This is a genomic window from Flavobacterium aquiphilum, assembly GCF_027111335.1.
Taxonomy (GTDB): domain Bacteria; phylum Bacteroidota; class Bacteroidia; order Flavobacteriales; family Flavobacteriaceae; genus Flavobacterium; species Flavobacterium aquiphilum.
The window spans coordinates 1153429-1268771 of the sequence record NZ_CP114288.1 but is presented as its reverse complement, the minus strand read 5'-3'; the positions used below and the strand labels follow the sequence as shown (position 1 = coordinate 1268771).

The following is a 115343-nucleotide window of genomic DNA, read 5'->3' as shown; positions in this document are numbered from 1 at the left end:
ACTGTCAATTGGCTTTCAATATATTGCAAAATTAAATTTACTCAATCAAACCTTTTACCTCATCAAAATTTAATCCTCCGTAATTTCCGGAGCTCATTAATAATAAAGCAGAATTATCAAGATTTAAATTAAAAAGATATTCTTTGAACTCAGCTGGGTTCGTGTAAATAATCAAATCTTCTCTATTGAACGCTTTGGCAATCTGCTCGTAGGTTACTTCCTCAAGCTGTTTGATTTTAACAGCATCAGGCGAATAAAAAACAACAGCAACATCGGCATATTCAAGAGCTCCTTCATATTCTTTCAAAAACTCGGCGTTCAAACTGCTGTAGGTGTGCAATTCCAAACAAGCCACAACTGTGCGATTTGGATATTGCTCTTTTACGGCTTTGGTAGTCGCGGCCACTTTACTTGGTGAATGGGCAAAATCTTTATAAGCTACTTTAGTTTTACTTTCTGCAATTTTTTCCAAACGTTTTGATGCCCCTTTGAAACTGGCAATCGCTTCATAAAAATCGGCTTCATCCACTCCCATGTTTTGACAAATCCATTTGGCTCCGGCCAAATTATTTAGGTTGTGTGCGCCAAAAACCTCAATTGGCATTGGGCCTTCGGGAGTTTCCAAAAGTGTTACTCCGTCTTTTACTTCATATTTTGGAGTTGTGTAAGGAATTTTTCGGATTGGGTTTGTCGCTTTTTCCGCAACTCGTTTTACTTCAGAATCATCTTCATTGTAAACCAAGATTCCGCCGTTTGTGATTTTGTCAATAAAAATTTCAAACTGCTCCACATAAAAATCATAGGTAGGAAACACATTGATATGATCCCATGCAATTCCCGAAATCAGGGCGATATTGGGTTGATACAAATGAAATTTAGGTCTTCGGTCAATTGGTGAAGACAAATATTCATCCCCTTCCAAGACCATAAAATCATTTTCTTCGGTAAGATGAACCATTGTATCGAAACCTTCCAATTGCGCACCAACCATATAATCGACTTCAATATTATGATAATGCATCACGTGTAAAATCATCGAAGTGATGGTCGTTTTTCCGTGAGAACCACCAATAACTACACGCGTTTTGTTTTTTGACTGTTCGTATAAAAATTCAGGATATGAATAAATTTTAAGTTCTAATTCTTGTGCTTTCAACAGTTCTGGATTATCAGCTTTGGCGTGCATCCCAAGGATTATGGCATCAATATCTGAAGTGATTTTCTCAGGAAACCAACCTAGCTCAGCAGGCATAATTCCTTTTTTTTCTAATCTTGATTTTGAAGGTTCAAAAATTGCATCGTCACTTCCCGTAACCTGATATCCTTTGTTGTGTAATGCCAATGCTAAGTTGTGCATTGCGCTTCCGCCTATGGCAATGAAATGTGTTTTCATTTAGTGTTCTTTATATTTTTTTATCTAATAATCGATTTTTCTATTTCTTCTTATTTTTAAAATCTTCCCAAACCTTATTAGCCTTATCCGGCTGATTCATTTTGTTTTTATACAAATCGGCTAATTTTTGATAACATATCTTAGAACCTCCTATCAAAATGGCTCTTTTGTATTGTTTTTCGGCATTTGGGTATCTTTTGAAATACTCCTCGATATGACCAAGGGACAAATAGCCATCAACTGGTGATATTTCACGTAATTCTTCTGAATATTTAACAGCTTTGGATTCACTTCCCCCCACAATTCCGGGTAATTCAAGGTACAATTCGATTAACGCCCATCTGGCTTCGATATGTTTTGGGTTTAAGGAAATGGCTTTTTCAAATGAAGAACGCACTTCACCGATTATTCCCAATGCCTTCAATTTGCTGATCTCCGAAGCTTTCATTGCTAAAACGGCTCCGTATTTGTAGAAATAATTGGCCTCAGTGGGCTTCAATGTTTTTAGCCTTTTGTAATAGGAAATAGCCTTGTCCCAAACCTTATTGTAAGCAGAAATATCTCCTAAATATTCAAGGGCTTTAAGGTTTGATGGATTGTTTTTGAGATAATTTTCAAGTACAAGCTGCGCTTGGTTGTATTTCCCGTCTACAAACAACTTTTCCCCTTTTTCAAAAGATTGGGAAAGCAATAAAAGTGGAAATAGTAAAAAAAAGCTTAGCAATAATTTCATCTTCCAAAAATAAAGAATTTCTAAAAGAATAGAAGTCATTTAACCTAAAAATAGGAAATAGTCCAAATCATTATTCTTTTAAAAAAAATTACACATCACAGTATAACAAATAAAAAAACGCAAAAGCTAGTAGCTTTCGCGTTTTTCAAACATCAAAATTATAAACAACTTTTTATGATGCAGGTTCGAGCTGTGTGCTTATAGCAATTCTGTTCCAAGCGTTTATGGTTACTGCAGCCATTATAATTTGTGCAATGGTGTTTTTATCAAAAAACTGCTCCGCTTTTTTATAGGTTTCAGAAGACAACCCGTGATTATGAATCAAAGTAACTTCTTCAGTAATTGCCAGGATTACTTTTTCTTCTTCTGTGAACAAATTGGTCTCGCGCCAAGCATTCAGCAGAAAAATACGTTGCGTGGTTTCACCATATTTTAGAGCATCTTTGGTATGCATATCGATACAAAACGCACAACCATTAATTTGGGAAGCTCTAATTTTTATTAATTCTTTTTGTGTTTTTGTCAATTGAGTTGATGCCAAATAACCTTCCAAAGCATACATGGCTTTATACGCCTGAGGTTCTATTTCATTGATGTTTATTCTATTTTCCATTTTTACTTATTTTAAATTAACAAGACAAAATTCGGGAATAGATAATCAAAAAAACTTAAACCAGTTTAAGAACGCTTTTTATTTCTGATTTCGCTTAAATATTCCGGTGTAAAACCTAAAAAAGAAGCAATTAAATATTGTGGTATCCGCTGAACAAATTCAGGATATCCCTTGCACAAATGCTCATAGAATTCCTCTTTGGAAAAATCATAAAGGTATTTCAATCGAATTTGCGTGGCGGCATAAGCCCTTTGATAAATAAATCTAAAATACCGTTCCATTTTAGGGAATTCAATCAGCAACTTTTCTTGGGCATCGCGGTCAATAACTAAAATTTCTGATTTTTCGACTGCCTGAATATAAAACTCTGTTGAAAGTCCCCACTCGTAGGCAAGATTATCAGTAATCCACCAATTTTCTATCGCAAATTCGGTGGTTTGCTCGATGCCTTTATCATTGATAAAAAATTTCCGCAAGCAACCGTTCAAAACAAAATAATGTGATTTACAGACCTGCCCTCCAATAAGTAAATTTTCTTTTTTCTTTACACTTTTAATTTGAAAAAAAGATAAAATATAGAAAAACTCCTTTTCATCTATTTCTATGAATTTTTCTAAATGATTTTTAAATAGCTGAGACATCTTTTCTTGAAGAATTAAATTTGATTTTATTATTTTCTAACCAAATTTACTAATCATTCAATCCTTTTCCATCAAGAATTTGGGGAATACATTTTTCTACCCTTGATTCTCGTGTCTTAGATTGCTTTGGAGAAGAAAAATGTAACATATATGCTCTTTGTCGTCCAGGAGTCAAGGCTTCAAACGCTTTTTTCAATTCTGGCAATTCATTCAATCTATTTTTAAATTCATCAGCAAGAATGAATTCTTTGGTTTTTTTGAATTTTACTTCCAATCCTGCCTTTTCTACTTCAATAGCTTCATAGATATAATTTTTCAAAATCGCTTGTTTCTCCAATATTTCATCAACATTGGTAAACCGAACCTGACGCGCCGCCTGCACATTCTTTGATTGCTGAATCAAAATACCATCAGAATCATTTAACAATGCGCCTTTGAAAAACAAAAAAGCACAATATTCTTTAAACTCATGAATTAAAACAATATTCTTCCCCTGAAGTGTATAGCAAGGAGTTCCCCATTTCAATTCTTCGGTTAATTGACAATCTAAGGCAATCTTTCTTAATTGCTTCAATTCCGATTGCCATTTTTGTGATTTATCAAAATAAAAATCAACTTTAGGATTCATATTATTCATTTTTAGATTACTAAAAAAGCTTTTGTCAGATAGAAAATTTCAACTTTCTGCTTAGGAAATAAAAACTAGGAATCTCAAAGATATTGAAAAATAATCATTTGGTTTTACCCTGAAAAAGCAGTAATTTGTACGAAAATTATTTATTGATATTCGGTTATGAAAAATATTTATTTAGTTCTTCTTTTTATATCAACTTCATTATTTGCGCAACAATATGAAAAGGACTGGAACAAGGTTGTCAAGAACGAAAATGAAGGCAAAATAAAAACTGCCAATGAAATTGTTGATAAAATTTACAAAAAAGCATATCAGGAAAAAAACGAAGTACAGCTTCTAAAATGCTTTTTTTATGAATCAAGATACCTACAAAAACTAGAGGAAAGTGCACAAACAAAAATTATAAAAAAACTAAAAATAGAAATCAAAAACGCATCAGTTCCATCAAAAGCTATTTATAATTTGATTTATGCAAAATGTCTAAATAAATATTATAACCAAAATTGGTATTCTTTAAAAACTAGAACACAAGTCGATTCTTTAGACGATAGTTTTCTGACTTGGACACAAAACGATTTTGAAAAACAAATTCAAATTACTTATGACAAAACTTTAGAAAATGATGCGATTTTAAAGAAAACTCCTTTGATTGATTACGAACCAATTTTTGACTTTTCTATTTTAGAAAATTTCAAAAAAGAAAGCCTTTTCAATTTTTTATTAAAAGAATATATCACTTTCTACAAGTCAAAAATAAATCAATGGGAAATTAGAACTAATGATTTCACTAATTTTAAAGATGCTTTCTTTGGTAATTCTGATGGTTTTACAAAATTGAATTTGGATTTTATAAAAAATGAACCACTAAAAAAAATCCTTGAACTATACCAAAAACAAGAATCAAATGCTCCAACAGTGGACAATCAATTGGAGCGCATCCTATTTTGCGAAACCTATACTTTGAAATCCAAGGAAGATTTGATAAGAATATTAAATTCTTTACAAAAACAAACCAAGAACGAAATCCTTTTACAAAAAATACAGTTTGAAAAAGCTAAAATTTATTCTAGTCTAGCTTCAAAAGAAATTCATCCTGATTATAACATTAAAGCAATTTCGATCCTAGACAGCATTATCAATATAAAAAATCGTTCGAATCCTTACAAATTGGCTTTCCAAAAAAAACAGGAACTCAATTCTAAAACTATAGCTGTCCAACTTCAAAAATTCAGTTACAATAACGAAAATACCCGTGCACTAATTAATTATGCAAATGTTGATAAACTACAAATTTCATTCTACAAAATCAACAAGGAAATGAGCAAAGCTTTTGCTTATCCTCAAAATCGAAATAAAGATGACTTTACTGCATTTAGCATCATCAAAAAAAACAAGCCTGTTAAAACTATTGATATTCAACTCCCAAATAAAAAAGATTACTTTTCATACAGTACTGAGGTTCTCTTGCCTCAATTGGAAACAGGAAATTATTTCGTCTTTTTTGAAAGCGATTCCTATGCCGAAGCTAAGGCTTTTGCTTATGAAACAATTACGATTTCCAATCTAGCGGTTTTGGCTTGGCAAAAAGAAAACGACGAATACTATCAAGTGTTGGACAGAAAAACAGGAAAACCAATAGAAAATGTAAGTGTACAAACGCCAACCTTCTCGATAAAAACAGACAAAAACGGTATTGCCATTTATAACAATGAAAAAACTAAAAACGAAGGTTATAGATCCGAAAATTTAGAATTAATGCACGAAGGTGATTCAATTCTATTTTACAGAAACTACATAAGAAAGAACACAAACTATACTGAAAAAGACAAAAGAAATACCAACAATAAAGTTCAATTTTATTTGGACAGAGCAATTTATCGCCCGGGACAAACGGTATTTTACAAAGGAATTGCAATTCAGAAAAATATACTTAATGAAACAAAAGTTTTTGCCAACACCTCCTTTAAAATCATTGTTAAAAACAGGAACCAAGAAATCAAATCCTTTGAGGTCACAACCAATGAATTTGGTTCTTTTTCAGGAGAATTTGATTTGCCTAAAAATGGATTGACCGGTTATTTCAGCATTGAAGCCCATAAACCCGATGACTACAAAAAAGACATTATTTATGATAAAAACAAAGAAGAACATCCATTTTGGAGTTATGGTGATTTAAATCATTCTCAAATTTCATTTAGGGTCGAAGAATACAAACGTCCAAAATTTGAAATCATTTTTGATTCCCAAAAAGAAATCTTTCAAGTTAACCAAACCATAAAAATCAAAGGAATTGCAAAGGCATTTGCAGGAAGCAACATCTCGGACTCAAAAGTGAGTTATTCGATAACACGACAAACCGATTATCCTAACAATTTTTATAATAAGTATGAAACTGAAACTGTAGCTTCAGGCGAAACAAAAACTGACGGTCTAGGCAAATTCAACATTGAATTTGTGGCAACTCCAAATGCAAATACAATAAAAGAACAATTCCCCGTTTTCTATTACCGCATCGTAGCCAAGATTACAGATGTCAACGGCGAAACCCATTCTGCTGAATCTATAACAAAAGTTGGATATCATGATTTAGTCCTTAGCGCAAAAGTTCCTAAACGAATTGAAACTGATGGCAATAATCAAATTAGTGTAAATAGCACCAACATCAATGGTAATTTTTTGCCTACCAAAGGCGAAATTAAAATCTATTTTGTCCGCGCCTTTTCAAACAAATTCAAAAAAAGAGTTTTTCCAAAACCCGAAATCGAAACTATTAGTAATGACGATTTCGAGCGACTATTCCCTTTCGAAGAAAATGAAAAACCTTTAACAGAAAAAGACTTTGGGTCTTTGGTTTTTTCCAAAAAAATAGACACCGAAAAAGATAAAAAATTAATTCTTGATTTTATCACTGATTATCAATCTGGGAATTACAAGGTTGTTTTTTCTGCTAAGGACACTTTCGATAATCTTATTGAAAGTTCCGCAGATTTTCAAATCATCCAAAGCAAAGACAAATTCAATCCGAGTCAACTGTTAACCATTAAACAAGTAAACACAAATGCCCTGAAAGATGGCTTTGCCTTGGTAAAAATCACATCGGCAATTCCTGAATTGTATCTTTCGGTAACTGGAAATTATCAAAGCAAATTGTTTTTTGAGGAAAACCATCTTCTACAAAATGGCGAATTATTACTCAAAGTTCCAATTAAAAAAGAATTTGAAAAATCCATAAAAATTGGTATTCAGTGTCTATTTGACAATCAAAATTTCAATAGCGACATCGATATTGATTTATCCAAAGACGAGTTAAATTTAGAATTTTTAGTCAAAAGTTTCAGAAATAAAATAGAACCTGGAAGTAATGAAAATTGGAGTTTTCAACTGAAAGCCAAAAACACCGCAAAAGAAGCCGAAATTCTCGCTTCAATGTATGATAGTTCATTAGACCAATTTGCAAAACAAGACTGGGATAATTTAAATGCTAACTATTACAATTATGGCTATTACAATTATATAAATTTTAAAACAAACTTGGGATTTGAAACGGCCAATACTTTTTTAAGAAATTTGAATCAAAATTCATATCCCCTAAATGTTCAAAATGAAGCAACTTCATTAATGTGGTTTGGTTTTGACATTAATTCTGCCTATAATCCGTCTCTATACCTAGAGTACCAAAAACAATTAGAAAAAAAAGAAAAAAAACCTTTGAATTCAAAAAAGATTTCGGGAATTGTCTCTGATAAAGAAGGCTCACTTCCAGGAGTAACTGTACTTGTAAAAGGAAAGCAAGTAAGCGCAACAACTGATTTGGACGGATATTATGAAATAGCAGCTAATATCGGAGAAGTGCTAACATTTATCTACGTTGGTTACGCCACAAAAGAAGTAAAAATTACATCAAAAAAAATCACGACACAATTACAAGCATCTAGCGATAATTTATATGAAGTTGTTGTTGTCGGTTATGGCACACAAAAAAAATCATATTTAACTGGTGCGACATCGAGTGAGGTAATAGAAGAAGACAACAGCGTACATAGCCTAGCGGGAATACAAGATGATTACAAGGATAGATTTACCAACATTCTAATTAAAGGAGCTAATTCAACACCTGGAAAAGAACCTTTATATGTAATTGATGGCGAAATTGCTGATAATATCAAAAACCTCAAATCTTCAGATATCATATCTATCGATGTCCTAAAAGATGCCACAGCCACAGCCCAATATGGAGAAAAAGGAGCAAACGGCGTCATAATTATCACAACCAAAAAAGCACTAGAAGCCTTAACCCAAGTAAAAGCAAGAAAAAATCTATCCGAAACTGCTTTCTTTTATCCTAACCTAAAAACAGACTCCAAAGGAAACGTGAGCTTTAATTTCACCTCTCCCGAAGCTTTGACGGCTTGGAAACTTCGTCTATTGGCACACAACAAAGAGGCGGTTTCCGGCTATCTCGAAAAAACAACCATTACTCAAAAAGATTTAATGGTGACGCCAAACTTCCCCCGTTTTTTCAGGGAAAAAGACAGCATCGTAATCACGACAAAAGTGTCGAATGTTACCAATCAAGCCAAAACCGGTATTGCGGTACTCCAACTTTTTGACGCCACAACAATGCAGGCTGTTGATGCCAAAATGGACAATACAAATACCGTAAAAAACTTCACAATTCCTGCTCATGGCAATACTACTGTTAATTGGAAAATCTATATTCCCGAAGGTTTACAAGGTGTTCAATACAAAGTTTTGGCAAAGGCTGGCAATTTCTCGGATGGGGAAGAAAATATTTTGCCTGTCTTGACAAACAATATGCTGGTAACCGAAAGCATACCTATTTGGGCACGGGAAAATTCCAAGAAAGAATACACGTTTGAGAATCTCAAAAACAACAATTCGGCCACTTTAAAAAACCATCAGTTCACGTTGGAATACACATCGAACCCAACTTGGCTGGCGATTCAGTCCCTGCCATATTTGATGGAATACGAACACGAATGCGCCGAACAGACTTTTGCCCGTTTTTATGCCAATGCTTTAGCTTCGGAGATCATTTCAAGTAATCCAAAAATCGCCGAACTTTTTGAAACTTGGAGAAAAAACGGAAAACTAAATTCCAAACTGGAAGAAAATGAAGAATTAAAATCGATGATTCTTGCCGAAACGCCTTGGCTGAACGATGCACAAAACGAAGACGAGAAAAAGAAAAATCTAGCCCTGCTTTTTGATTTGGAAAAAATGAAAAGTTCACAGGAAACCACTTTTGCCAAATTAAAACAAAAACAAAAACCTTCGGGTGGATTTGTCTGGTTTGACGGAAGCGACGAAAACGAATACATTACCAGACATATTTTGACTGGATTGGGGCATCTTGCGAAATTAACCAAAAACGAAAACTTTGATAAAATCAAACAAATTACCTCGACAGCGATTCCGTTTTTGGACCAAAAGTTTTTGCAATACCATAAAAACAGAATCAAAAACTTAAAAGCAACCGACAAATTAATTTGGATAAACCCTTATTCTGATTTGCATTATTTATACACCCGAAGTTTTTATTTGGAAAATTACCCCCTTTCGGACACCTTGAAAAAAGTAACGAAACTTTATTTAGAAACCGCCAAAAAGGATTGGCTAAATTATTCTTTATATGAAAAAGGGATGACGGCTTTTGTACTGGATCGTTTTGGCGAAACATCATCTGCCAAAAAAATCATCGAAAGCTTAAAAGAAACTGCTTCGAACAACAACGATTGGGGAATGTATTGGCTTGACAATAAAGCAGGCTGGTATTGGTATCAAGCGCCAATTGAAACGCAGGCTCTGCTAATTGAAGCTTTCGCCGAAGTGGATAACGACACCAAATCGGTCAATGCGATGAAAGTTTGGTTATTAAAAAATAAACAGACCAAAAACTGGCCTACTACAAAATCCACCACCGAGGCTGTCTATGCGTTATTAATGCAGGGAACCGATTGGCTGAGTGTAAAAGACAACACCGTTATCAAAATTGGAGATGAAAAAATCCTGACCAAAAAACTAGCTGGAAACGAAAAAGAAGCCGAAACAGGCTATCTCAAACTGAGTTGGAAAGCGAATGAAATCAAAAAAGACATGGCAACGGTTTCGATCGAAAACAAGTCAAAAGTTCCGGGCTTTGGTGGTGTCTATTGGCAGTATTTTGAGGATTTGGATAAAATAAAAAACAATTCGGGAACTAATTTATCGGTTGCCAAAGAATTATACTTAAAGAAAAACACTGACAAAGGCTCTGAATTACAAAAAATAACTGCCAAGAATAATTTAAAAATTGGCGATTTGGTTACCATTCGATTGATAATTTCAGCCAAAGAAAATATGGAATTCGTTCACCTAAAGGACATGCGCGCTTCCTGTTTCGAACCCGTAGATGTACTTTCGGGCTATGAATACAAAGACCGCTTAGGCTTTTACAGAAGCACAAAAGATGCGGCAACCCATTTCTTTTTTGATCAAATAAACAAAGGAACCTATGTTTTGGAATACGATGTCCGAGTGAACAATCTTGGGGATTTCTCTAACGGAATCACGACAATCGAAAGTATGTATGCCCCTGAATTCACAAGTCACACCAAAGGAATTAGAGTAAATGTGAAAGAATAGAAGGCTCTTCATTTACCCAAAAATAGAATTATTTCACAAAGTTTCGCAAAGAGAATCATATTATCCCAAATGAATAATTTGAGTTTTACCGAAAACCGTTCCAATGTAAATTGGCACGGTTTTTTTCATACACAAATAATACTTAGAATACATTGAGATAACATAGCGGTTTTACTTTCGTAAAAACTAAAAATGAAAAGGAAAAGAAAGATTCCACTAGTTGTTTTGAGTGATATTCACTTAGGCACTTATGGCTGTCACGCCAAAGAATTATTACAATATTTAAAATCGATTAACCCGCAAACATTGGTTCTCAATGGCGACATCATCGATATGTGGAGTTTTACCAAAAGCTACTTTCCGGCTGCCCACATGAATGTGTTGAGGCATATCATAAAAATGTCCAATCTTGGCACAAGAGTCATCTACATTACAGGAAACCACGACGAAGCATTACGCAAATATTCCGATTTTATTTTGGGTAATTTCGAATTGGTCGACAAGCTGACACTCGATTTGGACGGCAAAAAAGCTTGGATTTTTCATGGTGACGTTTTCGATTCTTCGACCAAGGGTTATGCCAAAATACTCGCAAAACTAGGCGGAAAAGGATATGACTTATTGATTTTAATCAACAGCATGATTAATTGGTTTCTAATTCTGATTGGCAAAGAAAAAAGAAGCTATTCCAAAATGATTAAGGACAGTGTCAAAAAAGCGGTTTCCTTCATTTCAAACTTTGAAACTATGGCTGCCGAAGTCGCTATCCAAAAAAAATACAGTTATGTCGTTTGCGGGCATATTCACAAACCACAAATGAGAGAGGTAGAAAACGAGCACGGAAAAGTATTGTACCTCAACAGTGGCGATTGGATTGAAAACCTTACGGCATTGGAGTATAAAAAACAAAAATGGAGTCTTTACGAGTATAAATCGGAGCATTACAAAGACATTGAAACCAATGAGGAGAAAGTTGATAGTGATATTGTCAACAAGATTCTTTCTTAAAAATCACAAACTATGAAAATATTTTACGCCATACAAGCTACGGGCAACGGACACATTAGCAGAGCTACCCAATTGTATCCTTATTTACAAAAATTTGGGGAGGTTGATTTTTTCTTAAGTGGCAGCAATGCGAGTCTCGATATTAATTTGCCGATAAAATTTAAAAGCGATGGATGCAGTTTGCATTACAGCAAATGTGGTGGACTTAATTATTGGGATATAGCCAAAAACATTAGACCAAAGCAAATCTACAAGGACGCCGAATCCTTGCCTTTAAAAAATTACGATGTAGTCATCAACGACTTTGATTCGATTACATCTTTGGCATGCAAAATGCAAAAAGTACATTCTATTCAATTTGGTCATCAGGCTAGTTTTATATCTCCAAATACGCCTAGACCTGAAAAGAGAAATTTAATGGGGGAAATGATTCTCAAACATTATGCACCTTCTCCAAAAAACATCGGTTTGCATTTTGATAGATACGATGATTTTATTTATCCTCCAATCATCAAAGACGAAATTGAATATGCCGAACCGAAAAATTCAGAACATATTACCGTTTATCTACCCTCTTTTCAACAAGATTGCTTGGAAAAAGCATTCAACAAACTTCCAAACTTAAAATTCCACTGGTTTTTGAACGGAATAAAAGAAAAACATACTATTAGAAACGTTACTTATTTTCCAGTAAACCAAGAATATTTCAATAAAAGCCTCATAAAATGTGAAGGTATCATCACCGGTGGAGGATTTGAAACTCCTTCCGAAGCCTTATATCTTGGGAAAAAATTACTCTCGATTCCTATCCGCAAGCATTACGAGCAGGAATGCAATGCTGCCGCTCTAAAAAAACTAGGAGTCCCGGTATTGTACGATGTGGGTGATGATTTTCATTTAATAATCGAAAATTGGATTGAATCCCATATAAAATATCCAAGCATGAAAGCTAATAATATTCCTGAAACCCTACAGTATTTGTTTGACACTTATCACGACTAATTCCCCTTATGTAAATAAAAAACCATCCCAATTTTCATTAGGACGGTTTTTTATTTACAATCGAATAAAATATTATTTCACGATTGTCATTTCATCAATAATGTTTTTAGCTCCAGCGTATTTATCAATAATCCAAAGTACATAACGAATATCAACGTTGATCGTTCTTTGCAATTTCGAATCAAAAATAACATCGCCTGCCATCGCTTCGATGTTTCCATCAAAAGCAATTCCGATTAATTCTCCTTTTCCATTTAAAACTGGAGAACCTGAATTTCCTCCTGTAATATCGTTATCAGTCAAGAAATTTATTGGCATATAACCCGCCTTGTCTGCATACTGCCCAAAATCTTTTGCTTTGTTTAATTCCAACAAACGAGCTGGCAAATCAAACTCCTGATCACCTGCTTTGTACTTTTTCACCATACTTTGCATGTCTGTATAATTATTGATTTTAGCATCATTACGTTTGTCTGCTGGCAAAGCGCGAACTTTTCCATAAGTCAGTCTTAATGTTGAGTTGGCATCCGGATATTGAATCGCGTTCAATTTAGAAGTTCTTAAACCTTCAACCAATTCGCGGTAAGCAATCGCAAAATCATCATCCGCTTTCAATTGTTCTGGTGATTTTGCTCTGAATTTCGCAATCAAATCATTTGAGATAACAAATAAAGGATCTGTGGCAATAACTTCTGGTTTTGGATTTTCCATAAAAGCAGTTATAGCTTCTTTATTTGCAAAAATACTTTTCGAAATTGCATTGTTTACATCATTGGTAAAGTCACCGTTGTTAGCTGCTTTCATTTTAGCAATTTCAGGTGCCAAACCGTATTCAGCTCCTTTCGATGCATACAAATTCAATTGCGCTGCAAGAATATCTTTTTCCGCAGGAGCATAAAAATCGCCATAAACATTTCCGATCAAAGCAGTAATCTTAGGAAGCATTTGTGCTTTGTTATTATCAGTTTCCTTGTAATAGCCAATTAAAGCATTTCCAATAGTTGCCGGCGCAACACCATAAGCAGAAGTACGTAATAATTGTGTCAAATAATTATCGTGACGCGATTTTAAATTGGTCTCGACATAATACTTATTGATTGTAGCAATTACGTTTCCGTATTTTTCTTTGTTCTCAGGTTTATTAGCCCAAGCATTGAATTTCGCTTCCTGAGCCGCTTTAGTTTTTGCAGTTCCTGCTTTGGTTAAAGCGTCAATCATACCCTGACGGTTTTTCCAATAATTAGCCGTAGAAGCATATTTTGAAGCATATTGCAAACGAACTGTTGCATCTTTGTCCATATACTTTTTCATTTGGTCCATTCCGGTTTTGGCACCTTCAACCCAAGCAGGATAAGCATATTTCACGTTTTGTTCGATTCCTCCAGCAGGCATCCAACGGTTTGTTCTTCCCGGATAGCCCAAGATCATAGCAAAATCATTTTCTTTTACCCCTTTGATACTTACAGGCAAATAATGTTTTGGTTGCAATGGCACATTATCTTTTGAGTATGCCGCTGGATTTCCATCTTTATCAGCATATACTCTAAACATTGAGAAATCACCCGTTTGACGTGGCCATTCCCAGTTATCTGTATCTCCTCCAAATTTACCAACGCTTTCCGGAGGTGTCCCCACTAAACGAACATCGGTATAATCCTGATAAACAAAATAGTAATATTCATTTCCTTGAAAAAATGGACGAACAGAAACGGTATATTTTCCTCCTTCACTATTTTCTTTTTCTATTAACGCAATTTCTTGTTGAATGATTTTGTTTCTTTCGGTTTCGGTCATTTTATCATTTACTTTCGATAAAATTCTTTTCGAAACATCGTCCATACGAACGAAGAAACGAACGTATAATGATTTTGGTTTCATCTCCGCACTTCTTTCTTTTGCCCAAAAACCATCTCTCAAATAATTTTGCTCAGCCGAAGAAAGTTCAGCAATGGCACTGTATCCACAGTGGTGGTTGGTCAGAACCAAACCGTCTTTCGAAACGATTTCTGCCGTACAGCCTCCGTTGAATTGCACTACTGCATCTTTCAAACTATGGTGATTGATGCTGTAAATTTCTTCGGCGGTCAATTGCAGACCCATTTTTTCCATATCTCTATGGTTCAATCTTTCAATAAACATTAAAAACCACATCCCCTCATCGGCTTTTACCGGAAAAGCTGAAAGGCACATGACCAAGAATAACACAATTTTTTTCATAAATATTTTTATTAGTTAAATTAAAATAGAGTCAGCCATTTCAAATTAATTTTCTATAGAAAATTAAAAATCAAGCGACTTCATTCCGAATATTTTTAGTGATGCGAATATAATCATTTTCTCAATCCGAACAATTCAACATTAAAATAAACACAATCAAAACGATTCAATTCAATCATAATTTACGAATTATTCAAAATACCATTACATCTTTTATTCCTGAAAAACACCTCTACATCAAAACTTTATTACTTTTTTTGGAGCAGAAAAATTTTGCTTTTTCAGAAAGAATCCTCCCGCTATTCACTTCAATCTTGTGGATCTCGTCCCAAAAGACGAGACCCACAAGGATTTCCATTTCTATCGCGGCTAAAGAGAAACATTTTGCTTTTTTAGTGAGGAACATTTCGAGACCTGACAGGTTTTGATGTTACAAAAAAAAGGTGCTCTATTTCTAGAACACCTTTTGCTATCAAATTTCAAATAATCTTAATTCAGCATTTTCCAAAGTTTATCGTTTTAAAGAAAAATGTCCTTTTAGTATCTTTCCTTGTTCAGTAACTATTTCAAACCAATAATCCGAAGAAGGCATTGGGTTATTATTATAATTACCATCCCAACCTATACTGTCACCTTTTAGACTCTTGATAAACTTGCCATATCTATCATAAATCATAATCTTTACATTGGCACCACCTGAAGAAGCTATAACATTCCAATAATCATTTATTCCATCACCATTGGGTGTGAAAAAATTTCGGTACATCATTAAAAAAACCTTTTCACTGATTACAGAACAACTACCCCTATCTCTTATAAAAATTTGATATTCTCCAGGTAATAAATCTTTAAAAACAGGGATATCCTGATATATTAAACCATCTATAGAATATTCATAATTACCAGATGCCAAAATTTCTATTTCATTTCTTTCACTTTTCCAATCACTGATTTTTACTGAAAAAGGAATATTAGCATTTTGATTTTCTGCCCTTAAATAAATAAAAAAAGAACCTACATCAAAACAACTAGCCATCGACGAATTTTCAACTCTAAAAAAAATCTCATTCTCTTTTTTCTTAACGTTATAAGGAAAAGTTATTTCATTGATTTTATTGGAAGCATCATCATAGGAATTGTAAAACCCAGCAATATTATTATTTTGTCCATTTCGAATCTCTTGAATTTGAGGATCAAAATTGTCCAACTTATAATTTAAATTTGGCGACTGACAAATAATAAGGTCTTTAGGATTAGAAAAAATAGTCCTTAAATTTAAATTAAATCCAAATTTAGATACCAAAAAACATCCTGTTAACACATTGGTTACCCTAAAATAAATAGGCTTGGGACTACTATTAAAAGTGTAAATTTCTGGTAACGGATTACTATTATTTAAAGCATCAGCATCAGATTCATAAAACGTTACTTTTAAATTAGATTGATTTCCTATAATCTCAGATTCGACAGCTTTAAAATTAAAATTTAAAGGGAATTTATCACAAATTGAAACATCTTTTGGTATCGTAAAAACTGGAGACGAATTTATGATTAAATCAAAACTTGAAACAGAAAAACAACCTGTTGATGGATTTGTTACTCTAAAATATACTTTTGCATATTTCCCACTGATGGTATAGAGAGTCGGTAAGGGACTACTGCCATTCGTTGCATCTATTTCAGATTTATGAAAACTAACAGTCAAATTGGTTTGTGACCCAATAATTTCAGAAACAGTATGATTGATATCAAAAATAGACGCATTTGTATCTAATTCACAATGTTCAATGTTTTTAGGATTTGTATATAAGGGAGCTGTTTCTATTTTTATATCAACCGGTACAACATTAGATTGTTGATTGACAGTGTTTTTAATAACTACATATATTGTTTGTCCCCATGGAATTGTATTGTTCCAGTTAGACGGCAACGCATTCACTTGATTTTGAGCATCAGCAGCTGTTTCATATGCCTTCACATCAAAAGCCACAGCTTCATTTTTCCCTGCTGCCCCAAACCATTGCCCTCCTAAAAAATTATTATTATTTAAAATAACTTCATTCTCGATAGAATTTAAATTGATTTTTATCCTAAACAACTGATTTGCAGTAACACCATATAAACTACCTAGTTCACTAGCTAAACCGTAGGTGCCATTTGGAAGATTTCCTAAAACTTTATGCGAAACATAATTCATGTTATTATTGACAGTTACTTCATAAAGCAGACAACTTCCATTATTATTCCAAGCGATATACATTTTATCTCCAAACATTACAAAATCGCCTGCGGGCCTACCACCTAAGAAATCATTCCATAAAAAAGATTGATTATAGTTTCCATTATCGAGACGATATACTTTTGAATCCGAACCTCCAAAATAAATATTTGATTGCCTATCGAATGACAGAGAATTAATAGCTATTCCATTAAAAGTATATACATTATCAGTAGTACAATCTGTTTTATTTATTTTGTAAATATTATACCCGCTACAAACATACATATCACCGTTTTGGTTATAGGCAATATCAGTTATTGCTAGATTATTAATAGAGCATATTTTTTTTACAGTAGGGTTTGTTGTTAAATTAGTAACTAGTTGTATTTCACCAGAACTTGTTCCTATATAAACACCAGAATCTACATTTATTTGTGGCGGATTAGCATCCAATACACGATTTTTTAATTCTTCTATATTTACAGAAACAATTCCATCTCGATCTGTATCACAAAATTCAAATGATGAAGTTGCTAACTTTTTATTTGTATAGACTATTTTTCCAAAAGGCTTTGGATAAATCTTATAATCTGTTGAAAGATCTTGGCTAAAAACAAATAAAGGAAATAAACAGAATAGTAAGTAAATATCTTTCATAATTCTTTTAAATAATTGGATAAATATAATAAAAGAAATATTGTTAATTTAGATTTAATTGTTATGAATAAACCTTCTGCTTTAAGTCCAAAAAAAAGCCACTAACAAATTGGATTTATTAGTGGTCTATTTATGTTTTAAAAAATATTATTCCTTAATTCAGCATTTTCCAAAGCTTATCTTTCAATTCGGTCAAACCTTGTTGAGCCACCGATGAAATAAACAAATAAGGAATACCCTTGAATTCTTCGTCTAATTGTGTTTTCAATTCGGCTTTCAGCTCATCATCCAGCATATCGATTTTCGAAATCACCAACAAACGTTCTTTATCCAACATTTCAGGATTATACTTTGTCAATTCATTAACCAAAATATCATACTCTTCCTTAATATTTGGCGTATCAACAGGAACTAAAAACAACAAAGTCGAATTACGTTCAATATGACGCAAGAAATAATGGCCAAGCCCTTTTCCTTCGGCAGCACCTTCAATAATTCCCGGAATATCAGCAATTACAAATGATTGAAAATCCCTGTAAGCCACAATTCCAAGATTCGGTTTTAAGGTCGTAAACGGATAATCGGCAATTTTTGGTTTTGCCGAAGTCAGCACTGACAATAAAGTTGATTTTCCTGCATTTGGAAAACCTACCAATCCTACGTCTGCCAAGACTTTTAACTCCAAAATCACATCCATTTCCACTCCCGGCAATCCAGGTTGTGCATATCTTGGTGTTTGATTCGTCGAACTTCTAAAGTGCCAGTTCCCCAAACCTCCTTTACCTCCTTTGGCAAGTATTTTTTTCTCACCATCTTCGGTAACTTCGAAAAGAATTTCTCCTGTTTCTTTATCTTTTACGACAGTCCCTAACGGAACTTCGATGTATTTATCTTCTCCATCAGCACCAGTACTTCTGTCAGATCCTCCATCTCCTCCGTGCCCCCCCTTGATATGACGTGCAAATTTCAGGTGAAACAAAGTCCAAAGTCCTTTGTTCCCCACCAAATAAATGTGTCCGCCTCGTCCACCGTCACCACCATCGGGACCTCCTTTTTCAATAAACTTTTCTCTATGCAAATGCGTAGATCCCTTCCCTCCTTTTCCTGAAGAAACATAAATTTTTACGTAATCAACAAAATTACCCTCTGTCATTTTTATTTGTTTATTATAGTTCCATGTTTAAAGTTTCAAGTTGATTGCCGTTCCGTTAACTTGAAACCTGAAACTTGAAACAAAATTCTCTATACTTTTAAAGCTTTAACTAATACTTTATCAATCTTCACGCCATCCATATCGATGACCTCCAACTCAAATTTTTGCCAAATTAACTTTTCTCCTTCCTTTGGAATACGAGATAATTCGGTCATTATTAATCCACTTACTGTGGTTACTTCATAATCATTTATCAAATCGTCCAACTCAAAATACGTAAGGAAATCATGCAGCGAATAATGTCCATCTACCATCCAGGTTCCATCTTCTCTTTCTATTAATTGGAAATCATCCTTGTAAAAATCGGAGGCATTACCCACCAATGCTTCAAGAATATCGTTCAACGTAATGATCCCCTGAAAAACCCCATATTCATCCGAAACCAACGCATAATGAATTCCAGTTTCCTTGAACTGTTCCAATGCTTTGTAAGCAGTAGTTTGCTCCATCATAAAAGGAGCTTCGGTCATAATTTCTGCCAAATTAAAACTATCGTTATCAAAATGAGAGAAGATATTTTTCAAATTTACTACTCCAACAATATCATCATAATTTTCGCCATAAACTGGATAAACAGAATGCAGTTCTTTGAGCATAAAATCCTTTACCGTATTCTTATCAGCATGTAGGGGCAAAAGCATAACCGATTTTCGGTGCGTCATCAACGAATTTATTTTTCGGTCACCAATATGGAAAACACGCTCTACGATATCCTGCTCTATTTCCTGAACCTCGCCAACCTCAGTTCCTTCTTTGATTATCGCTTTTATCTCTTCCTCTGTTACTTTACCGTCAGCGGTAGGTTTTATTTGCAGGATGTCTAATAAAAATTCCGTCGAAGTCGTTAGCAACCATATAAAAGGAGCTGTAATTACCGAAATAACCCTCATCGGCAAGGCGACTGCCTTAGCAATTCCTTCAGGATGATTCAACCCGATTCTTTTTGGCAACAATTCTCCCAATACCAAAGAAAAAAACGTCAATATCACAACAACAATCCCTACGGCGATTGAATGGGCAAATGGAACCAATACCTGAAAGCCTTTTACGAAAGCTTCCACATCTTCGGTGATTTTGTCCCCGCTGTAAATACCCGTAAGTATCCCAATAAGTGTAATTCCTATTTGTACTGTTGACAGGAACTTATTTGGGGAGTTGGCTAAATCCAAAGCGATTTGGGCGCTTTTGTTCCCTTTTTTTGCTGCGGTTTCCAATCTGTTTTTTCTCGCCGAAATCAGTGCAATTTCCGACATTGAGAAAACCCCGTTTAAGATTATCAGAAAAAATATTATTACTATCTCCAATGTTTAATGATTCGTTTATGTTTTGTCTTTTTGGAATCTTGTTATTTAATGAAATTTCATAGCCCAGATGGAAGTGAAAAGCCCACAGTCCCGTTGTTTAATTTTTATGAGTGACTCAAAAGCGACTAAAAGAAGCTTGTGAGGCGCTTTAGAAAAATAAACAACGGGACGCGGACTTGTAACGTACAGCTGGAAATTGCTCCTATAAATTATCGATAACCGATGTCAATCTTTCAGTAATTTCCTGAATAGATCCTATTCCGTTTACAGCGTGAAACTTGTTTTGATCTTTATAGTATCCCACTAACGGAGCCGTTTTTTCGTTGTATTCCTGATAACGGTTTCTGATTTTTTCTTCGTCCTGATCATCAACTCTTCCGCTGGTTTTTCCTCTTTCCAATAATCTGGCTACCAAAATGTTATCATCAGCTTCCAATGCAATTGTCGCTGCTACACTTGATCCGATTGTTGGTAAAAATTCATCCAACGCTATAGCTTGAGAGATTGTTCTTGGATATCCGTCGAATAAAAACCCTTTGGAATCCAAATTTTTGTTTACTTCATCGATAAGCATTTTGGTTGTCAACTCGTCTGGTACCAAGTCTCCCGCATCCATATACACTCTTGCTTCTTTTCCTAATGGAGTGTCGTTTTTCAAGTTGTAACGAAAAACATCTCCGGTAGAAATGTGTGTTAAATTGTATTTTTCTTTTAAAAACTCAGCCTGAGTTCCTTTTCCTGCCCCTGGCTTACCAAATAAAACTATATTGATCATTCCTTAATTATATAATGGTTTTTAATTAATTACTACTCTTTTAACTGATATACTTCGGGCAAATTTCGTCCTAACCCATCGTAATCCAAACCATATCCAACGATGAATTTATTAGGAATACGAATACCAATATAGTCAATTTTCAAGTCTTTTTTGAAAGCATCTGGTTTGAAAAACAAAGTTGCAATCTTAAAATGTTTGACATTTTGACTTTTGAACAATTTTTTCAATTCTTCCAAAGTATTTCCGGTATCGATAATATCTTCCAAAACAACTACGGTACGCCCTGTTAAATCCTGGTTTAAACCGATTAATTGTTTAACCGACTCCGTAGAGGAAGTCCCTTCGTATGAAGCTAATTTGATAAACGAAACTTCGCAAGGTTTTTTGTATAATTTTAAAAAATCGGAAACCACCATAAAAGAGCCATTCAGTACTCCAATAAAAACCGGTGTTTCGTCAAAAAAATCATCCTCTATTTGAGCAACCATTTTCTCCAAGGCAAAGTTTATCTCTTTGGCCGAAATAAACGGAACAAATTGTTTATCGTGTAGTTGTATCACAGTTTTATATTTTTAAATATTTGGCAAAGATAGGTATTTCACTTTTGACAATTGTAAACTGATTTGTACTTTTAATTCAAAAAAAGCAATGATAGTCACCGAATTCCAAAAAAAATTAGATTACGTAACTGCACATCGCGTCAACAGACAAAAATTTGCTAACGAAGTATTGGAAAATCAGGCACTTTTTCCGGAGTTGGTTAGACTTTGTTTTCAGACATCAAACAAGAATTCTCACAAAGCCTGCTGGATTTTAGAATTTGTGTGTTACCAAAAATTGGAATGGATGAAAGATCATTTGGATTTTTTTTGTTCCCAAATTAAAAATCTGAAAGACGAAAGTGCTATTCGTCCAGCTGCCAAAGTCTGTCAACTTTTGGTTCATTCTCATTATAAAAAGGGAGAAATAAAACTTTCAGAAAACCAATTGGAACAAATAATCGAAAGCAGTTTTGACTGGCTAATTAACGATACCAAAGTCGCTTCCAAAGCTTATTCAATGCGCACTTTATATCTCTTAGGACAACATTACGATTGGATTCTTCCCGAGTTAAAAACGATAATCACCAAAGATTTTCCAAATCACAGTGCGGCTTACAAAGCTGTCGCTAAAGAAGTTTTGAAGAAAATAAAATAGCATTTCCCTAATCAATCAGGAAAAAGTATCTTTGCAAAGGCTTGACAATAGGTCAAACAGACAAAGTAAACACAATGACAATGACACGAGCGAAGCGATTGCATTTGACCGTTTAAAAAAACAACTACAACAAATGAATTATTTTTCTTCCGATTTTAAATTAGGAATACTCGGTGGCGGACAATTAGGCAAAATGCTTTTGTTTGATACCCGAAAATTCGATATCCAAACCTATGTTCTTGACCCGAGCGATGAAGCACCTTGCAAAATAGCTTGTAATCATTTTTTTCAAGGAGACTTGATGGATTTCGAAACGGTTTACAATTTTGGAAAAAAAGTCGATGTTTTGACTTTTGAAATTGAGCTGGTAAATCTTGAAGCTTTGGAAAAACTGGAAAGTGAAGGCAAAAAAGTATATCCTTCGCCAAAAACTTTGAGACTAATTCAAAACAAAGGAATTCAAAAAGAATTTTATTCAAAAAACAATATTCCAACCGCTCCGTTTGAAAGATTTGAAAATTTGGAAGCTCTAAAATCTCACATCGCATCGAGCGCAGTCGAGATGCCTTTCGTTTGGAAATGTACCGAATTTGGATACGACGGAAACGGAGTGAAAATTATCAGACAAGCTGCTGATTTGGACAATTTACCGAATGTAGAATGTATTGCAGAAACAATGGTGCCGTTCAAAAACGAATTGGCCGTAATTGTTTGCCGCAATCCTTCAGGCGAAATAAAAACATACCCTGTAGTCGAAATGGAATTCCATCCCGAAGCCAATCAGGTAGAATATGTAATTTGTCCTGCCCGAATCGACGAAAAAGTTGCCGAAAAAGCTAGAGCCATTGCGTTGAATGTTTCAAAGCAATTCAATCATGTAGGACTTTTGGCAGTTGAAATGTTCCAAACTGAAGATGATGAAATTTTAGTAAACGAAGTGGCTCCGCGACCTCACAACTCTGGTCATTACAGCATCGAGGCCAGTTATACTTCACAATTCGAAAACCATTTGCGCGCCATTCTGGATTTACCTCTTGGAAACACAGACAGCAAAGTTGCAGGAATTATGGTAAATCTGGTAGGAGCCGAAGGATTTTCAGGTAATGTCGTTTACAAAAACATTGAAACTATTTTAGGCTGGAATGGAGTTACACCTCATATTTACGGTAAAAAACAAACCCGTCCTTTCCGAAAAATGGGACACGTAACCATTGCCAATGAAAACATGGCCGAAGCCAGACGCATTGCCGAGGACGTGAAGAATACGATAAAAGTAATTAGTAATTAGTCTCGGTTTTCAGTCACAGTTTAAACCTTAAACTCTAAACCCGAAACAACAAACAACAAACATACAAATGAGCAAAGTAGCCATAATTATGGGAAGCATTTCGGATATGCCGGTAATGCAAGATGCCATAGACATATTAAAACAATTTAATGTAGAAGTAGAAGTCGATATTGTATCGGCTCACAGGACACCGGAAAAATTATTTGATTTCAGCAAAAATGCCCATAATCGTGGTATTTCTGTAATTATTGCCGGAGCTGGCGGTGCCGCACATTTACCAGGAATGGTAGCTTCGATGTCTCCATTACCTGTAATTGGAGTTCCTGTAAAATCAAGTAACTCAATTGATGGTTGGGATTCTGTTTTATCTATTTTACAAATGCCAGGAGGAGTTCCTGTGGCAACAGTAGCCTTAAACGGAGCCAAAAATGCAGGAATTCTTGCCGCACAGATCATAGGAAGTGCCGACAGAACTATTTTGAACAAAATAATTGACTATAAAGAAGGACTGAAAGAAGCCGTTTATAAATCCTCTGAAAATTTGAATAAATAAAGAAAAAGCTCCCTGAGATAGGAGCTTTTTTTTGATATTGTTAAATCTAAACTTGGGGGGAGATTTGTTTTAACAATAATCAATGTGGTATTTTTAATATATTTTCTTTTTTGGGGGCAAAAAGAGTTTATATTTCGATGAATCAATTTGTTTTTAAACTAATTCCTCGACCAAAGTACATAAATAATCGATAAAGTACACTATTTTTTTTAAATTTTAACACTTTTTTCCTGTTTATTATTTCCAAATACAACTCTTAACATCCTCTTAAATTTAACAAAACAGCATATTAAACATGAATATACTTCTTCAAAAATTTAACACGAAGCTAGATACAGCGCCATTTTCCAAAATAAAAAACGAAGATTATCTTCCCGCTTTTCGAGAAGCAATTAGCTTGGCCAAAGCCGAAATTGATGAAATCGCAAACAATACAGAAAATCCTACTTTTAAGAACACAATTGAGGCTTTATCATTTAGCGGAGACACGTTAGACCGTATCTCAAATATCTTTTTTAATTTAAATTCAGCTGAAACGAGTGACGAAATGCAAAAAATAGCACAAGAAGTTTCTCCATTGTTGTCAGAATTTGGGAATGATATTCGTTTGAACGCAGCTTTATTTGCGAAAGTAAAAAGTGTCTATGAACAAATGGATTCTTTGAATTTAAATCCTGAGCAAAAAACACTTTTGGACAAACAATACAAAAGCTTTAGCAGAAATGGAGCTAATCTTCCTGAAGACAAGAAAAATCAGTTGCGTGAAATCGACAAAGAATTATCGACACTAAGCTTGAAATTTGGAGAAAACGTCTTGGCAGAAACGAATGCTTTCGAAATGCACCTTACCGATGAAAAAGATTTGGCTGGCCTACCCGAAGGAACTATCGAGGCTGCACGTTCATTGGCGAAAGCCCAAGAAAAAGAAGGCTGGATTTTCACATTAGATCATCCAAGTTACCTCCCATTTGTAACTTATGCCGACAATCGTGAATTGCGTAAAAAAATAACAATTGCTTTTGGTGCCAAAGGTTTTCAAAACAACGAATTTGACAACCAAGAGATTGTCCTGAGAATCGCCAAATTGCGTTTTGAAAGAGCCAATCTTTTGGGTTACAAAACACACGCTCATTTTGTACTTGAAGAACGCATGGCCGAAAGCCCTGAAAAAGTATTGTCTTTTTCTAATGATTTATTGGCAAAAGCCAAACCAGCCGCACAAAAAGAATTTGCACAACTATCCGCTTTCGCAAAAGATATTGACGGCATCGAACAATTAGAAAAATGGGACGGAGCCTATTATTCGGAAAAATTGAAACAGCAATTATTCAATTTGGATGACGAGAAACTGAAACCGTATTTTCAATTGGAGAAAGTATTGAACGGTGCTTTCACCATTGCTGGAAAACTATATAGATTGACATTTACCGAAGTTTTCGACATCGATAAGTATCACGAAGAAGTTACCACTTACGAAGTAAAAGACCAAAACAACAATTTGGTTGCCGTTTTCTACGCCGATTTTTTTCCAAGAAAAGGAAAACGAAACGGTGCCTGGATGACTTCGTTCAAATCGCAATATATCAAAGACGGCGTAAACGAAAGACCTCATATTTCCAACGTTTGCAACTTCACCAAACCGACAGAAACCAAACCGTCGCTTTTGACTTTTAATGAAGTAACCACTTTATTTCACGAATTTGGCCATGGATTACACGGAATGTTAGCCAATACCGTTTACCCAAATCTTTCAGGAACCTCGGTTTATTGGGATTTCGTTGAATTACCGAGCCAAATTATGGAGAACTGGTGCTACGAGCCCGAAGCTTTGGCTTTGTTTGCGCACCATTATGAAACCGGAGAAGTTATTCCGCAGGAATATGTCGAAAAAATTAAGGAAAGCGCCAGTTTCCTTGAAGGAATGGCAACAATGCGCCAATTGAGTTTTGGTTTACTTGATATGGGTTGGCACGGACAAGACCCAACAAATATTACTGATGTAAAAGCTTTTGAAACAGAACAGTTTGCTTCGACCCAATTATATCCGGATGTAGCCGAAAACGCAATGAGTACTGCCTTTTCACATATTTTCCAAGGAGGTTATTCCTCGGGCTATTACAGTTATAAATGGGCTGAAGTTCTCGATGCTGATGCATTCGAATATTTTCAAGAGAAAGGAATTTTTAACAAAGAAGTGGCCGACAAATTCAAAGAAAACATCCTTTCAAAAGGTGGAACTGAACATCCAATGACATTGTACAAACGCTTCAGAGGACAAGAACCTAAACCGGATGCTTTGTTGAAAAGAGCGGGGCTTTTATAGTTTTCTAGATTCTTAGACTTCTTAGACATTTATAAAAACCGAGGCAGAAACGCTTCGGTTTTTTACTTATTATAACGAAAAAAGATTGCCTAGCTGAGGCAATCTTTCTAAATTATTCTGAGAAAACTTGTCTTAAACCGCTTGTTCTTTTAACACATTTACGGATTTAACAGGTACATTTTCAACAGTGTGTGTCCAATATGAAAAACCTCCTTTTCCGTTCCATGCATTATCAATAGCCAAATGAGCATTAAAATCAGCTAAGAAAGAACCAATTGCTGGAGGTGGAACAGAATGCACATACTGCCCTTGAAGACTAACTACTTGTGTGTATTGTCCTAATCCTGTAGAATATATCCTTCCCTTTACCTGAACAACAATGTGACTATCAGGACCACTTACTGCCTGAGTAATTACCACTGTACCAGTTACGGTATGTTGTGATGGTACCACCACTAAACTAAAAGTTGCGATTGGAGCACCTGGTGTTCCAACATTTCCAATTGTACCCTTTGCTAAATAAGCACCTGCTAATAAATCTGCCATGATTCCTAATTTTTTTGTTTTTTCTTACTCGTTAGGCTTTTCAGAACCGCCTCGTTTTTTTGAGTGGGATCTGCTCCACTTTTATAATTGCTTTTTTTACAAAATCAATAGATAACATTAAAAAACAGAAAACAAATTCATATACATCACTGATAATCAAACACAAACGTCTTTTTATTTCAAAACTACACTAGACTTATAGAATTAATTAAAAAAATGATATGAAACAAAAATTTTTAGTCATAAAAGAAACAAAACAAAGCATGAGATAATTACTACTTTAAGTTTTAGGCTAAATATTCTATAATTAAACTTTCAATTATTTTTGAAAGTTTAAAAACTTTTATTTATATTTGTTCCAACAAAAGGAAATAAATCCAAAAATGGAATTCAAAGAAGCAAAAAATAAGTTTGTACAAACCTGGGGAGCATTAGGTTCTCAATGGGGAATTAATAAAACCATGGCACAAATCCATGCTTTATTAATGGTCTCAAACGAAGCTGTTTCTATGGAAGACATTATGGACGAATTACAAATTTCACGCGGAAACGCAAGTATGAACCTGAGAGCTTTAATGGATTGGGGAATTGTTTACAAAGAATACAAAGCTGGCGAAAGAAAAGAATTCTTTACAGCCGAAAAGGATTTAGATGAACTAGCTTCCAAAATTTCGAGAGAAAGAAGCAGGAGAGAAATCAAACCGGCTCTTAAAATCCTAAAAGAAGTTTCGACTATTGAAGCAAAAGATTCAGCCGAAGAAAAACACTTTGTTGACCAAACTACTAAATTGTATGATTTTGTTTTAAAAGCGGATAATGTCTTGGACAAAATGACTGAATTCAATGAAAATTGGCTAGCTAAATTGGTTTTAAAAATTATGAAGTAACAATAAAAAAATTTATCACTAAGTTTCAATTTTTTCTGAAAGTTTAAAAATTTAAAAATAAATAATTATGAATTTCAACATCATCGGATATTTAATCTATCTCAGCATTACGATTTTTATCATTCTGAAAGTTGGAAAAATATGCTACAAAAACGGAAACATCTACGTGGCTGAATTGATCCCAAACCACGCAGACATCTGTCAAAAAATCAATCAAGTTTTACTATTGGGCTACTACCTCCTAAATATTGGTTATTGTGCAATGACCCTAATTTCCTGGCAAAAAATAACTTCTTCACCCCAATTAATAGAAACCATCGGAATAAAATCAGCACTAATTATTTTCATCATATCATTATTACACTATTTCAATATTATTATCCTAACCAAATACATTCATAAATTAATTAAATAACATTTATTATCATGGAAACTACAAAAATTTTAATCGGTTACGCTGTCTATTTACCAGTCGCTTTATTCCTTACTTACTATGTTTCAAAAACTCTTTTCAAAAACGGAAAAATATTTATGCTAGATATTTTTAGAGGCAGAGAAGAAATTGCGCAGGCCACAAACAAACTTTTTGAAACAGGATTCTACCTTCTTAATCTAGGTTTTGCCTTAATGATTCTGAGATTGAGTATCTATAACGATAGCTATCAATCTCTTATTGAAGCACTGAGTTACAAAATAGGAGGATTTTCTATCTATCTTGGAATCATGCTGTTCCTGAACTTGTATTTCTTCTTCAGAGGAAAAAGAAAAGCCAAAGAAGCACAGGAGGAAGAAAGATTAGTTTTTAAAGCTTGATTTTTTTAGTTTATCAACCCGAAGCCTTTCCGCTTCGGGTTTTTTCATTTCAAAAACTCCTAAAAATTTTCCTACTTATCAATATTAGTATGAATTCAGTAAATACGTTCACTAAAATCACGTTTTTTGTCTTTTGATTTTAAAAGAAAAACTTAAAATCATAGCCTCTCAGAGACTCAGCAACTTTACAAAAAAACAACCATCAACCACCACAAAATCGGCACTGCTTCGACCCAAAAGGAAGTATAATATTTGGATCGGTTTGTATTTGCAAAATATATAAACAACATCAGCATGATTACCATAACAAGATTTATGACAGCATCATGGTAATTGAATGTTGATATAAAAATTTCCAAAAACCAAAAAGGAATCAACAATAAAAAACCTAAAAGCTTCGTCTTTTTTACGCCAATCATCTGCGGAACGGTCTTTAAATGAGGATCGTCATTTGCCAAATCGATTATTTCAAAAACCAAAATCAGCACAAAAACCAAAATAAACCGCTGAATGCATTTTATGAAAAAATCAGATGTAAACGGGATTTCGGCATTTATTAAAGGTAAAACCAAAGTCGCTCCCACCCAACAAAGCGATACTATATAAATTTTTACGCCAGCCCAGTTTCTCGCATTTCTTCTATTCGGGAAAAAAGGCAAAGTATATAGCGCTGTTATAGCAAGAATTCCAACAGAGACAATTTGCGTAATTTGTTTTAAATGAAAAAAATAATATCCCACGAGCAAAAATGAAATAAAGCTCAAAACGGCAATAATCTTCAACTGCTTCCTGACTATTTTTTTCTTCACCCGAACCAAGGCATCATATTTCACAAAATTATAGCCGACAATTGTTCCGAAAAAAACGAACAATGCCATCGCCTCATTATACGGAATATGGAACACATGGAATGTAATTTGCACCAAAGCAAAGCAGGATAGAGCTACATGAATGCTACTATTTATGTAAAACCGGAGAATGTTTTTTAAAACCTTCATCAAAAATTTAATCAATTGTTAATAAACCAGTCCATTAGTTGAAAAATCCCTATAAAATCAAGTTAAAAAAGGGCTATATTTTGAGATTAATATTTATTTTTGCACCACAAAAAAACATGACCTTTTATTTCTAGACTAAATTGTCCTGATTCAAACGAAATTCAAATATATAATGAATATTTAACAATCAGGCTTTTCCTTTAGACTTAAAAAAATAAACCGAAGCTACACACAAATATGAAAACAGATGCTTTTGCTTTAAGACACATTGGGCCAAGAGAAACTGACCTTGAACACATGTTCAAAACAATTGGCGTTAATGATATGACGCAATTACTTTACGAAACATTTCCTGATGGAATTCGTTTAAAAGAAGATTTACAATTAGATCCTGCAATGACTGAATATGAGTACGCAAATCATATTCTCGAATTAGGTAAAAAGAATAAAGTTTTCAAATCATACATCGGTTTAGGATACCACCCAACGATCGTTCCTGCACCAATTCAAAGAAACATTTTTGAAAACCCAGGATGGTACACCGCCTACACTCCTTATCAGGCCGAAATTGCTCAAGGACGTTTAGAGGCTATCCTTAACTTCCAAACTGTAGTTACTGAACTTTCAGGTATGGAAATCGCCAATGCTTCTCTTCTTGACGAAGGTACTGCAGCAGCAGAAGCTATGGCTTTATTGTTTGACGTTCGTTCTCGTGACCAAAAGAAAAACAACATAAACAAATTCTTCGTTTCCGAAGAAATCCTTCCACAAACATTATCTGTTCTACAAACTCGTTCCACTCCGGTGGGAATCGAATTAGTAGTTGGAAACCACGAAACTTTTGATTTCTCTGCAGAATTCTTCGGAGCAATCCTTCAATATCCAGGTAAATACGGTCAGGTAAATGACTACTCCGCATTTATCGCTAAAGCAAAAGAAAACGAAATTAAAGTTGCTGTTGCTGCTGATATTTTGTCTTTGGCTACTTTAACTTCTCCCGGAGAAATGGGAGCTGACGTAGTTGTAGGTACCACTCAACGTTTTGGTATCCCAATGGGCTACGGCGGACCTCATGCTGCTTATTTCGCAACTAAAGAAGAATACAAACGCTCTATGCCCGGACGTATCATCGGTGTTTCTGTCGATGCTAACGGAAACCGTGCTTTGCGTATGGCTTTAGGAACCCGTGAGCAACACATCAAACGTGAAAAAGCGACTTCAAACATCTGTACTGCTCAGGTATTATTGGCAGTTATGGCTGGTATGTACGCTGTCTATCATGGTCCAAAAGGTTTGAAATACATTGCAAACAAAGTTCACGCGTCGGCGGTAACCGCCGCAGACGCTTTGAACAAATTGGGTGTTTACCAAACTAATAGCGCATTCTTCGATACTATTTTGGTTAAAGCTGATGCCCAAAAAGTAAAAGCTATCGCCGAAAGAAACGAAGTGAACTTCTACTATGTTGACGCTGAAACAATCTCAATCTCTTTCAACGAGACTACTTCAGTTTCTGACGTTAACCAAATCATCGCAATATTTGCTGAGGCTGTAGGCAAAGATGCCATCACAGTTTCTGAATTGTCAACTGCATCTCAATTGCCTGCTTCATTAGAAAGAACTTCTTCTTTCTTGACCTATGATGTTTTCAACAACCATCATTCTGAAAGCCAATTGATGCGTTATATCAAAAAATTAGAGCGTAAAGATTTATCATTGAACCACTCTATGATTTCTTTGGGTTCTTGTACAATGAAATTGAACGCTGCATCAGAAATGTTGCCTCTATCCATGCCAAATTGGAACAGCATTCACCCATTTGCTCCAGTTGAACAAGTAGAAGGTTACACCACTATGCTTAAAAAACTGGAAGACCAATTAAGCGTTATCACAGGATTTGCAGGTACGACTTTACAACCAAACTCTGGTGCTCAAGGTGAGTATGCCGGTTTGATGACTATCCGAGCCTACCACATCTCTCGTGGCGAAGGTGACCGTAACGTATGTTTAATTCCTTCTTCTGCACACGGAACAAATCCAGCTTCTGCAGCTATGGCGGGAATGAAAATCGTCGTTACCAAAACTACTCCTGAAGGAAACATCGACGTTGAGGATTTAAGAGCAAAAGCTATCGAGCACAAAGACGATTTATCTTGCTTAATGGTAACTTACCCATCTACTCACGGTGTTTATGAGTCTTCTATTATCGAAATCACTCAATTAATCCACGATAATGGAGGATTAGTATATATGGACGGTGCCAACATGAATGCACAAGTAGGTTTAACAAACCCTGCTACTATCGGTGCTGACGTTTGTCACTTGAACTTGCACAAGACTTTTGCCATCCCTCACGGTGGCGGCGGACCTGGTGTTGGACCAATCTGCGTGAACGAAAAACTACTTCCTTTCTTACCATCTAACCCTGTATTGAACGTTGGTGGTGAGCAAGCAATCACTGCTATTTCTTCTGCTCCTTACGGATCTGCTTTAGTATGTTTGATTTCATACGGATACATCACTATGTTAGGTGCCGAAGGTCTGAGAAGCGCTACTGAGTACGCTATCCTTAACGCTAACTATATGAAAGCGCGTTTCGAAGGACACTACCCAATTCTTTACACTGGAGAGTGCGGAAGAGCGGCCCACGAAATGATTTTGGATTGCCGTGCATTCAAACAAAACGGAATCGAAGTTGGCGATATCGCAAAACGTTTGATGGATTACGGTTTCCACGCTCCAACAGTTTCTTTCCCTGTTGCCGGAACACTAATGATCGAACCGACTGAATCTGAAGATTTAGCTGAGTTAGACCGTTTCTGCGACGCTTTGATTGCTATCAGACAGGAAATTGAAGAAGCAACGGCCGAGGACAAAAATAATCCATTGAAAAACGCGCCTCACACATTGACAATGTTGACTTCTGATGCTTGGGATTTACCATACACCAGAGAGAAAGCAGCTTATCCATTGGACTACATCGCTGACAACAAATTCTGGCCTTCCGTACGTCGTATTGACGATGCCTACGGAGATAGAAATCTAGTTTGTAGTTGCGCTCCGATTGAAGCCTATATCGAAAGCTAGAATTTAAACTTTCAACATAAACAAAGCCCTTTCAGTTTTATAGCTGAAAGGGCTTTTCATTTTACGCTAAATCCTAAAAATAATTAGAAGCAGGACTTTTGTGTTTTTCAACAACTTCACTCCTGCTGTACGCTGTATCTGTGGTCCCTCTCGTCTTTTGGGACGAGACAGGACCACAGGATGCCGCTTCCATCAGGGCTAGCCAAGAAATTTTGTGTTTCATAAGAAAAAAAGAATTGCACATTATTTCTTCTCAAAACACGATTCTTTATCTAGTCCGTCTCAAAATAAGACATCCGGATTATAAAAAATTTACATTTTTCTTCATAAGTGGTAAGGCTGTTGTTTATTTTTATAACAAAAACAACTCACTTTGTTATTAATAATAATTCGAAAAATATAGAGCCTGTTTTTGCAATATTCAATAAAATATAATCGATAAATTTACGACAAATTCAATATTTCACAATTATATGCATGCATAACAAATAATTTGTACTTTATACATTTATTATATTTAATTTAGCCGAAATTTACCCTGGAACCTGTCAAAATGAAAATAAAAATAACTGGTATAGGAAGCTATATTCCTGAGAAAAACATTAGCAATACAGACTTTAGCGAACATGTTTTCCTAAACGAAGACGGTTCACCATTTGCTTACCCAAACGAAGTGGTGATTAATAAATTTAAAGGAATTACAGGTATCGAAAAAAGAAGGTATGCCGAAGATCATTACACTGCTTCGGACTTAGCCTTTTTTGCTTCCCAAAAAGCAATCGAAAATTCAGGAATAGATCCGGAAACTCTGGATTATATCATTTTTGCCCACAACTTTGGAGATGTTAAACACGGCACCGTTCAATCGGATATCATTCCGAGTTTGGCCACAAGGGTAAAACATCAATTAAAAATAAAAAATCCAAAATGCGTTGCCTACGACATCCTTTTTGGATGCCCTGGATGGATTGAAGGTGTTCTACAAGCCAATGCATTCATAAAATCAGGAATGGCAAAAAAATGCCTTGTGATAGGCGGTGAAACGCTCTCCCGCGTAGTAGATGCACACGACAGGGATTCCATGATTTACTCAGACGGAGCCGGAGCTTCGGTTATAGAAGCCTCAGATGACGAAACCGGATTGTTGTCCTACGAAAGTGCCACTTATGCCGCCGAAGAAGCCAACTTCCTTTATTTCGGAAAATCATACAATCCGGATTTGGATCCAAGCACCAAGTACATCAAAATGTACGGCAGAAAAATTTATGAATTTGCCCTAAGCCACGTTCCTACAGCCATGAAGAGCTGTTTGGATCAAAGCGGTATCGAAATTGGGGAAGTCAAAAAAATCCTGATCCATCAGGCCAACGAAAAAATGGATGAAGCTATTATTCATCGTTTTTACAAATTATACGGGCAAACACCTCCAAAAGATGTTATGCCGATGAGTATTCACGAACTAGGAAACAGTAGTGTTGCCACCGTTCCAACGCTTTTTGATCTTTTGATAAGAGGGCAAATTGAAAACCAGGAAATTCACAAAGGGGATGTTGTCATTTTTGCTTCGGTTGGAGCCGGAATGAACATTAACGCCTTTGTCTATAGATATTAACAATAAACTGTACGCTTATATTGCCAGCCCACCTCACTTTCCCAGTGTTGTGGGCTATTTTTTTTGGGAAAATTAATTTTTTAGAAACCCCATTACAAGTCGTAAAAGAAACAGAATCTTTATATTTGCAAACTCTAAAGCAAAAGCGATAGTTAAAAATCAAAAACATGTACGAAAAAACGTTTCCCAATAAAAGATTCAAACATACTTTAGAATTTTTAAAAAAACACATTCCTACTTCCCAAACCATATTGGACTTGGGCATTGATAATCCTTTTTCCAAAATCATGAAAGAAGAAGGTTATACCGTAAAAAACACAGCCGGTGAAGATTTGGATAAAAACCAAAGCGTTTTTTCGGAAGGAAAACAAGACGTGGTGACGGCTTTTGAGATTTTTGAACATTTGCTTAATCCTTATACAATTTTAAGCGAAATCAAATCCGATAAATTATTAATATCAATTCCTTTGCGTCTGTGGTTTTCATCTGCTTATCGCAGTAAAACAGATATGTGGGACAGACATTACCATGAATTTGAAGACTGGCAATTGGACTGGTTATTAGAAAAAACAGGCTGGAAAATCATAGACAGGGTAAAATTTACACATCCTGTCAAAAAACTTGGGATTCGTCCTTTCTTGCGTCTTATTACACCAAGATATTACATTGTTTACGCAGAAAGAAAATAGTCGGGTGATATTTTACATCAAAAAATGTAAAAACAAAACTAAAAACAGAAAACAAAAACTATGAGAAAAATATTTTTTGGTATTTTATTTCTATTAATTTCATTTGTAAACTATTCACAAAATTCAAAAATTAAATTTGGAATTCAAGGCGGATTAAATTATTCTAATTTTAGAGGTTATGATATCCCTGATGACATTAGTTATGATTATTCTGAAAATCCTGCATTTGCTTTTTTGGGAGGACTAAATTTTGAATATCAAATTAAAGAAAAATTGAGTTTAAAATTAGAATTTAATTACGAACGAAAAAGTCAAAAGTCAAAAACGATGCTTGAAACAATAAATGTAAATCCCGATCCAATCTCTGGAGGATTCGATGAATTGAGATCTAAAATAAATAATGACTATTTGGTATTACCAATAATGCTAAAATATAATTTCAGTAACAAAAATAGTTTTTTTGTAAATGGCGGTCCATTTATTGGATATTTATTAAAATCAAATTTGGAGGAAAGCTTGTATTTTAATGGATCAGTCAAAGAATCACGAACGACTGAAACAACAAATAGTTATAATAAAACTGATTTTGGATTATCGATAGGATTTGGAAAAACAATCGAAATAAATGAAAGAAACTCAATTTTTATAGAGCTAAGAGAAAATCTAGGTTTGGCTAAATCAAGTAAATATAAAGTTTGGGAAGATGGAGAGGCTAAAACTAATTCATTGAATTTAATAATTGGATATTCGCGGAATTAAAAAAAACATCGCCCAACCTCCGTTGTAATATGGTAGGATTTGGCTTAATTTGAAGATGGTTTTGCACTTGAGAAATAGTCATTAATCGAAAGATTACGCTTTCTTAATCCACCACATTGCCAAAATAGAGTTGAAAAAAAGACTTACTTATGCGTTACTACATTATTATTCCCACCTACAACGAAGAATCATTCATTCAATTAACTTTAGACAGCTTAGCAAATCAAACTGTTTTGCCTAGCAAAGTGATTGTAGTTAATGATAATTCTACTGATAAAACTCCGGAAATTGTATCGACTTTTGCCAAAGAAAATCCATTTGTACGTTTGATAAATAGAAATTCAGAAGCAATACATTTACCGGGAAGCAAAGTGATTCAGGCTTTTCACGAAGGTGAAAAACACATTGATGACAACTACGATCTTTTGGTAAAAATTGATGCCGATTTGATTTTCCCTTCCAATTATTTTGAAACTATCATCAACCATTTTGAATCGGATTCAAGGATTGGAATGGCTGGCGGATTTTGTTATATCGAAAAAAACGGAGATTGGGTTTTAGAAAACCTAACCGATAAAGATCATATCAGAGGCGCATTGAAAGCGTATCGAAAAGAAACTTTTAAAGAAATTGGAGGCTTAAAACCGGCAATGGGTTGGGATACAGTTGACGAATTGCTTTGTAAATTCTATAACTGGAAAGTCGTTACCGATACTTCTTTGCACGTAAAACACCTTAAACCAACAGGTGCCAGCTACAACAAAACGGCACGCTATAAACAAGGAGAAGCTTTTTACACTCTTGGCTATGGTTTTTGGATTACAGCAATTGCATCGGCAAAACTAGCAATGATGAAAAAGAAACCTTTGCTTTTTCTGGATTATATAAATGGTTTTTGGAAAGCAAAAAAAGCAAAAACACCTTTATTGGTTACCAAAGAGCAAGCCCGTTTCATCAGAAATTATCGCTTGCAAAAAATGAAAGAAAAACTTTTCTAAGTAAAAACGCATAACCTATAACTTATAACTCACAACAAGTTTGTAATTTAGCCCATATTCTATACAATTATGATGCTCATTCGCTATATAACCGAAATTGGAAAATATTTTTTAATGTGGAAGGAAATCTTCAAAAAGCCAACTAAATGGTCGGTTATGAAAGGTTTGATTTTCAAAGAAATTGATGATTTAGTTATTGACTCCCTGGGGATTGTCGGATTCATTTCTTTTTTCGTTGGTGGAGTTGTTTCTATCCAAACGGCTTTGAACTTAACCAATTCCTTTATTCCAAAATACCTTATCGGATATGCAACACGCCAGTCGGTAATCTTGGAATTTGCACCAACTTTCATGTCGATTATCATGGCAGGAAAAATGGGTTCTTTCATCACATCTAGCATTGGATCAATGAGAGTTACCGAACAAATTGATGCCCTCGAAGTAATGGGAATCAACTCCTTGAATTACTTGGTTTTTCCTAAAATTATAGCTTTGCTTTTGTATCCTTTCCTTATCGGAATTGGGATGTTTCTGGGAATTGCCGGCGGTTATTTGGCAACTGTTTATGGTGGTTTTGGTGCCAGCGTTGACTACATCGAAGGACTACAAAGAGACTTTTTACCATTCCATGTGGCGTATTCTTTTATCAAAACATTTATTTTCGGAATGCTTCTGGCAACAATTCCTTCTTACCACGGTTTTTATATGAAAGGTGGAGCACTTGAAGTAGGTAAAGCCAGTACCGTATCCTTTGTTTGGACTTCGGTTACCATTATAGTACTAAATTATGTTATTACCCAATTACTCTTAACAAAATGATAGAAATAAAAAATTTAGAAAAATCATTTGGCGGTGTCAAAATCCTAAAAGGTGTTTCCAGTGTTTTCGAGGCTGGAAAGACCAATCTGATTATTGGACAAAGTGGATCTGGAAAAACCGTTTTATTAAAATCATTGTTAGGAATCCATACACCTGAAGTAGGAACAATTTCGTTTGACGGACGTATTTATTCTGATTTGTCTACCGATGAAAAAAGAGAAATCCGTACCGAAATAGGTATGCTTTTTCAAGGAAGTGCCTTATTTGACAGCATGACTGTTGAAGAAAACGTTGCTTTTCCTTTAAGAATGTTTACTAATGACAGTAAATCAAAAATTCAGGATCGTGTTGACTTTGTTTTAAAAAGAGTAAATCTGGTAGGCGCCCACAAAAAGCTGCCTTCTGAAATTTCCGGGGGAATGCAAAAAAGGGTAGCCATTGCGCGTGCTATCGTAAACAATCCAAAGTATTTATTTTGTGATGAACCTAACTCTGGTTTGGATCCAAATACTGCGATATTGATTGACAACCTCATCAAAGAGATTACCGAAGAATACAACATTACGACCGTTGTAAACACTCACGACATGAACTCCGTGATGGAAATTGGAGATAAGATCTTATTTCTAAAAAATGGTGTTAAAGCCTGGGAAGGGACCAACAAAGACATTTTCCTTACCGAAAATGAAGCTATCGTTGAGTTCGTTTATTCTTCAGAATTATTCAAAAAAGTAAGAGAAGCTTATCTGAAAGGATAAATCAATCTTAAAACCAAAAAAAGAAAAGCCAGTCTTATTAAAAAAAACAGACTGGCTTTTTTTATCGAATAAGTTCTCAATTACTGTAACTGAGCAACGATTCCTTTTATTTCCTGCTCTTTACTTTTAGGATAAATCAACAAAACATTGTCTTTATCCACAATAATAAAATCTTCCAAACCATCAATAATTACTAGCTTTTCTTTGGCAGTACTAATAATATTACTAGAAGAATTCTGCAATAAGACTTTAGCATTTACCACTGCATTATTATTATCGTCTTTTGGCAATTTTTCATGCAATGAACCCCAAGTTCCTAAGTCGTTCCAATCAAAAATAGCTGGTAAAACATAAACATTCGAAGCCTTTTCCATTACGGCATAATCAATCGAAATATTTTCTGCAGAGGAATAATTATCTGCAATAAAAGATTTTTCTTCGGCAGTATTATAACTTTCGAAACCTTTTTGGAACAACGAATTCATTTGTGGCTGGAATTTTTCGAAAGCATCAGTGATTGATTTGACACTCCAAATAAAAATCCCTCCATTCCACAAGAAATTACCGCTTTGTAAAAATAATTTAGCTGTTTCATAATCCGGTTTTTCACGAAATTGTGAAACTTTTTTCATCGGATTTGAATCTGTTTTGTCGTATTCGATGTAACCAAAACCAGTATTAGGAAACGTAGGCTGGATTCCGAGGGTCATTAAAGCATTTTCTTTGGAACAAAAATCAAAACACTGTTGCAAATTTTGCACAAAAGCATTTTCATCCTCAATCCAATGGTCACTTGGTGCGACAACCATAACCGCATCCGGGTTTTCTTTTTGAATTTTCAATGAAGCATATAAAATACATGGGGCGGTGTTTCTCATTGCAGGTTCCAACAACACCTGTTCCTGCTTCACCATTGGCAATTGCTCCAAAACAATCGAATTGTAATTCTCATTTGTCAAAATCAAAATATTCTCAACCGGAATCAACTTTGATAATCTGCTGAATGTTTTTTGGATCAAGGTCTGCCCTGCTCCCAACATGTCATGAAACTGTTTTGGTGTTTCTTTGGTACTCACTGGCCAAAATCGTGATCCGATTCCGCCAGCCATTAGTATTGCATAATAATTCTTGTTCATTTTGTTTAATTTTTATTTGCTTTTACAGCAAATTTTTAGCCGGGCAATAGTTCAACCTCGGCATTGGGATTAAATAAATACAACCGTCCCGAACTTATTTCTAAACATTCGTAGCGTTTGGTTCGTATAGCTATCTTCTTGAAAATCTTCCCATTTGAAATCCTAAAAACACTGCCATAAGGAATTTCAAAGATATAATTTTTATCATTTGGTTTATCATATTGCTTCAGTGCCAATGCCAATGTAGCGTCTGTATCACTACTTGCAGATGGGTTTTTGAAGTGTCTCGCCAGCAATGGCAATAAATGGCCAGGAAAAATCTCCGGCCGAATAAAGGGCACCATCAGCCTTTGAAAAGAATATTTCCATTCATTCCCGTGGGGCTTTATGTTCCTGCCAAATTTTTCAAAAGCCACCAAATGCGAAATTTCATGAATTAACGTAATCAAAAATCGATATTTGTTAAGACTCGCATTTACCGTTATCTCATGTTTCCCACTTGGCCCTTTTCGGTAATCACCGTGACGGGTTTGCCTCTCATTGACAATTTTAAGATGCACCTGATTGGCAACAATCAGTTCGAAAACTGGTTGCACAGCATGTTCAGGTAAATATTTTAAAAGTGTTTGAGACAAAGTAATTATTAATTATAAATTGTAAATTATGGATGGATTATAAATTGAGAAACGGACTTACTAATTCTGAAAATAATCGTTTATAACTCATAATTCATAACTTATAGCTCTTATGGATTGGTTGAAGATACAGGTAACACTTTACCGTTAAAATATTTATGTCCTGTAAGGGTGAAATCAAAAATATAGTTAGCCATTTCACTAGCCGAAAGCGGCGCTTGATAACCTGGGAACGCTTCTTGTAACATTTCGGTTTGAACAGATCCCAAAGCCAGTACATTAAAAGAGATTCCTTGTTCTTTATATTCTTCTGCTAATAATTCAGACAATGTAATTACTGCTCCTTTACTGGAACTGTACGCTGCCAATCCGGCAAACTTCAAACTTCCCTGAACGCCTCCCATCGAGCTGATGGTTACCACGTGGCTACCTTTTTTCAAATAAGGCAAACAGATTCGGGTCAAATTGGCAACACCAAAGACATTGACTCTATAAATATTTTCGAAATCTTGTTGTGAGGTTTCTACAAATGGTCGTAATAATAAACTGCCAGCATTATGGACAACGGCATCGATTTTTTCCCAAGTAGCAGAAAGAAAATCAGTTACTTGCTGTAATTCTCCTTCTTCGGATAAATCAACCGAAAGGCAAGTAATATTTTTATGGGAAAGCAAAGCTTCATTTGTTTTTCTCGACAAAGCAAGTATTTGATGTCCTGCATTAGCAAACTGTAAAGCCAATTCAAGACCTATCCCTCGACTGGTTCCTGTAATTACAATATTCTTCATGTCGCAAAAATAATCAAAACAGATAAAAAAAGGAGAATTAAGTTCCAAAATCAAATTTCTGTCCTCAGACTTCTGACCTCTATTTTTTGATATACTTTTTATAAACTTTAAAAGTTTGCCAAATAGCCAAAACCACAAAAAATAACGGAATACAAATTGGCATTATGTATTTGGAAAAAGAAAATGAATTTCGTGACAAAGAATCTAAGATAACTATTGCTGCCAACATCCCCCAAAAGGTACCTATTAAAGTTCCTAGGATATAATGAAATTTAAGTTTTTTTACTAAAGATATGTGATTGGCATTCATTAGATATAAATTCCAGCCCACCCAAAACGGTATTTGAAGAAAATTCAGCCCACACAAAACCATCCCAATTATAAAAGGGGAATATTGAACATATTGCAGCAAATAATTATGATCTTGGAATGTTTGGCCTGAATAGGCATAAAATAAAAAGGCCAATAACAAAAGAAAGAATATGGCAAAAAAATCAATGCCTTTCATTAATTTTTTATTATGCATTAATTGGTTCGCAAAAATAACGGTAAAATAAATCACAAACGCCTCAATAATAATCACTCCAAACAAATAGGAAACCAATGAATTTAGTCCAGATTTAGAAAAAACCTCAACTCCAACTATATTCAAATAACCAAGTGGTAATGAGCCCACAAAACTCACAATAAATCCAACCGTTATATTTTTAATCGCCTTCATTTATCAAAAATTTACAATTTTTTTATTTTGCATTTGATGCGAACGGTATTCTTTCATTCCTACATTATGCGCCAAATAAGGAAATCCCTTTTGATAATTAGCCGCGCTAATTTCATACATATACGTAATGTGTCTCGCCAGCTCCTTCCAAGCAAACAGTAAGGAATGTTTAGGGTCATAAATATGTGTCGGTTCACTTGCAGCTCCATTCAATTCTACAATCAAAAAATTTTTTCCTTGTTCCAGATCTCCAAGAGTATCATACATTATGTCCAATCTCCCAAAATAGAAACCGGGAATCTGCGCGCACATTTCATTGAAAGTCTCGGTTAACCGAGGTGTTATCCAATGACTCACATCAATAAACTTGGCACCACGCGCATGATTTCCATAAGGGACCAAATTTACTTGTTCACCAATAGGTAAAATCTCCTGCAATTTATTCCCGTATTCTTGCTTCAATACTTTCAATTGCAATTCGTATCTAGGATTTTCCTTTATTAATTCTTCAATAGTGGCGTAACCATTTCCAGTAATTGTCAGAAATTCTTTGGCGACCATACCCGTAATTCGGCCTTGCTTTTCGTGTGGATATCGTACATAAAAAATGCCAATTTCATTTTTATATGGAATTAAATTTTGAACAATAAAATCAAAATTTGCTTTTTCGGCATATTGTTTTAAATCTGTTGCGGTCTCTATTTTTTTAACTCCTGAACCGCGCAGACCGATATCCGGTTTGGCAATAAAAGGATATGCAATTGCGGCATTTTCTATAACCTTCATTATATCCTCCAAAGAAGTCCCAACTCTTATCAATTCCGTTTTCGGATAGTATTTTTTTGGAATCAAATTATAAATTTGCTTTTTACTTTCCATCATAAAACCACCATTTTTGATAGTCGGATTGGAAGCATTGAAGAAAAAAATTGATTTTGCCTTAATCGAATAATATGCCCATAGAAAATAAATCGGAGTATAAACGATTTGAAAGGGCCAATATTCCCAGTGGGTCAATTTGTGAAAAAATAGTTTCAATTTGAAAATGTTTTATAAACGCTGTCAAAGCTATTAAATGGAAATAAATGTTTTAGAATACTCTTTATCGGTAATCAGGTCCAAATGATGAATCATCACTTTGTTTTTCTCAATAACAGATTGAGTAATGCTAAGGGTTTTCATTACATTGTCTCTATTAATAACCAAACCATGTTCCTTGTTTTCATTTTCGGTATAACGATGAAAATGAAGCATTTTATCTTCGGTAATTTTTAAATTATTAGCTAAAAAAGTATAAAACCACTTAGCTCGTTGTTCTCGAATTTCTTTAGAATATAAGGTTGACGAAGACCAAACATGATTTTTATGAATATCCAAATTTAGGACTGATTTTTCGATTCCGTCCCAACGCAATTGAAAAAGTTGTTTATCTTGAAACAAAACTAAGGTAAAAGGCTCGATATTATCTAAATCCATTTCATCCCAAAACTCCTTTGGCGACGAACTACTAATCATTTCAAGAACAATCAAACCTCTGCTTTTTCGATACGGCAATTTGACTTGATGCTTTTCAACCGCTCCATTAAGTAACACCAAAACAGTACCCTTTTCATCAACTACATACCAAGTTCCTCCTGCCTTTGGATCTTTAGGATAAATAATGTTTTTACCATTCAAAACATAGTTCTTAGGCGGAATCGCACTCGGTCGAACTATTTTTTCATCTCGATTCGATGTGATGATAATTGTATCGTTGGTACAAACAAAACTTACTGTGCACATTGTTTTCTGTATTCAATTGTAGAACGAGCGACACCAAAATTATCATCAACAGCAATACTTTCACATTTTAGAACAGCCACTTTTATCAATGCCTGATGATGTATGCAATGTTCTAAATTATATAACAATTCTCTATAATAATTACTTTGAATTTGAATTGGCTCACCATCAATAATTTGTTGCAATTCCAGATTTTTATTTTCCTTCGAGACTGTATTTTTGATCTCCAAAATCATTTCAATGGCGAAATCAGTGTCAGTTTGAATCAATTTATTTCGATCTCTCTTATCATAATTTACGATTCCGGAATTATAATTTCGGCTCAAACATTGAAACATCTCAACGATATGCCGTGTATGTTCCCCAATACTCGAACCGCTCAATTCAAAACAAGATTCTGAATATTGTTTTTCGGATAATTGATTGAGTAAACCAATTAACTCATCTAAGCTATTGTTTATGGATGAAATTAGCATACTACAGTTTTAATTTTAACAGATTAGGTAATTTACTTTTATTCCAATAAATCAAAGCAATACAACAAAGAAAAGTAATTATTGCCAGAACAAATAACTCTCCTCCGTCATTTTTCACTTCGATTCCCAATACAAAAAGATGCGAAAAAATAGCTCCAAGCATAACACCGGTTCCCATCAAAGCACCTAATAAAGTTGTTCTGGGAATCAGAATTAAAATAGCGGCGATTAATTCTGCAATTCCTGATCCAATTCTTCCGTATGGTTCCATTCCTAAAGTTGAGAAAATATAAACACTTTCTTCAGCTCCGGAAAATTTAAAATAAAGCGTTTGCAACAAAATGATTGCTGCCGTTAAACGCACTATCCAAATTAAAATCGATGTTTTCATGATCTCTTATTTTATATTTTTTTTCCAATTAGCATCCGCTTTTGCTTTCAAGCTGTTTTCGTCCTTATTCCAACTTTTTAAAGTATTATTGAAAAAAGCATTATAAAACAGATACAATTTTCCGTCAATAATTTTGAATGTTTCGGGATTGATTTCGACTTTCTCTCCGGCGCTTCCCATTGCATAGGCACACCAACCTCCATATTGTGGTTCGAAAGAAGCAGGATTTTTCGAGAAAATTTCTTTATTTGTTACAGACGAAAATTGATAAATAATACCCTCGTATGAAGCTGAAATTTCTTTTTTCCCTTTTACAGCATTATTTTGTTTAAAATAAGACACGGGATCATAGCCTTGAATGGCTACTTTATTTTCCAAATTATATTCAGATATTTTTTTTCTTGCACTTTGAGCAAATGTTGCCGAGAATGCAAAGACAACCAACATTAATATTATAACTCTTTTCATGATAACCTTTTATTTAAATATTTCTACAATACAAATTTAAAACAGTAAAAAAAGGCAAAATGTCGGGTAGTTTACATTGGAGGTAAAATTTCGAAAAATTAATTGACAGCTCTGGCAAAACCAACAGTGTCACGGTAGGTTTGAGGAGAAACCTCAGCATTAGTTTTAAAGAAACGGCTAAAATAATGCTCATCTTCGTACCCAAGTTCATAGGCAATTTCTTTTACTGCCTTATTTGTTAAGTACAACTCACGCTTGGCTTCGATAATAATGCGTTCTGCAATTAAATTCGTCAACGTTTTATTGAAGTGATTTTTGGTAATTTTAGCTAAAGCTTTTGGAGAAATATTCAGCAATTCGGCATAATCGCTCGCAGAATGTTTGGTTTTAAAATTCTGCTCAATGAAATTTCTTAAATTCTGAAGTACAAATGGTGCCGATTTTTCATCTACTACTGAAGTTGCAACAGCTTGTTGTTCTTTTTTTAATCGAGAAGCTGTAATGAGAAAAATTTTTAAATACGATATCAGCAACTCATATTGTGCCATTGCCGGATTTTGCATTTCAATTTTCATTTGTTCCAAAACCATATTGAATGTAGCCCTAGCCACTTCATCAACCATTACATACGGCGGTTCATAAATATTATTGAATAAAACCCCATTACAAGCTACCTCGTCATGGTGTTTCATGATGCAAAAAAAATCAGGATGAAAATGAATCACTTTCCCTTCAAATAGATCATCTGGTGATAGCATAAATGGCTGATAAGGCGCAAAAGCTAACAATTGATTTTCTGTAAAATCATATTCAGAGAAATCAACTTTTACTTTGCCATTTCCTTTTTGAACCCAAATTAATGAATAATAATTCAATCGCTGAATGTGATCAAAACAAGCATTACTTTCAAAAGAAAAAAGTTTGAAAGCAAGATTTCCGTTTTGAGGATTGACTAAAGTAAAGCCGGATTGATTTATCATATTATAATTTTTATAAACAAATTTAGCTTAAACCAGCTTCTTTTAATTTGTTTTTAAGATTTTCTATTTCTTCTTCTAATTGTACAATATGTTGAAACTTTGGTTCGAAAGCCCGCTGTATTTCTTCTACGGTAAATCGTGGTGTGATGTGCTGAGGGCAATTCCAATCAAAAGCATCAATATGAAAAAGCATCATGCGCTCTGGATGAAATTTATACTCACCCAAATCGAGTTTGGCTAATAATTCGAGATTGTCTTTAAGTTCCACTATTTCGGCTTTGGCCAAAATTTTCAATCTCGCTCTTGCCGGATAATCGACCATAATTAATGCTACATTATTGTTGGTTGCAAAATTCCCAACAGATATGTATTGTTTGTTTCCCGAAAAATCGATGAAACCAATTGTGTTTTTATCCAAGATTTTCACAAAACCTTTGGGTCCGCCACGATGCTGAATATAAGGATAGTTTTTTTCGCCAATAGATGCCAAATAAAAACTATCCCGATTGGCTATAAAACCCATTTCATTTTCGGATAAGCCATCAACGATATTGAACTTTTCCAATCGTTCATACCCTTTTCGACTACCATGTTCTTCCTGTAACGCTTTGGCAGCATCCGAAAATGCTATTTCTGCAAAATTTTTAGCCATGACTAAGTAATAATTATGAATTAACAATTACGAATTACACCTATGAGAAGTGTTTTTATAAAAATAAAAACGTGTTCCCAAATTACTTATTTAAATTTTCTGTCTTTCTCTTCTATTGGCAAGTCATTGATACTGGCAAAACGTTTGCGCATCAAGCCATTTTCATCAAACTCCCAATTTTCATTTCCGTAGGCGCGAAACCATTGGCCATCAGCATTTCTATATTCATATTCAAAACGAACTGCCATTCGATTTTCGCGAAAGCCCCATAATTCTTTTTTCAGCTTATAATCGAGTTCCTTTTCCCATTTGCCTTTTAGGAATTCTTTTACGGCTTCACGTCCATTAATAAAATCGGTTCGATTGCGCCATTCTGTATCAACAGTGTAGGCCAAAGCAACACGTTCCGGGTCTTTACTATTCCATGCATCTTCGGCTAATTGTACTTTTTGCAAAGCAGTTTCCATATTGAATGGAGGAAGTGGATGTTTTTGTTCCATGATAATTACGTTTATTTAAAATCTTCTAATGCAAAATAAGATCACATTTTTTAAACCATATAAGGCATTTAAGTTCATATAAGTTTTAATCTTTCTTCTTGCTTGACAAGGCAAACGCATAAGTTTAAAAAATAAACCACAAATTACACAAATTAACACAAATTTTAATTTCGTATTATTACACGAATCTGATAAATAAAGATAAAATTGGTATAATGTTGTTTTAAGAATTTGTACATTTTGTGTTAAAAATAACTCATGCGTTTGCACTGTCTTACATAACCTTATATGCCTTATATGGTAAATTTAATTTTACTTTTTTTAAAAAATACAAATTATAAGGATGGTGCCAAAGGAAAATCAACTGGCACTTTTGTCAAATTGTGTAAATAGTTCATTGCCGTTTTATCACTAACTTGAAGTATCAAATCAACTAAATTTTCATTCGTAAAACCTTGAGCAAAAAAAGCAGCAACTAAATCTGAATTAGCATTCCCTCTTGTTTGAGTGATTTCTGCAGCAAGCTCTACCAATGCATTCAATTTTGCATCAGTTGCTTTTCCTTTTCTGATGTCTAAAATTTGCTCGTCTGTAAAACCATTCATTTTCCCAATAACAGTATGAGCGCTTACACAATAAACACAGTTGTTAACTTGACTTACGATTAAATTTACCGCTTCTTTTTCTTTATTATTTAAAGATGTTTTAGCATTTTGATAGGCTAAATATTTCTCTAATCCATTTTTTGAATACGCAATTGTAGCATATAAATTTGGAACAAATCCTAATGCTTTTTGTAGATTGTCAAAAATTGCCTGATTGTTTTCTGAAACTTCTGATCTTGTTGGGACTGAAAATGTTGTAGTTGTCATTTTATTTATTTTTAAAATTGCTTGTCATTATTGACATTACAAAGATGCGACAGCTTTAAAATTTATAAAATGGACAATAAACGCAAGGTGGTGGACAATTTTCTCTTTCAAAATATGCCCGTTAATTTATAGTGAGAGAAAAAAAGTTAGAAAACTATAATTTAACCAATTGGGTATAATTCAAAAAAATGTTTTAACACATAGAAACATAGAAATTTAATTGATAAATAAAGGTATTTCAAGAAAATTAGAATTTTTTCACATAGCTTATGTGATTTATTCTGAGGGAAACGCCTTTTTGAAACTTATTAAACTATGTTTCTATGTGTTAAAAAAATTACACCCAATGGGTTATAATTTAGTAATATCGTCAATGATAATTTCTTTACGATTATAATGCAACAAACCATTGGCTTCCATTTCATTTAGCAATTGCGTGGCTGTTTGCCTTGAAGTGCAAATAATTTGAGCCATATCATTTTGAGTGAGATAATTTTCAATAACAACCCTGTTATCTATGCGCTTTCCTTCTTTTTCTGCCCAATCTTTCAGGAACTGATACAAACGGGTTTTGGCATCTTTCGAAATTAAATTGGCATAATTGTTTTTGATGCGTTTCATTTTTAATCCCACAAACTTGGTATAAGACAAAGCCAAACTAGGATATTTGAGCAATAAATTTTCAAAATCAGACATTAAAAAACTGCAGATAATAATTTCATCGGTTAATGCTTTGGCGTATTCATTCGAATTGCGGTCATTGTCCAATTCTAATTCTCCAAATAAATCGCCTTTTTGAATAATATCCTTAATTGTTTCATTCCCGTCTTCATCAACAGAAACAATTTTTATATTGCCTTTTTTAAGCAAAAAAACACGAGGCACATCCGAAGAAGAAAAATAAATAATATCCCCTTTCTTTGCTTTTTTAAAACCTGTTATCATACATAATTGCTTTAATTGAGACATACTTAATGTCCAAAACAATTTATGATGCCTGAGGTACCAATATTTTAATTCGTCGTACATGATTATTTATAAACACTTTACTAATTAGTGTAAAAATACATAATGTCCCATTCAAAAAACACATTCTAAAATAAAAAATCCAAACTTGACAACTCAAGTTTGGATTCCAGTATTCTTTTATTAATAAAAATCTACTATGATTTCAATGACCTTGAAATTACAATTTTCAGGATTTCTGAAGTTCCTTCATAAATTTGAGTGATTTTGGCATCACGCATCATACGTTCCACATGATACTCGGCAACATAACCGTTTCCTCCGTGAATTTGCACCGCTTCTATTGTTGTGTCCATCGCAGTTTGGGATGCAAATAACTTAGCCATTGCCCCCGATTGCGAAATATCCATGCCGGCATCTTTTTGACAAGCGGCGTTAAAACACAACAATTTAGCCGCTTCAATTTGTGTTGCCATATCGGCAAGTTTGAAAGCAATCGCCTGATGATTGAAAATTTCTTTCCCAAAAGCTTTTCTTTCCTGAGAATATTTTAACGCCAATTCATAAGCTCCAGTTGCAATTCCCAACGCTTGCGAAGCAATACCGATTCGTCCTCCGTTTAAAACAGACATCGCAAAATTAAAACCAAAACCATCGGCACCGATTCTATTTTCCTTTGGTACTTTCACATCATTAAACAATAGTGAATGTGTATCAGAACCGCGAATTCCCATTTTCTTTTCCTTTGGTCCAATATCAAAACCGGCCCATCCTTTTTCAACAATAAAAGCATTGATTCCTTTATGGCCCTTTTCAACATCTGTTTGGGCAATGACAATATACGTTGATGCTGAAGCACCATTGGTAATCCAGTTTTTGGTACCATTTAACAAATAATAATCTCCCTTGTCAATGGCTGTAGTTTTTTGCGAAGTCGCATCAGAACCTGCTTCCGGTTCAGACAAACAAAATGCACCGATTATCTCTCCTTTGGCTAACGGAACCAAATATTTCATCTTTTGTTCTTCATTACAATATTTTTCCAATCCCGCACAAACCAAAGAATTGTTCACAGACATGATAACGGCTGCCGAAGCATCTACTTTGGCAATTTCGGTCATGGCCAGGACATAAGAAACACTATCAAGACCTGATCCTCCATATTTGGGATCAACCATCATTCCCAGAAAGCCAAGTTCTCCCATTTTTTTGACCTGTTCCGTAGGAAATTTAGAGTGCTCATCTCTTTCTATTACACCTTCCAACAATTCAGTTTGAGCAAAATCTCTCGCTGCTTGCTGTATCATTAATTGTTCTTCGGTTAGAGTGAAATCCATAATAATATAAAATAAAAGTTGTTTTTTGTTTAAAAAATCTTTCCAAAGATATATTTAAATTATGAAATATTCAATTCCGAATCGTAAATTTGCCTTATGAAAAAAGATTACTATAACGTTATCGGAGTGATGTCAGGAACTTCGCTAGATGGAGTCGATTTGGCTCATATCCAATTTGAAATAAAAAACGATAAATGGACATTCGAGATACTGGAATGCGAAACCATTTCTTACAGCTCTAATTGGGTTTCCATCTTAAAAACTGCGGTAAATTATTCAGAAAACCAACTTAAGGAATTAAACGAAAACTATACTCAATTATTGGCGTCCATCATCGCTGACTTTATAAAAAAACACAAACTTGAAAATTTGGATGCCGTTTGTTCGCATGGCCACACCATTTTGCACCAACCCCAAAACGGTTTTACGCTTCAAATTGGAAATCTACCCGAAATAGCAAAACTCACTCAACAAAAAGTAATTTGCGATTTTAGAGTACAAGACGTTCAACTGGGAGGACAAGGAGCGCCATTGGTTCCCATCGGAGATCGAATTTTATTTCAGGAATACGACTACTGCATGAATCTTGGCGGTTTTTCGAATGTGTCTTTTGAAGAAAACAATACTAGAATCGCTTTTGATATTTCGGCCGTAAACACGGTTCTCAATTTTTACGCCAATCAATTAGGACTGGATTATGACGACAAAGGCCAAATTTCAAGCACAGGCAATTGCAACATTGATTTACTAAACGAACTGAATGCTTTAGATTTTTATCAAAAAAAGCATCCTAAATCATTAGGATTCGAATTTGTAAAAGAGGTTCTTCTTCCGATGATAGAAAGTTACCCAATATCGATTGAAGACAAATTACGCACTTATACCGAGCATATCGCCATGCAAATAGCATTGGCTTTGCCAAAGAAAAACGGAAGCATGCTAACTACTGGAGGCGGTGCCTACAACACCTTTTTGATCGAAAGGATCCAATTTCATTTACCCAAAATGAATATTGTCATTCCGTCTAAAAAAATTCTGGAATTCAAAGAAGCCTTAATTTTTGCTCTATTAGGCGTTTTAAAAATGCGCAATGAAATTAATGCGCTTCAGAGTGTGACGGGTGCAAAATACGACCACAGCTCAGGTGTAATTTATGATGCTTAAAAATAAGAGTTCCTCTTCTACATCTAAAGACACTCTTGTTTTAACCCGACTTTTACACATCTAAATTCGTTCTCAAAAAAGACCATAAGAGAACAACAAAATTAATTTAAGATTTTTTACTCCTTTTCGTGTAAGTGACTTTTTACTAAACAATTCAATTTTGACAAAAAACACGGACTACAACGATTTAATATACACAATTGACAAAATAGCATTGTTTTAGCATGTTGTTTTTGAATATTTAGCACTAATTTTGCATGAAATTTCAAAAATACCACTTACTATGAAAAAAATACTATTAGTAATCGCACTAGGAATTTCGGCCTTATTCACTGAGGCAAATGCACAAAAACAAATTGTTTTTGAAGGCGTCACTCTCCCAAGAACAATAAATTTCGAAAACAAAACTCTTCAGCTTAACGGTGCAGGATCCAGATCCAAAATGTGGATGGAAGTTTATATCCAAGCTTTGTATCTAAGTCAATTGTCACAAAATCCAAAAGAAATCATTAACGACAATCAAGAAATGTCCATCCGAATTGAGATTACTTCCGCATTGGTTTCTTCAGGCAAATTAACCCGCGCCATTCATGCAGGGTTTGAAAAATCTGCTGGAGCTGATTTCAATGCTTTGAAACCTAAAATGGAATTGTTAAAAGGCTTCTTGGCCGACGACATTAAGAGAGGTGATGTTTTTGAATTAAGCTACAATTCTAAAGACAGTTCGGTTTGGGTTACAAAAAACGGTGAACTCAAAGGAAAAGTTCCCGGATTTGATTTCAAAAAAGTATTTTTCGGTATTTGGCTAGGCGACAATCCGGTCGATGAAGAATTAAAAAATAGCTTGTTAGGAATCTAAAAATTCCAACCCCGTTTCAATAAAAACACTTAAACACAAAAAATGCTTTTGTATTCATCATGGATATAAAAGCATTTTTTTATTGGACAAAACAAAAATTCATACACTATGCATTTTTCTCATAAAACCTTTTTATATATTTGTCAAAAATAAACATATCACAAAAATATGAAGGATTTATTAAAGAAATTTGAAAACAAAGCTCCTGAGATCATTTTCAACTGGAAAGATTCCGAAACCGAAGCCGAAGGCTGGACAGTGATTAATTCTCTTCGTGGCGGTGCCGCAGGAGGTGGAACCCGAATGAGAAAAGGGCTTGACATGAACGAAGTTTTGTCGTTGGCAAAAACGATGGAAGTGAAATTTTCTGTTTCTGGACCTGCCATTGGCGGTGCTAAATCTGGAATCAATTTTGACCCGAACGATCCGCGAAAAAAAGGCGTTTTGCAACGTTGGTACAAAGCCGTTTCTCCTTTATTGAAAAGCTATTACGGAACGGGTGGTGATTTAAACGTAGATGAAATCCACGAAGTAATCCCAATGACTGAAGAATGTGGTGTTTGGCATCCACAGGAAGGTGTTTTTAACGGACATTTCAAACCTACCGAAGCCGACAAAATCAACAGAATCGGACAATTGCGTCAAGGAGTAATTAAGGTTATCGAAAACCCAAGATTCTCACCGGACGTAACCCGAAAATATACCGTTGCCGATATGATTACCGGTTATGGTGTAGCCGAGGCTGTGCGTCATTTTTATGATATTTATGGTGGTTCTGTAAAAGGAAAGAAAGCCATTGTTCAGGGTTTTGGAAACGTAGGATCAGCAGCCGCTTTTTACCTTTCGGAAATGGGAGCCAAAATCGTTGGTATTATAGACCGGGACGGCGGATTAATCAACGAAGAAGGTTTTTCTTTTGAAGAAATAAAAACATTGTTCCTTACCAAAGACGGAAATAAACTGGTTGCCAAAAACATGATTCCTTTTGAAGAACTAGACCAAAAAATATGGAAAGTGGGTGCCGAAATATTTACCCCTTGTGCCGCATCAAGATTAGTTACGCAAAACCAAATCGACAGCCTAATTGCCAACGGACTGGAAGTAATTTCGTGTGGTGCCAACGTTCCTTTTGCCGATAAAGAAATTTTCTTTGGTCCGATTATGGAAGCCGTTGACCACAAAGTAAGCCTTATTCCTGACTTCATTTCGAATTGTGGAATGGCTCGAGTTTTTGCCTATTTTATGGAAAAGAAAGTTCAAATGACAGACGAAGCCATTTTCAACGACACTTCCCAAACCATCAAAAATGCCATTGAAAAAGCGCACAATTTGAACAACTCCAAAACAAACATTAGCGCTACGGCTTTTGAAATTGCCTTAAAGCAATTGACATAACAAAACCAATTCTTTTTTAACTGCACGGATTCAACAACATCAAAACTGTTGGATCCATGTTTTTTTTTGAAACAACCAAAGCAAAAAACCTTTAAACAACCTCATATGACTTATATGGTTAAAAAAACGTTTTTTGATTAACACAATTGTCTCTTTTTTGTCTTGACAATTTTCACTAATTTTCGGCGTTTTTATAAATACACTTTTAATTCAACTTCCACGATGAGTTCTATACTTTCCAACGATCAAAAGAAATCATTAGTCCTATCCATACTCCTTTACGCATCCTTATTGCTATTGTTATTTTTTTTACGCTTTTGGCCACCATATAATGCAGAAAACAATTTAGCACTTGCTGGCGGCGGCGGCGGCGGAGTTACCATAAATTTTGGCGACAGTGATTTAGGATCCGGAAAAAACACACATAGCGAAGTCTTGAATGTACAAAACCAAGCCAAACAAGTTCCCGCCAAAAGCACTCCCGACGAAGCCATTTTATCACAAGAAAATACCACTGAAGAAAGCGTCGTAATTCCGCAGAAAGAAAAACCTAAAAAAAAGGAAGTTGTCGTTAAACCCGAACCAAAACCCGAAGTGGTAAAACCAAAAGTATCCAACTCCACCAATGCTGCCTTGGCGAGTATTCTAAAAGGTTCCAACAAAGGTGGCGATGGCGACGACAAAACCGCGGGAAATAAAGGAAAATCCAACGGAAGCCTAACTGCAACCGGCTATTACGGCACAGGAGGTTCCGGAGGCGGAACAGGCGGTGGAAACGGTACGGGAACAGGAATTGGCAACGGTAGTGGTTACGGCCCCGGAAGCGGAGGCGGTTCGGGCGGTTCAGGCTATTCGCTCGGAAACCGAAAAGCACTTTCCAAACCCGCTCCAAAATACACCTGCAACGAATCCGGCAAAGTGGTCGTTGAAGTCACTGTGGACCAAAACGGAAAAACTATAAGTGCAACACCCGGAGTAAAAGGAACAACCAATACAGCAGGCTGTCTTTTAGACCAAGCCCGAATCGCGGCCATGAACACCAAATGGGAATCCGACAGCAATGCCCCGATAAAACAAGTTGGAAGAATTATTTACAACTTCAGTTTGAATTAATCCGATAATTTAGGAGCACAAGTTTTGTGTATTTCATCAAGAGTAGTCCCGCTGTCCTTCCTATCTTTTTAAAAAATACCCCTTTCAGTGTCTTAGACTTTGAAAGGGGTATTTTTTAAAAAGGATATTCCCTCCCATCGGGGCTCAGTTTTACGGGTTCAGTTTTTCATAACAACTTTTCTCATCAAAAATAAGCAGGCTCCACAAGTCATTGCGAGGAACGAAGCAATCACGCTACGTATTTACGTCCCAATTATTTACCCACTGATTTTTGTATCTAAAATTCCTCTCACCTACCGAGTTTAGTTTTTTAAAGAAAAACGTATTTATTTTCCAATAACGGCTAAATTATTTAGAGCAAATATTCGTACATTTAGTCAAATTTGTATAGATATACGGACGGTTGTTTTGTAAATAAACGAGTTAGCGGACAGTTGTAAAAAAATCTTCAGAAAATCCTCGTTGAAAATTAATTGTTTTTTTTCAGAAAATAACTTTTGAAAGCTACATAATCGAAAAATAGAATTAATAAAAATTGTAAATAAATAACCAATGGGCATTCACTAAAATATTATGAGAAAATCTTTAAAATACATCTTGACGTTTTTCTTTTTACTAAATATTGCTTGTCAAATAAAAAATGAACCTCTTGAAATAACAAATATTGTAAAAGATTTTAAAAATGATAATTCAATAAAACAAATTTCAGGAATTCAAACTGACCAAAATTTATTTTATATTGAATATTTTGTTTATGTTGGCAAAAAAAGCAGAGTTTTGAAAGGTGTAAATAAAATTAAACTTTTAGAAAATAATTTTTCCGAAGATTCTCTTTGTCATAAAGTTAAGAAAAAAGAATTTTTAACTAATTTGAAAAATGATGAAAGAAACCCTGAAACTCAATCATTTTGGAATTTTGAAAATTTAAAAGATTATGAAGTATATTCCTGTATTAAAAATTCTATGCGCCATTATATAGTTTTTGACAATAAATCCGACACAATTTACCATAGAATAGAAGAAGTTAGAAATTAAAAATTGGAATAGACAAACATTATAAATAAACAACCGAACCACTCCATCTGGTGCATTCTATGATAAAAAACAATAATACCTAACAGGTTAAAAAAAAACCTGTTAGGATAGACAAATATCTCACTTTGCAGCATCCCGCATGAGGGATAGAACAAGGCGCCAAAGCGCTCGTGATAGCCCGACCCCGTTAAGAAAAAGGCCCGACTCATCGCATAGAAGAGTAGGGCCTTTTTCTTAACGGGGGCACGCCCCAATTATTTTAAAATCACTTCGGACTTGTAGCAATGACAAATTTCAGGTTGTTCTTCACTCCAATTTGCAATACATCGACCAAATCCTGAACCTGAAGATTGTAGGGAATTCGGACAACAACTGTCTGGTCTTTTTGGGTGTCTATTTTGGACATCAAAACGGTTTCAAGTTCTTCGAAAGCAACAGGTTGTTTGTCTATGTAGAATTTTTTATCCTCGGTTACCGATAAACTGATGAATTGCTTGTTGGTTTTTTCATGGGATTTTGCCTTTGGCAGTGTCATTTTTATCACGTTTGGGTTCGCCAAAGTGGAGATAATCAGGAAAAACAGCAACAAAAAAAACATGATGTCACTCAAGGACGAAGTGGCGACTTCGGCATGAAATCTTCTTTTTCTTTTGATGGACATGGTTTATGCTTTTTGAATAATATTTACGAATTCCAAGATTTGTTTTTGCACTTTCAGGGCATAATTATCGATTTTTCCGTTCAATAAGTGATAAGCGCTGTAAGCGATGATTCCCACGATTAATCCTGAACCACTACTAATCATTTTTTCATACAAACCTCCCGAAATATTTCCGATACTGATATTTTCGGTTACAGAGATACTGTAGAAAATCTTGATTACCCCGGAAATTGTTCCGATGAATCCAAGTGTTGGCGCAATACCTGCGATAAGTCCCAATTGTCCAAGATGCTGTTCCATTTCGGCAATTTCGATATCGGCGGCGCGGTCCATATTCGACTCTATTTCAGCTATAGGACGACCAATCAATGTGATTCCTTCTTTGATTACATTTCCTGATGCGGTATTGGTTCTCTCGGTAATGGAACGAGCTAATTCGAAATTCCCTGAAGTCAAGTGGTCTTTGACATCACGCATCAAAAGAGGATCTACTTTTGCCTTTTTACTGATATACAAATAACGTTCTATAATCAGATAAAAAGTGTAAAATAACAGTATCGCAATGGGTATTAAAAAAAATCCTCCTTTTAGAATAAATCCTAAAACCGAGATTTCGTTGTTAGTAGTTGCCACTTTCTCGACAACAACATTGGATGCAGCATTGGCAAGGGTATCAGCCTGTAATTGTATAAAACTAAACATATTTTATTCCGGGTTTATAATCATTAATTGCAAAAAATATTTCAATTTTGTCATTCCTTTTTCGCACTGTAATATTAAACTAAAAAAAGCGAAAAATATTTCAATTTATAACTATTTTATCAAAAATAATGAACTATCAGGAAACCACAAACTGGATGTTTAACCAACTTCCAATGTATCAACATCAAGGAGCTTCGGCTTATAAGAAAGACTTGACTAATGTTATTTTGCTTGCGGAACACCTTGATAATCCTCATAAAAAAATAAAATGCATACACGTTGCCGGTACCAACGGAAAAGGTTCTACCTCACACATGCTGGCTTCTGTCCTTCAGGAAGCGGGATACAAAACTGGTTTATACACTTCTCCGCATTTGAAAGATTTTAGAGAACGTATCAAAATTAACGGTGAAGAAATCTCCGAAGAATTTGTTATTGAATTCGTCGAAAAGCATAAATCTTTTTTTGAAGCCAATGACATGAGTTTCTTTGAAATGACGGTTGGCTTGGCTTTTGATTATTTTGCCAATGAAAAAGTGGATATTGCCATTATCGAAGTGGGATTGGGCGGAAGACTCGATGCCACAAATATTATCACGCCGCTAGTTTCGGTAATCACGAACATCGGCATTGACCATGTTCAGTTTTTGGGCAACACATTAGAGTCTATCGCAACTGAAAAAGCTGGAATTATTAAGCCTGAGATACCTGTTGTCATTGGCGAATACACCCTGGAAACGCAGCCTGTATTTTTGGCGAAAGCCAAAGAAAACAATTCCGAAATCTACTTTGCTTCCGATTTAATTTCTGAAACCCAACCGTCTGATTTGATTGGCGATTATCAAGAACACAACAAAAAGACAGTTTTACAGACTTTTAAAATCCTAAACGAACAATCCGATTTTAACGTTAATAACGAAAACATAAAATCCGGATTACTTCATGTGGTTAAAAACACTGGACTGCTGGGAAGATGGCAGCAATTGGGTTCTGAACCAAAAATAGTTTGCGACACGGCACACAACAAACACGGACTTGAAATTGTTTTAAAACAAATCCAAAAGGAAACTTTTGACAAACTGCATATCGTACTGGGAGTTGTCAACGATAAAGAACTGGACGACGTTTTGCCTCTATTTCCAAAAAATGCAACTTATTACTTTTGCAAACCAAATATCCCAAGAGGTTTGGATGCCACTTTATTACAGGAAAAAGCATTGCAATTTTCATTAAATGGAAACACATATAGTTCCATTTCAGAAGCTTACGCTACAGCTCAGAATAATTCTACAAAAAATGATTTTATCTATGTGGGCGGAAGCACCTTTGTTGTGGCCGAATTGCCGTTAAATAAAGAGCTTTAAAAGAATTCTTGTTTTTCTCTTAAAAAATAAATCAGTATTTCGTAACTACTTGATTACTAATTAACTAAATTTACAGGTGTTTTTTGTTAATTAATCACTTAATTTTTAGATTATTATGAAAAAGAGAACTTTATTTTCGTTGGGAATGTTAATTTTAACATTCTGTCCAAGCATCAACAGTTATGCGCAAGATTCCCCAAAACAAGATCCCCCCAAACCTGTATTCATTACAATGACAACCCTACACAGAAATTTAGACACGGATCCTAAAGATTGGAAGGCGACGGAAAAAGAGTACTTTGACAAAGTGACGAGCAAAAACGACTTAATAATCGGCTCCGAAATCCTCACCCATTATTACACCGGAAACAGCACCGAAATCATTATGGTGAACGTTTACAAAAACTGGGAAGACATTGAAAAAGCCGAGGCTATATCAGACGATCTTGCCAAAAAAGCCTGGCCCGATGAAAAAGCAAGAACCGCTTTTTTTGACAAACAAAGAAGCTACTATTCTCCCTACCACTCAGATGAAATTTACTCTTCGATTGAAACGATTGGGCATAAAGATTTCAAAGCCTCCTCAAAAGAACCCATGATCGTTTATATTCGAAAATCACAAATGTCCATGAATCCAAAAGGAAAAGGCATGAAAGAATACAATGAAAAAACTACCCTAAATAACCCTTTCATCAAAGCCTATTACCCTTTCCGCCATGCTTGGGGATCAGACAGCAGGGATTTTATGGAAGCCTATTTCTATGATTCATTTGCCGACATAGAAAAATCCAACCAAAAGCAGGATGAATTAACCAAAACAGCATGGCCCAAAGAAGAAGACAGCAAAGCTTTTTTTGACAATCTGAAACTTGCATTTACGGGGGTTCACGGAGATTACATCTACCACAACTTACCGGAAGCCTCTAAATAAACCACTATGGACTAAAAGTTTATAGTTTTGGTTTGACAGACTAAAAGGCTGCAATGTCGGATTCCGAAAAATTAATGAAATTGCCACAGATTCACAGATTAAAATGATTTTAAAATCTGTGAATCTGTGGCAAATGAATACTTTTTAGAAGCTAAAAGCGAATGCACTAAAATGCATCGTTTTTAAACTTTATTTGAGACCAATAAAACTAAAACATCGGCACAAATTGCCTAAATGATACTGCAATTTGTGCCGACGTTTTTTTGTCCTTTACTTAGCTTACTCCTCCTTATCTTGGGTTTCCTCTATATCCTGACCTTTACTGCCCATTTTCACTTTTGGTTTGTCGGTTGTCCCTGTAACCGTCAACGGAATCCCGAAAATTCCAAGCGGTGGCAATCCCAAACGCATTTTGATATTTAATTTACCGTCTAAGCTCGAAGTTCCTTCGATTCTCGGTCTGAAACCGGCAAACTTAAACTTAAAGCGTTCAATGGTAATGATATTATTTTTTACGGTTGTCTTGATATCCACTTTTGATAATTCAGGGTTTTTAATTTCCTGATGATCCGTTGTTTTACTCACTGCATTAAACATCTTCATCCCCTTTACTTTCACATCTTTTATAGAAAGCGTCCCTCCTCCGATTAACGAAGGATAAACAGGCATCATTTGTTGGTCGAGCCTTCCCTTTATTTTGTAATCCAACGAAACAATTCCTTTGGCGTTTTCGGCGGCACTGGCCATTTCCCTGAACATTTTCACTTCTTTATACGCTCGATTTATGTCAAAATCAGCGGCTTTTATTTGGTATTCAAAGACCGCTTTTTTGGGAGTCATCCCTTGGTAAGCGGCATTCATATTCACCTTACAACCAATTAAATTGAAACCAGTATTCTGCATCACAATTTTACCGTTTTTCATTTTCACGGCACCTTTTCCATCCTGCAAAACAAGTCCCTGATAATTGATTTTGTGTGCCGTGGCATAAAACTGCAAATCCAAATTTGACGGAACCAAAATCACCCCTGTCTCCTGAACTGCAGGCTGTGACTTGCTTTCTGAAGCAACAGTAGGCGCGGGAGTCGTAGCAACAGGAGTTGTCGATGTGCTTGACATAAACTCGTCAACGTTAATGTATTTTGAATTTAACGTAAACGATCCTCTCAAAACTCCATTTTTGGACGAAACAAAATTAAACACATTCTGCAAGTAACCGTTCAACTTAAAATCCGACTCACCATAGGAAGCCAAAAACGTGTTGAAAGACATCTTATCCTGATTGAATCTAAAAATCCCTTCTTTAATCAACAATGATTTTGGCAAATATTCGGTAGCCACGTTTATGTTTCGAAGTTCAAGAGTTCCTTTGTTGTGTAGCTTGGCATAATTTCCTTTTTCGGCATCACTTTGGGTTCCTTTCAGTTCCAAATCGGCTTTAACAAAACCGTCCACATCCAATCCTTTTTGGGAAAACACCTTGTAAATTTTACTGATATTCAAAGTCCCTTTGGCCTTAATATCATAATTCAAATCGTCAAAATTTTTCAAATTGGCTTTTACCCAGAAAGGTTCACCTTCAAAACTGAAACCGGCCGGTTCCAACACTACCGAAATGCCGTCGTAAGTCCCTTTCGTGTTGTTCACTTTGGACACAATATTGATATCGGTTATCGGATTTGGATAATATTGCGTTTTTACAAAACCGTTTTTTAAATTCAGCGTGCCACCTGCATTCGGGAAAAGCCTTTGTTTTTGATCGAATTTCCCTTTAGCTTTCAAATCACTCACCAACATTCCTTTTAGTTCAACATTCGGAATCCCGAGCGCTTGGTTTAATTTCTCTAAATCAATATTGGAATTCAAAACCAAATCAATGTCCGGAGCAGACAAACCGCTCATTCTCAATTTCGTTTTAAGGAAATTTTTATCAATATTCAAAGAAACGTTTCTAGCGTCCAGCTGCAAAAGCTCCGGATTCAACGAAGGGACTTTGGTCGAAATATCCACATTCAGATTCGAAACCGGAAAGGCACTTTTTTTATAATTCACAAATCCGTCTTTGACTTTAAAATCCAAATTTAAATCCGGACCAAGATTTTGCGAAGCGATATATTTTCCTTTCAACGTCAACAATAAATCTACATTTCCTTTCAATTCGGTATCTTTCAACCAAGTAATGTATTTTGGCGGAAAAGCCGTAAAAAGGTCGTTCAGCTTACTTTTATCCGATTTCACTTTGAAATCCATATTATAACCATCTTTCAAGAAGTCAAATTTTCCGGTAAAATCCACCAAAAGTTTATTGATGAAAAGGTCATTTTGCTCAAAAACAAAAGAAAGCGAATTGGTATTTATCTTGGTAATTAATTCTCCGTCCACCTTTTTGTTCATCAGGTAAGGCTCTTTTTCATAAATCACATTCAGCTTTTCGATTTTTAATTTAGAATGCAATGCAAATATGGCTTCACTAAGATCTCCGTTCCCTAAATAATTAAAACCAAAAGCATCCACGTGAAATTTTGCCGATTGGTCGTCATAAACAAGTTTGCTGTTCTTTACTTCGATTTCCTCCAATTTCAATCCCGTATCCGATTCCTCTTCTTTCGGGGCTTTTTCTTTCTTGGCAATATACACGTTATAATTCGCCTCCCCTTTTTCATTTACTTTTACATTAATCAACGAATTGGACAGGAAAATTTGGTCAATTTTGATCGTTTTCCCAAACACAAGACTGCTCAGATTAATCCCGAATGCAACCTCATCGGCAGTAATAAATTTTTCATTTTGGAAAGGAGCCGAACCATTGAGGCTGAGTTCGGTCAAAGAAAGCGTCAACGATGGAAAATGGCTAAAAAAAGAAACATTCGCCTCGTTATAATTCAGTTCCCCGTTCAAGTTTTGGTTCGCCGTTTTCTTAACCTGTTCCCGTATTTTGTCCGCAAAGACCAAAGGCGTGATAAACATCAGCGCCAGCAAGACCGCAAACGTACCTCCGGAGTATTTTAGTATCTTAAAAAAAACTGATTTATAATTGGTCGCCGCCATATATATTTATTTGAATTGATGAATTAAAAATTTAAAATGTAGGTTTCAATTATTCTTTGGAGCAGAAAAAATTAGCATTTTTGAATTCATCGTCCCGTTTTACGTTGCAATCTCTTGTACTTCCCGATAGCTATCGGGACCAGTACAAGAGGATTTTCACTTCAACCGGGGCTAAAGGGAGACATTTTGCCTTTTTGTCATCATCCCAAAAAGTAAAATTTTATCCGTGTACCGTCTCGTTTTTGCCATAATCCACAATAATCGAGGTTTCAAACTCAATCCATTCCTTCCAGCGCTTGTCAACATCAAAATTGTCCACATATTTTCGGGCAAAACCAAGGAAAGTAGTATAATGTCCCGCTTCCGAAATCATCAAATCTCTATAAAATTTAGCCAACTCAGGATCTTTTATATTCTCCGACAACACTTTAAAACGCTCACAGCTCCTCGCCTCAATCATCGCCGAAAACAGCAAACGATCCACCAACGCATCTTTGCGGCTGCCGTCTTTTTTCATGAATTTATAAAGCTCGTTCACATAATGGTCTTTGCGCTCACGCCCTAATGTTAACCCCCTACTTTTTATTAAATTATGCACCAATTGCAAGTGTTCCAATTCTTCTCTTGCAATAACCAGCAATTCTGTCACCAGCTCCTCCAACTCCGAATTGTACGCAATCAAACTGATGGCATTGGAAGCCGCTTTCTGTTCGCACCAAGCATGATCGGTCAATATTTCCTCGATATTGCTTTCCACTATATTTACCCAACGTGGGTCGGTAGCTAATTTCAATCCAAGCATAACATATGATTTTAAGGCGCAAAATTAGTCTTTTCTAGCCGATTTTCCTTTAAAAATGATGCTTTAACCGTACAAAATGTATTATTTTGCATCGTTATCATTATTTTTATGAATAAAACTCAAACGCTATTAATCATAGGTTTCGTATGGCCTGAACCCAATTCATCGGCGGCAGGCGGCCGAATGTTGCAGTTGATTGAACAATTTCAACAGCAAGGCTTCAGTATAACATTTGCCAGCCCGGCTATGGACAGTGATTTTATGGTAGATTTGGCTTCACTGAATGTCGAAAAAAAATCGATTGCCTTAAATTGCTCCAGTTTTGACCTTTTTGTCAAAGAATTGAATCCTGCAGTGGTTTTATTCGACCGATTTATGATTGAAGAGCAATTCGGTTGGCGTGTAGCCGAAAATTGTCCCGATGCCCTTCGCATATTGGACACCGAAGATTTACACTGCCTGCGCTCCGCAAGACAAAAAGCATTCAAAGCGCATCGGAATTTCACAGTAACCGACACTTTACAGGAGGAAGTGGCAAAAAGAGAAATCGCCAGCATTTTAAGATGCGACTTATCTCTAATCATTTCCGAATTTGAGATGGAACTCCTAAAAACGACTTTCAAAATAGACGAAAAACTGTTGTATTATTTACCTTTTTTATTAGAACCTATTTCAGAAAACACTTTTGAAAAGCTTCCAACATTTGAGAAAAGGAGCGACTTTGTATTCATAGGCAACTTTCTCCACGAACCCAATTGGAATGCCGTTCAGTATCTAAAAGAAACCATTTGGCCTTTGCTGAAAAAGCAATTGCCCGAAGCCAATCTTGATGTTTACGGTGCGTATCCTTCACAAAAAGTACTGCAATTGCACAAACCGAAAGAAGGTTTTAATATCAAAGGCCGTGCAACCGATGCCAATGAGGTAGTCCGAAACGCGAGAATTGTTTTGGCTCCCCTACGTTTTGGCGCAGGCATCAAAGGAAAACTCATCGAGGCCATGCAATGCGGAACACCCAGCATCACAACCTCTATTGGCGCCGAATCCATGCAAGGAAATCTACCTTGGAACGGCTCCATAACTGATGACGCAAACAAATTTGCGGAAGCAGCTGCTCAATTGTACCAAGACAAAAAACTGTGGACAACTGCTCAACACAATGGAATCGCCATTATCAATCAACGCTATTCGAAGGGATTATTTGAAAATGATTTTGCTCAAAAAGTCCAGTTTTTGCTAGTCAATTTACCGCAACATCGTTTGGATAATTTCTTTGGAACTTTGCTACAACACCATACTTTAAGCAGCACAAAATACATGTCTCGTTGGATTGAAGCAAAAAACAGCAAAAAAGAGTAACTTAAATTCTGCTGTTTTTCTCAAAATCTTCTTTAAAAACAATTTGAAGAAGATTTTCTATTATTTTTTTCGCTTTTTAAAACACTAACTATTAAGCATCTGACATTTTTTTAAAAATAAAAAGCAAAAAAAGTTTCAAAATGTTTTGCATAAGCGAAAAACCTGTCTATATTTGCACTCGCAATCACGAAATGATAGCAACCTAGTAAAATAGGGCGATTAGCTCAGCTGGTTCAGAGCACCTCGTTTACACCGAGGGGGTCGGGGGTTCGAACCCCTCATCGCCCACCATAAGGGACAAATCAAAACATTTTTGATTTGTCCCTTTTTCTTTTGAATCTAATTCCTTGTTAATCAAGTACATTAACTGTACTGCTTCATTGATTCTTGTGGTTCGAAATCCAATTCCATCAAATATTAGATTTTCAGGATATATTGAACCAATTAAGTCCCTGCATGCGACGAACTCAGAATTTTCATAGATAGAATGGATTCTGAATAGATTCTCAATACCTTGATTTAGTAGTTTTTCAATATCGTCATCATCGGTATTCAATCCTGAATATCTCGCTTGTAGCCTTGCTAACTTATCTCCATAATCAGATTTTATATCTCTATAATCAGCTGAATCAATTTGATTGGTCATTAGCAAGTCACGAGCCTTAGCCAACCTATTTTCATAATCCTTTATTTGATTCAATAATTGAGCCTTTTCATTTTGTCTCTCTTTGGTTTGTTCTTTATAGGCTTCTAGAATAATGATACTATACACTTTTTTATATTCTTTCCTTGGTGCATATTGGAGAAGTTCCTGTATGAACAAATGATTTACTTCGTCTGCATTAGATCGATGAGTACAACCTTTGTAACAATGATAATAGGCGTAATATTTTTTTCTTCCTTTAGATTTACTGCCTGAAAGTACTTTTCCGCATACTGGACATTTTAAAAATCCCCGAAGCGGGAGTTCCTGAATTGTTTCTACTTTGGGACGAATTACTTTTTTCCGCCCATCGACAATATCCTGAACTTTATAAAACAGTTCTTCGCTAATTATAGCTTCATGTTGTCCATTTACAAGATAGCTTTCTTCATCTTTATATTGTGGTACACGAATTTTTCCACAATACAGAGGATTCCTAACCGCCAACCAAAAGCTGTGCTTTCCAGTTTTAATCCCTCTCTTTCTTGCCATTTTATGAATATCTTCAGTACAAAAAATCCCTTTAGCAATTTCATTGAAAGCCCATCTCATTACTGAAGCTTCTGGTTCTTTGATGGAAATATATTTACTGCCGTCATCTTTAGTTCGGTTGACATATCCAATTGGTGCCTGACTTACATAACGTCCTTCTTTTTTAGCCCTTCTCATACCATGGAAAACATTTAACGCTCTTCTGTCATTTTCAACTTCGGGAACCGCAAGATAAAAAGCCAACATCATTTTGTTTTCTGGAACGGACAGATCCAAAGGCTGTTCGATGGCTTGGGGTTCAACCCCAAGTTTTCTCAAAGTATTAATCATTTGGTACGCATCTCCTGCATTCCTGCTGAATCTGTCCCATTTGGTAAACAAGACCAAATCTGTTTTATTTTTGAATCTTTTGAGATTTACCAATAACAATTTCCATTTGGGTCTAACAAATGTTTTGGCAGAATGATCTTCATATATAATATCTCTTATTCCAATATTATTAATCTGACAGTACTTTTTCAGTACTTCTTCTTGATTTCTTTGTGAATAGCCTTTGTCGGCTTGTTCGTCTGTACTCACTCTTACATAAAGGTCTGCTACTTGTTTCATTTTGTTGATTTAAAAAATTTGATACGGTTATTGCTGCCAGTTTTCTCATAAACTCCAAGATTATCCTTGCTTGGTCAAGTGTCAGGTCTAAATTTTCTTCTTTGAACATTTTTAAAGCTTGTTCTGCTGTCAAACTCCCTCTTTCATTCCCTTCGTCATTTCTCATCTTTCAAGTCCTCTCCATTAAAAAAAGACCATCACTGGTCTTTTTTGTTCAACAATCATTTTCCTAATAAAGATAAGACAGTGTTTTTTTAAAATGCTAATCAAAATATGGTGAGGATATGGGCTAAAAAGGGTATTTCACTCTGTAGAATCTGACTCTTTTTTCTGTTTTAAGTAAAGACTATGTATTTCGTCTAACAATTCCATTTCTCCAAGTGGAAAAAGTTGAAGAGCTATCTCCAACAATCCCATTACATTTATCTCAGGGCTAGGAACTGCTGTAGAAATGCATTCCGAATCAAATTCTAATGCAGATATGCTCGCTTTTAATAAATCAGTTATCATTAAAGAAAGATCGGTATAGCCTGTAACTTTCAAGTCCACGGTAAATAAATTGTCCTTATTCTTATAAGGTTTTAATCTTCCGAAATATCTAATCTCACCCATTACACTCATTAAATCGATAGCTTCTTTTTTCTCTTCTGCTTCCATGGTTTCAAACTTTAGGTTCTAATTTTTCAATACGTTCTAATTCTGTTTTTACAATGTTATTGGCAAATTGCGCAAAGTCATTGCATCGCTCTTCCAATAAATCCATATCCTTATCCGAAAAACTGTCGGTTGAGCAATAGCGAAGTGTAGGGTATGATCTGCTTAGCACCTGAAACAAATTTCTGTCTTGCTCGGTCAAACGAGAGAAAAAAATACTGGCTTTTGGATTGATATAGTCGCAAATTTCCAGCAGGTACGATAGTGCAAAATGATTGGGAAAATACCCCATAAACAACCGAATCATTCCCAAGCATATCTGCTCAATAATGTAATGAAGCATAACTCCCTTTAGTGGAGAATAACAAGCCCATTCGTAATCATCTTGCCACCCCCTCATATTATTTACGATAATATTTCTGTATTGTAGATAATCCTTTGACTCCTTATAATCACGATTTAAAGTCTGGTTTAAACTGATAAGATCGGTTTGTTTGGCTCTAAATAAAACTTTTCCTTTTTTTTTGACGTTCAAAAAGAAATATAGTTGGTCTGGCTGTTTGGTTTTTAATTCCGTAAAAGGATGGATAAGTAAAGTTGCTGTGCATCTTCCGTCAGTTTTGCTCTTAATTATATCAGCAAGGTCATGCACAGCATTATCCTTTAGCTTTTGAGTAAAAATCAATAAATAGAAATGGTTTGGTTTTGTCTGCCCGTTGTTAAAACAATAGATTGCTTCTGTTTTGAGATATGATGTTATTGCATTGGTTATAACAGCTTCATCATTTACAACTATTTCTTCCAAATTTGCTTTTCCTTTCTTCGGTTCAATAAAACCTACTATTCTTTCCTGACAATAAGAAAGTTGCGTCTGGTATATTTTTTTTGTTGTCTTTAAAAGGTTGTGAAGCTTTTTATGTACTGCTTTAACGGTCTCTTTTTTTATTCTTGTTTTAGCTTTAAAAGGGAAATTACTATTGACTTTGTCGAGGAGCTCCATCATAAATTTATCCTCAGCATTATTGCCATTAAGGACTGTGTTCAAAATCGGCGCAAAATTCTTGACAAGATTAAGATGGTGTAATAGACTCGGGTTAACATGCGGTTTTCCCATTGTCAATTCGCCAACTATATGAAAGAGAAGGCTTATAGCTTGATGAATGGTATAGAGTGCCATTTGATGGTTGTTTGTTCCTTCATAATGTTGGGCACCTCTTTTAAGCGATTCTGCTTTAGCAATAAATTCAATATTTTTCTTTTCGGCCTTTGAAAGCAACTCATTAGTCTTTGGTAATCCATTCTGTATCTTAAAATTGAACTCCCCGTTTTTGAATAAAACAACCTTTGATAAATACCATTTCACATAATACAGATTTCCATTTTTAAGATAATCCTGTACATCCAAGATATTTACAATGCGATAGGTGATTTCTAAATGCCTTTTAAAAATTTTATCTGCCCAATCATACATTTCACATGCTATCTGATTACTGTTTTCTTCCAAGATTATCGTTAATATATAACCTGATTTACCTGCTACATTCGCTTCATGCAAAGTGACCGCAGTAATATCCATAAAGCTTCGGAGTTCTGAAATTGCAGCCTCCATTTCTTTCTGTTGCGGAAATTGTATTGCTTCCATAATTTTGATTTTTTGGTTGATAATTATGCGAAAAATTGTATTTTTGTTTAAATACATAGCAAGTAAGCAATAGATTGTACCGTACCGAACTAATGGGAATTGTATCTTACCAAAGCGGACTTGTATTTTACCAGAAGTGATTTTTGTAAAGAATTTTAAATACCTTTGACTTATGAACACAGCAACAAAACCAAAACATATTGGCAGAAATATTAGCCGAATCAGAGAGCTTAGAGGTATGAAACAGGAAGCACTTGCAACTGCTATTGGAGTGAGCCAGCAGTCTGTTTCGAATATCGAAGGAAGTGAGATAGTGGACGAAGAAAAACTAAAAGTAATTGCAGAAGTTTTAGGAGTCTCTACGGAAGCAATCAAAAATTATAGTGATGAAACAGTATTAAATGTTATCAATAATACGTTTACAAGTCATGATAGTTCTACAATTAATGCAATTAATATCCAACCTAATTTTAATCCACTTGACAAGGTGGTTGAATTATATGAACGATTAGTCCAAGCCGAGAAAGATAAAGTCGAATATTTGGAAAAATTACTAAAAGGGAAATAGCCTTTTAAAAGAATTATTGATTCCATAAAGAGACTTTCTAGTCTCTTTTTTGATTTAAAATATTATTTATTTTTGCGCTATAACATTGAAAAGATTAATGCCATGGATAAAATTATAAAACTTCGAGTAAAAAAGGAAATTGATAATCGAAATGAGCTTAAAGTATTAAAACTAAAAGGGACTTTAATTACCAAAGGTTTCACTGAAATTATTCACATCGCAGACGAAAACGAAGAGTTTTATTTGAACTCGTTTTTAACTTCTCCCGATCATAAAAAAGAGGCCGAAGATTTTGTTTTAGACTACATTTCAACTAATAATTTAACAGACGTAATCACTTTGCTAAACACTACAAAAAATTAATTCCCAACCATATTTATTCCTTACAGAGATCCGCAAAAATCTTCCCGAAAAGGGTCAGAATTTTGCGGATTTTAAATTTAAAATTGCTTGAAAAAGTACACTTCTTTGTTGTTTGTTTTTCATTTGTTTTTGAAGTGTACACTTTCATAGACTCTTCAAAATCGAGAGTAGTTTAAAACAATTCCAAAAAGAAAAAAGCAAGCAAATTTATTGTACAAAAGGCAAAGAAGTGCGCATAATGACAGTCCTCATTCTTCGTCCTGTCACCCTTCGGGACTTATAGCACTTCTTTGCCTTTTGTCCATTTTCGGACAGCTTTCTTTTTCTCTTTTTTGTTTTGAAAAATGTTTTTAACGAATCAAAAAATGTAAATTCCAGTTCAAATTGACCACCAATCTCTAGTTTAGAATAACCATTTAATTCAGATTAAACCGCTTAGTACAGTTAAGTATTCTAGTCAAAATCTAGCGATGATAGTTTACTTTGAAATATACTCATAAATTAGTTCTCTATTTAAAAAATCTCAAAGATTGCCTCGTTCCTGCAATCGGCAAGATGTCCGGTTGTATCACAACCGATATCTTGCTGCCCAATTCCTCGGAACTCGGTGGCAGAGATTACTTTTAGGAATGAATGTAAAAAAATGATAATGATGGTGATATGGAAAGTAACAATAAGAACCGCACAAAATGGCTTCATTTAAGATTGACCACTCAGGAATATAATATTCTGCAACAAAGATTTAACAAATCAATTTGCCGAAAACTAAGTGAGTTTGCACGGAAAAATCTTTTACAAAAACCAATTATTAACAAATACAGAAATCAATCTTTAGATGATTTGATGGAAGAAACAATTGTACTTACTTCTGAACTCAAAACAATTGGAAACAACGTCAACCAGATTGCAAAAAAAGTTAATTATACACAAGAAATTCCAGAATTAAAGCAGCAACTTTTCTTATTTGAAATTGAGAGAAAAAGACTTTTTTCTAAAATGGAAGAAATAAACAATCATACAAAAAAAATAGCTGAATATTGGTTGCAGTTATAAAAACAAGCCACACAACAGTAGAAAGGATCTGAATATATGCACATCAATTTAAAAACAAACAAAAGAAGAAGAAAAAACAAGGGCTGTCAAGTAATTTATAGAGCACTCTATCTGTTTGTTTTTGAATAATAACTTTTTTTCAAAAAGGCACCAATCGTCCACTGAATTAGTTTTTTATCCTTTTACATCCCGTCGCTTTTTGCTATGTTTGTAGATTGTAGGGTAATTTAACAACAGTGCTTTATTGTCAGAGCTAATTAATAGCAAAACAGTTTCCCAATTACTAATGCATCATATTCACAATCTAAATAAAAATTAAAATAATTTGAGCAAAAACATAGAATGAGTAACATTAGGTCGCAATTTTGAGGAAAAAATCTTCGCCGAATGCTATAATTAGCCAAATAGTTTTCAGAATATCCTTTTAATTAAAGCAAAAGAAATAAAGTTGTTGTAAAAAAATGCTAGTCATTAAAAACTAAAGTGAAATCAAATGAACAAAAAGGATTTATCAGAAAGAGACATCTGTACAAAATTTATAACCCCAGCCTTAGAAAAAGCGGGTTGGGATCTGCATAAGCAGATTTTGGAAGAAGTCTTCTTTACTGATGGCAAAATCTATGTAAGAGGAAAATTAACGGCAAGAGGCGAACGCAAACGAGCTGATTACATTCTGTATTATCAAGACAATCCTGTAGCTGTAATCGAAGCAAAAGATAACAAACATTCCATTCGTTCAGGAATTCAACAAGCATTAAGTTATGCTGTAATTTTAGATATTCCTTGTGTTTTCAGTAGTAATGGCGATGGCTTTTTATTTCACGATAGAACCGTAAATAACTTAAACATTGAAAGCGAACTCTCTTTAGATGAATTTCCCTCTCCAGAAAATTTATGGGACAAATACAAGCAATACAAAAATATCGCGACTGATAATGGAGAAAAAATAGCGTTACAAAAATATTTTTCAGACGGTTCCGGGAGAAAACCAAGATATTACCAGCAAATAGCCGTAAACCGAACAGTTGAAGCCATTGCAAATGGTCAAGACAGAATCATATTGGTAATGGCAACAGGCACAGGAAAAACTTATACTGCATTCCAAATTATTTATCGTTTGTGGAAATCAAGGATAAAAAAGAGAATTCTATTTTTGGCAGACCGAACAGCTCTTATTGATCAAACCCGTAAAGGCGATTTCAAGCATTTCAAAGACAAAATGACAATTATTAAAAAGAAAGTCATTACAAACGGAAATGGAAAAGACGAATTGGTCAGTAATAAAAAAAGAGGAATTGATACTTCGGATAAAGCGTATGAAGTCTTTCTGGGATTATACCAAGGATTGACGAATAATGAACCAGGAATTGAAGATGCCTACAAAGATTTTTCTCCTGACTTTTTTGATTTAATTGTTATTGATGAGTGTCACAGAGGTAGTGCAAACGAAGACAGTGCCTGGAGAGAAATATTGACCTATTTCAACAAAGCAACCCATATTGGTTTAACGGCAACACCCACAGAAACAAAAGAAACAAGCAACACAGAATACTTTGGAGAACCCGTTTATACCTATTCACTAAAACAAGGAATCGACGATGGATTTTTAGCTCCATACAAGGTAATTAGAGTCGCTTTAAATGTCGATGCGGAAGGATATCGTCCGCAACAGGGAAAAACGGATAAGGAGGGAAAAGAAATTGAAGACCGCATATACAACCGTAAAGACTTCGACAGAAAACTGGTTATTGATGAACGAACAGATATTGTTGCTCAAAAAGTAACCGAATACCTAAAAGGATTTGACCGTTATGCAAAAACCATTATTTTTTGTGTGGATATTGACCATGCTGAACGCATGCGAAATGCAATTGCCATACACAATGCCGATTTAGTTGCCGAAAATTATAAATATGTAATCCAAATTACGGGTGACAATGAAGAAGGCAAACGGGAACTTGACAATTTCATTAACCCGGAAGAAAAATATCCTGTTATGGCAACCACTTCAGAGTTGATGACCACGGGTGTCGATGCACAAACCTGTAAAGTACTTGTATTGGACGCCAACATTAATTCGATGACGAAGTTCAAGCAAATTGTAGGTCGCGGAACTCGTATTAATGAAGAATTTGATAAACTCTACTTTACTATTTTAGATTTTAGAAATGCCACGGATAATTTTGCCGATCCGGCTTTTGATGGTGATCCGTTACGAGTAAAACCAATCACTGAAGAAACTGATTTGACTACTATAATTGACGAAGAAGAGGAAGAAAACACTCCGATCATTGATGATGTAACTGGTGAAGAAATCATAATTGCAAAACCCAAAATTAGAAACCCTGTTAATGAACCTTCTACTGAATATGTAAAAAGACCAAAACAATATATCAATGGGGTAAATGTTTCGGTTTTGGTAAGCCGTGAATTGTTTTTTGATTCCAATGGAAAACCAATAACCATCAGCTTAAAAGATCACACCAAAGAAATTATCAAAGGAAAATATGCTTCATTAGAAGACTTTTTAGTGACTTGGAACCAAGCCGATAGAAAAGAAGCGATTATCAAGGAATTGCAGGAACAGGGTATTATGGTTGAAGCTTTATATGATGCCGTTGACAAACAGGTGGATTTGTTCGATTTGATTTGTCACGTAGCTTATGACCAACCTCCCTTGACCCGAAAAGAACGAGCAGACAACGTAAAAAAGCGAAATTATTTCACTAAATACGGTGACCAAGCCCGTAAAGTGTTGGAGACTTTATTAGATAAATATGCCGACGAAGGAGTAGAAAACATTGAAAGCATTGATGTTTTACGGGTGAAACCGTTTGATGATTTTGGCTCTCCGCTTGAAATTATTAAAGAGTTTGGTAACAAACAAAAGTATTTGGAAGCAGTAAAAGAATTAGAAATCGAATTATATAAAAAAGCATAAAATATGAAAACAATTGTAGTCTTTAATAATAAGGGGGGTGTTGGAAAAACAACATTTTTGTGTAATCTTGCTTCATGTCTTCAAATAAATCATAACAAAAAAGTAATAGTTATTGATGCAGATCCACAAGCAAATGCAACTACATACACTCTAAAAGATGATCAGACATTTGAACTGTTTTCAAAAATAAATTCTTCAGGAACATTGAATGATATATTTAAAGAATTAAGAAAATCGGGCTATTATTTTGACAAAGAACTTCCAATAATTAAAAGTAATCGTTTTGGATTTGATATAATTCCTGGTGATCCAAGTATATCCTTATTTGAAGATTTTTTGAGTAAAGATTGGTTTGATAGTATTAATGGAGAAGCTAGAGCTATTCGAACTACATTAATTTTTGACGATTTGAATCATAAATTAGAAAAATTGAATTACGACTACGTTTTTTATGACGTAGGCCCTTCTTTAGGTGCTATAAATAGGTCTGTTCTGATGGCAGCAGATTATTATATTTTACCAATGGCATCTGATATTTTTAGTTTGAAAGCTGTTGATAATATTAAAGCCTCTTTAAAAAGTTGGGGCGACAATTTTAAAAAAGGTTTGAGGGAATATGAAGAAAATGAAAACGAAGCTTTTAAAATTGATGGAAAGATAATTAACTTCAAACTTACTTTCATTGGGTATATTACTCAACAATATGTAACTAAAACTAAAGATGGCCAAAAAAGGGCCGTAAATGCTTATGAAAAAATCATTAAACAGATACCTAAAGCTATAGTTAACAATTTAGCTCCAATAAATTCGATATTAAGTGAAGATAATTTTAAGTTGGGTGAAATCCCAAATTTGCATAGTTTGGTACCTCTTTCTCAATCAGCAAATGCGCCAATTTTTAAACTAACTGCTGATGATGGTGTAGTTGGTGCTCATTTCTCAAAAGTTAAAGAGTATGGAGAAGTAATTGAAAAAATCAAGAATAATTTATTAACCAATATCGCAAAATTATCATGATAAACTGGCCTGATTCATTGGTAAGAGATATTGCTTTAAGAAAATGTGTGTTAGTATTGGGAGCTGGAATTTCTATGAACTCAGTTAATGCAGTAGGTGTAAGACCAAAAAGTTGGCTTGACTTTCTTAATCATGCGGTGTCTTTAATTACTGATAATAATTATAAAAGTTCAATCAAAAAGTTAATAAATAACAATGATTTTTTAACAGCATGTGAAGTAATAAAAAATCAATTAGGAAGAGCTGGTTTCGTAGATTTATTACAAAATGAGTTTCATTTACCTGGTTTCATTCCATCAAATGTTCATGGAACAATTTTTAAATTGGATGCTAAAATTGTAATTACACCTAATTTTGATAATATTTATGATCGTTTTGCTTTACAAGAAACAGCTGGAACAGTATTAATAAAAAAATATTATGAACCAGATGTTGCTGAAACTATTAGACTTAATAGACGTTTAATTATAAAAAATCATGGCTCAATAGAGGATCCTAACCATTTAATATTCAGTAGAAAAGATTATTCTAAAGCGAGGACTGAAAATAGAGCTTTTTATGAAATCCTTGACTCATTATCTATAACCAATACTTTCTTGTTTTTGGGCTGTGGCACTAATGACCCTGATATAAGACTACTTCTAGAAGACTATCAAAATAGATTTCAATATTCAAGAGAGCATTTTTTTGTATTATCCAAAAAAAGTAATCCTTTAGGTGTAAATCAAATTCTTGAAGAAACTATGAATATCAAAATTCTTGAATATGATAAAAAAGATGATCATAAAGAATTTATTGACTCACTTCAAGAATTAGTTACTAAAGTTGAGGGTAAAAGAGAAGAAATTGCAGCAAGTCAAAATTGGTAATATAAAAACAAATACAATTATAAATAAAAAAATATACAATATTTCCTTAATAATTTAGAGCAAACAAACTTGAAACTAGACAAAGGACTAAATGGTGATGCCCAAGACTCATCATAAATATTTTTTTTAAATAATTCAGGAAAAATTGAAATCAGGAACAGCATGAACTTTGAACAATTAATTCAGCAAATAGAAAACGTACATAAAGAAACGCAAAAAATTGCGGTACAACAGGTGAACAGTTTCTTGACTATTCGAAATATTTTAATCGGTTTTTATATTGTTGAATTTGAACAAAATGGTTATGACAGAGCCGAATATGGAGCAAATACCATTAAGGTAATTGCACAACGATTAAAGCATATCAAAGGGATTTCAAGTACTCAATTATACAGATTTAGGGATTTATACAATACCTATCCGCAGATTTTCTCGGCAGTGTCGAGAAAATTCAAAAACTCAACGCTTATCGATCAAAATATTTTCCCGACAGTGTCGGGAAAATTCGAATTAACGGAGCATAACGATTTGTCTTTTGATCCTGAACTGCTTTTAAACCGATTAAATTTTTCACATTTTGTGGAATTATTAAACGCCGAATCACCATTGAAAAGGGCTTTTTATGAGGTACAAACCATCAAGAACAATTGGGGCGCAAGAGAATTAGGCAGAGCGATGAACACCATGTTGTTCGAGAGAACGGGCTTATCCCAAGATAAGGAAAAGGTAATTAAAAATTTCAAAGCCGATAACCATTTCTCGGTCAAAGAGGTTGTCAAAAACCCTTATTTTTTGGAGTTTATCGGACTCGAAGAAAAACATACCTATAGCGAAACTCAGTTGGAAACAGCTATTATCAATCATTTACAAGATTTTTTGACAGAGTTAGGCAGAGGATTTTGCTTTGAAGCAAGACAAAAAAGAATCACATTTGACAATAAGCATTTTAAAATCGACTTGGTTTTTTATCATAGAATACTAAAATGCCATGTATTGATTGATTTGAAAATTGGAGCTTTTGACCACGCCGATGCAGGACAAATGAATGTGTATCTAAACTATTTCCGTAAAAATGAAATGACAGAAGGAGACAATCCTCCAATAGGAATAGTGTTATGTGCCAATAAGAACGAAGCTCTTGTAGAATATGCTACAACTGGATTAACCAACGAAATTTTTGTATCAAAATACCAGGTACAATTGCCAAGCAAAGAAGTACTGGAATCATTTATCAGAAATGAAATTGCATTATCCCAAAACAATAAACAATAAACAACAAAAATTTAAACGGTTAAACAATTAAACCTTTAAACAATTAAACCTTTAAACAATTCAAACCATATCCATGTCCAACATATCCTCAATACTAAAAAGCATACAAAACATCATGTGGCAAGACACCGGACTAAACGGTGATGCCCAACGAATAGAACAACTCGGCTGGATGCTGTTTCTAAAAATATTCTCTGACAAGGACAAAGAACTCGAATTACTAGATGACAATTATACCTCCCCGATTCCAGACGAATTCCATTGGGTAAACGAAAAAGGCAATTGGGCGGGTGATGATGAAGGAATGACTGGTGATGAACTAATAGAATTTATAGACCGAAAACTATTTCCAGCTTTGCGAAATATTGATGTAAGTTCTGGAAACCGAAGAGCATTAATTGTACGTGAGGTATTTGATGGCAACAACAACTACATGAAAAGCGGTATCAACTTTCGTAAAGTGCTGAACAAACTCAACGAAATGGACTTTAATATTGCCAAAGACCGTCACGCCTTTGGCGAACTCTACGAAACCATTCTTAAAGGATTACAAAGTGCAGGTAAAAGCGGTGAATTTTATACACCACGTGCCATTACGTCCTTTATTACTGAAATGATTAACCCACAACTAGGAGAAAAAATACTTGACCCTGCTTGCGGAACAGGAGGTTATCTAACCTGTACTATTGAACATTTGAAAAAACAAGCCAATAGTGTGGAAGAACGTCAAAGTATAGCCGAAAATGTTATGGGTTGGGAGTACAAACCGTTACCTTATTTGTTAGCGACTACCAACTTGATTTTACATGATATGGAAGTGCCTAATATTCGTTTTGGCGATGCATTAGACCAGCCCTTGAGCAACTTTACCGAAAAGCACCGAGTAAATGCAATCTTAGCAAATCCTCCATTTGGCGGTATTGTTGCCAATAATAATGAAACCAACTTCCCTCAAAATTTCCGTACCAAAGAAAGTGCCGATTTATTCCTGATTTTAATGATACACCTTTTAAAAAATGGTGGTCGTGCCGGAATTGTGTTGCCCGATGGTTCGCTCACAGGCGATGGTGTAAAACAAAGAGTGCGACAAAAATTACTAGAAGATTGCAACCTGCACACCATTATACGTTTGCCCAACTCCGTGTTCCAGCCTTATGCAACTGTAGCCACCAATTTATTATTTTTTACCAAAGGAACACCTACCAAAGAAGTTTGGTATTATGAACATAAATTACCCGAAGGACAAAAAGCCTACAACAAAACAAAACCAATACAAGCTAAAGAATTCAACCCAATAAAAAAATGGTGGGACAAACGCGAAGAAAGTGAACTGGCTTGGAAAGTCGATATACAAACCATTATTGACCGCAACTATGATTTAGACATTAAAAACCCAACCAAAGCCGAAGAAGTACATGAATACAATAGTTTGGAGTTGATGGAAATGTTACACGATTCATTTGAGAAAAGTAATGTCTTGTTAGATCAATTAAAAGAAGCGGTGAAATAATGACTACAGCTGAAAAATATAGGCAATTAGAAAAAAGTCCAGTAATAAATATAGCTAGATTTATTTTTAATGATTTAAAAAATGAAGCCACAAATACAACTTTAGAAAAAGTTATTGCTGATATTAAAACTGGTAAAACACCTTCAAAACAAGAAAAACGTTTTTATGAAGATGGTTATTTCGATTGGTTTAAGCCTGATGAAATTGGCTCAGAAAAATATTTATTTAGCTCAAAAGATAAAGTATCTAAATATGCTTTTGTAACAAAACAAGCAACAATTTTTGAGCCTGATACAATTCTCATTAATGCAATCGGCGATGTTGGAAGAATAAGTATTTTAAAAAAACAAGCTTCTTCAAATCAACAAATAACTGGAATACGTTTAATTGAGAGTGTATTAGTTGATTATGCATATTTCTATTTATTAGCCCATAGAGAATATTTTTATGTCGATTTATTCCAAACAACTTTGCCAATTGTAAACCAAAAGAAAATAAATGCCATTCCTTTTTGTTATCCGATAATTGAAGAACAGAAAAGGATTGTAAGGGGCTTAGAAGAAATAGAAAACATAAAATCGATTGATGATTTATATATCATTGACAACTTGAATTGGAAAGAAAAATACAAAGTTATTTGTAGAAACTTTTTCAATTTACAATTTGGAACAAAAGAAATCGTCAATGAACTCACCCATCAACTCGATTTAGTAAAACAACTGCGTCAATCTTTTTTACGTGAAGCGATGCAAGGTAAGTTGGTGGCTCCCTGTGCTTTGGAGAGGGCGGGGGGTGAGGATGGACAAGAACTCCTAACCAAAATAAAAGCCGAAAAAGCCAAGCTTATTGCTGATAAAAAAATCAAACAAGGGAAACTTCAAGTAGCAGAACTTTTAAAGGATCTACTTTTTGAAATACCTGAACATTGGACTTGGTGTAATCTCGATGATATTTGCTATAATATTACTGATGGAACACATCAAACACCTCAATATACAAAATCAGGAAGAATGTTTTTATCTGCTCAAAACGTTAAACCATTTAGGTTTATGCCTGAAGTTCACAAATTTGTTTCGGAAGAAGATTATCAAATTTATATAAAAAATAGAAAACCTGAAAAAGGCGATTTGTTAATCGGTCGAGTTGGTGCTGGAATTGGAGAAACAGCGGTGATAGATCAGGATTTAGATTTTTGCATCTATGTTAGTGTGGCTTTGATTCAGCCTTTTAAAGAATACATCAATTCAGATTACTTAGCACAGGTTTTTAATTCACCTTATGGAGTTAGATATGCTAAAGGAAATATTTCAAGTAAAGGTGGTTCAGCAGGAAATTTTAATCTTGGAAGAATTCGTTCTTTTCAAATTCCTCTACCACCTCTCCACGAACAAGAACAAATCGTAGCCAAATTAGAAGAGTTAATGGCATTTTGTGATGGGTTGGAGCAAAGTATAAAAGAAAGTCAGGGTTATAATGAAATGTTGTTGCAACAGGTTTTGAAGGAGGCGTTGCAACCTAAAGAAGAAATAGCTAATGGTTAATAATTTATCAGAATCATTCAAAAATACTATTTCGCTGGATAATTTGGGGGAAATTGCAAAAGAAACAGCAGAGATAACAATTGATACTTTTTTAAAAGATGGAGTATTAAAAGAATTACCAATAGTAGGCTCATTATTTGGAGTCTGGAAAACTGGTATTGCCATAAGGGATTATCGTTTCATAAGTAAATTGCTGTCATTTTTGGACGAATCATCCAAACTATCTTTTGAGAAACGAGAAAGGATTATCGAACAATTAGAAGATGAAGAATATCAGTCAGAAGCAGGTGAAAAACTTTTGGCAATTATTGATCAATTGGAAACAGCTTCTAAAGCAAAATTATTAGGCAAGACTTTAGTTCTTTTTGGGAACAAAGAAATCACAAGAGAAGAGTTTTGGCGTGTGACTTATATTATAGAAAAACTACCTATGCCCGATATTTTAGCCTTAAAAGAATGGAGAAACATCGAATTAAATCTGGTCGAAGATGTTAGAAGGCACTTGTATCTTTCTGTTGGATTAGGATGGTTTGTTCTGGATTTCTCTTCAACAGGCTTCTGTTGGCAGGAAAGGCTTTGTGAAATCTTTGAAGTAAAACTAATAGGTTAAAAAAGTAAGGACAATGGACTTCGAGAAATGCATTGTAACCTATAAATAAAATTAAGAACTAAAATATAAAAGAATGAAATTAGATCAGTTATATTCATTAAGAAAAAACTTTACTATCATTGGACTTACAGGTAAGGTAGGTGCAGGAACTTCAAAAATTGCCGAAATTTTATCATCAAATGATTTTATAAGTAAAATTAATATAGATGATTTCAATTTAGACCAAAATAGACCTGAAGACTTAAAAACTAAAATTTGTTATAATTATCTAGAAGCAAATGATAACTGGAAGAATTTCACCGTAATAGAATATAAATCGGTCTTACTACTTCACTTGCTATTCGAAAGTGTTAAAGCAACAAAAGACAAAAAATCGATTGAAGATGCTATTTCAAAGACAATTGAAATAATTGGACAAAATGGTATTACTGGTAGATTCAAAGACATCTACATTAATAGATTTGATGTTAGTGAAGATTATCAATTACTTGCCGAATTTCTAAGAAATAACACTAAATGGTTTGATGAAATCAGTAAGATTAATTTTGACGAATATGATTCATTAAATAATTATCTTAAAGATAATAGAACGGAGAGAAAAATTTATTTGTTATTTTATGCCAACTTTTCGAAGTTTTCCGAAGGTTTTTATGACGTATTAAATAAATTAAATTTCACAAAACGAACTAGATTATTACATGATTTAGCTAATAATTTGAGACTATATGGCAATGTCATTAATATAGAAAATGAAGTAAGAAATTTAGAACATATATATACAGTTGCAGAAACGATAAATTATTTAATTAAATTATGGAAATCAAATAATACTCGTCATACAAAAATTGTTATAGATTCTTTAAAAAACTCATTGGAATTAATGTATTTTAAAGAGAAGTTTTCTGCTTTCTATATGGTTGCCGTCAATAAAAGTGAAGTTGAAAGAAAGAAATATGTTAAAGAAAAATTATCAAAGATAGTTGGAGAAGATGCCGATAGCAAACATTTTAAAGAAACACTGAAATTAGGAGATTCTGAATATGATGGTAAAGATTTCAGTGAGGGAAAATTTGCGTATCCAGATATTGAGAACTGTATTCAAAAAAGTGAATATCACTTATACTTTTCAGAAAATGACAAAAAAAATGATATTAATAGACAATTAATTAAATTTATTTCACTTATTCATCAACCTGGAATAATTACTCCTTCAGGAATTGAAAGATGTATGCAAGTTGCTTATAATGCAAAATTAAATTCAGGTTGTATTTCACGTCAGGTTGGAGCAGTAGTTACGGATGTAAATTTTTCAATAAAGTCAATAGGTTGGAATGATGTTGCCGAACATCAATTACCATGTAATTTAAGATCAGTTAAAGATCTAATTAATGGTGATAACCCCAATCATTTTAGTGACTATGAAAAAAATGGAGGTAAATTTTTAAAAGGTGAAGAAAAATATAGTTTCAAGGAACTTGTTTCATTAGATTTTAAAGAATTAGAAAATAAGGAAACAAATTTAGGAGGCAGAACATGTAGTTTTTGTTTCAAGAGCCACCAGAATGCTTATGAAGGTGAAAAGAACCAAGTACACACTAGATCTTTACATGCTGAAGAAAATGCAATGATGCAAGTGGTTAAGAATGGAGGTTTAGGTTTGAAAGGTGGAAACTTATTTACAACTGCTAGCCCATGCGAATTATGTTCAAAAAAAGCTTTTCAATTGGGAATAAAAAATATTTTCTACATTGACCCATATCCTGGTATCGCAACGAAACATATTTTAAAAAGTGGTATAGATTCAACAAAAAATCCGGAATTATTAATGTTTCAAGGAGCTGTTGGTAAAACATTTCATAAATTATACGACCCATTTATGCCTTATAAAGATGAACTTACAATACTAACTGATATTAAACCCAATATTCCTCAATCGGTAAAAAACAAAAATTTAAAAAGTATTTTGACTCATAAAATCAGTGATAAAATCCTGAAAAATAGATTAGAAGAAATTTTTAATGATGAGGATACTGCGTTTGAAAATATAATTGATTTACTTAAAAAAGGTATAGAAGAAAAAGTGCAATAACAAATACCTTGCTGTAAACTCCTTTCTTTCCTGATAAATGGAGAAATTTAATTATATCTTAAAACATCATGGTCAAACAAAAGGCTCTACGAAGTTTCATGACTTCGTAGCGTTAAAAACCTAAACTAAATCATGATTTTTTTCATAATTAACTACACATGATAACAAGCAACAAAATCCGTTGCTTCTTCTAAAATAATTATTAATTCATTGAAATACAATAAATTGTTTGGTTATTAGCAAGCAAGCTCAATAAATCTACAAAATGGATTAGCTAATTTAATTTGTTCTGGAGATTTACAATCGGGTTCAAATAATCTTGGATTTCCTATCATTATAAACATAGCTCTTGCTCTTGAAACTGCAACATTTAATCGATTAGGACTATATAAAAATTCCATACCTCGTGGAGCATCCTCAGGAGATGAACTGGCTAAACTATAAATCACAACAGGTGCTTCTTGACCTTGGAATTTGTCCACGGTACCAATAGCTACATCTGGAATTTGCTTTTGCATTTCAAAAACATTACTGTTATAGGGAGTAATTATTTTTATATCATTAGCTGTCAATACTTTCTTTATGTTTTTCTCATCATACCAAAATACATCACCTTTTATGAGTTCTTGGACAATTTTTTCAATTTCATTAATTTCTTCAATTGATAAATTAGTATTTCCTTCATGTTCAACAGCTTTATAATACAACCCTGAACCAATAAATTGTGTATTCCCTTCAATTCTTTGATTTTCTAACCCCCCAATAGTGTGTAATCTTGATTCATAAAACATTTCGGAATCAAAAAAACAAATATTGGGATGCATCCTCCATGTGTTAGCCAAAAATATTCCTTTTTCTACAGAAATTGTTTTTTTTCCTTCTAACAAATGTTCCAATCCTGAAACTTCGGTTCCTTCAGGATGAACTCCTTTTATAGGTTGTTTTAATTGTTGATGGTCACCTAGCAAAATTATATTCTTGCTAGCATGAGATACTACTAAAGTGTCAATTAATGCAAATTGTCCAGCTTCATCAATAAATAAATAATCCAAAGAATCATTAAGCTTTTCACTACACCACATAAAACTAGTTCCGGCTATAAGATGATACTTTTGAATATGATCTGAAATGTCATCGACTTTTTTAGCCATAGTCCAAGGATAATCTTCATCCTCAGTAGAGGAACCTTTATAGATGATTCGCAAATCAAAAGATTCCTTATCGGCTAATTGTTTTACTTTTTCAAGTAAATTGATAATAACCTTATGACTAAGTGCTGTGATTCCAATACGTTTTCCTTTTTTAATCAAATCAAAAATCATATGACTTCCTGTAAAACTTTTTCCTGCTCCAGGAGGTCCTTGAATAGGCAAATAACTAGAATCTAATTTAGTAGCCCAATCAATACTTTTTTCCAATAGATTATTAGCTGTACCAATTAAAGGTTGTGTAAGTTTAGGCAACTCATTTAATAATAAATCTCGAGTTACCTTATAGTCAGGAAGGTCATTTTCAAAACCATTCGCAACAATCCATTCTGCAAAACGTATTAAATTTTCTTCTTTATCTTTAGTACTAAATTGCTCAAACTTGATAATGGTATGAGGATGCATATCTTTGATACTTGGACCTTTCTTTAGCTTGATTATACCTTGTAATTCATCAATTTCAATAATTTCCCCTGCACTACCACCATTCTCATTTTTTATTTGATTTCCTGGTCGAAGCTCACATTCTTGATTTGGAAAAGTATAAGTGTCAATAAAACTCCTCTTCTCTGGAACACTTTGTCCTGTAAATTGTAAATAGGTTAAAACAGTCTTTTCATCAATCAATTCATCCGGTTCCAATTCCAAAATTCTATAATATTCCCACCAAAACGATTTTTGTTCTCGTCTATACCAATCAAGCATATTAGCCAAAACAAATCTTGCTTGCTGCTCTTTAGTGCGTTCTGTTACATCTAAAGGAATTTCATTCATTAATGCTTCATAAATAGGTAAGATACGTTCCAAATGAGCAGTAACATGTTCAGGAGTTTCTACTTCATTAGGTATTGGTCTAGGTATTGTCTTTCCATTTAATGCCAAAGTTTCTCTTTCTTTTTCTAACCATCGATGTAAATGCAATGTAGAAAAACAATCATCTTGATTATAAAGCTGTATCGCTTGTTTCATTTCATCAGCTATCAATTCAATTTTTTTACTTTCCAATAAAAATTCAAAATCAACTTTAAATTTAGATAAGGTTCGTAAATCCATTTCTCTAATAAAACCATGAAATTTTTCTAAATCTTTTAACGAATATCTTTCAACACCTGCTCTTATCGATTGTTTTAAAATCCTATGTAAATCAACAAAACAATTAGTTCGTAATAAAATATCTATTTCATTTTCCTTTGTCGCATATTTACCCATCATCCGCTTTAAAGCTATAGTTTCATAAGGAGCAAAATGATAAATATGTAAAGCTGGAAATTCTTTTCTTTTATCAAAAACAAAATCGATAAACTGTTCTAATGCAGTTTTTTCTTCCTCCATATTGGTAACCCAAATACAATTATATTTCTCTTGAAATACCCAGCCAAATAAATACTCTAATCCTGTAGGTTCAACCAAAGGATCTCCCTCAAAATCTAAATAAATATCACCAGATGTTGGTTCAGGTAAATTGTAAAAACCTGTATTTTCTTTAAGTTCTATAAGTTCGTGAATCGGCTTTTGTAAGGTTCTAGTTTCGTTTTGTACTCTTGCTTGTTCTCTTAACTTAGTAAATGTTTCTTTTGAACCTTTATTAGGTTTAAATGGAATTGGTAAAGGTACTTCCGACATTGCTTGTAATGTTGCTACTCCGTGTTGTTTTACCTCCTTGATTTGTGAAGCCCCCATACCCGCAATAAAACTCAAATGATCATCTTTCCTTCTAATACCATTACAATGTTCCCACCAATTACAGATATCACAATGAGAACAAGGTTCTGGATAAGTTTCTGTGGGCGTTGAAATGGCAGTTTCTAATCTTTTTTTAATTAACCGCAAATAAGAAATATAATCATTTACTCGATATACAATTTCACTTTCAGGTGTTCTTACACGCATACTTTCAGGCAAAATACCTTGAATATCTGCAATAGTTTCAGAATAAAGAGCTATTTGCAATATTGTACCAGCTCTTGTTTCTGTTGATAGTTTAGTATCAATTACCTCATAAGACCAATCACCTAATTTACTAGGTTGCTTGACCTTTACAAGAAAATCAGCCCAACCTTGCCATTTTTCATTACTCAATCTAGCTTGATAGATATAATCAACGCCCTTAACCATAGCGTCAATTGTCTTTTGTCTAGCTTCAGGTTCATCTTGTTGAATTTTAGTGATTGTATAACCTTCTGCTTCTAATTCATTTAAAAACGAATTTTCAAAATCAATTCCTCGCTCTCTTAAAACATCTAAAACCCTGTTATTACTATAAGGTTTCTCTTTTAATCCTTGTACAACATCAAAATTAAGATTAGTTAAATGCTTACAATGAATGTGATTAGATAAATCGGAAGCAGAAAAAATGATTTGATTATTGGATTTTCTCATTGATTAGATTTTTTTTAATTTTTTCTAGTCGAAGTAAAAGATTGCCTAGTCGCAACATCTGCGAAAGAAAACCAAATGTAAGAATTTAAAATCAAACAATATAGTATCTAATATTTTGTGCTAATTAGTTTTTTGCCAAAGTTTAATTTTACCATTCGTTATAATTCTATATCTAAATTTTGTGGTTTAAAACATCGAATGGTAATATCAGTCCTTGGGAACAGTAAAATTTTTACTCTTTTTCGGATTTTTTGATAGTCTGGATTGATGATTATGACGTCTCGGATTGTTTTGCCTTTTGTGAATGCCCCGCTTAAAAGAAGGTTTAATTCAGCATCCAACGGGTCAAGAGAAATACCATAAAGGATAATAACATTGGCCTCCGACAAGAACTGACACGTAGTGAAATGACTATAACCTACTTTATGATTTTCCTCATCACTACGGTAGTTTTCCATAGAGGTTTCAGAGGGGAGGTAGAGATGTTCATGTGCTTCCATGCTACCATGAATATGAAATATTTTAGCACTTTCAATATTATAATACTTTTCTTTTACCCAGCGGTTCACTTCAGCATCTATGACAGTATCCCAGTTTGTTGAAACAAAGCCAAATAGGTTATGAGGGTTACTAAAGACGAATTTGTCCAATATAGCACTAAACTCTTTCCTTGGTCTAAGAATCCCAGCTTTTTGATAACTTTTCAGTTGCTCAGCAATAAGTTCCTTCATAATAATCACCAAATCCTGTTCTTCTTTTAACTGGATTGCACCCTTAGGTGATTTAGAATATAGTCGCAAAGCACAAATAGATTTAGCAAATAAGAAGTTGGCACTATCCGCATCAATTTCATTACCATAAATAATTTTAAAGACATTTAGTACAGGCGTCCATGCATTCTCAACAGTTCCAGCCCCAACTAAGATGGCTATTTTGTTTTTATTAATTATCATTACTAAAAAAACAATTAGTGTGACTCAATCAAAAATCAAATATAAGCATGTTTAGCAAGATTATATGTAAAATAAAGTGTTGTTGACAACCTAATTCCAATTTTAATTGACCGTTTAGTTTCAATATTGTGTACCTGTTTCATTTTATTTAATAACAAGTTTCTTTAAATCCTGCAAAAAGTGGTTCGAAAATAGGTTCGTAAGGACCACCAAGAAACTCCTTAAGCAATTAAGGAGTTTTTTTATGTTTTTATAATTTATAAAAACGGGATCAAGCTGTAAATCTGTGGAGGGATCAAGTCATAAATCTGAGGAGCAGTAAAAAATTAGGCATAAATATTAGTGAGCCTAAACTATCAATTCTTATTAAGCTCCTCTTTAATTTCTGATTCAATAAAAGCTACCTTTTCAAGTGTTTGGTCTCGATAGCTTTCCATTATTAATTTATTTTTGACATTTGCTTTAATATACCGGGCTTCATTGTATTCGCTAAAGAATGTTTCTGCAAAAGTTCCGTTACTGTATATCAAATTGTATATATCAACTTTACATTTATTATTTTTAGATTCAATTTTAATAAAAAATGATAATGGAACCGGAGTGGTAATTTTGCCTTTTTGAATATTAAGTATTGTATTTGCTTTACCTATAAATGTTCCGTTTCCCTTATCATCTAATTCAATTACATCTTTGACGGAATTAAAATTAGTAGTGAAAAATAATTTTGATTTATTATAAATCTGTTCTTGACTCAAATTATTTGACTCTATGATTTTAGTAAAATGAACTTTTCCATTTTCGTCTTTTGGAAGAACATTAAGTCTTTGTCCGTATCCAGATAATGAAAGTATTAATAAAGCAGAAATGAGAATTCTTTTCATAATAAACGACTATTTAATTATTACCATTTTAAACCAACAACATCAACTTCTATTTGTAAATTTCCCTGATATCGACCACTCATTTACAATTTAAAGTAACCACCTCAGCTTTCATTAAAAACTATTTTTCACTTGTTAATTAGTATTCAAATACAGCAAAGCATCATCCAAGATTTTTTTCTTTATTTTTTACCTAAACTATTGAAAATGATGATAATTTAGAAAACGAAGTAAGAAGTAAAAAATTACATTCTTATGCATAAAAATTGATGAATTAGTAAACTAAAAGAAACTATTGCAAACAAAAAATATTAAATCTAACTATTTCTAATTCTCAACTTCTTTAAATCCTAAAAAATGGTTCAAAAAACAGGAAATCTTTCCTGCGCTATATTTACGATCATCACTAATTATATTCTTTAAAAAAAATCATCAAAAAAATTATCAATCAAATTAATTATCGTAATATTGCAATATAGATATAAATAAATATGGGAGCAACAAAAACAGACCATTTTACAGAAAGCCAAAATGAACTTGCCGTTTTAGCCAAAGCTTTGGGACATCCGGCACGTATAGCCATTATTGAGCATCTCCTAAAAGTTGACGCTTGCATTTGTGGCGACATTGTCAACGAACTTCCTCTTTCTCAACCAACGGTATCACAACATCTCAAAGAATTAAAAAATGCGGGGGTGATCAAAGGCAACATAGAAGGGAATTCAATTTGCTATTGCATCAATGAACCGGGATTGGAAAAAATCAAGGGATTCTTTGAACACATAGCCAATCATCTTGAAAAAAAGAGAAACAATTGCTGCTAATTTAAATAAATATGGATATCCGAAAACTATTGACTACAGATTGGGATCAAGTCAAAATGATCTATGAAAAAGGCATAGCCACTGGAAACGCTACTTTTCAAACTAGCGCCCCATCATGGGAAGAATGGGACAAATCCCATCTTAATAATTGCAGAATTGTAGCAGAAACTGATGGTATATTGACAGGATGGGCCGCGCTCACACCTGTTTCGTCACGCTGCGTTTATGCTGGAGTAGCAGAAGTTAGCGTTTATGTTGATCCGGCATATTCCGGAAAAGGAATAGGTCTTGCTCTTTTAAACGAACTTGTAGCCTTAAGCGAAGCAGAAGGGCTGTGGACTGTGCAAGCAGGAATTTTTCCGGAAAACACCGCAAGCCTTCGCATACATGAAAAAGCTGGATTTCGGATATTGGGTGTCAGAGAAAAAATCGGAAAACAAAATGGAATTTGGCGGGACACAGTTCTCTTAGAAAGAAGAAGTAAACTCTTCAGTTAATTCCAAATTATTTAAAAGATAGTTGTTTAATTAAAAAATAGAAATCATGAAACTTTCAGAAATTAAAGAAACACTAAAAACAGTTGAAACAGTAAATTTTGAATTACCAAATGGGACTTTTGTTCCTGAGTATTTTCACGTGACTGAAGTTGGTCTGATAACCAAAAATTTTATTGATTGCGGCGGAACAGTCAGAAAAGAAACCGTTGTTAACTTCCAACTTTGGGATGCCAATGACTACGATCATCGACTAAAACCACAAAAGCTGATTCATATTATTGAGCTTTCGCAAAAAGTTTTGGGTATCGAAGATTATGAAATCGAAGTCGAATATCAAGACACGACTATTGGTAAATATGATCTTGATTTTAATGGTAAAAATTTCATTTTATTAAATAAACATACTGCTTGTCTTGCACAGGAACAATGTGGTATCACTTCAGAAAAAACTAAAACATCGAATTCATGCACTCCTGGCACTGGTTGTTGCTAATTCCAAAACAATAAAAAAGTAATTATGATTAATAAAAATATTCTTTATTCAGAAATTGAAAATGTGATTCGCTCATTTGACTTTAACCAAATATCCGAAGAACGCAAGCAGACTTTACAACCATTAGTAGATTACATTCAAAATAAAGTTAACAATAAGCAAGAAATAAGACTTAATTTAATTTGCACACATAACTCAAGAAGAAGTCATTTATCACAAGTCTGGGCACAGACGGCAAGTGCGTTTTATAACGTCCAAGGAGTAACTTGCTACTCGGGAGGCACGGAGGCTACAGCTTTATACCCAATGGTCGTTGAAACCTTGCAACAAACAGGCTTCCAAATCAAAAATATTTCAGAAGGAAAAAATCCTATATATTCGATAAAGTTTTCAGCCAATGAGCATCCTGTTATTGGTTTTTCTAAAACCTATGATGACAACTTTAATCCTGCAAGTGATTTTGCAGCGGTAATGACCTGTTCACACGCCGATGAAGGTTGTCCATTTATTTCTGGTGCAGAAAAACGCATTCCAATCACTTTTGAAGATCCAAAAATTTCTGATGGAACACCTCAACAAAAACAAATTTATCAGGAACGAAGCCTTCAAATAGGAACTGAAATGTTTTATGTATTCTCACAAATTAAACAATAATAATGTCAATAAATAACTGTGCGCCAGTAATTGGACGAAAAAAATTAGGCTTTTTAGACCGCTTTCTTACACTTTGGATTTTTCTAGCCATGGTAGTAGGAGTAACAATAGGTTATTTTATACCATCGAGCAGTAATTTTATTAATTCCTTTTCAAATGGAACAACAAACATTCCTTTGGCTATTGGATTAATTCTAATGATGTATCCTCCATTGGCAAAAGTAAAGTACGATCAAATCGGACAAGTTTTTAAAAATGTCAAAATCTTGGGGGCTTCGCTTTTATTAAACTGGATTATTGGCCCTGTTTTAATGTTTATACTGGCCTTATTTTTTTTAGGCAATTACCCTGAATACATGGTTGGGGTCATTCTGATTGGTTTGGCACGATGCATCGCCATGGTAATAGTTTGGAGCGACTTGGCAGAAGGCAACAGGGAGTACACAACCGGACTTATTGCTCTCAATAGCATCTTTCAAGTGTTGCTTTACAGTATCTATGCCTATATCTTTATTACTGTTCTTCCTCCGTATTTTGGGTATCATGGTTTTAAAATTGATATTAGTATCGGTCAGATTGCAGAGAGCGTCGGAATATATTTAGGCATTCCTTTTGCACTTGGAATTCTCAGCCGTTATTTTCTTCTTGCATGGAAAGGAACCGAATGGTTTGAAACGAAATACGTTCCTTTTATTTCGCCTATCACACTGATATCTTTGCTTTTTACAATCATTCTTATGTTTAGTTTAAAAGGAGAGCTGATTGTTCAAATTCCAATTCATGTTCTAAGAATCGCTATTCCGCTGGTAGTTTACTTTACAATTATGTTTTTAATAAGTTTTTTTATTGGGAAATACTTTGGAGCCGATTACTCAAAAGCAACATCAATAGCTTTTACCGCTACTGGAAATAATTTTGAATTGGCCATTGCTGTTGCAATAGGTGTTTTTGGAATAAATAGTGGCGAAGCATTTGCGGGAGTTATTGGCCCCTTGGTAGAAGTGCCAGCACTCATCGCACTGGTTAATCTCGCTTTTTGGTTTAGAAAAAAATATTATACTTTCGATTAAATAAGTAAAACTACTGCATTCTCAAAACTCTTAAATAGTTTCATTGAATGGATTATCTTTTTCAGATTAAAAGACGATCTATTTGATTACTATTACCATTTTACTTCAGCTGTCTGATATAATAATACACGAAAAAACTCCATCTAAAAAATGGAGTTTACTGTTTTTAATTGGCAACTGGAGCAATTTCTGGTGCATCACGATTGTCTTTTTTCCGCCAATAATTAGCAAGCAACGAACCCGAAACATTCATCCAAGGACTGAACACTGCAGAAGCCAAACCGACCGTTGCTAATTTGCCCATTGCACCCGCCAGCCCCGAAGCCATTCCTCCGTTTTGAAGACCAACTTCAAAAGCGATAGTCTGACTGCTTTTTTTGTCGAGTCCACTAATTCGACTAACCCAATAACCAAAAAAATAACCTGCTCCATTGTGCAGTACCGAAGCTAGGAAAAGTAAAAACCCTATCTGAATCAAATTATCCCTTCCGGCTGCCGTGGTTACCAGAGTAAAATAAATGATTCCGAACATTGAGAAATAAGGCATAATGAGATCTATTTTGGGAAAGTTTTTATACAGCAAATGATAGAGCGAACCCACAACGAATGCTCCACAGGAGAAGTTTACAATTTCCAAAATATGTGCAACAGTATTATCTTCAGGAACTGAAAAAGCATTCCCAAAGCAAGCAAAAATAACAAGCCAAACTGCTGAAAAAATTGCCAAAAGATAGATTTGTTTTTTTGCTGCCAGTCCATGATTTTTCAAAACATCATGAATCATTGCTGCAGACAAAGGCACAAGGACAATCTTGATAATTTCCATCATCATGTCAAAGAAATGTACTTCGACCATGGTGCCTGCAAATATCTTCATCAAAAATGGAGTCATAATTGGCGCAGTCAAAGTTGACATAGCTGTTACAGTAACAGATAAAACCAAATTCCCTTTAGCAATATAAGTCATCACATTCGATGCTAATCCGCTGCTGCATGAACCAATCAAGATGATTCCCGCAGCGATTTCGGGTTCGAAACCAAAGGTCTTGGCAATCAAAAATCCCATAATCGGCATAATCGTAAAATGTCCCAACAAACCAATCAATACACCCCTGCCTGATTTTCGGATTCCCGTAAAATCCTCAATACTCATCTGGGTTCCCATTCCGAACATCACCATTTGAATGATAATTAAGATTAGCCACTTGTTGCGCATATCAAAGCTACCCACATGCAGGAAAAAGTTAGGATAAAGTAATCCGGCACAAACCGCTGTAATGATCCAAAATGTATATTGATAACCGCTCAATATTTTCACATGTCCTACCCCTATGGCAATACTTGAAAATCCCAGAATCAATCCCATTTTCGAAATGAGGTCTATTTGCTGCAACCAACCCAAACCAGCTACAATGAAAAATATCGGGGCAGCCCAAAGAAAATATTTACGCATACAAATGATTATTAAAGTTAGAAATAAACCTCTGCCAGTTTTTTCATGGCAATTGCAGGACTTGCCAAAATTGGCACTACTTTTTCGTCAGCGCTCAAACCATCGACAACACGAGCCATCGAAGCTTGCGCCAAAACAATCACATCAACCTCTTTCATTAATTCTTTCAAAGCGTTAGCAACCATTTCATCGTGTTTGGCTGCATTACCGCTCATTAAAGCTTCGAAAGCTCCTTCGCATAATTTGGAAGAAATCGTTACATTTTTACCTGCTAATTCTGCTCTTCTTCGAACTAAATCGCTTGTTGGTTCCAAAGTAGTTGGTAAAGTAGCGATCACACCTATTTTGTTGCTGATTTGTACTGCTTCATCCGCCATTGCCTGATCTACCCGAATCACCGGAACAGAACTCAAAGTTGCAGCGGTTTCTATCGCCACACCAATGGACGAACAAGTTACCAAAATCACATCGGCTCCTGCAGCTTCGGCAGACTGAACGTGGCTCACCACTCTCGCTGCCGTATTAGGCATTAATTTGCCTTTTTTGATTACGTCTTTTATCAAACTATCATCAACGATATTGAACGTTTCTACACCATTTAAAAATTCACTGCTTAATTGCTGAAACAATGGGACCAATGTTGCTGATGTATGTACAAAACCTAAAATTTTTGCGCTCATAATTTTTCTCCTTTTAAAACTTTTATAAAATAATCGGCAGTACCTACTTGTCCTCCCTTAAAATTCATTTCTATTCCATTAACCCATTCATTGTCTGAAATCGCCTTGCAAAGCGGTGCTCCCGGTGCAATTGGAGCAATCATTTCCAATGCCAGAATATCCAATTCAGAGGCGGCATAACTAGAGGTATCGCCTCCTGCAAAAAGAATTCTTTTCAGTGGAACTACCTTTAATACTTCTTTGGTTATTTGTCCCAAAACACTTCCGTAAATGCTACTACACTGTTTCTGAATCTCATTTGCAGAAATACCTTTGGCTATAAAAAAAGCTTCTGTTTCAGCAATACGCGGATCGTTGGAACCTGTACTGGTATGCAAAACAGTACTTTTACCCTGATTGAAATTGGTTATGATTTGATCAACGGTATTCTTTATAATTTCAGTTTGATAATCACTATCAACGGCTTTGCTTTCTAGAGCAATTTCGAGAAATCCATTTCCCAAAGCATATATAATTTGATTTGAAGTCACAGGAGAACAGCTTCCCGATAAAACCAATAAAGGTGAAACTTCTCCAGCCGATTTAAATTTTAATTCGTTTCCAATAATATTTTTTGCTTTCCAATCCAATCCCAAAGCCATTTCTATTCCGGATGAACCCACGGAAAACAATGTTTTTTCTGTTGCCAATTGATTAAAAACACTTCCTATGGTTTTGAGGTGCTCCAAATTGAAACCGTCAAAAAACAGAATTTCAGTTTTACTGTCGTTAACCGCTTCAAGAACTTCGCTTGAGCCTTTTTCAATTGTGGTCAAATTGACAAGACCTATGGATTTCTCCGTTTGTTTTGCCAAATGAATGGTCAAATCTCCTTCCAAAGCTGGCGTTACGGGATGTTTGCTCATCGACGGATGTTTGTCAATACGGTAAATTTCCCCGTTACCGATAGTCCCCATTCGTGCAAAAAGATTTCCGAAAACACAAAAACGTCCCAAATGTGGCGCTGATGGCGAAACCAAAACTACTTTTTGATTAAAAACTTCGCTTCCAATTTCTATTGCTTTTCCAATGTTTCCAACGTGTGGCGCCGAATCGAAAGTGGAACAGACTTTGTAATGAAAATGTGTCGGTTCAAAACTTTTCAAATTTTCAAAAGCGGGAAAAAGTTCCGTTTCCATTTCCGAAGGTGACAACGACCTGCTTTTTCCGGCCAAGCCAATGGCCTGGATTCCAGGAAAACGATCCAAATCTTTTTGGGTCGGCTTTTGAAGAAAGAGAACGGTTTTTACTCCGGCCAACGTCAGAAATTCTAGGGCATCCGTGGAGCCCGTGAAATCGTCGCCATAATAGGCCAGCAGTAATTTATCTTTCTGATTCATCATTTTGAAAACTTCTTAACCGATTCTGCAAATTCAGGGTACTTTTTGGCCGTTTCTTCTACAGACAAACCGTCAACGGCTCCTTCCCAAGCCTGCTGTAATGCGTTTACACCTGCTTTTGGTCCCATTGGGTGTGCCAAAATTCCGCCTCCCGCCATATACAGCAAATCGGTAGTTTGGGTTCTTCGATAAGTTTCTACTGCTTGTCCTCCCCATTGTCCTGAAGATACTACCGGCAAAATTTCGTTTCCGCCCAAAAAGGGTTTCAAACAGGATTTTATTGATGTCACCACCGAATCATCCGATTCCCAAAATTTATTTTGAATTCCGTTGACGTGCAATTGATCGACTCCTGCCAAACGCTGTATTTTTTGGTAGGCAGGAAATTCAATTCCCAATAAAGGATGTCTGTTCAGCATACCCCAACCGTTTCTGTGTCCGTGGATGACAAGTTCGCCCCGATCGCAGATTTTCTTTGTCCCCGAAAGCCCAACGCTGTTAATACTAACCATCGCACAGCTTCCTTTTTCTTGTAAAATCAAATCGTATTTGCGTTGCATTTCGTCAATTTCATCACTGATATTGAAAGCATACATCACTTTTTTACCCGTTTTTTGTTCGTTGTCACGAATGACTTTCATAATCGCTTTTACACGGTCATCAAAAAAAGAATTTGCTGCCGATCCCATCAATTCATCGTCTTTAATAAAATCGATTCCGGCATCAATCAGGGATTTTACCAAAGTTGCGGTTTCCTCCACGCTCATTCCGATACTTGGTTTTATAATCGTACCAATCATCGGTCTGTCAGTCACTCCGCAGGATAATTTGGAACCTTTGATTCCGAATGTTGGTCCCTTGAAATGTTTTTTGAAAGAATCCGGAACGTCGAAATCCATCAATTTTAAACCAGTGAACTGTGTGATTTCGTATAAATTTCCCTGTAACGTACTGATCAAAACTGGCAGGTTATATCCAAAATTCTCTATCGACCAACTCACTTTTACCCTTGCCTGTTGGTATTTTTTTCCAGGAATATTACCTCCCGGAATGGATGGTTCATCTGCCAAACCCAATAATTGAATATCCTCCACACGGGCTGCAAAACGTTTTTTCAACTCTTCGGTTTCGCCCGGAACGGACACAAAAGTCCCCGATGATTGCTCACCCGCCAAAACCGCCGCAGCCTGTTCTACTTCATAAGGCGTTTCTATGAGATATTCTGCAAAAACTCTTTCCATTATTCTGATTTAAATTATTCTTTTATGATTTTATTCTACTTTGACCTCAATAGCTTTAGGGGAAATCCCATTCCCAGTAGAAGCTTTCAACTGAATGTTTTCTTTCTTACCATTCGATTGGATAATAGCGATGCATTTTCCGTTATAGACTTTGCAGGAACTTGCCTTGAACGAATCCAAACCTGCCTGATAACCGTTGTCAACGCCCACTAATTTTCCGCCTCCTGTCACTTCAAAATGGATTAGGTCATTGGCGTTTGGCGAAAGGTTTCCATCTTTGTCCTGTATCGAAACGGTCACGTAAACCAAATCATAAGTGTCACTTTTGAAGGCTGTTTTATTGGCTTTCAAATCTATTTTAGAAGCTTTTCCAGCCGTGTGGATTTCTTTTTCCAACACTACTTTTCCGTCTTTTCTAGAGATAGCTTTTAGCGTTCCCGGTTCAAATTTTACACGCCAAAAAATATGCAAATCATCGTTTTGCTTAGATTTTTTGCCTAATGATTTTCCGTTCAGGAATAATTCCACTTCATCGGCATTGTTGTAGTACGCCCAAACATCGACTTCCTGATCTTTTTGCCAGTTCCAGTGCGGAAAAATATGCAAAACAGGTTTGGCTGTCCATTCGCTTTGGTACATATAATAAACATCTTTTGGAAGTCCCGCCAAATCGATGATTCCGAAATACGAACTGCGCGCCGGAAATGGATATGGGTCGGGTTCGCCTATATAATCAAAACCAGTCCACACAAAAGTACCCGCAATGAAATCGGAATTTTTTATCGCTTTCCAGCTTTCTTCGTGGGTCGAACCCCAAAATGATTTTACATTGTCGTAAGCCGAAACCGTCCAATCTGCATTGCCATCAAATTCAGCTCCGTATTTTACAGGCCACGCTTTTATCGAGTCCGAAGGTTGGTCGTAATGCCCACGAGTTTCGAGAGCCGAAACAGTCTCGGAAGCAATTATTTTTTGTCCCTTGAAACGGGCTGGAAATGTTGTGTAATCTTCGTGTTTGTAATTGAAGCCTAACAAATCCAAAGCACCTGACTGATAAATGAAATTCTTCTCCGGAACATTTTCGGTCAAGGCAGAAGTTACGGGACGAGTGGTATCGAGATTTTTTACGATTTGCGCCAATTCTTTTGTAATCGCAATTCCGGTACTGTCAAATTGTTCACGGATTTCATTTCCAATGCTCCACATCATCACCGAAGGATGGTTGCGGTCTCTTTTAATGAAATCTTCCAAATCCTGTTTGTGCCACGCATCCCATTCTTTGTGAGCATCATTTTTTACTTTTGCTTTTTTCCAAACATCAAATGCTTCGTCCTGAACAATGAAACCCATTTCATCACACAATTGCATCATTTCTAAAGAATGCGGATTGTGTGACATTCTGATAGCATTACAACCCATTTCTTTCAGCAATGTTAGTTTTCTGCGAACGGCATGAATGTTTTCTACCGAACCCAAAGCACCGTTGTCGTGATGCATGCAGACTCCATGTATTTTGGTTGGCTTTCCGTTTAAAGAGAATCCTTTTTCGGCATCAAAAGAGAAAAACCGAATTCCTAATGGTGTTTCATAAGTATCAACCAATTTTTTATTCTCGTAAATTTTGGTAAGCACTTTATACAAATACGGATTTTCAGGACTCCATAATCTTGGCTGATTTACTGTTAAATCGTGAATCTTTTTCTCCGATGTTTTAGCTCCGATTTTTTCTGTAGAAGTGACATTGGCAACTTCAACATTATTTCCATTTACAATCGAGGTAACCAGTTTGATTTCTTTTGCGGAAGCGTTATCATTGTCGATACTTACTTCGAAATGGACAGCCGCTTTTTCTGCAGAAACTTCAGGCGTGGTTACATAAGTTCCCCATTTCGCAACGTGTAATTTTTCAGTCGCCACCAATCGCACATTTCTATAAATTCCAGAACCTGTGTACCATCTTGAATTGGGCTGTGCGTCGTTATCGACTTTTACGGCGATGATATTTGCTTTGCCAAAATTCAAATATTGCGACAATTCATAAGCAAAGGAAATGTACCCACTAGGACGCACTCCCAACGAATGTCCGTTGATAAAAACTTCGCTATTTTTGAAAACACCGTCAAATTCAACTGACACGGTTTTGTCTTTCCAATTGGCGGGAACAGTAAATACTTTGCGGTACCAGCCTTTTCCTGCCGGCAAAAATCCTTCCTTAGTTCCTGTTGGATTGTCTTTATTGAACGCGCCTTCGATACTCCAATCGTGAGGCAATTGAAGGCTTCTCCAATCGGCAGTACTGAAATTGGCGTTAATAGCCTGTGGATAATCTCCCAGCTTGAAATTCCAGTTTTTGTTGAAGTCTTCGACGATTCTTGCTTGTTTTTGAGCTAGAATTGTTGTTGAAAACAAAATTGTCAGTACAATTGTTATTTTTTGTAAAATGTTTTTATACTTAATCATAAATATGTTTTTTATTCTATACTAAAATTTTACACAAAGTTGTCATTTCGACGAAGGAGAAATCCCATCCAATATTCTGCAACAGTGCGTGCTCAACTAGTGTGATTCCTCCTTCGTCGGAATGACAAAAATGACGACTACTGAAACTCAAAAGAATCCAACAACAATCCTTTCATATCGTCTGATTCTAAAGTGATTTTATAGGTTCCCGCGTTGATGTAACCGCCAGAAGTGGTGCTTACAATCTTCCATTTTTCGGTAGCAGACGGAAATTCAATCGTATCATTTCGCATCAGGATTCCGTAGGCATCTTCCATTTTAAACTTTACTTTGATTGGTGTTGCATTTCTGTTCATAAATTTGAAACGCATCAGGTAAATTCCCGCAACGCCCGGTTTTACTTCAAACTGAATACTGTTGTTTGTTTTGGAAGTGAACTCAATATAATCCGCTTTTTTAAAATTTCCTTTTTCGATTCCGGTTCCGGTTGTTTTAGCGGTTTCAGCTTCCAAAAGCACGACAGGTCTTGAATCATTTTTTTCGCCCATATCATAAGTCGGGACAACTGCCATTGTATTATTTTCGAAACCTACTATCTCTCCTTTTTTAACTTTTTTATGGAAAACTGAGAACTCGACTTTGTTTGAATTTCTAGCCGTTTCCGTCATTTTTTTATAACCCGAAACAGAATCTTTTGATGTGTTAAACAAATATATTTCTGAATCTTCCTTGGCTACAAAAGAACCTGAAACTTTACCATTGGATGGAATTTGCAGATAATCGGCACCAAATAATTCCGATGGCAATTGCGTAAAAACAACTTCAGAATCTAAATATTGTTTCGAATTGATGTCCAACCAAGAACCGACTTTAGTTTGTGAATTTGCCACAACATATTGAATCTTTTTAGGCGAAGCCGAAGCTCCTTTAACCGTTTTATCTTTGGTTGCAATCGCAATGGCTGAAATAATCGCCTGACCCGCTTTTACATTCGGGAATGAAATCGTTATTTTACCGTTTTTGCTTTTTACGACAAAAGTTTTCTTCAAAGCAACATCGTGACCAACTTCTGACCAAATATCCAAATCTTTCAAAACCACATTGTCATTGATGGCTACGTCAAACAAACGCCAGCCTTTGCAATCCATTCCGCCACCAGTTCCGTACCAAGGCTCGGTGAAATATAATTCCACCAAATATTCACCATCGGGAGCCGGAAATTCGTAACGAAGTTTGTCGATTCCATATCTAAAACTTTGGAACAAATTCCAATCTTTGGTTCCTGCAATTGGGTCGAAAGTGCTGCGTTGACTCGCGTAAAAATCAGGCAATTGCTTGAAACTGTCCGTCCACGACAAAGAACCCCAGGTGTTCTCCCCACTTTTATGAACATCGGCTTGCCAAATATTTCCGTTAGCATCCTTGATTTCACGGCCTCCTGCATTAACCCTGTAAACGTAATTGTAGCCTTTTTGAGGTTGCAACAAAGTTTCTTCTTGGGTTTCCAATGCTTTGAAATTTGGCGCTTTTGGCAACGAATTCAAAACAATGTAATCTTTGGCCACCGCTTTTCCATTTACGTAACCAACCGCATATAAAACATTGTATTGAATATTGACGTTATTAAACTGAAAATGCTGTCCCAAGCCCGGATTTTTCAATTTGCCCAATGACGATTTATTGACATCATTGAACAACTCCACCTCATCACAATTGGAATACACATCGATACCATTTTTGATTCCCGGCGTATCCCAACGGCTTGGCCAAGTGTGAGAAACGATATAAACCATCGGGTTGGTTTTGTTCGAAACGTAATTGGCACGATACATATAATAGGCATCCAAAGGTTCTCCCCAAATACTGAAAAGCCCTTTGTAATTCACGGGGCCAACCTTGTCGATATCCCTGAATCCCTCGCCGTTTTGAACACGACCCGGATTTTCGTGTGAGGCAAAAATCCAATTGAATTGCCCTGCGATTTTATTTTTTACCGATTCGGCTTCACGGACTTTTATTTCCATTAGTTGAGAAAAACGGTTCTCACTCAAAGTTCCTTTTTGATCAAATTCGCCTTCGGTATGAAGGTCGTGTGAACGCCACGCTCCATATTCACCGTTTAATAATTGGGTGCTCATTTCAACATCGTAATTGAACGGATCGCCACCATAAGTTCCCGACCAGTTTTGAACGACATTCCAATCGGTTCCTTCGCCTCCGTTACAGGTTGTGACGATACGTTGTTGCGCCGACATCGGATCCATTTCGCGGATGATTTTGGTACATTCTTCCGCAAATTCCTTCGGAATGGTGCTTTCGTTTTGCAGTCCCCACATAACTACCGACGGACTGTTTCTGCGTTCCTTAATCCATTCTCTCAGTAAGGTTTTGAAATTCTCTTTGAATTCGGGTGTGTCGTACCAAATATGTGCCGAAAACTGACTCCAAAACAGGATTCCGTTTACGTCCAATTCTTTTTGGTATTCCAAATTATGCGGTTGGTGCGCTTCACGAAAAGCATTGAAACCGCCCGCTTTTATTTGCTCAATTCTCGAATGAATCTGCTCGTTTGAAAATGAATGGCTGTTCCCAATCAAGTGTTCGTATTCGCAGGTTCCGTTGATGAATAATGGTTCGCCGTTGATGAAAAAACGATTGTCTTTTCCGTCACGGCTCACCGGCCAAGAAACCCAACGGATTCCGTAAGGCGTCTTTACTTCGTCTATTTTCTTTCCGTTTTCCAAAATTGTGGTAACCAATTGATACAAATAAGGATTTGAAGGTGACCATAATTGGGGCTTTAAAATTTCCGGTAACGTATGCAGCAATTCTTTGGTTTCGCCTGCAACGCTATTTAGTTCCGTTTGAGAAGAAGTGACTTTCTTTCCTTCTTTGTCAAAAAGGGTATTTACTACCGTTACATTTCGATTGGAATTCCCGTAGTTTTTGATTTCGGCAGTAACGTTCAAAATCGCTTTTTCTTTGGAAGTTGTTTTGTCATTCCAAACGTGAATCCCGAAAGGCTCTATTCGAATCGCATCGGTAACGACCAAAGTAACCGGTCTGAAAATCCCCATTGGCTGAGAGCCTTCTGAAAATCCCCACTCTCCGGAACATCCACCGCAAACCCAAGGCAAGTCGGCAATGAATGACGGATGAGCAGCTTTGACGATTATGTCATTTGTTTTTTCGAAAGAAACGGCTTTGGTGATATCGACCGTAAAAGTGGTTCTTCCTCCTTTGTGTTCGCCTACTTTTTTACCGTTTACCCAAACCGTTGCATACGAGCTTACGCCTTCAAAAAACAAAAACAATTGTTTTCCTTTATCATTTTTATCTAAAACCAAACCTTTGTGATACCAGGCGGTTCCGTGTAAATTGCCGTGTTTCGTTCTTCGGAAACCGTAATATTGATCCCAATTGTGGGGCACGTTTACTTTTTGCCATTGTGCATCCACTTTTGGATTTTGGACAAAACTTTCTTCCTGCTCGGGAAGATTGTTTATCACAATGGTTTCCCAAGAGGAATTCAGCGAAACTTCTTTACGAAACTTCGCTGATTGCTTGTTGCCTTGACTCCAGACAAGGCAAGACATTGAAAAAAAATAAAAAATAAAATAAACTAGTTTCTTCATACTTTATATTGAACCATATAAGTGATATAAGGTCATTTAAATTATCTAAAAACAAACCGCTACTCACAATTCAATGTTGTTTCAGAGAGCCATCGGCTCGGTGTATCTTGTAGCAACGGATTTTAATCCGTTGGAAATAAATGCAACCATCCGAATAAAATCCCGTAGGGATGATTCATTTTTTTTCAATTTTCATTCTAATGTCTAATATGTACCGACCCTACGGGTCTTTGTTAATCCTTTCGTTTGTGGACGGGTTGAAACCCGTCCCTACAAAATGTATCGAACCTACGGTTCTTTGTTTTCAAACCACATTATCCGCGTGAGGGATGGCAGTGGAGCTCTTTTTTGAGGCGATTTTTCTTCGACTCAAAAAAAGCGGGAACGTACAGCCCGACCCGCCTTTTTCGGCGGGACACGCCCAAAATATTTTAATAAAACAACCAATCCACTGCTCCTTTTTCGCCTGCGTCTATATAACCAACATCACGAGTTGTAATAGTTTGATTGGCATCTATGAAGCCCAAAATCAGTACTCTTCCTTTGCCCAAATCCAGTTTGTTTTCGCCCGGCTGAAAGGTGTAGGTGTGAATGTTTATTCTTGGCAATTCCTTCAAATTCATTGCGCTTGCCAAAATCACTTCGGCCTGACCGTAAGCATTTCCGGCAGCATCAGTTTCAAGACTTGGTGGCAACAGGAACCTTTTTTGATCTGAATTGAAATAACCCACAACCAGTTTAACAGCTTTGGTATTTTTGAATTTCAGATGTGTTCCGTTTTCGTTTTGCGCTGTTTCATCAAATGCAATTCCCTTAAGGTTTTGTAATTCGGGAGCTATTTTTGTCAGTTCCGAAATTGGTGTTCCATATACTTTCGTTCCGTTTTTTACTGCGTAAGTTCCTTTCGATTCACTCAACAAAGTTACTTCGGCAGTTTGCCACGGCTTACCGTCTTTGGATGCAATTTTACCATCTTTGGATGATTTTAAAAGTGCCAGATTTCGTTTGAAATTAGCCAACTCACGCTCATAATGCGGCAATAATTCTGCCCAGGTTTTGTTGTTTCCGTCGTCTCCGCCAATCGGAATTCGGCGTTGGGCGGTTTGCATACTGTTGGCATACAAATAACTGTCTTTCGTCAAATTGACCAATAATTGGTAATGTTCGATGCTTTTTTCCAAATATGGCAGCGCTTTATCCAAATCCGAAATATCATTGGAATAACTGTAACGCAAAACCAAGATCGCGGCTTTTACTTTCTCCGAAAAGAAATCGGCGAAGGCTTTGTAAGCGTGCATATCGTTTTTAAGACGCAGGAATTCTTCCTTGTCTTTGGTTACTTTTGACTCAGCTTTGTCAATGGCGTCAACGGCTAATCTTCCGTGTTCCGTAATTTCGGCGATGATTTGTGTTGGCAATTCCCCAACGTGTGGTTCTTTGTTCCATTCTTTTTTAGCATACTCCAAAAGCAATTCGCCAACCGGCCCACAAGATTCGTGGAAACCAGGATACACGCGCCATTTGGCCGGATTCACCAATTGACTTTCAAACATTCCCAACAACAAAGTCTGACGGTTTCCTTCGGTGATTCCGAAACGTCTCAAGGTTTTGGGAGCAATTTCTCCGGCTTCTTCGTAGGCTTTTAGAATATTATTTGCAGCTTCAGAATCGGTTCCAAATTTATCTACCAATTCGGTATCCCAATACTTAATTTCCTCATTTCTGTCTCTTTTACTCGCCCAAGCGTATCTTGCCCAAGCTTTGTACCAAATCCAGTCGCGATCCATTTCCAGCAATCTTTCGCCTGTTTTCGTTTTATCGGCTGCATAAGGCCAATCCCAATACGATGCCTGCGGATACAAATGCAGCGCATTGGCACCGTGAATAGTGTGCATTGCGTTAACCGTTTTTTGGATAAAATCAGGAGAACCATAACGGAAAGGCTCCAGATTAGCCAAAATATGGACGTTTTCAATATGGATAGAACCAAGAGAACTTAATTTTCTATGTGTTTCTGTCCAAGGCCCACGAGGTGTATAAGTTGTCAATGACTCACCATTGTATTTATTCATCGTGTATAAATTTTTATACAACGGAAGCGATTTTTCAATTACCAAAGGCGCATCGGTATCGTGTGCACGAAGAATAATTGGCGGTTCCTGTGTTTTTCCCAAAGCTTTCATACCGTCCTGAACCCCCGGAATAATGGTTTTGGTGAACCATTCCACGTCGTCATCGATAGTGTTGATGGCTTCTCCCAAACACACCAATAATCCAACATTTGGGTATTTTTCGATAAAAGCAGCAATTGATTTTCGGGTATAATCGGCAATTTCAGGAGTAATCGGGCGAGAACGATCCTGTGTTTTGATGTTATAATGTTCCGCAAATGGCTTGGAAACAATGATATTATAGAACATTTGAATCACCCAAATCCCTCTTTTATTGGCTTCTACAGTAAGGTAATTATAGATTTCTTCGTTCTTTTTGAAATCCTCTTCGCTTACTTCCAAGGCAAACGGATAGTCTTTTAGTTTTACCAAAGAAGCGAAAGGATGTCCGTTCCATAAATACAAGGAATTCATTCGGTTATCGACCATCATATCCAAGTACTTTGTCCACAATTTTTTATCATAAAACCAAGGGAAAGTTTCGGGCGTGTATGGATATTCGTAAACATCCCTGCCCGGAAGATAAAACGGTTTTTGCATTCCGATACAGGCTCCTCTCAAGACCATTTCCGGACTGTCGTCAATATTAATTTCTGATGGAATAACTCCCGAAGATTTAATGCGATCCGATAATTCCATTGTGCCGTACAAAGCCCCAGTTGCATCGGTTCCTTCTATGTAAATGAAATTCTTTTGTGTACGGATTTGAAAACCTTCTTTCTTTGTTAATTTGCTGTCGTCAATTTTGGCACTTTTGGCATTCAGATTCCAAAAATCGGTTCCTTTTTCGCCAATGACAATTACTTTATCATTTGATTTTTTAGGTGCTTTATCAGCAAAAACTACTTTGAATCCTTTTGCTGTTGCCAATTCAGAGAGTTTATCGGCACCATATTTTGCTCTTGGCGCATTCGCATCACGAACAATAGTGATATTTTGTGCTGTCGCAAAAGAAACGTAAAAACTTAAAAATAGTAAACTTAGGTATTTCATTGTATTGTAATTTATTTTTTGACCACAAATTGCACACCCGAGCGACAGCGAACTGACGAAGTAAATTTGCACAAATTATAATCGTGATTTTTGCCACAGATTAAATGGATTTCCACAGATTAAAAAAATCATTCTAATCTTTTTAATCTGTGGCTAAATAATTTTAATTCTGAAAAATTTTCTTCAAGTAGGCCACGTTGGCTCCGTAATTGGCTTTAACGTTATGTACCTGTGTGGTGTCGCGGGAACGCTCCACAATCAACCAACCACTCCATTTCATTTCGTCCAGCGTTTTTTTGATTTTTGGCATATCAATCGCTTTGTCATTTTCCAACCAAAAACCATCGGTGTTTGAAGCGTGAATTTGAGCCAGATTCTTTTTACCTAAAATTAAAAGTTCTTCTGAAATGTCTTTTTTATTTTCGATAGCATTCGAAAAATTAAACGAACTCTTGATTTGTTTACAACCAATGTCTTTCAATAATTTTCTCTCAGCCGTGGCGTCCAGAGTAGTTTCAATAGCGATAACACCTCCTATTTTAGCCACCTGTTTTGCTGCCCATTGCAATCGTTCAATAATAATGGGGCGTAATTCGGGATTTTTCCTCAAATCACATTGATTCCCTAATGGCAAATATGCCACTTTTACATTCATGGTTTTCATGGCATCAATACAATCCTGCACCATTCTTTTTACGGTTTCCCGCTTGGCAAATGACTGTCCGTAAAAACCAGACATCGCAATAGAAGAAATCCCAACATTAAACTCTTTAGACTTATCCTTAAATTTTGCTACCTCAACAGGATCGGCGAGTTTACTGTCAAAAGTCTCACGGTTTCCCAAACCTCCCATATCAAGTTCGATTCCGTCTGCTTTTAATTCGGATGCCAATTCAAAAGCGCCCAATTTTTGTCTCTTTAAAATCATCCAGTCACAAACCGCAACGTTATAACGTTGCTTTTTGTTTGAGGATTGCGCCAAAACTGCATTACTGAATGTTGCTGACAAAGCAACAAGCAATACAACAATTAAGTTTTTTTGAAAATTTAACATCATATTTTTCTTTTTACCATTAAGATATTAAGAAAATTAAGTACACTACTTCATGACTCAAGCGATAGCGAACAGGCGTAGCAAACTTAATATCTTAATGGTAAATTTTAATTAATGGTTCGTCTAAAATCTTATTCCTCTTCCGCTTTAACGGCTTTCACTTCCTTACCTTCATCACCAGGCCAAATCCCGTTTTTGATTGGAATAGCGACCAACTTACTTGGATCAACTTTTACATATTTCAATTTTTCTCTTCTCCAGGTGTAAACGATATGCACCATTCCGTCTTTACTTTGAATGATCGACGGATACGAATATTGACTGATTTTTGAATCTTCCAAAACCAAAACTGCTTTCCAGTTGATTCCATCATCAGAAATAGAAAGGTTCAATGGCGTTCTTGGTCCTTTTGCTTCGGTTCCCGGAGGCAAAACGTGATTGTAAACCAACAGATGTTTCCCGTTTTTCAACGTTACAGCATCAGTTCCTGAGTTGTTATTTGGCAATCCAATTAATTCTAAAGGCGTCCAAGTTTTTCCGTTATCTCTAGAAAATGCGCTATAAATTGCCCTGTTTCTCGTTCTTCCTATTGCCTGAATACTTCCGTCTTTATGGAAAAGAATACTTGGCTGAATCGCATTTATTTTTTGTTTTCCTCTTGACAAAGTATCTCCCATCACCCAGGTTTTTCCGAAATCAGGAGTCGATTCCATTCGAAGTCTCCAACCATCACCTTCAATGCTTGATGGACACAACAAAGTGCCATTACTCAATAAAACAGGCTTATTTTTGATTGGTCCCAAGAAACCATCCGGCATTTTTTTGGCTTCCGACCAGGTTTTTCCACCATCCGATGAAGTCCTGATTACCCCCCACCACTCCGATGGTTTTGGTCCAATTTTATAAAAAAGCATTAAATCTCCTCCCGGAATTTGGTACAAAACAGGATTCCAGGTTGGTAGTCTTTTACCATCAGGCATCACACCATCGGCTACTTTTACACCTTCATTAAACTTGTCACTTCCTTTTGGTTTGATGGCCACATAAATGCACACATCAGGATTTCTTTCAGCCGTTCCGCCAAACCATGACGCCACCAAATCACCATTGGTTGCCTCAACAATCGTTACCGCGTGACAAGACGGATAAGGCGCTTTGTCGTATATAAATTCATCTACCAAAATTCCCTCTTTCCAAGTCTTTTTTTCCAAAGCCGATTTACAGCTTCCTAAAAGTAGCAATCCAAAAAAGGCTATCGTTATCTGTTTCAATTTCATTATTAATTCCTTTATTATCGTATAAATTAAACTCTATAAAAGTTGTTTGCAATTATTAAGTGTAAAAATAACACTAAAAAAATAATGGAGTGACCTGTACCGTCCTGCTTTTAGAGATGTATTTCTCTTTTAAATCAAGGCTTTACTTTTGCAATAAGGTGTTTTATTTTACATTCAAAACATACACACCTGACGGTAAAGTCACTGCAATTCCGTTATTTTCAGTTTTATAAGAGGCTGAAGATTTCTCCAATTTTTGATTGTTTACCATTACCGATGAAGCATTGGCCGTTGGCAAATACACCACTGCCGATGAATTGACCGGAATCGTAACTTTCCATTCCAACGTATTTTTATTTTTCTTCCAATTGCTTTTGATTGTTCCGTAAATCGATTCGTAAGAAGCATTTACATACGTTAATCCTGCATTAAAATCAGGTTTCATAATGATTTTTTTGAAACCCGGATTTTCGGGATCACTCTTGATTCCAGCCATATTTTCATAATACCAGATCATTAAATCACCCAAAAGCATCACGTGGTTTTGAGAGTTCATCGCCGGGTCCGCAGTGTTTCCGTTCCATAATTCCCAAATGGTGGTGGCACCGTTTTCGACCATAAAGCCCCAGCTAGGATACGTTTTGTTGGATGCCAATTTATAAGCCAAATCACCTCTCCCAAAATTAGTCAAGGTGCGCATCAAGAACTGCGTTCCAATAACCCCTGTACTGATATGTCCTTGTTTGGTCACCTCCACTTCGTGCGTCATATTTTGAAAAACTTTGTCTTTTAGATTTTCCGGAACCATCCCGAAAGCCAAAGGCAGTACATTTGCAGTCACGGTATTATTGGCATAATAGTTTTTGTCTGTATTCAAAAATTTGGCGTTGAAAGCTTTTTTGATTCTTGTTGCCAAGTCATTATAATGCAAAACATCAGCATCGGCATTCGCTATTTTGGCAAACTTTTGCATTATGTTTAATAACTGATAATAAAAAGCACTAGACAGCAATTGTCCGTCCGTCATACGTGCTGGATCTTTGGAACGGATTAACTCCAACGATTCCGGCGGAACGCACCAATCGCCATATTTGTCCTTGTCCATTAAATCGTTTTGCAGATAATTCTCTTCCATATACAGCATCCATTTTTTCATAGATGGATATTGTTTTTTAATTACTTCTGCATCTGCAAATTGTTGGTACAACATATCAGCAACTGTGATATAGGTTCCAGGCCAAGTCACATTATCCCCGTAATATCGCCAGAATGCAGGAGCCACATCCGGCAATCCTCCGTCCTGTGTTTGGGAATATTTAATATCGTCCAACCATTTCGCATATAAAGTCTGATTATTGAAGAGAAAACTTTCGCCATAAGCGCCTGTTGTTCGGTCACCCAACCAAGGCATACGCTCGTTTCGCTGCGGACAGTCGATCGGCATTCCTTTGTAATTTCCGCTGATTCCCCACCACGCATTTTTAAAAATTTGGTTCATCGTCGCATCTGAAGATTCGAAAGTTCCGGTTGTTTTTAGATCGTCATAAACCACTTTCCCAACGAAATCATCCACTGTTGGTTTAGTTGGAAAACCTGAAATTTCTACAAATCGAAATCCGTGAAACATAAAACGAGGTTCCCAAATTTCTTCGCCTTCGCCTTTCAAAGTGTAAACATCCGTCGTTTTTGCATCACGCAAATTGGCAATATACAACGAACCGTCTTTTTGCAAAGATTCTGCAAATTTCATCGTGATTTTGTCTCCGCTTTTTCCTTTTACTTTCAGTTGCAACCAGCCCACCATATTCTGACCCATATCGAGAATGTAAGTTCCTTTGGCAGTCGCTTTTATCGAAATTGGTTTTACTTCGCCTTTGATTTTCATACTCGGCGTCATTTGTGCTTCGTAAAAACCACCCGGTTCTTGCACATATCGCGCATTTACCCACGATTTATCATCAAAATTGGTAGTTGCCCATCCTTTCATTTCTTTTCGGGCATCATATTCTTCACCGTCGTATTCGTTGTTCGACAAAATAGGTCCGTCGGTTGTTAACTTCCAAGTGTCGTCTGTTCGGATTACCTCACTGCTTCCGTCAGTATATTCTACAAACAACTGCAAAGCCATTTTCGGGAAACCAAAAGATTTGATTTTATAAGGTTTGTAGTCCTGACGCATCGCAAAAAATCGTCCGTTTCCTAAAATCGTTCCTAGCATATTTTTACCTTCCTTCAACTGTGAAGTCACATCAAAAACATTGTATTTTACGTTCTTGGTATAATCCGTTGGAACGGGTGCCAAAACCTGATCGCCAATTTTATTTCCGTTAATGTACAGCTCATACAAGCCCATTCCCATAATATAAACCTTGGCATTTTTGATTGGTTTTTTCAAATCGATTCCTTTTCTCAAATAACGAGCAGACAATCTCGAATACTGAGAAACACTATCGTCTTTCGACAATTTTTCATAACCAATCCAGCGCGTCGATTTCCAGTCGGCATAGGTTAGAATCCCGATGCTGAAATGGGCAGTTATAGCGGATTTTATTTCGCCTTTATTAGAAAAAACAATTACTTTCCAAAATGCATTATCTCTGTCTCTAAGTTTTTTTCCGTTATAAATAATATTGACAGATTCATTGCTTTGTACTTTTCCGCTGTCCCACAAATCGGCTTTATCTGCATTCAGGTTTTCCAAAGTCGAAGCCACCAAAATTTGATAGGCCGTTTGCTTAACATCATTGACATTGCTTTGTATTTGCCAGCTCAAACGAGGTTTCAACACATCGATTCCTTCCGGATTGTTCAGCATTTCGCATTGCAGATTCGTAACGCTGATTTTGTTTTGGGCTTTCGCCAAAGAAAAACAGAGCGATGCAATGAGGATGAATTTAAGTAGAAATATTTTTTTCATAGTTTTATTTTGCTTCCAAATGGATTAAAGAAATTTATTTAATTCATCTGCGAAAATCTGCGTGAAAAAATATTTAAGCACGCAGATTTCACAGATTTTCGCAGATTTTTTTCTCATTTATGTCATTCCGACGAAGGAGGAATCTCCGCAAGTAACTCCGCAATCAAAATCTCCAATCTTTGTCGAGTTTCAAACGGAGATTCCTCCTTCGTCGGAATGACAAACTAAACGTAGTCCTCGGTTTATTTTTCCGAAACTAAACGCTCCAATTTTTCAGAAGCGGCAATTTTTTTTCCGTTTTTAAAGATTCTGAAACCTTTTCCTTTACCGTATTTCTCCCCTGTTTTATCCCAAAGAATCGTAATGATATTCCCGTGGTACAACACATTATCCAGACAGAACCAATTCCATTTTTCCTGCGGAATCAACGGATTCACTTCAATTTTTTCATCGGCTCTCGGACGTAAACCTACCAATCCCGTAATCATCAAGTCGTTAAAAGTCGAATGATTGTAATAACGGCTTCTTTCCCTGTCGCCCATTAGCCAATAGCCCGTGGTTTCGTCCAGATATTCCCCTACATACGGTTTTCCACGGTAATATTGTGACTGTACATACAATTCCATCTGTTTGAAATAATCGGTTTTGGCAACAAAATTCTGACTGTAATCATTCAATACATTTGCCAAAGCTGTCAATGTCTGTGAAGTGGCAAAAGGCCAAATCGCACCATCCCATTCGCAGGTTCCGGTTCCGTGAGTCCTGAAACGCGGACTTCTTCGCTCGGCAGTGGTCAATCCAAACGGTGCCGAAAATCCTTTTTCATCCTTAATTTGCTCCCAGGCTTTCTCAAAACCTTTGTCTTTTTGTGGCAGATTAAAATACCACGGAATAAACCCGATCGCCTCTCTCACCTGCGCCAAAGTATCTTTCTCTGTAAACGTTTCAAAAAACTCGTCTTTTGGATTCCATAATTTGGTTTCCACCAATTGTTGCAAAGTATCGGCTTTGGCAATAAATTTTTCTTCCAAAATTTTATCGCCTTTCATCTTTGCCATTTTCGACAAAGCCACCGCATTTCCGTACATATAACTGTTGATCGTTGGGCGCGCATTTCTAAATTTTCTTGCCCCGCTCAACGATTCTTCCATTCCGTCTTTTACGTCAAACTGCCAGAACAAACCGTCTTTTCGTCTTCGGTCGCCTTCCCAATCTTTGTATTCATTAACCAAATCAGGAAAGATGTCCAATAAAAACTTATCGTCCTTATTGACCAAATAGCGATTGTACAAAGCATCAGCCGTCCAACTGCTAAAGGTTCTCAGCTTTTTCATCGGCTTGCCTTCATTGCCCCTAAACCACAACTGCACATCCTGCTCAATAAATTTAGGATCGTGAACCCATCGGAATTCGTTAATATGATGCCCCAAAGCACAACTAATCATATTGTATTTATCGGCATATTTTCGATCGACCAAAAACTCAGTTATGCCATAGCCCTGTGGTGTTTTGATAATATGTTTTCGAGCGCTCCACCAACGGAAATAATAGATTTCCTCAAAATTTTGCTGCGGACACTCAAACAACGGGATATTCTTTTCCATCCACGTCCAAGCACTGTCATTCGGAATCGCAAACTTCAAATTCTCGTCTTCCATTGTGTTGAAATAATCAACATAATGTTTGAAATTTTCTTCCTTTAAAATAACCGAAGTTCCTTTCTGCGAATGTCCCGCACCCGATTTGCAACCGGTATTCAAGGTAGCAATCAAGATTACGAAAGCGATTATTTTGTATTTAAAATGATGTAACATATTCAAATTATTTTTTATTTATTATGGCGTGCCCCTTCGTGAAAAACTTCGGGTCGTGCTGTTCGTTCCCGCTTTTTTTTGAGAGGCAGAAAAAGCCTCTCAAAAAAAGAGCTCCACTGCCATCACTCACGCGGAGACAACAATTGTATTTTCTACTCAATTTTGTCATTCCGACGGAGGAGGAATCTCCGCAAGTAACTCTACGATCAAAATCCTCAATCTTTGTCGATCTAGCAACGGAGATTCCTCCTCCGTCGGAATGACAAACTAAACTTATATGACTTATATGTTTCAATTAATTCGCAGAAAAACTATACGTCTCCCCCGCTTTCATCTCCACATCATACACATTGTACTTCGGCAATTGTACTTTAGGCAATTTTGCTTCTTGAGAAATGATTGGTTTCTTCACCTCAACATCGTAAAACAACGGATTCGGGTTTTTCCCTTTTGCTTTTTTAAGCGTGATTCCTTTGTCAGCTTTCAAAGTATTTTCCAATTTCAATCGGCAGTTTCCTCCAATTCTTGAATAAATCTTCAATGTAGAAACGGTATTATTTTTCCAAGTCATATCGATTACAAATCCGCCTCGTGTCACCAAACCTTTGATGCTTCCGTCCTTCCAAACACTTGGCAAAGCAGGCAATAACTGAATCGCATCACCCTGACTCTGCATCAGCATTTCGGCAATTCCGGCAGTGCATCCAAAGTTACCATCAATCTGAAACGGTTGGTGTGCATCCAGCATATTTGGATAGGTTCCGCCCCCTTTTCTTTGGTCAGCAGTAACCAAATGCAACTGATCCTGAATCAGTTTATAAGCGTGATTTCCGTCCAATAATCTAGCCCACCAACATACTTTCCAAGCCATTGACCAGCCTGTCGATTCGTCTGTTCTGTAAATCAAGGATTGTTTGGCGGCTTCAAATAAATCTGGAGTTTTGATTGGCGAAATTTGATTGCTCGGAAACAAGCCGTACAAATGCGAAACGTGACGGTGATTGTCCTTTGGATTGTCCCAATCATCCTGCCATTCCTGCAACTGACTGTATTTCCCCACTTTCATCGGAGCCATTTTTGCCAAAGCTGCTGCCACTTTTTTGGTAAAATTAGCATCCGGCGAAACCAATTCCGAAGCTTCGATTACGTGCGTAAACAAATCAAAAACCAATTGATTGTCCATTGTGGTTCCCGAAGCAATAGTCGCTTTTCCACTTCCCCCAGCGTGAGTGTTTTCGGGAGAAACTGATGGTACAACAACCAAATAACCTGTATTTGGATCGATTATCATAAAATCCAAAAAGAAATCGGCAGCACCTTTCATAATCGGATAAATTTCTTTTAGATAATTCTTATCTCCCGTGTATAAAAATCGTTCCCATAAATCCTGAGAAACCCAAGCGCTTCCTGTAGGCCACATTCCTGATGCAGCCGAATCAACCGGAGCCGTTACGCGCCAGATATCGGTGTTGTGATGCAAAACCCAACCGTTGGCGTTGTACATCATCTTTGCGGTTTCTGCTCCAGTAACGCTCAATTCTTTTGCCATTTGAATAAAAGGCTCGTGCATTTCCGAAAGATTCGTAACCTCTGCAGGCCAATAATTCATTTCGGCATTAATGTTTGTCGTGTATTTACTGTCCCAGGGCGGCGTAACCATATCGTTCCAAATTCCCTGCAAATTCGCAGGTTGTCCTCCCGGCTGTGAACTTGAAATCAATAAATAACGTCCAAATTGGAAATACAAACTTGCCAATTCCGGATCGAATTGCGTCTTGAAATCCCTGATTCTTTCGTTGGTTGGTTTCTTTGCGTTTTCATTTATTCCTAAATCCAATGAAACTCTGTTGAAGAATTTTTGGTAATAGGCAACGTGCGCTTTTTTAATTTCGTCAAAACTTTTTGGCAATGCCTGCTCCAAATACGATTTACTTTTCGCAATTTCATCACCCGTGATATCCTGATAATTTTTGAAATTAGTCGCTATCGAAATGTAAAGCGTTACTTCATCGGCTTTGTTGATGCTCAGGATTCCGTTGCTTGCCGAAACTTCCCCGCCTTTATTTTTGGCTTCCAGTCTGCCCTGAAATTTTACTTTCCCTTTTACATTTTCAAAATTGGTTCCTGTTCCGGAAAGGATAATTTGGTTTCCTTCAGTTGACGGAACGGTTTTGTCAATCGGACTGTTCATAAAAACGTTGCAGGTAATTTGTCCCGGTTTACTTGCCGAAAGTTTCACCGCAATAACCTGATCTGAAAATGCTGTGATGATTTCGCGGGTAAATTCTACGCCGTTGACTGTGTATTTCACTTTTGCGCTAGCATCACCAATATTCAAATCACGATAATAATTCGTGTATTTTTGATGTCCGGGAAACGAAATATAAACACTTCCAAAAGTCTGATACGGCATTCCGTCATTGGTCTGCGACATTATATCACGAGTCGCCAAATCCTGTGCCTCGTCAAATTTACCGTCAAAAATGAGTTGTCTTACTTTTGGTAAAGCCTCAATTGATTTGTTGTGCGCATTGCTGTTCGGTGAACCCGCCCAAATTGTTTCTTCATTCAATTGCAGACGCTCCACAGCCGGATCGCCAAAAACCATTGCACCCAAACGTCCATTACCCAAAGGCAAGGCTTCGTTCCAAATGGATGCAGGTTTATCATACCAAAGTTTCAGTTCGCTGTTTTGCGCTGTTGCAAAGGAAAAAATCCCAAAACAAATAGCAGTAATTTTACTTCTTAACTTCATATTTTTCATTTTATATTTTAGCCACTGATTCACAGATTTTAATTCACATAATCTGTGAATCTGTGGCTAAACATTTACTTCTTAACCTCGTAAACCTTC

The 115343-nt window shown here is 35.5% G+C and carries 93 protein-coding genes and 1 tRNA gene (1 of these 94 running past the window's edge); 42 read left to right on the top strand and 52 right to left on the bottom strand.

Going from position 1 to position 115343, the window contains the following annotated elements:
• Window positions 1–37: 37 nt before the first annotated feature.
• From OZP12_RS05135 to OZP12_RS05115, 5 genes are all read right to left on the bottom strand, one after another.
• On the bottom strand, window positions 38–1393 hold the full coding sequence (locus OZP12_RS05135) for a UDP-N-acetylmuramate--L-alanine ligase (protein ID WP_281227983.1): 1356 nt from the start codon (window positions 1391–1393) through the stop codon (window positions 38–40).
• A 40-nt stretch (window positions 1394–1433) separates the two neighbouring features.
• Complete coding sequence (locus tag OZP12_RS05130) at window positions 1434–2165, bottom strand: tetratricopeptide repeat protein (RefSeq protein WP_281227982.1); 732 nt, start codon at window positions 2163–2165, stop codon at window positions 1434–1436.
• A gap of 133 nt (window positions 2166–2298) precedes the next feature.
• On the bottom strand, window positions 2299–2739 hold the full coding sequence (locus OZP12_RS05125) for a carboxymuconolactone decarboxylase family protein (RefSeq protein ID WP_281227981.1): 441 nt from the start codon (window positions 2737–2739) through the stop codon (window positions 2299–2301).
• Between the two features lie 65 nt (window positions 2740–2804).
• Window positions 2805–3380 (bottom strand): Crp/Fnr family transcriptional regulator, encoded by a 576-nt coding sequence (locus tag OZP12_RS05120; protein WP_281227980.1) that lies wholly within the window; start codon window positions 3378–3380, stop codon window positions 2805–2807.
• 49 nt (window positions 3381–3429) lie between these two features.
• Window positions 3430–4008, bottom strand: coding sequence for a YdeI/OmpD-associated family protein (locus OZP12_RS05115; RefSeq protein ID WP_281227979.1), 579 nt, complete (start codon window positions 4006–4008; stop codon window positions 3430–3432).
• 165 nt (window positions 4009–4173) lie between these two features.
• Here OZP12_RS05115 and OZP12_RS05110 point away from each other — a divergent pair, with 165 nt between their 5' ends.
• The 3 genes from OZP12_RS05110 (at window position 4174) to OZP12_RS05100 (ending at window position 12669) form a co-directional block, all read left to right on the top strand.
• On the top strand, window positions 4174–10659 hold the full coding sequence (locus tag OZP12_RS05110) for an alpha-2-macroglobulin family protein (protein ID WP_281227978.1): 6486 nt from the start codon (window positions 4174–4176) through the stop codon (window positions 10657–10659).
• Between the two features lie 192 nt (window positions 10660–10851).
• Entirely contained in the window at window positions 10852–11667 is an 816-nt protein-coding gene (locus OZP12_RS05105; RefSeq protein ID WP_281227977.1) for a UDP-2,3-diacylglucosamine diphosphatase, read from the top strand.
• 12 nt (window positions 11668–11679) lie between these two features.
• On the top strand, window positions 11680–12669 hold the full coding sequence (locus OZP12_RS05100) for a glycosyltransferase family protein (protein ID WP_281227976.1): 990 nt from the start codon (window positions 11680–11682) through the stop codon (window positions 12667–12669).
• Window positions 12670–12741: 72 nt separating this feature from the next.
• Here OZP12_RS05100 and OZP12_RS05095 read toward each other — a convergent pair whose 3' ends face one another.
• From OZP12_RS05095 to hpt, 6 genes are all read right to left on the bottom strand, one after another.
• The gene (locus OZP12_RS05095) at window positions 12742–14886 is read right to left on the bottom strand and encodes a S46 family peptidase (RefSeq protein WP_281227975.1); all 2145 of its coding nucleotides are present in this window, start codon (window positions 14884–14886) and stop codon (window positions 12742–12744) included.
• Window positions 14887–15397: 511 nt separating this feature from the next.
• The gene (locus OZP12_RS05090) at window positions 15398–17764 is read right to left on the bottom strand and encodes a T9SS type B sorting domain-containing protein (RefSeq protein ID WP_281227974.1); all 2367 of its coding nucleotides are present in this window, start codon (window positions 17762–17764) and stop codon (window positions 15398–15400) included.
• A 154-nt stretch (window positions 17765–17918) separates the two neighbouring features.
• Entirely contained in the window at window positions 17919–18917 is a 999-nt protein-coding gene (gene obgE / locus OZP12_RS05085; protein WP_281227973.1) for a GTPase ObgE, read from the bottom strand.
• Between the two features lie 89 nt (window positions 18918–19006).
• Window positions 19007–20230 (bottom strand): hemolysin family protein, encoded by a 1224-nt coding sequence (locus OZP12_RS05080; protein ID WP_432419517.1) that lies wholly within the window; start codon window positions 20228–20230, stop codon window positions 19007–19009.
• Window positions 20231–20483: 253 nt separating this feature from the next.
• Window positions 20484–21056 (bottom strand): adenylate kinase, encoded by a 573-nt coding sequence (locus tag OZP12_RS05075; protein ID WP_281227971.1) that lies wholly within the window; start codon window positions 21054–21056, stop codon window positions 20484–20486.
• Window positions 21057–21088: 32 nt separating this feature from the next.
• A complete protein-coding gene (gene hpt / locus OZP12_RS05070; RefSeq protein WP_281227970.1) occupies window positions 21089–21619 on the bottom strand; it encodes a hypoxanthine phosphoribosyltransferase in 531 nt (176 codons plus the stop codon).
• 88 nt (window positions 21620–21707) lie between these two features.
• On the opposite strand from hpt, the gene OZP12_RS05065 reads away from it, so the two are divergent.
• The 4 genes from OZP12_RS05065 to OZP12_RS05050 all read left to right on the top strand — a co-directional run bounded on the left by OZP12_RS05065 (window position 21708) and on the right by OZP12_RS05050 (window position 26420).
• Window positions 21708–22256, top strand: coding sequence for a HEAT-like fold family protein (locus tag OZP12_RS05065; RefSeq protein WP_349293566.1), 549 nt, complete (start codon window positions 21708–21710; stop codon window positions 22254–22256).
• A gap of 133 nt (window positions 22257–22389) precedes the next feature.
• Complete coding sequence (locus OZP12_RS05060) at window positions 22390–23544, top strand: 5-(carboxyamino)imidazole ribonucleotide synthase (RefSeq protein WP_281227969.1); 1155 nt, start codon at window positions 22390–22392, stop codon at window positions 23542–23544.
• Window positions 23545–23611: 67 nt separating this feature from the next.
• Window positions 23612–24097 (top strand): 5-(carboxyamino)imidazole ribonucleotide mutase, encoded by a 486-nt coding sequence (purE, locus tag OZP12_RS05055; RefSeq protein ID WP_281227968.1) that lies wholly within the window; start codon window positions 23612–23614, stop codon window positions 24095–24097.
• A gap of 295 nt (window positions 24098–24392) precedes the next feature.
• Window positions 24393–26420 (top strand): M3 family metallopeptidase, encoded by a 2028-nt coding sequence (locus OZP12_RS05050; RefSeq protein WP_281227967.1) that lies wholly within the window; start codon window positions 24393–24395, stop codon window positions 26418–26420.
• A 132-nt stretch (window positions 26421–26552) separates the two neighbouring features.
• Here the strand turns inward: OZP12_RS05050 and OZP12_RS05045 are convergent, their stop codons facing one another.
• Window positions 26553–26966: a DUF1842 domain-containing protein gene (locus OZP12_RS05045; protein ID WP_281227966.1), complete on the bottom strand. Its 414-nt coding sequence runs from the start codon at window positions 26964–26966 to the stop codon at window positions 26553–26555.
• 383 nt (window positions 26967–27349) lie between these two features.
• Here OZP12_RS05045 and OZP12_RS05040 point away from each other — a divergent pair, with 383 nt between their 5' ends.
• From OZP12_RS05040 to OZP12_RS05030, 3 genes are all read left to right on the top strand, one after another.
• A complete protein-coding gene (locus tag OZP12_RS05040; protein ID WP_281227965.1) occupies window positions 27350–27853 on the top strand; it encodes a GbsR/MarR family transcriptional regulator in 504 nt (167 codons plus the stop codon).
• Between the two features lie 67 nt (window positions 27854–27920).
• Window positions 27921–28268, top strand: coding sequence for a hypothetical protein (locus OZP12_RS05035; protein WP_281227964.1), 348 nt, complete (start codon window positions 27921–27923; stop codon window positions 28266–28268).
• Window positions 28269–28279: 11 nt separating this feature from the next.
• On the top strand, window positions 28280–28666 hold the full coding sequence (locus tag OZP12_RS05030; RefSeq protein WP_281227963.1) for a hypothetical protein: 387 nt from the start codon (window positions 28280–28282) through the stop codon (window positions 28664–28666).
• 185 nt (window positions 28667–28851) lie between these two features.
• Here the strand turns inward: OZP12_RS05030 and OZP12_RS05025 are convergent, their stop codons facing one another.
• A complete protein-coding gene (locus tag OZP12_RS05025) occupies window positions 28852–29664 on the bottom strand; it encodes a UbiA prenyltransferase family protein (RefSeq protein ID WP_281227962.1) in 813 nt (270 codons plus the stop codon).
• 237 nt (window positions 29665–29901) lie between these two features.
• Here OZP12_RS05025 and gcvP point away from each other — a divergent pair, with 237 nt between their 5' ends.
• The 7 genes from gcvP to OZP12_RS04990 all read left to right on the top strand — a co-directional run bounded on the left by gcvP (window position 29902) and on the right by OZP12_RS04990 (window position 38386).
• Window positions 29902–32751: an aminomethyl-transferring glycine dehydrogenase gene (gene gcvP, locus OZP12_RS05020; RefSeq protein WP_281227961.1), complete on the top strand. Its 2850-nt coding sequence runs from the start codon at window positions 29902–29904 to the stop codon at window positions 32749–32751.
• A 553-nt stretch (window positions 32752–33304) separates the two neighbouring features.
• Window positions 33305–34363 (top strand): 3-oxoacyl-ACP synthase III family protein, encoded by a 1059-nt coding sequence (locus OZP12_RS05015; RefSeq protein WP_281227960.1) that lies wholly within the window; start codon window positions 33305–33307, stop codon window positions 34361–34363.
• 167 nt (window positions 34364–34530) lie between these two features.
• Window positions 34531–35052: a methyltransferase domain-containing protein gene (locus OZP12_RS05010; RefSeq protein ID WP_281227959.1), complete on the top strand. Its 522-nt coding sequence runs from the start codon at window positions 34531–34533 to the stop codon at window positions 35050–35052.
• Window positions 35053–35112: 60 nt separating this feature from the next.
• The gene (locus OZP12_RS05005) at window positions 35113–35811 is read left to right on the top strand and encodes a porin family protein (RefSeq protein ID WP_281227958.1); all 699 of its coding nucleotides are present in this window, start codon (window positions 35113–35115) and stop codon (window positions 35809–35811) included.
• A gap of 149 nt (window positions 35812–35960) precedes the next feature.
• The gene (locus tag OZP12_RS05000) at window positions 35961–36809 is read left to right on the top strand and encodes a glycosyltransferase family 2 protein (RefSeq protein WP_281227957.1); all 849 of its coding nucleotides are present in this window, start codon (window positions 35961–35963) and stop codon (window positions 36807–36809) included.
• A gap of 69 nt (window positions 36810–36878) precedes the next feature.
• Entirely contained in the window at window positions 36879–37628 is a 750-nt protein-coding gene (locus tag OZP12_RS04995; RefSeq protein ID WP_281227956.1) for an MlaE family ABC transporter permease, read from the top strand.
• Complete coding sequence (locus OZP12_RS04990; protein ID WP_281227955.1) at window positions 37625–38386, top strand: ABC transporter ATP-binding protein; 762 nt, start codon at window positions 37625–37627, stop codon at window positions 38384–38386. Before OZP12_RS04995 ends, OZP12_RS04990 begins: the two co-directional genes overlap by 4 nt.
• A gap of 80 nt (window positions 38387–38466) precedes the next feature.
• Here the strand turns inward: OZP12_RS04990 and OZP12_RS04985 are convergent, their stop codons facing one another.
• The 15 genes from OZP12_RS04985 to OZP12_RS04915 form a co-directional block, all read right to left on the bottom strand.
• Window positions 38467–39522, bottom strand: a complete 1056-nt coding sequence (locus tag OZP12_RS04985; protein ID WP_281227954.1) for a mannose-1-phosphate guanylyltransferase — start codon at window positions 39520–39522, stop codon at window positions 38467–38469.
• Between the two features lie 35 nt (window positions 39523–39557).
• Window positions 39558–40157, bottom strand: a complete 600-nt coding sequence (locus OZP12_RS04980) for a SprT-like domain-containing protein (RefSeq protein WP_281227953.1) — start codon at window positions 40155–40157, stop codon at window positions 39558–39560.
• Between the two features lie 110 nt (window positions 40158–40267).
• A complete protein-coding gene (locus OZP12_RS04975; RefSeq protein WP_281227952.1) occupies window positions 40268–40945 on the bottom strand; it encodes an SDR family NAD(P)-dependent oxidoreductase in 678 nt (225 codons plus the stop codon).
• 79 nt (window positions 40946–41024) lie between these two features.
• A complete protein-coding gene (locus tag OZP12_RS04970) occupies window positions 41025–41666 on the bottom strand; it encodes a hypothetical protein (protein ID WP_281227951.1) in 642 nt (213 codons plus the stop codon).
• A gap of 3 nt (window positions 41667–41669) precedes the next feature.
• Entirely contained in the window at window positions 41670–42704 is a 1035-nt protein-coding gene (locus tag OZP12_RS04965) for an ATP-grasp domain-containing protein (RefSeq protein ID WP_281227950.1), read from the bottom strand.
• 33 nt (window positions 42705–42737) lie between these two features.
• The gene (locus OZP12_RS04960) at window positions 42738–43448 is read right to left on the bottom strand and encodes an NRDE family protein (RefSeq protein ID WP_281227949.1); all 711 of its coding nucleotides are present in this window, start codon (window positions 43446–43448) and stop codon (window positions 42738–42740) included.
• Entirely contained in the window at window positions 43436–43924 is a 489-nt protein-coding gene (locus tag OZP12_RS04955; protein ID WP_281227948.1) for a DinB family protein, read from the bottom strand. The genes OZP12_RS04960 and OZP12_RS04955 overlap by 13 nt, the downstream gene beginning before the upstream one ends.
• Before the next feature lies 1 nt (window position 43925).
• A complete protein-coding gene (locus tag OZP12_RS04950) occupies window positions 43926–44315 on the bottom strand; it encodes a DoxX family protein (protein WP_281227947.1) in 390 nt (129 codons plus the stop codon).
• Between the two features lie 6 nt (window positions 44316–44321).
• Window positions 44322–44783, bottom strand: a complete 462-nt coding sequence (locus OZP12_RS04945; protein ID WP_281227946.1) for a YHS domain-containing (seleno)protein — start codon at window positions 44781–44783, stop codon at window positions 44322–44324.
• 98 nt (window positions 44784–44881) lie between these two features.
• Window positions 44882–45763: a helix-turn-helix domain-containing protein gene (locus OZP12_RS04940; protein ID WP_281227945.1), complete on the bottom strand. Its 882-nt coding sequence runs from the start codon at window positions 45761–45763 to the stop codon at window positions 44882–44884.
• Between the two features lie 22 nt (window positions 45764–45785).
• Complete coding sequence (locus OZP12_RS04935) at window positions 45786–46415, bottom strand: pyridoxamine 5'-phosphate oxidase family protein (RefSeq protein ID WP_281227944.1); 630 nt, start codon at window positions 46413–46415, stop codon at window positions 45786–45788.
• An 86-nt stretch (window positions 46416–46501) separates the two neighbouring features.
• Window positions 46502–46915, bottom strand: a complete 414-nt coding sequence (locus OZP12_RS04930; protein ID WP_281227943.1) for a nuclear transport factor 2 family protein — start codon at window positions 46913–46915, stop codon at window positions 46502–46504.
• 335 nt (window positions 46916–47250) lie between these two features.
• Complete coding sequence (locus OZP12_RS04925; RefSeq protein ID WP_281227942.1) at window positions 47251–47787, bottom strand: carboxymuconolactone decarboxylase family protein; 537 nt, start codon at window positions 47785–47787, stop codon at window positions 47251–47253.
• Window positions 47788–48138: 351 nt separating this feature from the next.
• The gene (locus OZP12_RS04920) at window positions 48139–48816 is read right to left on the bottom strand and encodes a Crp/Fnr family transcriptional regulator (RefSeq protein WP_281227941.1); all 678 of its coding nucleotides are present in this window, start codon (window positions 48814–48816) and stop codon (window positions 48139–48141) included.
• Window positions 48817–48950: 134 nt separating this feature from the next.
• Window positions 48951–50090, bottom strand: a complete 1140-nt coding sequence (locus OZP12_RS04915) for an acyl-CoA dehydrogenase family protein (protein WP_281227940.1) — start codon at window positions 50088–50090, stop codon at window positions 48951–48953.
• Window positions 50091–50186: 96 nt separating this feature from the next.
• On the opposite strand from OZP12_RS04915, the gene OZP12_RS04910 reads away from it, so the two are divergent.
• The 5 genes from OZP12_RS04910 to OZP12_RS04890 all read left to right on the top strand — a co-directional run bounded on the left by OZP12_RS04910 (window position 50187) and on the right by OZP12_RS04890 (window position 55656).
• Window positions 50187–51254, top strand: a complete 1068-nt coding sequence (locus tag OZP12_RS04910; RefSeq protein ID WP_281227939.1) for an anhydro-N-acetylmuramic acid kinase — start codon at window positions 50187–50189, stop codon at window positions 51252–51254.
• 283 nt (window positions 51255–51537) lie between these two features.
• The gene (locus tag OZP12_RS04905; protein ID WP_281227938.1) at window positions 51538–52113 is read left to right on the top strand and encodes a chalcone isomerase family protein; all 576 of its coding nucleotides are present in this window, start codon (window positions 51538–51540) and stop codon (window positions 52111–52113) included.
• A gap of 168 nt (window positions 52114–52281) precedes the next feature.
• Window positions 52282–53508 carry a Glu/Leu/Phe/Val dehydrogenase dimerization domain-containing protein gene (locus OZP12_RS04900; protein WP_281227937.1) on the top strand — a complete coding sequence of 409 codons (1227 nt, stop codon included), beginning with the start codon at window positions 52282–52284 and terminating at the stop codon, window positions 53506–53508.
• 222 nt (window positions 53509–53730) lie between these two features.
• A complete protein-coding gene (locus OZP12_RS04895; protein WP_281227936.1) occupies window positions 53731–54621 on the top strand; it encodes an energy transducer TonB in 891 nt (296 codons plus the stop codon).
• 573 nt (window positions 54622–55194) lie between these two features.
• Complete coding sequence (locus OZP12_RS04890; RefSeq protein WP_281227935.1) at window positions 55195–55656, top strand: hypothetical protein; 462 nt, start codon at window positions 55195–55197, stop codon at window positions 55654–55656.
• Window positions 55657–55921: 265 nt separating this feature from the next.
• Here OZP12_RS04890 and OZP12_RS04885 read toward each other — a convergent pair whose 3' ends face one another.
• The gene (locus OZP12_RS04885; RefSeq protein WP_281227934.1) at window positions 55922–56317 is read right to left on the bottom strand and encodes an ExbD/TolR family protein; all 396 of its coding nucleotides are present in this window, start codon (window positions 56315–56317) and stop codon (window positions 55922–55924) included.
• Between the two features lie 3 nt (window positions 56318–56320).
• Window positions 56321–57019, bottom strand: a complete 699-nt coding sequence (locus OZP12_RS04880; RefSeq protein ID WP_281227933.1) for a MotA/TolQ/ExbB proton channel family protein — start codon at window positions 57017–57019, stop codon at window positions 56321–56323.
• A gap of 128 nt (window positions 57020–57147) precedes the next feature.
• On the opposite strand from OZP12_RS04880, the gene OZP12_RS04875 reads away from it, so the two are divergent.
• Both OZP12_RS04875 and OZP12_RS04870 read left to right on the top strand, forming a co-directional pair.
• Complete coding sequence (locus OZP12_RS04875; protein ID WP_281227932.1) at window positions 57148–58383, top strand: bifunctional folylpolyglutamate synthase/dihydrofolate synthase; 1236 nt, start codon at window positions 57148–57150, stop codon at window positions 58381–58383.
• Window positions 58384–58498: 115 nt separating this feature from the next.
• Window positions 58499–59314: a hypothetical protein gene (locus tag OZP12_RS04870; RefSeq protein ID WP_281227931.1), complete on the top strand. Its 816-nt coding sequence runs from the start codon at window positions 58499–58501 to the stop codon at window positions 59312–59314.
• 279 nt (window positions 59315–59593) lie between these two features.
• Here OZP12_RS04870 and OZP12_RS04865 read toward each other — a convergent pair whose 3' ends face one another.
• Window positions 59594–62362 carry an AsmA family protein gene (locus tag OZP12_RS04865; RefSeq protein ID WP_281227930.1) on the bottom strand — a complete coding sequence of 923 codons (2769 nt, stop codon included), beginning with the start codon at window positions 62360–62362 and terminating at the stop codon, window positions 59594–59596.
• Window positions 62363–62582: 220 nt separating this feature from the next.
• Window positions 62583–63164, bottom strand: a complete 582-nt coding sequence (locus OZP12_RS04860; RefSeq protein WP_281227929.1) for a MiaE family protein — start codon at window positions 63162–63164, stop codon at window positions 62583–62585.
• Between the two features lie 108 nt (window positions 63165–63272).
• Here OZP12_RS04860 and OZP12_RS04855 point away from each other — a divergent pair, with 108 nt between their 5' ends.
• Both OZP12_RS04855 and OZP12_RS04850 read left to right on the top strand, forming a co-directional pair.
• On the top strand, window positions 63273–64523 hold the full coding sequence (locus OZP12_RS04855; RefSeq protein ID WP_281227928.1) for a glycosyltransferase: 1251 nt from the start codon (window positions 63273–63275) through the stop codon (window positions 64521–64523).
• Window positions 64524–64736: 213 nt separating this feature from the next.
• Window positions 64737–64814: transfer RNA gene (locus OZP12_RS04850), tRNA-Val, on the top strand.
• Here OZP12_RS04850 and OZP12_RS04845 read toward each other — a convergent pair.
• The 4 genes from OZP12_RS04845 to OZP12_RS04830 form a co-directional block, all read right to left on the bottom strand.
• Window positions 64771–66327: a recombinase family protein gene (locus tag OZP12_RS04845; protein WP_281229023.1), complete on the bottom strand. Its 1557-nt coding sequence runs from the start codon at window positions 66325–66327 to the stop codon at window positions 64771–64773. The two genes, OZP12_RS04850 and OZP12_RS04845, sit on opposite strands and share 44 nt — an antisense overlap.
• Complete coding sequence (locus OZP12_RS04840; protein ID WP_281227927.1) at window positions 66218–66493, bottom strand: hypothetical protein; 276 nt, start codon at window positions 66491–66493, stop codon at window positions 66218–66220. The genes OZP12_RS04845 and OZP12_RS04840 overlap by 110 nt, the downstream gene beginning before the upstream one ends.
• A 137-nt stretch (window positions 66494–66630) precedes the next feature.
• Window positions 66631–66984, bottom strand: coding sequence for a hypothetical protein (locus OZP12_RS04835; protein ID WP_281227926.1), 354 nt, complete (start codon window positions 66982–66984; stop codon window positions 66631–66633).
• A 4-nt stretch (window positions 66985–66988) separates the two neighbouring features.
• Entirely contained in the window at window positions 66989–68623 is a 1635-nt protein-coding gene (locus OZP12_RS04830) for a hypothetical protein (RefSeq protein ID WP_281227925.1), read from the bottom strand.
• 172 nt (window positions 68624–68795) lie between these two features.
• Here OZP12_RS04830 and OZP12_RS04825 point away from each other — a divergent pair, with 172 nt between their 5' ends.
• The 11 genes from OZP12_RS04825 (at window position 68796) to OZP12_RS04775 (ending at window position 82456) form a co-directional block, all read left to right on the top strand.
• A complete protein-coding gene (locus tag OZP12_RS04825; protein WP_281227924.1) occupies window positions 68796–69191 on the top strand; it encodes a helix-turn-helix domain-containing protein in 396 nt (131 codons plus the stop codon).
• A 102-nt stretch (window positions 69192–69293) separates the two neighbouring features.
• Complete coding sequence (locus OZP12_RS04820) at window positions 69294–69554, top strand: hypothetical protein (RefSeq protein WP_281227923.1); 261 nt, start codon at window positions 69294–69296, stop codon at window positions 69552–69554.
• Window positions 69555–70214: 660 nt separating this feature from the next.
• On the top strand, window positions 70215–70607 hold the full coding sequence (locus tag OZP12_RS04815; protein ID WP_281227922.1) for a plasmid mobilization protein: 393 nt from the start codon (window positions 70215–70217) through the stop codon (window positions 70605–70607).
• Window positions 70608–71100: 493 nt separating this feature from the next.
• Window positions 71101–73548 carry an EcoAI/FtnUII family type I restriction enzme subunit R gene (gene hsdR / locus OZP12_RS04810; RefSeq protein WP_281227921.1) on the top strand — a complete coding sequence of 816 codons (2448 nt, stop codon included), beginning with the start codon at window positions 71101–71103 and terminating at the stop codon, window positions 73546–73548.
• Between the two features lie 3 nt (window positions 73549–73551).
• A complete protein-coding gene (locus OZP12_RS04805) occupies window positions 73552–74565 on the top strand; it encodes a ParA family protein (protein WP_281227920.1) in 1014 nt (337 codons plus the stop codon).
• Window positions 74562–75434, top strand: coding sequence for an SIR2 family protein (locus OZP12_RS04800; RefSeq protein WP_281227919.1), 873 nt, complete (start codon window positions 74562–74564; stop codon window positions 75432–75434). The genes OZP12_RS04805 and OZP12_RS04800 overlap by 4 nt, the downstream gene beginning before the upstream one ends.
• A 162-nt stretch (window positions 75435–75596) precedes the next feature.
• Complete coding sequence (locus OZP12_RS04795; protein WP_281227918.1) at window positions 75597–76706, top strand: PDDEXK nuclease domain-containing protein; 1110 nt, start codon at window positions 75597–75599, stop codon at window positions 76704–76706.
• Window positions 76707–76779: 73 nt separating this feature from the next.
• A complete protein-coding gene (locus OZP12_RS04790; protein WP_281227917.1) occupies window positions 76780–78216 on the top strand; it encodes a class I SAM-dependent DNA methyltransferase in 1437 nt (478 codons plus the stop codon).
• The gene (locus OZP12_RS04785; RefSeq protein ID WP_281227916.1) at window positions 78216–79757 is read left to right on the top strand and encodes a restriction endonuclease subunit S; all 1542 of its coding nucleotides are present in this window, start codon (window positions 78216–78218) and stop codon (window positions 79755–79757) included. The genes OZP12_RS04790 and OZP12_RS04785 overlap by 1 nt, the downstream gene beginning before the upstream one ends.
• Window positions 79750–80367: a hypothetical protein gene (locus OZP12_RS04780; RefSeq protein ID WP_281227915.1), complete on the top strand. Its 618-nt coding sequence runs from the start codon at window positions 79750–79752 to the stop codon at window positions 80365–80367. The genes OZP12_RS04785 and OZP12_RS04780 overlap by 8 nt, the downstream gene beginning before the upstream one ends.
• Before the next feature lie 73 nt (window positions 80368–80440).
• The gene (locus OZP12_RS04775) at window positions 80441–82456 is read left to right on the top strand and encodes a cytidine/deoxycytidylate deaminase family protein (RefSeq protein WP_281227914.1); all 2016 of its coding nucleotides are present in this window, start codon (window positions 80441–80443) and stop codon (window positions 82454–82456) included.
• A gap of 236 nt (window positions 82457–82692) precedes the next feature.
• Here OZP12_RS04775 and OZP12_RS04770 read toward each other — a convergent pair whose 3' ends face one another.
• The 3 genes from OZP12_RS04770 to OZP12_RS04760 form a co-directional block, all read right to left on the bottom strand.
• Window positions 82693–86043, bottom strand: a complete 3351-nt coding sequence (locus OZP12_RS04770; protein WP_281227913.1) for a TM0106 family RecB-like putative nuclease — start codon at window positions 86041–86043, stop codon at window positions 82693–82695.
• A 158-nt stretch (window positions 86044–86201) separates the two neighbouring features.
• Complete coding sequence (locus OZP12_RS04765) at window positions 86202–86996, bottom strand: SIR2 family protein (protein ID WP_281227912.1); 795 nt, start codon at window positions 86994–86996, stop codon at window positions 86202–86204.
• 356 nt (window positions 86997–87352) lie between these two features.
• Window positions 87353–87877 (bottom strand): DUF4468 domain-containing protein, encoded by a 525-nt coding sequence (locus OZP12_RS04760; RefSeq protein ID WP_281227911.1) that lies wholly within the window; start codon window positions 87875–87877, stop codon window positions 87353–87355.
• A gap of 491 nt (window positions 87878–88368) precedes the next feature.
• Between OZP12_RS04760 and OZP12_RS04755 the strand changes: the two genes are divergently transcribed.
• Genes OZP12_RS04755 through arsB form a run of 5 tightly spaced genes read left to right on the top strand, consistent with a single transcriptional unit; the run spans window position 88369 to window position 91415 of the window.
• A complete protein-coding gene (locus OZP12_RS04755) occupies window positions 88369–88701 on the top strand; it encodes an ArsR/SmtB family transcription factor (protein WP_281227910.1) in 333 nt (110 codons plus the stop codon).
• Between the two features lie 11 nt (window positions 88702–88712).
• Window positions 88713–89198, top strand: coding sequence for a GNAT family N-acetyltransferase (locus OZP12_RS04750; protein ID WP_281227909.1), 486 nt, complete (start codon window positions 88713–88715; stop codon window positions 89196–89198).
• Between the two features lie 46 nt (window positions 89199–89244).
• The gene (locus OZP12_RS04745) at window positions 89245–89691 is read left to right on the top strand and encodes a DUF6428 family protein (RefSeq protein ID WP_281227908.1); all 447 of its coding nucleotides are present in this window, start codon (window positions 89245–89247) and stop codon (window positions 89689–89691) included.
• Window positions 89692–89715: 24 nt separating this feature from the next.
• A complete protein-coding gene (locus OZP12_RS04740; RefSeq protein ID WP_281227907.1) occupies window positions 89716–90345 on the top strand; it encodes an arsenate-mycothiol transferase ArsC in 630 nt (209 codons plus the stop codon).
• A 2-nt stretch (window positions 90346–90347) separates the two neighbouring features.
• Entirely contained in the window at window positions 90348–91415 is a 1068-nt protein-coding gene (gene arsB, locus OZP12_RS04735) for an ACR3 family arsenite efflux transporter (protein ID WP_281227906.1), read from the top strand.
• A 166-nt stretch (window positions 91416–91581) separates the two neighbouring features.
• Here arsB and OZP12_RS04730 read toward each other — a convergent pair whose 3' ends face one another.
• From OZP12_RS04730 to OZP12_RS04670, 13 genes are all read right to left on the bottom strand, one after another.
• On the bottom strand, window positions 91582–92868 hold the full coding sequence (locus OZP12_RS04730) for a bile acid:sodium symporter family protein (protein ID WP_281227905.1): 1287 nt from the start codon (window positions 92866–92868) through the stop codon (window positions 91582–91584).
• Between the two features lie 17 nt (window positions 92869–92885).
• Window positions 92886–93548, bottom strand: a complete 663-nt coding sequence (locus OZP12_RS04725; protein WP_281227904.1) for an aspartate/glutamate racemase family protein — start codon at window positions 93546–93548, stop codon at window positions 92886–92888.
• Window positions 93545–94930 carry a four-carbon acid sugar kinase family protein gene (locus tag OZP12_RS04720; RefSeq protein WP_281227903.1) on the bottom strand — a complete coding sequence of 462 codons (1386 nt, stop codon included), beginning with the start codon at window positions 94928–94930 and terminating at the stop codon, window positions 93545–93547. Before OZP12_RS04720 ends, OZP12_RS04725 begins: the two co-directional genes overlap by 4 nt.
• The gene (locus tag OZP12_RS04715; RefSeq protein WP_281227902.1) at window positions 94927–96168 is read right to left on the bottom strand and encodes a ribulose-bisphosphate carboxylase large subunit family protein; all 1242 of its coding nucleotides are present in this window, start codon (window positions 96166–96168) and stop codon (window positions 94927–94929) included. The genes OZP12_RS04720 and OZP12_RS04715 overlap by 4 nt, the downstream gene beginning before the upstream one ends.
• A 30-nt stretch (window positions 96169–96198) precedes the next feature.
• Window positions 96199–98628 (bottom strand): glycoside hydrolase family 2 TIM barrel-domain containing protein, encoded by a 2430-nt coding sequence (locus OZP12_RS04710; protein ID WP_281227901.1) that lies wholly within the window; start codon window positions 98626–98628, stop codon window positions 96199–96201.
• Between the two features lie 137 nt (window positions 98629–98765).
• Window positions 98766–102263, bottom strand: a complete 3498-nt coding sequence (locus OZP12_RS04705) for a malectin domain-containing carbohydrate-binding protein (RefSeq protein WP_281227900.1) — start codon at window positions 102261–102263, stop codon at window positions 98766–98768.
• A 431-nt stretch (window positions 102264–102694) separates the two neighbouring features.
• Window positions 102695–105427 carry an alpha-d-galacturonidase gene (locus tag OZP12_RS04700; RefSeq protein WP_281227898.1) on the bottom strand — a complete coding sequence of 911 codons (2733 nt, stop codon included), beginning with the start codon at window positions 105425–105427 and terminating at the stop codon, window positions 102695–102697.
• 163 nt (window positions 105428–105590) lie between these two features.
• Window positions 105591–106484 carry a sugar phosphate isomerase/epimerase family protein gene (locus OZP12_RS04695; RefSeq protein ID WP_281227897.1) on the bottom strand — a complete coding sequence of 298 codons (894 nt, stop codon included), beginning with the start codon at window positions 106482–106484 and terminating at the stop codon, window positions 105591–105593.
• Window positions 106485–106612: 128 nt separating this feature from the next.
• Window positions 106613–107758 carry a sialidase family protein gene (locus OZP12_RS04690; protein WP_281227896.1) on the bottom strand — a complete coding sequence of 382 codons (1146 nt, stop codon included), beginning with the start codon at window positions 107756–107758 and terminating at the stop codon, window positions 106613–106615.
• Window positions 107759–107921: 163 nt separating this feature from the next.
• Window positions 107922–110675 carry a glycoside hydrolase family 78 protein gene (locus tag OZP12_RS04685; protein ID WP_281227895.1) on the bottom strand — a complete coding sequence of 918 codons (2754 nt, stop codon included), beginning with the start codon at window positions 110673–110675 and terminating at the stop codon, window positions 107922–107924.
• Window positions 110676–110917: 242 nt separating this feature from the next.
• Window positions 110918–112489: an MGH1-like glycoside hydrolase domain-containing protein gene (locus tag OZP12_RS04680; protein ID WP_281227894.1), complete on the bottom strand. Its 1572-nt coding sequence runs from the start codon at window positions 112487–112489 to the stop codon at window positions 110918–110920.
• 295 nt (window positions 112490–112784) lie between these two features.
• Complete coding sequence (locus OZP12_RS04675; RefSeq protein ID WP_281227893.1) at window positions 112785–115244, bottom strand: glycoside hydrolase family 95 protein; 2460 nt, start codon at window positions 115242–115244, stop codon at window positions 112785–112787.
• 74 nt (window positions 115245–115318) lie between these two features.
• Window positions 115319–115343, bottom strand: the 3' portion of a protein-coding gene (locus OZP12_RS04670; protein ID WP_281227892.1) for an acetylxylan esterase. It continues 1403 nt past the right edge of the window; the window shows 25 of its 1428 coding nt (coding positions 1404–1428); the start codon falls outside the window, past its right edge — the gene reads right to left on this strand; the stop codon is at window positions 115319–115321.

What these genes read in the sequence shown, in the direction of transcription:
- OZP12_RS05135 (WP_281227983.1), bottom strand. Translation starts at nt 1,393, where the DNA reads ATGAAAACACATTTCATTGCCATAGGCGGAAGCGCAATGCACAACTTA.
- OZP12_RS05130 (WP_281227982.1), bottom strand. Translation starts at nt 2,165, where the DNA reads ATGACTTCTATTCTTTTAGAAATTCTTTATTTTTGGAAGATGAAATTA.
- OZP12_RS05125 (WP_281227981.1), bottom strand. Translation starts at nt 2,739, where the DNA reads ATGGAAAATAGAATAAACATCAATGAAATAGAACCTCAGGCGTATAAA.
- OZP12_RS05120 (WP_281227980.1), bottom strand. Translation starts at nt 3,380, where the DNA reads ATGTCTCAGCTATTTAAAAATCATTTAGAAAAATTCATAGAAATAGAT.
- OZP12_RS05115 (WP_281227979.1), bottom strand. Translation starts at nt 4,008, where the DNA reads ATGAATCCTAAAGTTGATTTTTATTTTGATAAATCACAAAAATGGCAA.
- OZP12_RS05110 (WP_281227978.1), top strand. Translation starts at nt 4,174, where the DNA reads ATGAAAAATATTTATTTAGTTCTTCTTTTTATATCAACTTCATTATTT.
- OZP12_RS05105 (WP_281227977.1), top strand. Translation starts at nt 10,852, where the DNA reads ATGAAAAGGAAAAGAAAGATTCCACTAGTTGTTTTGAGTGATATTCAC.
- OZP12_RS05100 (WP_281227976.1), top strand. Translation starts at nt 11,680, where the DNA reads ATGAAAATATTTTACGCCATACAAGCTACGGGCAACGGACACATTAGC.
- OZP12_RS05095 (WP_281227975.1), bottom strand. Translation starts at nt 14,886, where the DNA reads ATGAAAAAAATTGTGTTATTCTTGGTCATGTGCCTTTCAGCTTTTCCG.
- OZP12_RS05090 (WP_281227974.1), bottom strand. Translation starts at nt 17,764, where the DNA reads ATGAAAGATATTTACTTACTATTCTGTTTATTTCCTTTATTTGTTTTT.
- obgE (WP_281227973.1), bottom strand. Translation starts at nt 18,917, where the DNA reads ATGACAGAGGGTAATTTTGTTGATTACGTAAAAATTTATGTTTCTTCA.
- OZP12_RS05080 (WP_432419517.1), bottom strand. Translation starts at nt 20,230, where the DNA reads ATGTCGGAAATTGCACTGATTTCGGCGAGAAAAAACAGATTGGAAACC.
- OZP12_RS05075 (WP_281227971.1), bottom strand. Translation starts at nt 21,056, where the DNA reads ATGATCAATATAGTTTTATTTGGTAAGCCAGGGGCAGGAAAAGGAACT.
- OZP12_RS05065 (WP_349293566.1), top strand. Translation starts at nt 21,708, where the DNA reads ATGATAGTCACCGAATTCCAAAAAAAATTAGATTACGTAACTGCACAT.
- OZP12_RS05060 (WP_281227969.1), top strand. Translation starts at nt 22,390, where the DNA reads ATGAATTATTTTTCTTCCGATTTTAAATTAGGAATACTCGGTGGCGGA.
- purE (WP_281227968.1), top strand. Translation starts at nt 23,612, where the DNA reads ATGAGCAAAGTAGCCATAATTATGGGAAGCATTTCGGATATGCCGGTA.
- OZP12_RS05050 (WP_281227967.1), top strand. Translation starts at nt 24,393, where the DNA reads ATGAATATACTTCTTCAAAAATTTAACACGAAGCTAGATACAGCGCCA.
- OZP12_RS05045 (WP_281227966.1), bottom strand. Translation starts at nt 26,966, where the DNA reads ATGGCAGATTTATTAGCAGGTGCTTATTTAGCAAAGGGTACAATTGGA.
- OZP12_RS05040 (WP_281227965.1), top strand. Translation starts at nt 27,350, where the DNA reads ATGGAATTCAAAGAAGCAAAAAATAAGTTTGTACAAACCTGGGGAGCA.
- OZP12_RS05035 (WP_281227964.1), top strand. Translation starts at nt 27,921, where the DNA reads ATGAATTTCAACATCATCGGATATTTAATCTATCTCAGCATTACGATT.
- OZP12_RS05030 (WP_281227963.1), top strand. Translation starts at nt 28,280, where the DNA reads ATGGAAACTACAAAAATTTTAATCGGTTACGCTGTCTATTTACCAGTC.
- OZP12_RS05025 (WP_281227962.1), bottom strand. Translation starts at nt 29,664, where the DNA reads ATGAAGGTTTTAAAAAACATTCTCCGGTTTTACATAAATAGTAGCATT.
- gcvP (WP_281227961.1), top strand. Translation starts at nt 29,902, where the DNA reads ATGAAAACAGATGCTTTTGCTTTAAGACACATTGGGCCAAGAGAAACT.
- OZP12_RS05015 (WP_281227960.1), top strand. Translation starts at nt 33,305, where the DNA reads ATGAAAATAAAAATAACTGGTATAGGAAGCTATATTCCTGAGAAAAAC.
- OZP12_RS05010 (WP_281227959.1), top strand. Translation starts at nt 34,531, where the DNA reads ATGTACGAAAAAACGTTTCCCAATAAAAGATTCAAACATACTTTAGAA.
- OZP12_RS05005 (WP_281227958.1), top strand. Translation starts at nt 35,113, where the DNA reads ATGAGAAAAATATTTTTTGGTATTTTATTTCTATTAATTTCATTTGTA.
- OZP12_RS05000 (WP_281227957.1), top strand. Translation starts at nt 35,961, where the DNA reads ATGCGTTACTACATTATTATTCCCACCTACAACGAAGAATCATTCATT.
- OZP12_RS04995 (WP_281227956.1), top strand. Translation starts at nt 36,879, where the DNA reads ATGATGCTCATTCGCTATATAACCGAAATTGGAAAATATTTTTTAATG.
- OZP12_RS04990 (WP_281227955.1), top strand. Translation starts at nt 37,625, where the DNA reads ATGATAGAAATAAAAAATTTAGAAAAATCATTTGGCGGTGTCAAAATC.
- OZP12_RS04985 (WP_281227954.1), bottom strand. Translation starts at nt 39,522, where the DNA reads ATGAACAAGAATTATTATGCAATACTAATGGCTGGCGGAATCGGATCA.
- OZP12_RS04975 (WP_281227952.1), bottom strand. Translation starts at nt 40,945, where the DNA reads ATGAAGAATATTGTAATTACAGGAACCAGTCGAGGGATAGGTCTTGAA.
- OZP12_RS04970 (WP_281227951.1), bottom strand. Translation starts at nt 41,666, where the DNA reads ATGAAGGCGATTAAAAATATAACGGTTGGATTTATTGTGAGTTTTGTG.
- OZP12_RS04960 (WP_281227949.1), bottom strand. Translation starts at nt 43,448, where the DNA reads ATGTGCACAGTAAGTTTTGTTTGTACCAACGATACAATTATCATCACA.
- OZP12_RS04955 (WP_281227948.1), bottom strand. Translation starts at nt 43,924, where the DNA reads ATGCTAATTTCATCCATAAACAATAGCTTAGATGAGTTAATTGGTTTA.
- OZP12_RS04950 (WP_281227947.1), bottom strand. Translation starts at nt 44,315, where the DNA reads ATGAAAACATCGATTTTAATTTGGATAGTGCGTTTAACGGCAGCAATC.
- OZP12_RS04945 (WP_281227946.1), bottom strand. Translation starts at nt 44,783, where the DNA reads ATGAAAAGAGTTATAATATTAATGTTGGTTGTCTTTGCATTCTCGGCA.
- OZP12_RS04940 (WP_281227945.1), bottom strand. Translation starts at nt 45,763, where the DNA reads ATGATAAATCAATCCGGCTTTACTTTAGTCAATCCTCAAAACGGAAAT.
- OZP12_RS04935 (WP_281227944.1), bottom strand. Translation starts at nt 46,415, where the DNA reads ATGGCTAAAAATTTTGCAGAAATAGCATTTTCGGATGCTGCCAAAGCG.
- OZP12_RS04930 (WP_281227943.1), bottom strand. Translation starts at nt 46,915, where the DNA reads ATGGAACAAAAACATCCACTTCCTCCATTCAATATGGAAACTGCTTTG.
- OZP12_RS04925 (WP_281227942.1), bottom strand. Translation starts at nt 47,787, where the DNA reads ATGACAACTACAACATTTTCAGTCCCAACAAGATCAGAAGTTTCAGAA.
- OZP12_RS04920 (WP_281227941.1), bottom strand. Translation starts at nt 48,816, where the DNA reads ATGTACGACGAATTAAAATATTGGTACCTCAGGCATCATAAATTGTTT.
- OZP12_RS04915 (WP_281227940.1), bottom strand. Translation starts at nt 50,090, where the DNA reads ATGGATTTCACTCTAACCGAAGAACAATTAATGATACAGCAAGCAGCG.
- OZP12_RS04910 (WP_281227939.1), top strand. Translation starts at nt 50,187, where the DNA reads ATGAAAAAAGATTACTATAACGTTATCGGAGTGATGTCAGGAACTTCG.
- OZP12_RS04905 (WP_281227938.1), top strand. Translation starts at nt 51,538, where the DNA reads ATGAAAAAAATACTATTAGTAATCGCACTAGGAATTTCGGCCTTATTC.
- OZP12_RS04900 (WP_281227937.1), top strand. Translation starts at nt 52,282, where the DNA reads ATGAAGGATTTATTAAAGAAATTTGAAAACAAAGCTCCTGAGATCATT.
- OZP12_RS04895 (WP_281227936.1), top strand. Translation starts at nt 53,731, where the DNA reads ATGAGTTCTATACTTTCCAACGATCAAAAGAAATCATTAGTCCTATCC.
- OZP12_RS04890 (WP_281227935.1), top strand. Translation starts at nt 55,195, where the DNA reads ATGAGAAAATCTTTAAAATACATCTTGACGTTTTTCTTTTTACTAAAT.
- OZP12_RS04885 (WP_281227934.1), bottom strand. Translation starts at nt 56,317, where the DNA reads ATGTCCATCAAAAGAAAAAGAAGATTTCATGCCGAAGTCGCCACTTCG.
- OZP12_RS04880 (WP_281227933.1), bottom strand. Translation starts at nt 57,019, where the DNA reads ATGTTTAGTTTTATACAATTACAGGCTGATACCCTTGCCAATGCTGCA.
- OZP12_RS04875 (WP_281227932.1), top strand. Translation starts at nt 57,148, where the DNA reads ATGAACTATCAGGAAACCACAAACTGGATGTTTAACCAACTTCCAATG.
- OZP12_RS04870 (WP_281227931.1), top strand. Translation starts at nt 58,499, where the DNA reads ATGAAAAAGAGAACTTTATTTTCGTTGGGAATGTTAATTTTAACATTC.
- OZP12_RS04865 (WP_281227930.1), bottom strand. Translation starts at nt 62,362, where the DNA reads ATGGCGGCGACCAATTATAAATCAGTTTTTTTTAAGATACTAAAATAC.
- OZP12_RS04860 (WP_281227929.1), bottom strand. Translation starts at nt 63,164, where the DNA reads ATGCTTGGATTGAAATTAGCTACCGACCCACGTTGGGTAAATATAGTG.
- OZP12_RS04855 (WP_281227928.1), top strand. Translation starts at nt 63,273, where the DNA reads ATGAATAAAACTCAAACGCTATTAATCATAGGTTTCGTATGGCCTGAA.
- OZP12_RS04845 (WP_281229023.1), bottom strand. Translation starts at nt 66,327, where the DNA reads ATGAAACAAGTAGCAGACCTTTATGTAAGAGTGAGTACAGACGAACAA.
- OZP12_RS04840 (WP_281227927.1), bottom strand. Translation starts at nt 66,493, where the DNA reads ATGAGAAATGACGAAGGGAATGAAAGAGGGAGTTTGACAGCAGAACAA.
- OZP12_RS04835 (WP_281227926.1), bottom strand. Translation starts at nt 66,984, where the DNA reads ATGGAAGCAGAAGAGAAAAAAGAAGCTATCGATTTAATGAGTGTAATG.
- OZP12_RS04830 (WP_281227925.1), bottom strand. Translation starts at nt 68,623, where the DNA reads ATGGAAGCAATACAATTTCCGCAACAGAAAGAAATGGAGGCTGCAATT.
- OZP12_RS04825 (WP_281227924.1), top strand. Translation starts at nt 68,796, where the DNA reads ATGAACACAGCAACAAAACCAAAACATATTGGCAGAAATATTAGCCGA.
- OZP12_RS04820 (WP_281227923.1), top strand. Translation starts at nt 69,294, where the DNA reads ATGGATAAAATTATAAAACTTCGAGTAAAAAAGGAAATTGATAATCGA.
- OZP12_RS04815 (WP_281227922.1), top strand. Translation starts at nt 70,215, where the DNA reads ATGGAAAGTAACAATAAGAACCGCACAAAATGGCTTCATTTAAGATTG.
- hsdR (WP_281227921.1), top strand. Translation starts at nt 71,101, where the DNA reads ATGAACAAAAAGGATTTATCAGAAAGAGACATCTGTACAAAATTTATA.
- OZP12_RS04805 (WP_281227920.1), top strand. Translation starts at nt 73,552, where the DNA reads ATGAAAACAATTGTAGTCTTTAATAATAAGGGGGGTGTTGGAAAAACA.
- OZP12_RS04800 (WP_281227919.1), top strand. Translation starts at nt 74,562, where the DNA reads ATGATAAACTGGCCTGATTCATTGGTAAGAGATATTGCTTTAAGAAAA.
- OZP12_RS04795 (WP_281227918.1), top strand. Translation starts at nt 75,597, where the DNA reads ATGAACTTTGAACAATTAATTCAGCAAATAGAAAACGTACATAAAGAA.
- OZP12_RS04790 (WP_281227917.1), top strand. Translation starts at nt 76,780, where the DNA reads ATGTCCAACATATCCTCAATACTAAAAAGCATACAAAACATCATGTGG.
- OZP12_RS04785 (WP_281227916.1), top strand. Translation starts at nt 78,216, where the DNA reads ATGACTACAGCTGAAAAATATAGGCAATTAGAAAAAAGTCCAGTAATA.
- OZP12_RS04780 (WP_281227915.1), top strand. Translation starts at nt 79,750, where the DNA reads ATGGTTAATAATTTATCAGAATCATTCAAAAATACTATTTCGCTGGAT.
- OZP12_RS04775 (WP_281227914.1), top strand. Translation starts at nt 80,441, where the DNA reads ATGAAATTAGATCAGTTATATTCATTAAGAAAAAACTTTACTATCATT.
- OZP12_RS04770 (WP_281227913.1), bottom strand. Translation starts at nt 86,043, where the DNA reads ATGAGAAAATCCAATAATCAAATCATTTTTTCTGCTTCCGATTTATCT.
- OZP12_RS04765 (WP_281227912.1), bottom strand. Translation starts at nt 86,996, where the DNA reads ATGATAATTAATAAAAACAAAATAGCCATCTTAGTTGGGGCTGGAACT.
- OZP12_RS04760 (WP_281227911.1), bottom strand. Translation starts at nt 87,877, where the DNA reads ATGAAAAGAATTCTCATTTCTGCTTTATTAATACTTTCATTATCTGGA.
- OZP12_RS04755 (WP_281227910.1), top strand. Translation starts at nt 88,369, where the DNA reads ATGGGAGCAACAAAAACAGACCATTTTACAGAAAGCCAAAATGAACTT.
- OZP12_RS04750 (WP_281227909.1), top strand. Translation starts at nt 88,713, where the DNA reads ATGGATATCCGAAAACTATTGACTACAGATTGGGATCAAGTCAAAATG.
- OZP12_RS04745 (WP_281227908.1), top strand. Translation starts at nt 89,245, where the DNA reads ATGAAACTTTCAGAAATTAAAGAAACACTAAAAACAGTTGAAACAGTA.
- OZP12_RS04740 (WP_281227907.1), top strand. Translation starts at nt 89,716, where the DNA reads ATGATTAATAAAAATATTCTTTATTCAGAAATTGAAAATGTGATTCGC.
- arsB (WP_281227906.1), top strand. Translation starts at nt 90,348, where the DNA reads ATGTCAATAAATAACTGTGCGCCAGTAATTGGACGAAAAAAATTAGGC.
- OZP12_RS04730 (WP_281227905.1), bottom strand. Translation starts at nt 92,868, where the DNA reads ATGCGTAAATATTTTCTTTGGGCTGCCCCGATATTTTTCATTGTAGCT.
- OZP12_RS04725 (WP_281227904.1), bottom strand. Translation starts at nt 93,548, where the DNA reads ATGAGCGCAAAAATTTTAGGTTTTGTACATACATCAGCAACATTGGTC.
- OZP12_RS04720 (WP_281227903.1), bottom strand. Translation starts at nt 94,930, where the DNA reads ATGATGAATCAGAAAGATAAATTACTGCTGGCCTATTATGGCGACGAT.
- OZP12_RS04715 (WP_281227902.1), bottom strand. Translation starts at nt 96,168, where the DNA reads ATGGAAAGAGTTTTTGCAGAATATCTCATAGAAACGCCTTATGAAGTA.
- OZP12_RS04710 (WP_281227901.1), bottom strand. Translation starts at nt 98,628, where the DNA reads ATGATTAAGTATAAAAACATTTTACAAAAAATAACAATTGTACTGACA.
- OZP12_RS04705 (WP_281227900.1), bottom strand. Translation starts at nt 102,263, where the DNA reads ATGAAGAAACTAGTTTATTTTATTTTTTATTTTTTTTCAATGTCTTGC.
- OZP12_RS04700 (WP_281227898.1), bottom strand. Translation starts at nt 105,427, where the DNA reads ATGAAATACCTAAGTTTACTATTTTTAAGTTTTTACGTTTCTTTTGCG.
- OZP12_RS04695 (WP_281227897.1), bottom strand. Translation starts at nt 106,484, where the DNA reads ATGATGTTAAATTTTCAAAAAAACTTAATTGTTGTATTGCTTGTTGCT.
- OZP12_RS04690 (WP_281227896.1), bottom strand. Translation starts at nt 107,758, where the DNA reads ATGAAATTGAAACAGATAACGATAGCCTTTTTTGGATTGCTACTTTTA.
- OZP12_RS04685 (WP_281227895.1), bottom strand. Translation starts at nt 110,675, where the DNA reads ATGAAAAAAATATTTCTACTTAAATTCATCCTCATTGCATCGCTCTGT.
- OZP12_RS04680 (WP_281227894.1), bottom strand. Translation starts at nt 112,489, where the DNA reads ATGTTACATCATTTTAAATACAAAATAATCGCTTTCGTAATCTTGATT.
- OZP12_RS04675 (WP_281227893.1), bottom strand. Translation starts at nt 115,244, where the DNA reads ATGAAGTTAAGAAGTAAAATTACTGCTATTTGTTTTGGGATTTTTTCC.